Origin of the sequence: Methylobacterium sp. Leaf465 (genome assembly GCF_001424705.1) — a bacterium.
GTDB lineage: Bacteria > Pseudomonadota > Alphaproteobacteria > Rhizobiales > Beijerinckiaceae > Methylobacterium.
Genome location: NZ_LMRA01000034.1, coordinates 169,986 through 281,289 on the forward strand (window position 1 = coordinate 169,986; position 111,304 = coordinate 281,289).

Genomic DNA, 111,304 nt, shown 5'->3' on the forward strand with positions numbered 1-111,304 from the left:
TCGTCTCGCCTGCCGCCTCGTCGCGGGCTCTAGTAGCAACCGGGCCTGCTCTTGGCGATGGCTTTCGGCGCTGCCGTCCGGCCCGGAACGCTAGACCCAGCCCTGCAATTCGCGCCGGACCACGGTCTCGATCACCGTCATGCCGAGGTCGCTGTCGTTCAGGCAGGGGATGTAGGCGAACTGCTCGCCGCCATTGTCCTCGAAGTAGTGCCGGTTCTCGCCGTCGAGCTCCTCCAGGGTCTCGAGGCAGTCGGCGGTGAAGCCGGGCGCCACGATCGCCATGCGCTTGACGCCGCTCTTGGCGAGGGTCTGCACCGTCTCGTCGGTGTAGGGCCGCAGCCATTCCTCGTTGCCGAAGCGCGACTGGAAGGTGGTGCGCATCTTCTCCGTCGAGAATCCCAGCGCCTCGCGGATCAGGCGCCCGGTCTTCACGCACTGGCAATGATAGGGGTCGCCCTTGAGGAGGTAGCTCTTCGGCACCCCGTGGAACGAGGTCAGGATCACCTCGGGCTCGAAGTCGAGCTTGGCCAGGCCCTCGCGGATCGAGGTCGCCATCGCGTCGATGTAGACGGGGTCGTCGTGATAGGGCGGCGAGACGCGCACCGTCGGCTGCCAGCGCATCTGCATCAGGGCCTTGAAGGCCTGGTCGCAGGCCGTGGCCGAGGTCGCGGCGGCGTATTGCGGATAGAGCGGCACCAGGAGGATGCGGTCGCAGCCCTGGTCGAGCAGGGCCTGGATCCGCACGGAGACCTCCGGCTTGCCGTAGCGCATCGCCCAGTCGACCACGACCGAATCCCCCATGGCCGCCTGCAGGCGCTCGGCCTGGCCGCGGGTGATCGTCTTCAGGGGGCCCTCGTCGCGCTCGTTGTTCCACACGCTGGCGTAGTCGCGGCCCTTCGGCCCCGGGCGCTTCGTCAGGATGACGAGGTTGAGGAGCGGCCACCAGATCAGGCGCGGCACCTCGATCACCCGGCGGTCGGAGAGGAATTCCTTGAGGTAGCGGCGCATCGGCCAGTAGCTCGTGCCCTCCGGCGTCCCGAGATTCATCAGGAGGACGCCGACCCGGCCCCAGCGCACCGGCGGATGCTCGGCCGGCAGGGAGGCTTGTCCCGGTGCGGGTCCGGGGGCGGATCCCGGAACCGGTCCGGGAGCGCTTCCGGGTCCGCCCGTCTGGGTCGGGAGCGACAGTCCGTCCTGCGGGAGCGGCGGTGCGACGCGTTCGTTCATCGGGTTTCCGTATCGCCCTGGAGGTGAGCGCTTGAGAGCGGCGGGTTCAGAAAGGTTGTGTCGTTGGGGATATCTATCTAGAGCACGGAGCCTTCCAGCGACCACACGATGGATGAAGGCGCGACATGCCGTCTCCCCGGTACTTCCTCAACCACTTCATGCCCTTCACGGGTTATCCCTATACGGGGGGGCCGACCGCCTGCAATCTCTGCGGCTCCGCGGAGTCCGTGGTGGTGGCCGAGAGCGACCGCCGGCTGAAGACGCTGAAATCCATCGCCTGCCGCCAGTGCGGCCTGATCCGCACCGACCCGATGCCGACGCCGGCCGAGCTCGCGGACTACTACGCCAGCGCCTACCGGGCCGATTATCAGCTCGCCTTCGCGGGCGGCCCGCCGCGGGTCCACCTCAAGCGCTCCGCTCGCGAGGCCGCCTTCCGCGCCGGCCTCCTGGCGCCCAAGCTGAAGCCGGGCGCCCGCGTGCTCGATTTCGGTTCCGGGTCGGGCGAGTTCCTGGCCGAGGCCCGCGCGAAGGGCTGCGAGGCGATCGGCGTCGAGCCGGGGCGGGACTATGCCAACTACGCCCGCGCCCATCACGGCGTCGAGGTGCTGGACGACGCCGACGAGGATGCGCGCTTCCCCGAGGGGTATTTCGACGTCGTCACCACCCGGCACGTGCTGGAACACCTGCGCGACCCCGCCGACGTGATGGAGCGCCTGTCCCGCTGGCTGAAGCCGGACGGCGTGCTCTTCGCCGCCGTGCCCGACATGGCCACCACGGGCAAGCCGGCGCACGAGCGCTTCCACTTCGCCCATGTCCACGGCTTCGTGCGCGAGACCTTCGACCTCACCGCCCGCCGGGCCGGCCTCGTGCCGCATCCGGACTACCCGCGCGAGAACACCGCGGTGGTCTATGCCAAGACCGACGCCCCGCCCGCGGCCCTGGCCAATCCCGGCCTCGCCGAACGCCTGGCCGTGGCGCTGAAGCCGATGCCGCCCGCCGTCTTCCTGGCCTCCGGCGCCTGGCTCTGGCCGATGGTCCGCCGCAACGCCAAGGCGGTGCGCGACACCTTCGTCTCCCGCTGAGGCGGCCGCGCGCGGGTCGCGGCCGTCGTAGCCCCTTCGTGAACGGCGTCCTAGAACGCGGAGTCAGGCGGCGGCATCCGGCCGCCCGCCCGACACCCGAGACGCCGCCGTGACGAACCCCCCCAGGACGCCGCCGAACCGCCGCCAAACCCTCGGCCTCGGGGCCGGTCTCGCCATCGCTCTGGGCTGCCCGGCCGAGGCCGCGCCCGCGGCGACACCCGAACCGACCTTCAGCCTGCTCCTCGTCAACGACCTCTATCAGATGGCCGAGGTCGACGGCCGAGGCGGGTTCGCGCGCCTCGCCGCCATCGTGAAGGCCGAGCGGGCCCGGGGCGTGCCGATGCTCTACGCCCATGCGGGCGACACCCTCTCGCCGTCGCTGCTGTCGGGCTTCGACCGCGGCGCCCACATCGTCGAGCTCCTCAACCGCGCGCCGCCCGACGTGTTCGTGCCCGGCAACCACGAGTTCGATTTCGGCCCGGCGACCTTCGCCGAGCGGATGGGCGAGGCGAGCTTCCCCGTCCTGGCGGCCAACCTGCGCGACGGGGCGGGCCGGCCGCTGGCGGGCGTGCGCGACCGAATGGTGGTCACCCTCGGGGGCATCCGGGTCGGCGTGGTGGGGATCGCGCTGGCGAGCACGCCGGAGAAATCGCAGGCGGGCGACCTGCGCTTCGCCCCCGAGATCGAGACCCTGGCCCGCGAGGTCCAGGCCCTGCGGGAGGCGGGCGTCGACCTCGTGGTGGGCGTCTGCCACACGGCCCGGGCCACCGACGACGCCATCGTGGCCGCCCGCCTCGTCGACATCCTGCTCTCGGGCCACGACCACGACCTCGTGGTTCGCTACGACGGCCAGACCGTGATGGCGGAATCGAGCTTCGACGCCCATTACGTCACCGCCATCGACGTGACCGCGACGGTGACCGGCACCGGGCGGGACCGGCGCGTGGACTGGCGCCCGAGCTTCCGCATCCACGACTCGGCCCAGGTCACCCCCGATCCCGAGACCCTGGCGGAGGTGCAGCGCCTCCAGGGCGCGCTGTCACGGGAACTCGACGTGCCGGTGGGCGTGACCCGCGCCCCCCTCGACAGCCGCATCGCCGCGGTGCGCGTCCGCGAAGCGAGCTTCGGCAGCCTCGTGGCCGATGCCTTGCGGGCGTCCACCGGAGCGCAGGTCGCGATCACGAACGGCGGCGGCATCCGGGGCAACCGGTTCTACCCCGCCGGCGCGACCCTGACCCGCCGGGACATCCTGACGGAGCTGCCCTTCGGCAACACCATCGTGCTGGTGTCGCTGACGGGCGCGCACCTGCGCGCCCTCCTCGAAGGGGCGCTGGCCGATTGGGGCCACCCGGCGGGCCGCTTCCCGCAGGTCTCCGGCCTCGTCGTCACCCTGGATCCCACCGCGCCGGTGGGCAAGCGGATCGTGTCGCTGAGCGCGGCAGGCAGCATCGTCGACCCGGACGCGACCTACACGGTCGCGTCGAACAACTTCCTGTACGACGGCGGCAACGGCTACGGTGACCTCGCCCGGGGCCGGACCCTGATCGGCCGGACCGACGGACAGCTCGTGGCCAATGCCGTGATGGCGTATATCCGCGCCAACGCCCCGCTCCCCGCCCCCGCAGAGGGCCGCATCCTGGTTCGCTGATGTCCGAGACGCCCGTCGCCGACGCCCTCGCCCGCTTCCGAAAGTCGGGCTCGTCCTGGCTCGCGCTGCCGTTCTTCCAGGATGGCGCCGCCGACGCGGTGGCCGCCCGGATCGACGCCCGCATCGCCGCCGGCGCCACCGTGCTGCCGGCGCCCGAGGCCGTCTTCAACGCCCTCGCGCTCACGCCCCTCGACCGCGTGAAGGTCGTCATCCTGGGGCAGGACCCCTATCCCACGCCGGGCGACGCCAACGGCCTCGCCTTCTCGTATGTCGGCCCGCGGCGGCTCCCGGCCTCGCTCAAGGTGATCCTGGCCGAGCTCGCCGAACCGGGCGTCCCGCCGGCCAAGCCCCGGACGGGCGACCTCACCCCCTGGGCCCGGCAGGGCGTGCTCCTCCTCAACGCCGCCCTCACGGTGGAGGCGGGCAAGGCCGGGGCGCACCTGCGCTACGGCTGGTCGGCCCTGACCGACCAGGCGGTCTCGGCGGTCTCGGCCCGCCCGGAGCCGGCGGTGTTCCTGCTCTGGGGCGCCCAGGCCCGCGCCCGCGCCGCCTTGGTGGAGGCCGACCGCCACGGCATCGTCGCATGCGGCCATCCCTCGCCGCTCAACCGCGCGCGGGATTTTCCCGGCTCGCGCCCCTTCGACGCCGCCAATGCCTGGCTGTCGGCCCACGGCGTCGCCCCGATCGACTGGCAGCTCGGCTGAGGGCCGGGGGGGGCGGCCTCAGAGCGGCCCCTGCTTGGCGAATTCCGCGAACACGGCCCGCAGGACCTTCAGCCGGCCCTCGTAGGCTTGCGTCAGGCAGGCGACGTCGGCGCCGCAGGCGCGGCGCTCGGTGAGCCAGGCCTCCTGGTCCTCGCGCAGCTTGGCGTTGCCGCCCATGGGCAGCATCGCCCGCAGGATCTCGAAGCGGGTCGCCATCTCCACGTCGCGGTCGTTGAGGGGCAGGTGGGCGCAGATCGCCTTCTCGTCGGCGGCCTCCGCCTTCTCGCAGGGGAAGCTCGCGGCCTCGGCCGAGCCGGCCGCGAGGACGAGGAGCAGGCCGCCGAAGAGCGGGCGGAGAATCGTCAGCATGGAGCAGGCCTCGTGCGATCGGGATCAGAACGTCAGATGCTGAGCCAGCCCCGCGCCCGCAGCCGCGCCAGGAGCGGCAGCAGCGGCAGGCCGAGGATGGTGGACTGGTCGCCCGCGACCGCCGCGAACAGGTGGATGCCGAGGCCTTCCAGCTGGTAGCCGCCGACGCTGGAGCACACCCGCTCGGGCCCGGCGAGATCGACATAGGCCGCGATCGCCGCGGCATCGAGGGGCCGCATGGTCAGGTGCGCGGTCTCGACGAAGCTCTCGACCACGGCCCCGTCGACGGCCAGGGCCACCGCCGCGTGCAGCGCGTGGGTCCGGCCCGCGAGGGCGCCGATCTGCGCGGCGGCGGCGGCGAGGTCCGCCGGCTTGTGGAACAGGGTGCCGTCGCAGGCCAGGACCTGGTCGGCGCCGACGACCACGCGCCCGGGCCGGCGGGCCGCCACGGCCCCCGCCTTGGCCTCGGCGAGCCGACGGGCCAGGGCTTCGGGCGGCAGACCGGCGCACGCCGCCTCCACCGCGCGCTCGTCGACCCCGGGGCTCTCGGAGTCGACGGCAAGGCCGGCGCTCTCGAGGAGCGCGCGCCGCGTCGCGCTGGTGGAGGCGAGGAGGAGGGGCCGATCCCCGCGCCAGGGCGAGGCGGGCCGCGGGCGGCTTGGGGCGCTCACGAGGCGATGAACTTCAGCCGGTGCTCGCGGTGCAGGTCGAGGATGGCGGCCGCCGTCTCCTCGATCGAGCGCCGGGTCACGTCGATGGTCGGCCAGCGGTGCTTGGCGCAGAGGCGGCGGCAGGCGGCGATCTCGTCCGCCACGGCCCCGCGATCGACGTAGAGGGAGGAATCGTCGGCCTTCAGGCTGAGGAGCCGGTTCTGGCGGATCTGGACGATGCGCTCCGGGCTGGCCAGCAGCCCGACGAGGAGCGGCTTTCGCGCCGTCTCGAGGCTCTCGGGCAGGGGCATGCCCGGCACCAGGGGGAAGTTCGCGGTCTTCAGGCCGCGATTGGCGAGGTAGATCGCCGTCGGGGTCTTCGAGGTGCGGCTGACGCCCACGAGGATCACGTCGGCCTCGTTCACGTCGAGGGGCAGGACGCCGTCGTCGTGGGCCAGGGTGAAGTTCATCGCGTCGATGCGCTTGAAGTACTCGGCGTTGAGCATGTGCTGCGCGCCGGGCCGGGCCGTCGAATCCGCCCCCAGATAGGATTGCAGCAGGGCGTGCACCGGCTGGAGCACCGAGAGGCAGGGCGATCCGGTCTCGCGGCAGGCCGCCTCCAGCCGCTCGGTGAGGTCGTGGCCCACCAGCGTGTAGAGCACGAGCCCCGGCGCGGCCTCGATCTCGGAGATCACCCGTTCGAGTTGCGCGGCGGAGCGCACCAGGGGATAGACGTGCTCGATGGCCGAGACGCCCTCGTACTGGGCGGCGGCCGCGCGGCCCACGTTGATGAGCGTCTCGCCGGTGGAATCCGAGACGAGGTGCAGGTGGAAGTAGCTACGGCTCATCGAAGGGCTGTCTCCTCCGGCCTGAGGTCCAGGATGCATGACGATCACCCGTCATGGTCTTGTCCACCGGGCTCGGTCAGGGGAGTCGATAAGGGTGGATAAGCCGGCTTGCCCGAAGGGTCCAGCGGGCGCCCGGGCCGTCTTGTCGACTCCGGCGTCAACACACCGTCACACCGGCGCGATTCCCAAGCGGTTTTGGGAGAATCCGGGACCGAGGCCCGGTCGGCGACCGCCGGGCAGGGGCAAGGCACTGTGGGCCATCACCTATCCGGGACATTGATCCCAATCCGTTAAAGGCTGATTAACGCCGCGGTCGCGGGGACGCCCTGTGGACGAATTTCCGCTCCCGCCATCCAGCCCTCTAAAAGAAAAAACAGAGTCCTAGAATCTCTCTTTCCTTTTAGAGAGCCGGTGTGGGGATGACGGCCGGAACGCCCCTCCGACACCCGGACGAGCACGAGGTTTCCGGGAGCGAGAGGTTTTCGAGACGCGGCGGTTTCGGGAGGAAGACATCCGACGCTTCGGTGCTACATACCGGCCACAGGGGAATGGGACGTCGGGAGATCGGATGAGCCAGGCAGTTGCAGGGGACCGCACGGGTGGGGGCCGGGCGGTCCTGCGGGTTCTCGCGGGCGAGGCCTTGCCGCGTCCCCCCGCCTGGATGATGCGCCAGGCCGGGCGCTACCTGCCCGAGTACCGGGAGGTCCGGGCAAAGGCCGGGTCCTTCCTCGACCTCTGCTACAATCCCGACTTCGCCACCGAGGTGACGCTGCAGCCGATCCGGCGCTTCGGCTTCGAGGCCTCGATCCTGTTCTCCGATATCCTGGTGATCCCGGACGCGCTCGGCCAGAACGTGCGCTTCGTGGAGGGCGAGGGGCCGCGCCTCGACCCGATGGCGGGCCGGCCGGAATTCGAGCGCCTGCGCGAGGCCGGCGATCCGGCGATCTTCGCCCACCTGGAGCCGGTCTTCGAGACGGTGCGGCGCCTGCGCGCGCAACTGCCCCACGAGACCACGCTGCTCGGCTTCTGCGGCGCGCCCTGGACGGTGGCGAGCTACATGATCGGTGGGCGCGGCACCCCCGACCTCGCCCCCTCCCGGGCGCTGGCCCGGCAGGACACCGCCCTGGTGGAGGCCCTGATCGACCGCCTCGTCACGGTGCAGACCGAATACCTGGTGCGCCAGCTCGAGGCCGGCGCGGATGCGGTGCAGATCTTCGAGTCGCATGCGGGCGCGCTGCCCGACGCGCGGGGTGCCGACGCGGCCGGCAGCGAGGAGTCCGTCAACGAGGTCGCCGAGAGCGCGCTGCCCGAGAGCGCCTCGGCCGGATCCAACGACCGCGACGCCCTGACCCGCTGGTCGCTCCAGCCCATCGCCCGGATGATCGCCGGGGTCCGCGCCCGGGTGCCGGGCGCGAAGATCATCGTGTTCGCCCGCGGCTCCGGCCTCGAGGGTCATGCCCGCGTGGTGCCCGAGACCGCCGCCGACGCGGTCGGCGTCGACTGGTCGGTGGACCTCAAGGCCCTGCGCGCCCGGGTGCCCGCCTCCACGGTGACGCAGGGCAACGTCCATCCCGAGACCCTGATCGAGGGCGGGGCCGCCCTCGACGCGGCGGTGGACGGCGTGCTGGCGGCCACCGAGGGCCTGCCGCACATCTTCAACCTCGGCCACGGCATCACGCCGCAGACGCCGATCGCCCATGTCGAGCGCATGCTCGCCCGGCTGCGGGGCTGAGGCCGACGTGGACGGGCTCTACCTCTGGCTCAAGGCCGGGCACCTCGTCGCGCTCATCTCCTGGATGGCGGCGATGCTCTATCTGCCGCGCCTGTTCGTCTACCACGCCGCCCTGGTGCCTGGGCCGCACGCGGCGGCCCAGTCCGAGACCTTCAAGGTCATGGAGCGGCGTCTCCTGAAGGCGATCATGACCCCGGCCATGATCGCCACCTGGATCTTCGGGCTGATCCTGGCCTGGATGAGCGGCTACTACGCCGCCGGCTGGCTCCAGGCGAAGTTCGTCCTGGTGCTCGCCATGAGCGGCATCCACGGCTGGCTCGCCCGGATGGTGAAGGACTTCGCCGCCGACCGGAACACGCGGGGACACAAGTTCTACCGCGTCCTCAACGAGGTGCCGACGCTCCTCATGATCCTGATCGTGATCCTGGCGGCGGTGAAACCGGCTATCTGGTGAGGGCCTCTGCCCTGTATCCCGGGATCACAGGATGCCGGGATGCGGTGAACCCGGGAGCCGGCGCCGGCCGCGCACGGGCGGCCCGGCGCTCCGGTACGGCCCAAGGCGGGACTGAAAGCGGGACCGATGGCTGAGCACGCGCACGATCCTCACGACCACGCCGATCACGGGCATGCCCGCGCGCCTATCCCCAGCACTGCCCCTGCCGGGCACGGCCATTCCCACGGAGGCGGTCATGCGCATGGCGCTGGCCATTCCCACGGGGGCGGCGGGCATTCCCATGGCGGGCATTCCCACGCGCCGGCCACCTTCGGGCGCGCCTTCGCCATCGGCATCAGCCTGAACATCGCCTTCGTGGTCATCGAGGCGATCTACGGTTTCGCCAGCGAGTCCATGGCCCTGGTGGCCGATGCCGGCCACAACCTGTCGGATGTGCTCGGGCTGCTGGTGGCGTGGATCGCCTCTGTACTGGTGAAGCGCACCCCGACGCCGCGCTTCACCTACGGTCTGCGCGGCTCCTCGATCCTCGCCGCGCTGTTCAATGCGGTGTTCCTGCTCGTTGCCACCGGCGCCATCGCCTGGGAGGCGATCGTGCGTCTGGTCGCCCCCGAGCCGCAGCCGGTGGCGGGGCTGACCGTGATGGTGGTCGCCGGCCTCGGCATCCTCGTCAACGGCGCCACCGCCTGGCTCTTCGCTTCGGGCAAGGGCAGCGACATCAACATCCGCGGCGCCTACCTGCACATGCTGGCCGACGCCGCCGTCTCGGCCGGCGTGGTGGTGACCGGCCTCATCATCGTGCTGACGGGAGCGGCCTGGATGGACCCGCTGGTCAGCCTCGTCATCGCCGGCCTCATCGTCTGGGCGACCTGGGGCCTCCTGCGGGACAGCGTGGTGATGTCGCTCTCGGCGGTGCCCCCCGGCATCGACCCGGCGGCGGTGGGTACCTACCTGCGGGCGCGCGCCGGCGTGGCGGACCTGCACGACCTCCACATCTGGCCGATGAGCACCACCGACATCGCCCTGACGGCGCACCTCGTCATGGCGGAGGGGCATCCGGGCAACGGCTTCCTCATCGCCACGGCCGAAGAGCTGCGGAGCCGCTTCGGCATCGGCCACGCCACCCTGCAGATCGAGGAGGCGGGCGGCCCCGCCTGCGCGCTCGCCGGAGATTGCACCGTATGATCCGTGCCTTCGTCGTCGGACATCCCATCGCGCATTCGCGCTCGCCGCTGATCCACGGACACTGGCTCGCCGAGCACGGCATCGACGGCCGCTACGAGCGCATCGACGTGGCGCCGGAGGCCTTTCCGGCCTTCCTGGCCGGACTGCGCGCGAACGGCTTCGCCGGCGGCAACGTCACCATCCCGCACAAGGAGGCGGCCTTCGGGCTGGTCGAATCCCTGACGCCGCGGGCGGAGAGGATCGGGGCGGTGAACACCCTGTTCTTCGACGGGTCCGAGCGCCTCTGCGGCGACAACACCGACGCCCCCGGCTTCGTCGCCCATCTCGACCAGAGCCTGGGCCTCGGCTGGACCGAGCGCGGCGGCGGCACCGCCCTGGTGCTCGGGGCCGGCGGCGCCGCCCGCGCCATCGTGGTCGGCCTCCTGGAGCGCGGCCTGTCGCGGGTCTGGGTCGCCAACCGGACGCCGGCCCGGGCCGAGGCCCTGGTGGCCCTCGACCCCACCCGGGTCGAGGGCGTCGCCTGGCACGACCTGCCGGACGCCATGGCCCTCACCGGGCTCCTCGTGAACACCACGTCGCTCGGCATGGTCGGCCATCCCCCCCTCGCCCTCGACCTCCTGCCCCTGCCCGAGGACGCGGCGGTGGCCGACATCGTCTACGCGCCCCTGGAGACGCCCCTCCTCGCGGCGGCCCGGGCACGGGGGCTACCCGCCGTCGATGGCCTCGGCATGCTGCTGCACCAGGCGGTGCCGGGCTTCGCCCGTTGGTTCCGCACGACCCCGGGCGTGACGCCGGCCCTGCGCGCCCGGATCGTCGCCGACCTGGCGCCCGCATGAGCCGGCCGGTCATCCTCGGACTCACCGGCTCGATCGGCATGGGCAAGTCGGCCACCGCGGCGATGTTCGCGCGCCACGGCGTGCCGGTCCACGACGCGGATGCGGCGGTGCATGCCCTCTACGGCGCCGGCGGTGCAGCGGCAGCCGCCATCGGCGCGGCCTTCCCCGGAACCCTGGACGCGGACGGCGCCGTCGACCGGGCGCGCCTGCGGGAGGCGGTGATCGGCGCGCCCGAGCGCCTCGCCGCCCTCGAGGCTCTGGTCCATCCCCTGGCCCAGGCCGCGGCCCGGGACTTCCTCGCCCGCCACGCCGAAGCGCCCCTGGTGCTCCTCGACATCCCGCTCCTGTTCGAGACCGGCGGCGAGGCCCGCTGCGACCGGGTCCTGGTGGTCACCGCCCCGCCCGACGTGCAGCGCGCCCGGGTGCTCGCCCGGCCCGGGATGGATGCGGCGACCTTCGAGGCGATCCGCGCCAAGCAGTGGCCCGACGCCGAGAAGCAGGCCCGCGCCGATTTCGTCCTCGATACCAGCCTGGGTTTCGACCACGCCGAGGCCGAGGTGGCGTCGATCATCCGGCAACTGACCGCGGGATCGGTGCCGGCGGCGCCTTGACGCCGGCCCTGGAGGGCGCAAGGTCGGAGCTTGCGGCCCCTGCCTCCGGGACCCTTCGATCAGGACCCTTCGATGCTGCGTGAGATCGTCCTCGACACCGAGACCACCGGCACGGATGCCAAGAACGGCGATCGCCTGATCGAGATCGGCTGCGTCGAATTGATCAACCACGTGCAGACGGGCAAGGTCTTCCACAAACTGGTGAATCCGACCCGGCCGGTTTCCCAGGGCGCCTTCGCGGTGCACGGCATCTCGGACGCCATGCTCGCCGACAAGCCGCTCTTCGCCGACATCGTCGACGAATTCCGCGACTTCTGCGGCGACTCGCCCCTGGTGATCCACAACGCGCCCTTCGACGTCGGCTTCCTCAACATGGAATACGCCCGCCTCGGCGCGGCGGCGCCCCCGCCCATCGACCTCGCCGACGTCGTCGACACCCTGCAGCTCGCCCGCCGCAAGCATACGGGGGCGGCCAACAACCTCGATGCCCTGTGTTCGCGCTACGGCATCGACACCACGCGGCGGACCAAGCACGGCGCGCTCCTCGACGCACAGATCCTGGCGGAGGTCTATGTCGAGCTCCTCGGCGGCAAGCAGACCAGCCTCGGGCTCGCCATGACGGAGGCCGAGGAGGTGGTGATCCTCGGCGATGGCGGCGAGGTCGTCCCGGTGGGGCCGCGCCCGCTGCGCCATCGGCTCAGCGAGGCCGAGCGCACCCGGCACGCGGCCTTCATCGCGACCCTCGGGGGCGGCGGTGCGGTCTGGCGCGATTATCTCGGCGAGCAGGAGACCGCCTGAAGGCCGGTCGAACCGGTCCGGACCGGCGCAGGTTGTTCGTTCCGTCCCGTCGCCGTCACGATGCTGCGACGCACGAGGCTCCTTATTGCATCGCAACAAAAGCCTCCCATATACCATCCCACTGGATGGTAACGGGAAGGTCCGATGCTCGATCTCGAGGATAAGCCCAGGGCGCCGATTCGGGTCGGCGACACCGAGAAGATCACGATCAATCTCGGCTACGTCGATCTCGGCCACATCGATCTCCTCGTGTCCGAGAGCGTCTACGCCAACCGGAGCGACTTCATCCGTACGGCCGTGCGCAACCAGATCGCGCGCCACGGCGACGTGACCCGGCAATCGGTGGCCCGCAAGGGCGTCGAACTCGGCCTGCGCCGCTACGACCGGGCCGAACTCGAGGCCGCGCGCGCCAGCGGCATCCGCCTCGACATCCGCGTCCTCGGGCTCGCCAGCATCGCGCCCGACGTCACCCCGGAACTGGCCCGCGAGGTCATCGCGTCGATCGAGGTCATGGGAAGCCTGCAGGCGACTCCGGCCGTGAAGGCGGCCCTCGCCGACCGTCTCCTCTGACAATCTCCAAAAACCGCGTTCCCGACCTCGCATGGTTCGACCCGTCGTCGAGCCGGAAAGCGAACCCCATGACCGACCCTTCGAACCGGATGCAGGACCGCCTCGCCGACATGATGGAGGCGACGCGCCTCACGGCAGCCGGACGCCTGCAGGACGCGACGGACCTGCTGCAGCGCGGCTTCGCCGGCACGCCCCCCCGTTCCGCGGCCGACCACGGCGCTCCGGCGCCCCAGCCCCACACCATCGATCTCGTGGCCGAGCGCGTCGAGACCGGCCCGGCGGCCAAGCCGGAATCCAAACCCGCGTTCCAGACCGAGTCCCCGTCGGGTTCGGCCGCCGCCGAGGAGGCGCGCCGCGCCGCGATCCTCCCCGAGAAGCTGCGCAAGGTCGTGGAAACGGTGACGCGGGGCATCACCCCGGTGCTCGGGGGACTCGGCAAGGCCGGTCCCGGCGGAGCGACCCCCTCCGGCCTCGTCGGCAATCTCGGCACTCTCGTCTCGGGCCTGGCCGGCGGTCTCGGCCCGTCGGGCTTGAACCAAGCTCGTGCGCCCCTCACCGAGGGCGGCAGCTTCACGGAGCACAGCTTTTCCAACGCGGCCGGGGCACGGGACTACAAGCTGTTCGTTCCCAGCGACGCCCGTGCCGACCTGCCCCTGGTGGTGATGCTGCACGGCTGTACCCAGTCGCCGGACGATTTCGCCGCCGGCACCGGCATGAACGCCCGCGCGGAGGCGGAGGGCTTCCTCGTGGCCTACCCGGCCCAGAGCGGGCGCGCCAACGGCCAGCGCTGCTGGAACTGGTTCCAGCCCGGCGACCAGGGCCGGGATTCCGGCGAGGCGGGGATCATCGCCGGGCTGACCCGCGCGCTCATCGCCGAGCATCGAGTCGATCCGACCCGGGTCTACATCGCCGGCCTGTCGGCGGGCGGTGCGGCGGCGGTGAACATCGCCCGGGCCTATCCCGACCTCTACGCGGCGGTGGGCATCCATTCCGGCCTCGCGGCGGGCTGTGCCCGCGACGTCTCGACCGCGCTCACGGTGATGCGCCTCGGCCCCGTGGCCGCTGCCGACGGCCCGGTGTCCACGGTGCGGGTGCCCACCATCGTGTTCCACGGGGAGAGCGACGGCACCGTGAACCCCCGCAACGGCGAGCAGGCGCTGGCCCAGGCCGGCATCGACGGGCTGACGCCCGAGGCGGCGGAGGCTGTGAGCCCGGGCGGCCTGCCCTACACCCGCACCCGCTACGCCGATGCGGACGGACGGGTCGCGGTGGAGGGCTGGATCGTGCGCGGCCTCGGCCACGCCTGGTCCGGCGGAAGCCCGGCCGGCAGCTACACCGATCCGCGCGGGCCCGACGCGACGCGGGCGATGCTCGATTTCTTCCGGGCCAATCCCCTCGCGGCGGGACGGGCCTGAACGTCCCGTGGTTCAACCCACCGCGACGTTGTCGATGAGGCGCGTGCGACCGAGATAGGCCGCCGCCAGCACCCGGGCTGGCCGCGTGGCGTGCTCCACCGGCGCCAGCGTCTCGGCATCGCGGACCTCGAGATACTGCACGGGCTCGAAGCCCGCCGCCGCCAGCGCGGCCCGGCCTCCCTCGACCAGGGGGCCGGCGCTTCCGCCGGCCGCGAGGCCTGCGGCGATCTCGGACAGGACGGCGTGGAGGCGCGGTGCGCGCACCCGCTCCTCGGGGGCGAGGTAGCGGTTGCGCGACGACAGAGCGAGGCCGTCCGCCTCCCGCAGGGTGGGGACGCCCTGGATCTCCACGGGCAGGTCGAGGTCGCGCACGGCGCGGCGGATCACCAGGAGCTGCTGGTAGTCCTTCTCGCCGAACAGCGCGCAGTCGGGCTGGACCTGGTTGAGCAGCTTGGTCACCACCGTGGCGACGCCCGAGAAGTGACCCGGCCGATAGGCGCCGCACAGGCCCTCGGTGAGGCCGCCCACCTCGATCCGGGTCGAGAAGTGCTCGGGGTACATCCCGGAGACTTCCGGCAGGTAGGCGGCATCGACCCCCGCCTCTGCCAGCAGGGCGAGGTCGGTCTCGGTGTCGCGGGGATAGCGCGAAAAATCCTCGTTCGGGCCGAACTGGGTCGGATTGACGAAGATGCTCGCCACGACGCGCCGACCGAGGCTGCGCGCCCGCGCCATCAGGGCGAGGTGGCCGGCATGGAGCGCGCCCATCGTCGGCACCAGCACCACCCGCTCGTCGGCCCGGCGCCAGGCGGCGACCGCGGCGCGCAGGGGGGCGACGGACGTGAACCGGAGCAGGGAGACGGGATCGGACATCGGCGGCTCGTCCTCGGCAAGGTCTTCGGCAGGGTCTCGCGGACGCGGATCGCATCCCGGCGCGAGACCTAATCGCCCTGCCGCCGGGACGCCAGACGCCTCAGGGACAATAGGGCCGCAGGGGCCGGCCGTAGGGATCGTCGACCCCGAGGGGCGGGGTGAAGCCGTAATAGCTCGGCTTGCCGAGGCCGTAGGCCGAGCCGACATAGCTCGGGTCGCCGGGGGAATCGGTGGGGATGGGTACCCGCCGCGGGATGCAGCCGGCCAGCCGGCGGCGCGGCACCGGTGCGTGGTGAGCCACGCCACCCTCCTCCTCCGCCCGCGGGAAGTAGCGCGGCAGGCCCTCGGGCTCCGCCCCGTAGCCCTCCACCGCGCGCCCGGGGGTCGGGAAGGCGAGGCCGCCGAGATCTGCCGAACCGGCGGGGGCTGCCGTCAATCCGGCCAGGAGCACGAGCCCCGCCCCGCCCCGTCTGATCGCCACACCGCCACGCCGCATCGGGTCCACTCCTCGCGGGACGACCGTGTCAGGCAGGCGTGAACCGAGTGTTAACCATAGGTCGCGGCGATGACCCGGCCGATCGCCGCATGGGCCGCGTCGCGGGCCTCGCTCGTGGTGTCCGACCCCGTGAGGTAGATGGCCGCCACCAGGGGCGCCCGGGCGGGCGGGCGCAGGAGCGCCACCACATTGGCGGTGCCGTAGGCCCCGCTGCCGGTCTTGTCGCCGACGCCCCAATCGGCCGGAAGCCCCGCCCGCAGGCGCTTCGTTCCGGTGCGGGAGGCCGTCATCCAGCCCTCGAGCCGGGCGCGACTGGCCTCCGTCAGCGACGGCCCGAGCAGGATCTTCCCGACGGTCGCTGCCATCGCGGCGGGCCGGGTGGTGTCGCGGGGATCGCCGGGCACGGCCGAGTTCAAGTCGGGTTCGGTCCGGTCGAGGCGGGTCACCGGGTCGCCGAGGCTCCGGCCATAGGCGGTCAGGGCCGCGGGACCGCCGAGGGCGTCGAGCAGGAGGTTGGCGGCGGTGTTGTCGCTCCAGACCAGGGCGGCGGCGCACAGAGCCTCCACGGACATCGCCCCGGCCTCCGGTCCGCCCGCCCTCAGGGCGCGCGTGGTGACGGGGGCGTAGGTGTCGAGGTCGGCCTCTCCGTAGGCGAGGCGCCGGTCGAGCCGTTCGCGCCCCGCCTCGACCCGGGCCAGGATCGCGGCGGCGAGGAGCAGCTTGAAGGTGCTGCAGAGCGGGAAGGCGCCCTCGGCGTCGTGCAGCAGGGCGGGGCCGCCGCTCGTGTCGAGGACCGCGATCCCGGCCCGGCCGCCGAGGTCGCCGGCGATCCGCGCCAACGCCGCACCGGCCTCGGCGAACCGGTCCTGGGGGCCGGGATCGGTCTCGTGGCCCTTGCCCTTGCCCTGGCCCTGGGCCGTGCTCAGCAGGGGCAGGAGGGCCCCCGCCCCGAGGAGGATCCGTCGCGTCAGGCTCATGCGGTTCCGGTCGATGGGTCTCGGATGGGTCTTGGCGAGGTCAGGGCCCGGCCGTCGAGGGGCGCGAGGCGCGAGGGGGCCGCCGTCGGCTGCGCTCCCGCAGCGATCGGCTGGCTCAGGGCCCGGGCGAGGCCGGGCAGGTCGGGGGCTGCGACGGTGCCGGGGCCGTAGAGGTGGGAATCCAGGGTATCGAGGCCTGCGGCGACCTCCGGCCGGGCCCGCCAGGCCCGCGCGAGGTCGGGCTGCTCCGTGAGGACGGGGTGGAGATGCGCGCGGAAGGCCCGCGCGTCCCGGGCCGAGGCGGCGCGGCCGAGCGCCCGGCGCGTCCGCGCGTCGAGGCGCCGGCGTCCCGAACGCCCGCCGCTGCCGAAGCCGAGCAGGGCGAGGCCGAGGCCGAAGGCGCCGAGGGCGGCGGTCGCCACCACGAGGGGGGAGGCCGGCAGGACGGGTTTCGCCTCGTCGTCCCTGTCGGGCAGGCCGCCGCCGATCTGGCGGGCGGGAATCTCGGCCTCGCGCAGGGTGCGCGAGACGGTGTCGAACCACGGGATGACGATCGCGTCGAGGGGGATGATCTCCTCGATCGCGGGGCGCACGTCCCACTGGTAGGTCACCCGCGCCACCGGGCCGGCGGGGGTGATGATCGTCTCGCGGGTCACCGGCCCGGCGAAGGTGAGGATGCCGCGCGTGCGCATCACCGGGCGGGGCGGCAGCCCCTCGGCGACCATGCCCTGGGCCTCCAGGGTGACGATGCGCCGTGTGGTCTCGCCGAGCTTCACCGTCTCGGGGTCGGGGCTCCAGGAATCCGTGATCGTCACGTCCTTGGCCGGGAGCCACCAGGGCTCCTTGGCGTCGGGCCCGCCCACCGGCTTCGTCCAGGTGGCGACGGGCAGGGTCACCGGGGCCGAGGGCACGTCGACGACGACCCGCTTGCCGCCGTCGTTGACGGTGAGGCGATGCAGGAACGGATCGATGGTGAAGTCGCCCGGATGGTGCGGGAAGATCGCCACCACCCGGTCGAAGGCGATGGCCACCTGCCCGTCGGGCAGGCGGGTCTTCGACCAGGCGTCGCGGCCGAGCTGCGTCCAGCTGAAATTGGCCAGCGACGGCTGGATCACCTCCTCCAGCAGGATCGGCTGGCGGTAGACCCCGTGGATGCGCAGCAGCACCATCTCGCGGGAGAACGGATCGGCGTTGCCGTTGCGCTCCGGCGTCACCGTGAGGGTGAGGTCGCCGGGACCGATCTCGGCCCGGGCCGGGAGGGGCGCGAGGAGGAAGGCGGCGAGGCCGGCCGCGAGGACGCCCCGCCGGTTTCGAAACGCGGACCGATCGCTCACCATGGGTTGCTTCCCCCCGGCACCGCTGTGCCGGCCTCGACGCGGGCTGCCTGTTCCGCCTTCAGGCGCAGCTTGAGATAGCGTCCGGGATCGTCCGGCAGGGTCTGCAGCCAGAGGCGGTCGGGTCGGATCTCGTGGGCCTCGAAGCTCTTCGTCACCCGGCGCACCTCCCGCTCGGGGGCGGCCGCGACCATGGCGGAGCCCGCCCCGGTGCGGCCGCGCCCCGCCGCGTCGCTGGCCGAGCCGCGGGCCTCGCCCTTGCCGGAATCCGCCGAGACCTGCTCGGCCTTGCCGCGCCGGGCGACCTTGCTGTTGCCCGGGGTCGAGGAGGAGGTGCCGCCCTCCTTGTTTCCGGCCAGGCCCTCCCCGCTGGAGGTGGCCTGGGTGTCGTCGTTGGGGTCCTGGTTCGCGGTCTTGTTGTAGCGCGCGCCCACCGTGGCGGTGGCGTTGGCCACGCCCCCGCCCTTGCCGGGATCGCCGGCGCCCTCGTCCACGAGGCGGGCGATCAGCGAGCGGTTGGCCTGTGCGTCGGCGTCGCGGGGGTTGTACTGGAGGGCGGCGTCGTAGGCGTCCAGCGCCCCCTGCAGGTCGCCGGATTTCGCGAGCGCGTTGCCGAGGTTGTAGGCGTTGCGCCGGCCGCCGTTGCGGAAAAGGGCGGCGGCTTCCGTGTAGCGCCCGGCCTGGTAGAGGGCCGGGCCGCGCCAGGCCGGGTCGTCGAGCACCCAGGCGGCGGCCCCGGGCAGGCCGGCCCCCAGCAGGGCGCGGCCGAGGCTGGTGCGAGGCTGCGCCGTCGCCGTCAGGGCGAGGATGCCGGCGCCCGCGAGCCCCAGGGCGGCGAGGCGTGCCCAGCGGGTCCAGTCGCGGGGGAGGGCGGGCAGACGGTCGGACAGGACACCGAGGGCCATCAGGCGCTCCTGCGGAACAGGACGAGGGCGGGCAGCAGGGCCAGCAGCACGAGCCAGCGCCCGAGATCGGCGAAGGCCAGGACGGTGTAGCCCCCGGCGGCGAGGTGCTGGGCGGTGCTGGCGCCCACCGCGTCGAGCACCGGGGCGGGGCTGTCGAGGAGGGCGAAGCGGCCCGCCCCCGCGTCGGTCAGGCGCTCGAGGGCGCCGCGGTCGGGCTTGGGCGAGCCCGCCGGCAGGCCGGGCCCGGCCGGCACGAACAGCCCGTGCAGGTGCCAGCCCTTGGCACGGATCGCGGCGGCCTCGCGCAGGGCCGCGTCGCCGATGCCGTCGCCGTCGGTGACGAGGACGACGTCGCCCGCGATCACGCCGGCCTCCGCGAGGGTGCGGCGGGCCAGGGCGAGGCCGCGCTCGGGATGGGTGCCCCGGTCCGGCACGGTGTCGCCGTCCAGGGCGAACAGGGTGGAGGACAGGGCATCCCGGTCGGTGGTGGGCGGGGCGGCGAGATAGGCGTCGCCCGCATAGACCACCACGGCGACGCTGCGGGTGCCGGCGGCCTCGGCCACCGCCTGCGCCACCTGGCGCACGTCCTTGAGGTGGCCGCCCTCCGCGATGGAGCGCGACAGGTCGCATACCACCACGGTCGCGTCGAGGTTGCGGAAGGTGGCGGCGTCCGGGCGCTCCACCGCCGGGCCGGTGAGGGCCAGGGCGACGAGCCCGGCCGCGAGCGCCGCGGCGAGGTTCGCCTGCCGGCGTCCGCCGAGCACCGCCCCGCGCCGGGCGAGCAGCGCCATCAGGCCGGGATCGACGGCCCGGGTCCAATCGCCGAGGGGCGCCGAGCGCCAGGCGGCGCGCAGCGCCAGGGCGGCCACGACGGGAATCGCCACCAGCCACCAGGGCCGCAGGACCGCCAGGGTGTCGAGGAGACTCATGCGATCCGCCGCGACGCGAGGAGGGCGGCCGCCGCCAGGAAGGCGAGGGCGGCGGGCCAGGGCCAGAGGTCCTTGCGCAGGGGCACCGGCGGCGCCTTGGCGCGCCCGCCCTCGATCGCGTCGATGGCGTCCGCCATGGCGATGAGGTCGTCGGTGGTCTTCACGCGGAACATCCGGCCGCCGGTGAGATCCGCGATCTCGCGCAGGGTCTCGGTGTCGACGACGTCCTGCTCGCCGTCGGCGTTGGAGAGGTCGCGGGGGCCCAGCGCGATGGTGTGGACCCGGACGCCGAGCTCCTTGGCGAGGCCGGCCACGTCCCGGGGCGTGGTCTGGCCGGCATTGTTGGCGCCGTCCGTCATCAGGATCACCACCTTGGCGGTGGCCACCGGCGCGCCCTCGGCCTCCGGTCCCGCCGGGGTCAGGCGCTTGAGGGCGAGGCCCAGGCCGTCGCCGATGCCGGTGGAGCGCCCGACGAGGCCGATGGTCGCCTCGTCGAGGGCGCGGGCGACGGTGGCGGTGTCGAAGCTCGGGCTCGCGGCGACGTAGGATTCGTTGGCGAAGATGACGAGACCGATGCGGTCGCCGGCCCGGCGGCGGATGAAGTCGGTGCCGACGCGCTTGACCGCGGCGAGCCGGGTCACGGTCTGCCCGTCCAGGGCGAAGTCGCGCCGCTCCATCGAACCCGAGAGGTCCATCACCAGCATGATCTCGCGGCCCGAGGCCGGCAGGGCGGTGGCCGGCAGGACGAGGCGCGGTCCGGCGAGGGCGACCACCAGGGCCGCCCACAGGGTCCAGACCAGGAGGGTGCGGCCGCGGCCGCGGGCCGCCACGCTGTCGCCCCGGGCGGCCTCGGCCACCAGGGAGGGGGGGACCCGCAGGGCGCCGCTCGCCCCGACCCGCTCGGGCGTCATCAGCCGGGCCGCCAGGAGCGGCAGGGGCAGGAGCAGCAGGGCATAGGGGCTCGCGAGGTCGAAGGCCGAGGCGAGGGCGGTGAGCCAGTGCGGCCAAAACTCCGTCAGCATGGCTCAGGCCCCGATCCGGGCGAAGAGCCGCGCCAGCTCGGCATCCACCGGGCCGGGCTCGGACGCGCCGCGCCGGTAGAGCCCCTCGGCGAAGATCCGGCCCGCGCCGGCGCTGAAGAAGGTCGTGGCGAAGAGCCGGTCGAGGGCGGCGGTCCAGGCGTCGCCCTGCGCGTCGGCCGCGGCGTCGCCCTGGAGGGTGCGGGCGAGGCGGCGCAGGAGCTGCGCCTGCGCCACCCGGCGGCGCTCCGGCGGCAGGGCGTTGGCGGCGGCGAGGTCGGCCAGGGCCGCGCGCCGGACCGAACCGCGCCGGCGCGCCCGCAACAGGCGCAGCAGGCCGAGGACGAGGGCCGCCGTGAAGCCCAGGGCGATGGCGAGCATCACCGCCCCCTGCGCCCCGCCGGTCTCGGCGGGCAGGTGCAGGCCGCGCAGCTGGTCGAGGCCGGGCGGAGCGTCGGGCGTCACCGGGCCCCTCCCTGTCGGCTTGGTACCCGAGAGCTTGGCGCCCTACAGCATCGCATCGAGGCGCTCCATCAGCGGCGCGTAGGCCTCCGGGCCGGCCTCGACGTCGAGGCGCAGGCCCTCGATGCCGCGCTGGGCGTAGGCGACGAGGCGGGCATCGGTGCCCGGGGAGGCCCGGTCGGTCCGGCTCGCCTGCACGGTGCCGCGCCGGCCGTCCGGCGTGGCGAAGGGGTAGAAGCCCGGCGGCCGGGCCCGCTCGAAAGCGTCGCTCACGAGGACGAGGCGGATCGACAGGCGCTCGGCCATGATCGTCAGCAGGGGATCGAAATCCGGGCCCGGCGCGTCGAGGGCGCTGCCGATGACGAGGTGACCGCCCGAGGGCAGCAGGCTCTGGGCCAGGGTCAGGGCCGGCGCGAGGGGCGGATCCGCGGCGGATCCGTCGGCCAGGGCCCGGGCATGGGCCAGCGCCAGGGCGCCGGTGAGGGCGGTCATCGCCCGCTCGCCGCCGGCCGGGCGCACCACCACGGGCTCGCCGGCCCCCGCCGCCACGAGGCCGATGCGGCCGCCGTCGCCGACGATGCGCCAGCCGAGCAGGACCAGGGCCTCGGCCGCCGCCACCGAGCGCAGGGCGCGGCGGGTGCCGAAGAGCATGGAGGGCCGGACGTCGACGAGGAGCACCACGGCACGGTCGCGCTCGTCGTGATGGGTGCGCACGTGCAGGATGCCGGTGCGGGCGGTGGCGTTGCGGTCGATGTGCCGGCGGTCGTCGCCCTCGGACCAGAGGCGCACGTCGTCCGGCTCGGAGCCGCGCCCGCGCCGACGGGTCACGATCCCGCCGGGCAGGCCCGCCAGCGTCCGGGTGGCCGGCCCGGAGCCGCGCCGGGCGAGGTGGCGCAGGCCCATCAGCGCCTCGCCCGAGAGGTGGATGCCCGGCGCCATCAGCGGGTCGGTGGCCGGCAGGGCGGCTGCGGCTTGGGCCGGGCTCGGCACGGTCATGGTCGCGCTCAGAGGGCCCGCACCCGCTGGACGAGGCCGCGGATGATGCCCCGGGCCGTCTGACCCTCGGCGGCGGCGCGCCAGGTCAGGCCGATGCGGTGGGCGAGGGCGTCGGCGGCGAGGTCCGCCACGTCCTCCGGGATGACGTGGTCGCGGCCGTGCAGATAGGCCCGCGCCTTGCCGGCGAGCATCAGCGCCAGGGTGCCGCGCGGGGAGGCCGGGTGCTCGATGGCGGCGCGCAGGTCGGGGGCCGCCGCGTCGGTGCGGGTGCCGGCGACCAGCCGCACGAGGTAGTCCTTGAGGGCCGGGGAGACGTAGACGTTGAGGGCGGCTTCCCGGGCGGCCCGGATCTCCGCCACGGAGAGCCGCACCGGCATCGCCTCGGCGTGGTGGTTCAATTCGCCCTCGACGAGGTCGAGGATGCGGCGCTCGGCGGCCTCGTCCGGCATCTCCACCAGGACGTGGAGGAGGAAGCGGTCGAGCTGCGCCTCGGGCAGCGGGAAGGTGCCCGCGTGCTCGATCGGGTTCTGGGTCGCCACCACCATGAACGGGTCGGGCAGCGCATGGGTGTGGCCCGAGACCGTGATCTGACCCTCGGCCATGGCCTCGAGCAGGGCCGACTGCACCTTCGGCGGCGCGCGGTTCACCTCGTCGACGAGGACGAGGGAGTGGAACAGGGGGCCGGGCAGGAACTCGAAGTCGCCGGCATCCTGGCGCCACACGGTGGTGCCGGTCAGGTCGGCGGGCATCAGGTCGGGGGTGCACTGGATGCGGGCGAAGCTGCCGTCGAGCCCGTCCGACAGGCGCTTGACCGCGCGGGTCTTGGCGAGGCCGGGGGCGCCCTCGATGAGGAGATGGCCGCCGGTGAGGAGGCCGATGAGGAGGCGCTCGACCATCGCGTCGGCGCCGATGAGCCCGTGCAGGAGGCCCTCGCGGAGCGCGAGGATGCGGCCGCGCAGGGCGGCGTCCACGGGCGGAGCGCCGGTCGCCGGCCGTTCGGCGAGGGCCGCGCCGCTCATGCGGAGGGGCTCGCGCCGGCCGGCCGGAGCGCCCGGATCGTCGATGGGGCAAGTCTCTGCAGGGCAAGTCTCTGCAGGGCAAGCCTCTGCAAGGCAGGACTCTGCGGAACAGGACTCTGCGGAGCAGGAACGGTGGGCCGGTCCATGCGCGTCTCCTCGGTGATCTTTTTTGGGTCGGATTCTTGCGCGATCCGCCTCCTTCGGGTGTGCCCGCTGCGCGGGGCGGGCGTCAATCCCGCCCCGGCATCCGCGAGGCCGCAGGGCACGGGCCGGGGCACCCGGTCCGGACACAACTCTGCGGGCGCGGCCTCGTTTTCGCGTGCCGCCTCGTCTTCGACCACGGCCTCGGCGGGAGACGTCGTCCGGTCCGGTTCAGAGCTTCTTCGACATCGGGGCCGCGCCGTGTCCGGCCATGCCCGCGCAGCAGCAGGCGGCCTTCTTGGTCCGGGACGGCTTCATGGCGCCCGCCCGCATGTCCATCTTGCCTTGGCCGCACATCATGCCGGCGCCGCCTCCGCAGCACCCGGCGGCCTGGGCGGGAACGAGGCTGGCCAGGGCGAGGCCGGCGGCCAGGGCGAGGGCGGTCACACACGTGTGCATCGGGAAAATCCTGCTGAGGAGGGCGGATGGGGCGGATCTAGTCGGAAAATCGCCCGCTTCCAGCCGAAGCGACGCTGTCCGCGATTGCGAACCGGCGCCCGGCCCCGTGCGTTCCCCCGGCCCCTGCCGGAGGCGCCGCCCGTGACCACCGATCTCTTCCCCCGCTTCGCCGCCCCTTGGATCGACATCCCGGCCGGCCGCTTCTTCGCCCGCATCGGCGGGCCGGAGGACGGGAGGCCGGTGCTGCTCCTCCACGGCTTCCCGCAGAGCCACGCCTGCTGGCACCGGATCGCGCCGGCCCTCGCCGAGCGCCATCGGGTGATCTGCCTCGACCTCAAGGGCTACGGCTGGTCCGCCGCGCCGGAGGGCGACCCGCGCCACGAGGCCTACGCCAAGCGGACCCTCGCGGCCGAGGTGGTGGCGGTGATGGAATCCCTGGGCCACGTCCACTTCGCCCTGGTCGGTCACGACCGGGGTGCGCGCATCGGCTACCGCCTCGCCCTCGACGAGCCCGGGCGGATCGCCCGGCTGGCCCTCCTCGACATCCTGCCGACCCTGGTCCAGTGGGAGCGGATCGAGGCCAACCCGCGCAAGCCCTCGCACTGGCACTTCCTGGCGGAGGCCGCCCCGGGGCCGGAGCAGGCCATCGGTCGCGACCCGGACGCCTATTTCGAGGGGCTGCTGCGCGACTGGAGCGGGGACAAGTCCCTCAAGGCCTTCGCCCCCGCCGCTCTGCATCTCTACCGGCAGGCCTGGGGCGTGCCCGAGCGCATCCACGCCTTCTGCGAGGATTACCGGGCGGGGGCCACCCGCGACCGGGACGCCGATCTCGCGGACCTCGCCGCCGGGCGTCGGCTGGCCTGCCCGACCCTGATCCTCACCGGCGACAGCTATCTCGACCGTGAGCCCGAGACGCCGCTCGCCGCCTGGCAGCGCACCTTCGCGCCGGGCGCCGTCGCCGCCGAGGTCACGTCCGGCCATTTCCTGGCCGAAGAGAACCCCGCCGCGTCCCTGGCGGCCCTGCAATCCTTTCTGGGGTGAGCGGGCGAGGCGGCCGGCAGAGCGTCAGATCCGCCCGCACCGGAGCTTCACACGTGTGATCCTCGCGCGCGTTCGGACGGTATTTCCGTCGCTGTCGAAGACCGAGGGCAGGGTTTCGAGCATTTGGTTCGCCGCGACGCTCCGGCAGGCCTCAGAGCGAGATGGATAAGGGATCATCGCCCCGGATCGGAAAACTTCGGAATACAACCAGGTTGCCGCAAGACTTCCATCAGTTGCAGAAAAATTCGCATACGTTAATCATTGTTTCAGCGCCGTATCACAGAAACGTGAGCACGACGCCGCGTCCCTGAGAGACCGATCAAGGTCCTGCGCCGGCGCCGGTCGCGGGGGCCTCATGCGCATGTTCAACAACCTCAAGCTTCTGGGAAAGCTCGCCGTCCCGAGCCTGATCCTCATCCTCGTGGCCGTCGGACTGGTGGTCCTGGCGCGGGCCAACCTCGACACCCTCGGGCGGAACACGACCCAGATCGTCGATGTCCGCGCCGCCCGGCTTTCCCTGGCCCAGCAACTGGCCCTGGCCGTGGACGAGGCGGTGATCGCCGAGAAGAACACCATCATCGAGACCGACGCCGCGCTGATGCAGCAGGACTTCGCCCATTACCAGGCGAGCCGGAAAGCCGCCCTCGAGGCCAGCGACCGCCTGCTCGCCCTGGCCGACACGCCGGAGCGCCGCGCCATCCTGCAGGGCGTCCGCGGCGAGCTGGAGGCGTTCTTCGCCACCGCCGACCGCTCCATCGCCCTCGGCCTGCGCAACGAGAACGCGGCGGCCGCCCAGATCTCGAAGCAGGAGGTCCGCCCGGCCCGGCTCACGATCGCCCGGAGCGTGGCGGCCCGCGTCGCCGCGAACCTGCGCGACCTCGAGATCGCCAAGCAGGCGGCGGCCGAAACGGCCGAGAGCGCCACGCGCACCCTCATCGTCACCGCCACCCTGGGCCTCGGCGTCGCGGTCGGCCTGCTCGCGCTGATCACCCTCTACGGCGTCACCCGCCCGCTCGCCGCCATGACGGCGGCGATGGGCCGGCTCGCGGCCGGCGACCTCGCCGTGACGGTCTCGGGCACCGAGCGGCGGGACGAGGTCGGTCTCCTGGCCCGCGCGCTCCAGGTCTTCAAGGACAACGCCCTGGAGGCCCGGCGCCTCGCCGAGGCGCAGGCGGCCGAGGACGCCGCCAAGATGCGCCGGGCCCAGCGTCTCGACGCCCTGACCCAGGCCTTCGAGGGCAACGTCTCGATCCTGACCCAGGGGCTGGCGGGCGCCGCCACCGAGATGGAGGCCACGGCCCAGTCGATGAGCAGCGTCGCCGCCCAGACCAACCAGCAGACCGTGATCGTCGCGGGGGCGGCCGAGGAGACCTCCGCCAACGTCCAGACGGTGGCCGCGGCCAGCGAGGAGATGTCGGCCTCGGTACAGGAGATCGTGAGCCAGGTCAGCCTGTCGGCCCGCATCGCCGACCAGGCGGTGGAGAACGCCCAGCGCACCGACGCCACCGTGCGCCGCCTCGCCGGCACCACCGAGCGCATCGGCGCCTTCGTCGAGGTGATCTCCAGCATCGCCGCGCAGACCAATCTCCTGGCGCTCAACGCCACCATCGAGGCGGCGCGGGCCGGCGAGGCCGGCCGCGGCTTCGCCGTCGTCGCCTCCGAGGTGAAGGAACTGGCCGGGCAGACCGCCAAGGCCACGGGCGAGATCGGCGAGCGCATCACCGAGATCCGCACCGCGACCCAGGAGGCCATCACCGACATCGAGACCATCGGCCGGATCATCGGCGAGATGTCGAGCACCGCCGCCTCGATCGCCGCCGCCATGGAGGAGCAGGGGGCCGCGACCCAGGAGATCACCCGCAACGTGCAGGAGGCGGCGCGCGGCACCGAGGAGGTGACCACCAACATCGCCGGCGTGCGCGACGGCGCCGGCCAGACGGGGGCGGCCGCCTCGCAGGTGCTCAGCGCCGCCCAGGAGCTCGCCCGGCACTCCGAGACTCTGACCCGCGCGGTCGGCGGATTCCTCGCCGACGTGAAGGCGGCCTGAGGGGCCCGCGGGGGCGCGCCCATCTCCAGGCGATCTCCAGGGTTGACGCCCCTGGCGGTTGGCGGGAAGGAGAACGCAACCCTTCAGACGGATGCGCGGCCCCTCCCGGAGGCGGGACGGGGCCGCGGCCGCCGCCCGCACGAGAGCGAACCCGCGCATGACGACCTCCTTCCTGCCGATCGACCGCGCCGTGATCGCCCGCGAGGCGGCCAAGATGCTCCTCGAGATCAAGGCGGTGCACTTCTACCAGGAGACGCCCTTCACCTTCACCTCGGGCTGGGCGAGCCCGGTCTACATCGACTGCCGCAAGATCATCTCGTATCCGCGCCTGCGCTCCACCCTGAACGACTTCGCCGCCGCCACCATCGTGCGCGACATCGGCTACGAGTCGATCACCCACGTGGCCGGCGGCGAGACGGCCGGCATCCCCTTCGCGGCCTGGATCTCCGACCGGCTGATGCTGCCGATGCAGTACGTGCGCAAGAAGCCCAAGGGCTTCGGCCGCAACGCCCAGATCGAGGGCGAGGTGGTGGAGGGCGCCCGGACCCTGCTGGTGGAGGATCTCGCCACCGACGGGCGCAGCAAGGCGCTGTTCTGCAAGGCCCTGCGCGATGCCGGCGCCCAGGTCGACCACTGCTTCGTGATGTTCTTCTACGACATCTTCCCCAACAGCCGCGAACTCATGGCCGACCTCGGCGTCCAGCTGCACTACCTCACCACCTGGTGGGACGTGCTGGCGGTGGCCAAGGAGAGCGGCCACTTCGACCCGAAGATCCTCGCCGAGGTGGAGAGCTTCCTGCACGAGCCCGCCAAGTGGTCGGCGGCGCATGGCGGCATCTCCGACTACCCGCAGGCCTGATCCCGGTCGCGCCGTCATGGTCCCGTCACGGGACCGCGTCAGGGCAGGACGATGATCCCCTTCCTGTCCGGGCCGATGCCCGAAGCCGTCAATTCGGCGATCAGCCTCCTCGTCGCCTTCGGGCTCGGCACCCTGATCGGGGCCGAGCGCCAGTACCGACAGCGCACGGCCGGCCTGCGGACCAACGTCCTGGTGGCGGTGGGGGCGGCCGCCTTCGTCGACCTCGGCATGCGCCTCGAAGGGGCGCCCGGCGGCACCCGCACGGTGGCCTACGTGATCTCGGGCGTCGGCTTCCTCGGCGCCGGCGTGATCATGAAGGAGGGCATGAACGTCCGCGGCCTCAACACCGCCGCGACCCTCTGGTGCTCGGCCGCCGTGGGCGCTTTCGCGGGCGCCGACTTTCCCCTGGAGGCGGCCTTCGTCACCGCCGCGGTGCTCGCCGGCAACACCCTGCTGCGGCCCCTCGTCAACGCCATCAACCGCGCGCCCATCGACGAGAGCCAGACCGAGGCGACCTACGAGGTGCAGGTGACGGTGCAGGCGGACGGCGCCGGCCCGGCCCGCGACCTCCTGGTGGAGCGCCTGGAGGCGGCGCAGTACCCCGTCGGCGGGATCGAGGTGGTGGAGCGGGGCGAGGACACCGTCGAGGTGGTGGCGACCCTGGTGGCGACGGCGGTGGCCGGCGCCGAGCTCGACGCCGTGGTGGCGGGCCTCGCGCGGATGCCCGGGATCGAGCACGCGACCTGGTCGGTGCAGACGGCGGATTGAGGCCCGCGCGGGTGCGCCCGCGCACCTCGGCGCCCGCGGCCCGGATTGCCGGACCGACGCCTTCGTCCAACCTCCCCGGACAGGGGAGGGCGGCGCCGCCCCCGGGCGGCAAGCCCTTCACGAACCCCTTCCGCGAACCAGGGACACGGATCACCATGGCATCCCAGAAGAACGCGCTCATCGTCGGGGCCTCGCGCGGCCTCGGGCTCGGCCTCGTCGAGACCTTCCTCCAACGCGGGTGGCGGGTGACCGCGACGCAGCGCTCGGCCTCCCCGGGCCTCGCCGCGCTGGCCTCCGAGGCCCTCACGGTCGAGACGGCCGACATCGACGACGATCGCGCGGTGTCCACCCTGCACGACCGCCTGGCGGGCCAGAGCTTCGACCTGATCTTCGTGGTGGCGGGCGTGGCGACTCAGGCCCACGAGCCGCTGCACCTGGTGCCACGCGACGTCGCCGCCCAGGTCTACCTGACCAATGCGATCAGCCCGGTGCGTTTCGCCGAGGCCTTCCTTGACCGGCTGGCGCCGAAGGGCCTCGTCGCCTTCATGAGCTCGATCCTCGGCAGCGTCGGCCTCAACGAATCCGGCGGCTGGGAGAACTACCGGGCGAGCAAGGCCGCCCTCAACACCCTGGTGCGCAGCTTCGAGATCCGCCACCGGGAGGCCGGCTTCGGCGTGCTGCTGCTGCATCCGGGCTGGGTCCGCACCGAGATGGGCGGGGCCGATGCCGACATCGACGTCGCCACCAGCGTCACCGGCATGGCCGACGTGATCGCGGCCCGGCTCGGACAGAGCGGTACGGCCTATCTCGACTACACCGGCAAGACTTTGGACTGGTAGGGTCCCCTGGACTGGTCGAGCGGCGAAAGACCCGGGGGCCGGCGGAAAGCCGGCCCTCCGGTCAGGGGCGCCCGATCGGCGGTCGCCCGCGCCGCTCGACCACCACCGGCGGCCGGGTCCGGCGCTCGACGATGACGGTGCGCGGTGCCCGGCTCGGGCTGGCGGCGGTGAAGATGCGCTCCGGCATCCGCTCGGAGATCCGATCGGGCTTGGCCTCGGACCGGACCTTGGCGGCGGCGACCACGTGCTCGCGCACCGCCTCCGGCGGCAGGCCAATGAGGCCGGCGGCGATCTCCACCTGCTGCTCGATGTCGTCGGCGAGGTCCTGGGCCGCGGCGACGGCCTCCGGGATTGTCGGCGGCTCGCGCCGCACGCGGATCGGCGGGAGATCCTGGAAGGACTTCGAGGGCTTCTTCACGGCGCGACTCGCTTGGGGCATCACCGGACCATACGCGCGATCTTAGCGTTTGTGCAGTGCACACATGCGGGGCGAGCCGCGCGTCCGATGCATCGCGGGGGCGTGATGGATTTTCGATCAGCGCCTTCGGCGAGCCGTTGAAGGGATCTACCTGGACGAGAAGCGCCCTGCCGGCCGAATGGGCAGGGCCAAGCGTCGAAATGCCGCGTGCCCTCGGGACACGTCCGGGCTGTTGCGATGCGGTCGGCGAGCGTCGATAGTCGGGGCCATGAGGGTGGGGGCTATGGCGGATTCTCTGTTCGATCTCTCCGACGCGCGTCTCGTTCCGGCCCGGCCCGAGATCGCCGATGTGCGCCTGCGCGGCCATGTGGCGGCCGAACGCTACGTCGTGGGCGAGGCCCGCGCGGTGGTCGTACCCTCGGCCCCCTTGCGCCGGACGCCCCGCTTCGATGCCGGTCTCGAGACCGAGGCGGTGATGGGGGACGCGGTGACCGCCTACGGCGCCGAGGAGGGCTTCGTCTTCGTCCAGTTCGCCCATGACGGCTATGTGGGCTACCTCCCCGAGGCGGCCCTCGGCCCCGCGCAGGCGCCGACGCACCGCATCACCGCCCTGCGCAGCTTCCTCTATCCGGGCCCCGACCTGAAGCAGCCCGCCAGCGGCTGGCTGACCCTGGGCGCCCGCCTCCGACCGACGGAGACCCGGGGCGACTATCTCCGGATCGCGAGTGGCTACGTCTTTGCCGGCCACTGCGCGCGCCTCGACGCCGTCGAACCCGATTACGCCGCCACCGCCGAACGCCTCGTCGGCACGCCCTATCTCTGGGGTGGGCGCACCAGTCTCGGCCTCGACTGCTCGGGCCTCGTCCAGCTCTGCCTCGCGCAGGCCGGGATCCTGGCGCCGCGGGACGCCGACCAGCAGGAGCGCGGGCTCGGCGAGGCCCTGCCCCCGGACTTCGAGGGTCTGCGGCGCGGCGATCTCGTGTTCTGGCGCGGCCATGTCGGGCTGATGCTCGACGCCGCCCGCCTCATCCACGCCAACGGCCACCACATGGCGGTGGCGGTGGAGCCCCTCGCCGAGGCCGTCGCCCGCATCCGGGAGAAGAGCTACGGCCCAGTGACGTCGCTCCGGCGTCTTACGCCTTCAGCCGCATCTTGATCCGGTAGACCAGACCGTCGCGGACGTCGCGGTAGGCGTCGAGGCGCTGCTCGCGGGTGCCGTCCTGGATGTGGGTCGGGTCGGGGGTCGGCCAGTACTCGACCTCGACCGCGTTGGTGCGGGTCAGCTCCAGGGCGGCGTGGTGGGCTTCGGGCGCCAGGGTGACGATGAGGTCGAAGTTCAGGCCCTCCCACTCCTCGAGCTGGGCCAGGGTGCGCGGCTTGTGGCGCGTCGCGTCGATGCCGATCTCGTCGAGGGCCGCCACCATGAACGGGTCGGCGGGCTCGCCGGAGCGGACGCCGGCCGACTGCACGTAGATCGACTTGCCGAAGTAGTGGCGCGCGATGGCCTCCGCCGCGAGCGAGCGCACGGCGTTGAAGTTGCACATGAACAGGGCCGACTGCACGCGCGTCTTCTTCGGGCCGGTCGCGTCCGCCATCCGGTCTTCTTCTCAGCCTCGCGCTTCGAGTGGGGTCGCGGCTCAGGCCTTCCAGTGCAAGGCGAAGACCAGAGTGAAGAGGCGGCGCGCGGTGTCGTGGTCGAGGTCGACCTTGCCCTCGAGGCGCTGGCGCAGCAGGTCGGACGCCTCGTTGTGCAGGCCGCGCCGGCCCATGTCGATCGCCTCGATCTGGGTCGGCGAGGCGGTGCGGATGGCGTTGTAGTAGCTCTCGCAGATCATCTCGTAGTCGCGGATCACCCGGCGGAACGGGGTCAGCGACAGGAGGTGGGTCATCACCGGGTCGCCGTCCGCGCGCTTGATGACGAGGGCGAGCTTGCTTTCCACGAGCCCGAGCGTGAGGGCGTAGGGCCCCTCGCGGCCGGGGACCGTGAAGCTGTTGTCCTCCAGGATGTCGAAGATCGCGATGGCGCGCTCGTGCTCCTGGTCCGGGTTGCCCCGCCCGATCGACTCCTCGTCGAGGGTCACCACCGCGAGGCGATGCGGCGACTTCGCCTCCCCCGCCTTCGCCTCCGCCGCCTTCACGTCCGCCGCCTTGGCGTCCGCCACCTCGGCGTCCCGGGATTTCGCTTCGCTCGAATTGGCCGCGCCGGACATCAGGCCCTCACAGGTTCAGGCGGATCGCCACCGAGCGGGCGTGGCCTTCCAGGCCCTCCGACCGTCCGAGGGCGATGGCCGCGGGGCCCAGCGCCCGGAGGGCCGCCGGGTCGCAGCGCAGGATCGTGGTGCGCTTCATGAAATCGAGCACGCCGAGCCCGGAGGAGAACCGCGCCGAGCGGGCGGTGGGCAGGACGTGGTTGGGGCCGCCGACATAGTCGCCGATGGCCTCCGGCGTGTGCGAGCCGAGGAAGATCGCGCCGGCGTTGCGGACCTTGGCGGCGAGCCCCTCGGCGTCCCGCGTCTCGATCTCCAGGTGCTCGGGGGCGAGGCGATCCACCAGCGGCACCGCCTCGTCGAAGTCCCGCACCACCACGATGGCGCCGTAGTCGCGCCAGCTCGCCCGGGCGATGTCGGCCCGCGGCAGGGTGCCGAGCGCCCGTTCCACCGCCTCGGCCACGTCGCCGGCCAGCGCTTCGGAATCCGTGATCAGGATGGATTGGGCCGCCGTGTCGTGCTCGGCCTGGGCCAGGAGGTCCGCCGCCACCCAGTCGGGATTGGCATGGGCGTCGGCCAGGATCAGCACCTCGGAGGGGCCGGCGATCATGTCGATGCCGACCTGCCCGAACACCCGGCGCTTGGCCGCGGCCACCCAGGCGTTGCCGGGCCCGACGATCTTGGCCACCGGTGCGATCGTCTCGGTGCCGTAGGCCAGCGCCGCCACCGCCTGGGCGCCGCCCACCCGGTAGACCTCGTCGACGCCGGCGAGCTGCGCGGCGGCGAGCACCAGCGGGTTCATCGTGCCTTCCGGCATCGGCACCACCATGACGACGCGCGGCACCCCGGCGACGCGGGCCGGAATGGCGTTCATGAGCACCGAGGAGGGATAGCTCGCGGTGCCGCCGGGTACGTAGAGGCCGACGGATTCCAGCGCCGTCCAGCGCCAGCCGGCGGTGACCCCCAGGCTGTCGGTGGCGCTGTGGTCGGCGGGCACCTGGGCGGCGTGGAACGCCTCGATCCGGGCGGCGGCGAAGCGCAGGGCCTCCAGGGCGTCGGGCGGGCAGGCCGCGACGGCGGCCTCGATCTCGGCCGGGGTGACGCGCAGCGACGCGACGGTGAAATCCTCGCCGAGCCGGTCGAAGCGGCGGGTGTAGTCGACCAGCGCCGCGTCGCCGCCCGCGACCACGCCCGCGATGATGCCGCGCACGGTCTCGTCGACATCCTCGGAGATCTCACGCTTGACGCTGAGCAGGCGCGCGAAGGCTTCGGCGAAGTCTTCGTCGCGGGAATCGAGGCGGACCATCAGGTGTTTCCTTCTCGGGCGTCGCCCGCGATGGCGGCGCGCCCGGCGACCACGGCCTCGTGGTCGGGGCGCCCCTCGACCTCCCAGACCGGGCCGAGATCCTTCAACTGGACCTCGATGCATTCGAGTTCGAGCTGGATCGCCGCGCCGCCGGCGAAGACCAGGGTGGCGATGCCGGACGGCGCCTCGGTCGGCGCGAAGGTGACGGCGAGGAGTTCGAGGGGCGTCTCGGCATCCGCGCCGGGCGTGATGCCGCGCGTGCGCACCTTCAGCACCCGTTCGAAATGGATGCCCGTCAGGCGCCGGCGCGGCGGCGCACCGTCCTCCGCCGACCAGTCGAAGCGGCGCGCCACCAGGACGAACCGATGCTGCGCGCCCAGATAGGCGAGGTCGCTCCCCTTCAGGATCGCGTCCTGCAGGTGGGCGGAGATGACGCCCAGATCTTCGGCGTCGAGGGCGGCGAGCCTGAGAAGCTCCATGATCGGATGTCGCGCTCTTGTCGGCGGGCCGGCCCGGTGCGGGCTCGGCCGTTCGCGGTATGGGAGCCGTAGGTAGCGAGGGGACCCGCCCACGGCAACAGGCGGGGGCGAACTCCGCCATTGTCCCGCTTGCCGGACCTGTTAGGGACGCGTCGCTGCGCCGGCTCCGTGTCGGCACCGGCGAACGGAGTTCGCACCGTGTCTCTTCCCCCTCTCACCGAAGCCGCCGGCTCCCCGGGCCAAGCCGAGTCCCCGGGCCAAGCCGAGTCCCCGGGCCAAGCCGAGACCTCGGCCAGATCCACCGGTCCCGCCCTGGCCGCGCCCGGCGCGGTCGTCGCCATCCCGGTGCGCAACGAGGCCGAGCGCATCGCGGCCTGCCTGCGCGCGATCGACGCCCAGACGGGGATCCCGCCAGGGAGTCTCGGCGTCGTGCTGTTTCTCAACAACTGCACCGACGCCACCGAGGCGATCGTGGCCGATCTCGCGCCGCGGATGTCGGTGCCGGTCCGGGTCACCCACGTCACGTATGCCGGCGCCCATGCGGGCTGGGCCCGGCGCGAGGCGATGAACCGGGCGGCCGACTGGCTCGGCGGGGACGGCATGATCCTCTCGACCGACGCCGACAGCCGGGTTCCGTCGGACTGGGTCGCACGCAACCGGGCCGCCCTCGACCGGGGCGCCGACGCGGTGGCCGGCCGCATCGCGCTCGATTCGGACGAGCGCGCCCTGCTGCCGCCCTCCCTGCACTGGCGCGGCGAGCGGGAGGACCTCTACAGCGATCTCCTCACCGAGGCGGAGGCGCGCATCGACCCCGATCCGCACGATCCCTGGCCCTGCCACCGCACCACCATCGGCGCCACCCTGAGCGTCAGCCTCGCGGCCTACCGGGCGGTGGGGGGCATGCCGGCGATCGCGCTCGGCGAAGACGGCGCGTTCGTGGCGCTGCTGCTCGCGCAGGGGCTGCATGTCCGGCACGACCCGGCCATCCTGGTCACGGTCTCGGGGCGCCTCGTGGGCCGGGCGCCAGGCGGCGTCGCCGACACCATCCGGGCGCGCTGCGAGAAGCCCGACAGCCTGTGCGACGCCCGCCTCGAACCGGTGCCGCGGGCGCTCTTCCGCTACGCCTGGCGGCGGCGCCTGCGCCGCCTGCACGCGGCGGGCCGGCTCGGTACCGAGCGTGGCTGGGCCCGGGCCCTGCGGATCACCGAGGCGGATGCCGTCCGCGTCGCGGCCCATCCCCTGGCGGGCCACGCGGTGGCCGAGGCCGAGCGCGCCAGTCCGCGCCTCGTCCACCGGCCGCTCGGGCCTCGGCAGCTGCCCGGCCAGATCCGGCTGGCCCGGGCGGTGCTCCCGGCGGTGCGCCTGGTCACCCGGTTCCTGGGCTGAGATGCGCCTCCCCGATCGCCGCATGCCCTCAGGGAGCGTTCAGCCCGGGGTCGCTAGATCGAGCGCCACTTCCGAGGGGATGCAGCCATGACACGCAAGGCCATGACGTCAAAGACCATCAGGACCGCGATTCTCGCCCTCGCCACCGCGGCGACGCTCGGCACCGGCCTCGGTGCTTTCGAAGCGCGGGCGCAGTATTACGGCGACGACGATCGTCCCCATCGCTTCGAGCGCCGCTACGACGAGGATCGCTACGAGCGCCGGCGCTACGACGAGGACCGGTACGACCGGCGCCCCCATGGCTACGGCGGCGGATTCGGACGCCTCTGCCTGACCCAGCGTGGCAACTGCATCACCCGCCCACAACCCTACGGCTCGCGCTGCGGCTGCGACATTCCCGGTTTCGGTCGCAAGCACGGCGAGATCGGCGGCTGATCCGACCCACCCGCCGCCCGGAGCGGGCGGCGGGCGGGTCCCGTCAACTGCGGACGCGGGTGATCTCGGCGCCGCAGCGGGCGAGCTTGGCCTCCAGGGCCTCGAAGCCGCGGTCGAGGTGGTAGACCCGGTTGATGCTGGTCTCGCCCTCGGCCGCCAGGCCCGCGATGACGAGGGAGACGGAGGCGCGGAGGTCCGTGGCCATCACGGGCGCGCCCTTCAGGCGCTCGACGCCCTCGACGATGGCGAGGTCGCCCTCGAGCCGGATCCGGGCGCCGAGGCGGGCCAACTCCTGCACATGCATGAAGCGGTTCTCGAAGATCGTCTCGCGAATGTTGGACTGGCCCTTGGCCAGCGTCATCAGCGCCATGAACTGCGCCTGCAGGTCGGTGGGGAAGCCGGGGAACGGGTCGGTGGTGATGTCGACCGCGGCGATGCCCCCACCGTTGCGGCGGATGCGGATGGTATCGGTGCCCGTGGTGATCTCGGCGCCCGTGGTCGCCAGCACGTCGAGGGCCGCGTGCAGCAGGTCGGCGCGGGTGTTCTCCAGGGTCACGTCGCCGCCGGTCATGGCCACCGCCATGGCGTAGGTGCCGGTCTCGATGCGGTCGGGCAGCACGTCGTGGCGGGCGCCATGCAGGCGCGAGACGCCCTCGACGGTGATGCGCGGCGTACCGGCCCCCTCGATGCGGGCGCCCATCTTGGTGAGGCAGGCGGCGAGATCGACGACCTCGGGCTCGCGGGCGGCGTTCTCGATCAGGGTCGAGCCGTTGGCCAGGGCCGCCCCCATCAGCGCCACGTGGGTGCCCCCCACCGTCACCTTGGGGAAGTGGATCTCGCCCCCGCGCAGGCCGTTCTTGGCCTTCGCGACGACGTAGCCGCCATCGACCTCGACGGTGGCGCCAAGGCGCTCCAGCGCCATCAGCAGCAGGTCGACCGGGCGCGTCCCGATGGCGCAGCCGCCGGGCATCGAGACCCGGGCCTCGCCGAAGCGGGCGAGCAGCGGCGCGATCACCCAGAAGCTCGCCCGCATGGTCGAGACCAGCTCGTAGGGCGCCGTGGTGTCGATGACGTTGGAGGCGGTGAGGCGGATGGTCTGGCCGGTCTCGGTGGTCTGGCCCGGGCGCTTGCCCACCACCATGTGGTCGACGCCGTGATTGCCGAGGATGCGCAGCAGCGCGTTGATGTCGGCGAGCCGCGGCACGTTGCCGAGTTCCAGGGTCTCGCCGGTCATCAGGCTGGCGATCATCAGGGGCAGCGCGGCGTTCTTGGCGCCCGAGATCGGGATCACGCCGTGCAGCGGGCGGCCGCCGATGATGTTGATGCGGTCCATCGTCTCTACAACCTTGCCTAAAATCTTGCCCGCCGGGGGCGCAGGCCGCGCCGCGGGCCGGAGAAATCGAACGTGAAACCTGGCGGGACGCGAGCCGCCCCCGTGGAAACAGCACCGTTATAGCCAAGTTTTGTCGAAAAGGAGGTTCAGGGCGCCCGATTAGGCTTCGCCGCCGGATCCGGGTGTTTCGTCGGGTCCGGAGCCGAGCGAACGCCCGCGCACCTGTGCCTTGCGACGGCGCAGGTTGTCGCGCAGGGCAGCCTTCAGGCGCTCGGCCCGCTGCTCGGCGGCGCTCTTGGGCGGCGCCTTGGCGGAGGTTTCGGGAGACCCCTTCCCGTCGGGTCCGGTCTCGTCGTCCGTCATGGCGCGGAAATCGGGTCAGGCTGGGATCGGTTGCGGCGGCGATCCGGTTTCAAGGCTCGCATGGTCCCGGCGCGTTCCATGGTCTCAATCGGGTTCCAGGGTCTTATCGGGTTCGAGATCTTGTCGGGTTCTAAGGTCTCGTCGGATTCATCTGGCGAAGGGTCGGGGCCGGCACGGCCCGCGCGACCCATCGTCGCCACGTCACCGTGTCGGCTTTGCAGGCCCTGGTCGATGGATGCAAAGCAGGAATGCGGATGTCGACTTGAACCAATTCCAAGTTCACCTGTATCGTCGCCATCGCGTCGGGGAAACCCGAACGTCGGGGAAACCCGCGTCAGGACGAGCATCGTCAGCAACTCCTTCACGGAGTCGGCGCCACGCTCGTCAACGAGACCGATTGCATCAAGGGCCCCCCGCACGAGGGTCCGCGTGGAAACGATCCCGCCAGAGGCCGCGATCCCACCGCCGGCCCCTCAGCCCAAGCGTGAAGGACGGATGCCCGTGAACCGCATGCCCGCGACGATCAAGATCAGCGACACCAAGCAGGGAACGGGCCAGGGAGCGGGCTGCGAGGCCAAGTCTGTGGGATCCATCGGTCAGGGCCGGACCGACTACGAGGCGCATTTCCGCACGGCCCTGGATCGCCTGCACGGCGAGCGTCGCTACCGGGTGTTCGCCGATATCGAGCGCATCGCCGGCCGCTTCCCGACCGCGCATTGGCGCAAGCCCGACGGCGGCACCTCCGAGATCACCGTCTGGTGCTCGAACGACTACCTCGGCATGGGCCAGCATCCGGACGTGGTCGGCGCCATGACCCGCACGGCGGCCCGCTGCGGCGTCGGCGCCGGCGGCACCCGCAACATCGCCGGCAACAATTCGCCGCTGGTCGACCTGGAGCGGGAGCTCGCCGACCTGCACGGCAAGGAGGCCGGCCTCGTCTTCACCTCGGGCTACGTCTCGAACCAAGCCGGCATCTCGACGATCGCCAAGCTGATCCCGAACTGCCTGATCCTATCGGACGCCTTCAACCACAACTCGATGATCGAGGGCGTACGCCATTCCGGTTGCGAGAAGCGCGTCTTCCGCCACAACGACCTGGCCCATCTCGAGGAGCTTCTGATCGCGGCGGGCGACCGCCCGAAGCTGATCGCCTTCGAGAGCGTCTATTCCATGGACGGCGACGTCTCCGACATCGGCGCGATCTGCGATCTCGCCGACCGGTACGGCGCCCTGACCTACCTCGACGAGGTCCACGCGGTCGGCCTCTACGGGCCGCGCGGCGGCGGCATCTCCGAGCGCGACGGGGTGATGCACCGGGTCGACGTGATCGAGGGTACACTGGCCAAGGGCTTCGGCTGCGTCGGCGGCTACATCACGGGGTCCGCGGTCCTGTGCGACGCGGTCCGCAGCCACGCCCCGGGCTTCATCTTCACCACCGCCCTGCCGCCGGCCATCGCCGCCGCCGCCATCGCTTCGGTGCGCTACCTCAAGCGCTCGAACGCCGAGCGCGAAGCGCACCAGCGCCAGGCCGCCCGCACCAAGGCCGCCCTGGAGGCCGCCGGCCTGCCGGTGCTGCACACCGACACCCACATCGTGCCCGTGATGGTGGGCGACGCCGAGCTGTGCAAGGCGGCAGCCGACCACCTGCTGGAGCATCACGGCATCTACATCCAGCCGATCAACTACCCCACCGTCCCGCGCGGCACCGAGCGCCTGCGGATCACGCCCTCGCCCTTCCACGACGATGCCCGCATCGCCAAGCTGACGGCCGCGCTCGCCGAGACCTGGGACACCCTCGACCTCCCGCGCGCCGGGACGGTGTTCGTCGAGGCGGCCGAGTAGCCGGCCTCGCCTCAGTTCAGGCGCCAGATCGCGCCGGTGAGCACGGTCGCGAAGCCGACCCAGGCGGCGTAGGGCACCAGCAGCCCCGCCGCCGCCCGGTCGAAGCGCCAGGACAGGCGGATCGTCCAGAGGATCATCACCCACATCGCGGCCGAGACCACCAGGGCCGCCCCGAGGGCGTGCGCGGCGAAGAAGGTCGGGGTCCAGGCGGCGTTGAGGGCGAGCTGCACCGCGAAGGCGACCAGTGCCAGCCGCCACGCCCCCTGGCTCGGACCCGTGCGCGGCTTCACCCCGAGGAGCCGGAAGGCCGAGAGCGCGATCATCCCGTAGAGGATCGTCCAGGCCACCGGGAACGCCCAGTTCGGCGGGTTGAAGGCCGGTTTCGTCAGCCCGGCATACCATCCGTCGATGTTCGGGCCGGTGGCGGACGAGCCGAGCACGGCCGTCAGCACCACCGGCAGGATCGCCGCCGCCAGCCGCCCGGGCAGGGCCAGGGCGGGCGCGGTGGGAATGTGGATCGGCGACGAGGCGGGCGCACGGGACATGACGAACGGGATTCCTTGCCTTGGGCGAGATTTCTCTCACCTTTAGAGGGAGAGGACGCCGCGCCTGCGGGTCCGTGCACCGGTCGGCGCGGGCCGGTCAACAGAACCCTGACGGACGAACACGCCCCATGTCGGAACCGAACGCACCGAAGCCGCCTTCGGATGCTGCGCCCGCGTTCGCGAAGCGCAGTCTCGCCGCCCAGGCCCTGGGCCATGTCGACCCGGTGACGCGGGCCGTGGTGGCACCCCTGCACGTGGCGACCACCTTCCTGCGCGATCCAGACAACGGCTACAGCTCGGGCTTCTCCTACGCGCGCCCCGACAACGCCACCGTGCGGGAGGCGGAGGCCGTGCTGGCGATGCTGGAGGACGCGGCGGCCGGCGCCCTGCTGTTCGGCTCCGGCATGGCGGCGGCCACCGCCGTCTTCACAGCCCTGGAGCCCGGCGACCACGTGGTGGCGCCCCGGGTGATGTACTGGGGCCTGAAGCGCTGGCTCAACGCCGAGATGCCGCGCCGGCGGATCGCGGTCGATTTCGTCGACATGGACGACCTGCCCGCCCTGGAACGGGCGATCCGGCCCGGTACCACGACGCTCGTCTGGATCGAGACCCCCGGCAACCCGCTCTGGACGGTCACCGACATCGCCGAGGCCGCCCGCCTCGCGCACGCGGCGGGCGCCCGTCTCGCCGTCGATTCCACCGCCGCCTCCCCGATCCACACCCGGCCGCTGACGCTCGGCGCCGACATCGTGATGCACTCGGCCACCAAGATCCTGAACGGCCATTCCGACGTGGTGGCGGGGGTGCTCGCCGGGGCCCGGGCGGACGCGTTCTGGGAGCGCCTCGCGGCGATCCGCTCGGGCGGCGGGGCCATCCTCGGCCCGTTCGAGGCCTACCTGCTGATGCGCTCGCTGCGCACCCTTCCGCTGCGGGCGGCGGCGCAGGCCGCCAGCGCGGCCGAACTCGCCCGCCGCCTCCAGGCGCATCCGAACGTCTCGCGCGTCCTCTATCCCGGCCTGCCGGACGATCCCGGCCATGCGGTGGCAGCCCGGCAGATGCAGGGCGGCTTCGGTTTCATGCTGTCGATCCGGGTGCGGGACGGCGAGGCGGCGGCGATTGCCGCGGCGGCGCGGGTTCGGCTGTGGAAGCGGGCGACGTCGCTCGGCGGCGTCGAGAGCCTGATCGAGCACCGGGCCTCGGTGGAGGGGCCGGATTCCCCGTGCCCGCCGGATCTCCTGCGGCTGTCCACGGGGATCGAGGCGGTGGACGACCTGTTCGCCGACCTCGACGCCGCCCTGCGGGATGCGTGAATTTTCGCGTGGTGCGGGGAAGGGGCCTCGCGCGTTGGTGGGCAGGATCATCGCGAGAGACCGCCCGACCATGCCGAAGCCTGCCCTGCTCACCGGAGCCTTCGCGCTCCTCCTCTTCGGCGTGCCCGCCCGTGCCGACAGCGGGCCGCCCGAGCTGAACATCGAGAAGACCTGCCAGTCGGCGGCCTCGGCGAGCGTCAGCGACAATGCCAGCCAGGAAGGTTGCCTGCGCTCCGAGCGTGCCTCGCACGACGAGGTCAAGCGCCGCTGGAACGAGTTCACCCCCGCCGCCAAGCGCCAGTGCGAGAAGCAGTTCGAGGCCGGCGGCTTCCCGTCCTACGTCGAGATGGTGACCTGCCTCGAACTGGCGAGCGGCACCGGCCTGCCGAGGCAGGCCGACGATTCCCGCGCCGGCAAGGGCACCGGCAGCGCCACCAAGGAGCCGAGTCCGGCCCAGCGCACCGACCCGATCAAGGTGCTCGAGAAGCAGTGACGCGGGTCCGGGCCGGACGACTCGCGGGGCGGACGTCGTCCCGGTTCAGCTCGAGGAGGCCGGCACCTCGTCGGCGAGCCAGGTCGGCTCGGCCCGACCACGGCCGGCCTCGGCTGCCCCGCCGCGGCTCTGCGCCAGGGCGGTGAGCTCCGGCGCGCGGGCGGTGTCGTCCACGGTCAGGAACAGGCGCCGGGTCTGCGAGATCCGGCCGAGGCGGGCGCTGCTCGTCAGCACGCTCTGGGCCGGGCTCGACAGCAGGCCGAGCGCCACCGGAGCCATCCAGAGGGCGAGCCAGGGATCGCCGGCGAAGGCGAGGCCGCCCGCCAGCAGGGCGCCCGCCACGAGGGTGTCGACCTGGAGCCGGCAGGCCTCGGCCCACGGTACGCGGCGGTCGTCGCGCACCTGCGCGTCCCAGCGCACGACGCGCCCCACGAAGGTGGTGGCGACGGCGCCCGCCGCGAACAGCGTCATCACCGGCCAGAGCAGGACCCAGATCGCCTGTTCGAGGACGGCGCTCTTCAGGAGCGCGGCGGTGCCGCCGAAGGCCGCGCGGCGTTCGGCCGAAGCCAGCACGTGGCCGAGGCTGAGGAGCTTCGGCACGGCCAGGATCGTGACCACCAGGGCGGCGAGGGCGTGGGCGGCGGCGCCCGTGCCGGTCAGGCCGTAGCCGAGCAGGCCGAGATCGCCGGTCCGTGCCGCCTGGAGCGTGCCGAAGGCGAGGAACAGCACCCAGAGCGGGCAGGCCACGTAGGACAGGATGCCGACGGCGAGGTGCCAGCGGCTGGCGGGGCGCAGGCCCGGCATGGCGGTGACGCGCAGGTGCTGCATGTTGCCCTGGCACCAGCGGCGTTCGCGCCCGAGGAGGTCGACGAGGTTCGTCGGCATCTCCTCCCAGGTGCCGCCCATCTCCGGCAGCAGGCGAACCTCCCAGCCGGCCCGGCGCAGGAGCGCGCCCTCGACGATGTCGTGGCACAGGATCTCGCCGCCCAAGGGGGCCTTGCCGGGCAGCACGGGCAACGCGGCATTGTTGGCGAAGGCCGCGACGCGCACGATGGCGTTGTGGCCCCAATAGCTGCCGTCCGGCCCCTGCCAGGTCTCCAGGCAGCGGATCGCCAGCGGCGCGTAGAGCCGCACGGCGAATTGCTGGATGCGGGCGAACAGGGTGTCGCGCCCGGTGGCGTAGGACACGGTCTGGATCAGCCCGACCCGGGGGTTCTCCTCCATCAGCCGGGCGAGGCGGCGCATGGCGCTGCCGGTCATCAGGCTGTCGGCGTCGAGCACGATCATGAAGTCGTATTCGGGCCCGTAGGTCTTGCAGAACTCCGCGATGTTGCCCGCCTTGCGGCCGGCATTGTCCCGGCGGCGCCGGTAGCGGATGCGCGGCAGGCCGGGGCCGTGCTGGCGGGTCCAGGCCTCGATCCGCGCGAATTCATGCTCCTCGATCGCCGCGATGGCCCCGTCCCGCGTGTCGGAGAGAACGAAGATGTCGATGTCGCCGCCGTCGCCCCCGGCCCGCTGCAGCGAGCGGGCCATGACGCGCAGCGCCGCGAACACCGCCACGGCGTCCTCCGCGTGGATCGCCACCACGGCCGCCGTCCGGCTCAGGCCCGAGGCCTCCGCCGGCACGGTGAGGGAGCGTCGCTCCAGGGCGGATTTCGCCCGGTCGCCGAAAGCCGTGGCGACGAGGCCGTAGACGTATTGCCAGGCTACGAAGGCCTGCCAGGTCATCACGAGGGCGAACAGCCCGAGCACCGCCCCGCCGAGGAGGCCGGACGGCGTTCCATAGGCGCCGAGCGCCAGGGCGGCGACGAGAGCGCCCAGGGCGAGGGGCGGGAGAGCCAGCAGCAGCCGGCGGGCCAGGACCGCGGCGGAGAAGGAACCGCGCGCCTCGGGTGAGAATTCCAGCGGACCCGGGATTTCAGCCGCCGGGGCGTCGTGCGACAACCTGTGGGACATGGGGCGCGGGAAACTCGAAGGAGGGGACACCGTGATCCCTCGACCGGGCGGGCCGGCGAAAGGGAACAGATGCGCGATGGCGAGGGTCTCGAGGGACGCGGACAGACCGAGTCCTTCTCGCGGCGGCAGACCCTTCGGACCACGCTCAGCGTGGCCGTCGGGATGGTCCTGCCTACCGCACACGATCTGAATGCGGGCCGAACGCGCGCGGCGGCTCCCGATCCCCTATCATTCGAGGTCGTGAAGGCGAAGGCGCGGGCGCTCGCGGCGCACCCCTACCAGGCCCAGCCGGACGATCTGCCGCCGCCGCTCGCCGGCCTGTCCTACGACGGCTACCGCGCCATCACCTTCCGGCCGGAGGCGAGCCTGCCGCTGGGCCGCCGCTTCTCGGCCCAGCTGTTCCATCGGGGCTTCCTGCAGCGCAAGCGCGTCGCCCTGTACCGGCAGCCGCGCAACGGTCCGGCCCAGCAGATCCCCTACGCCCCCGACCTGTTCGACCTCGGACCGGACCTGAAGGGGCAGAGCTTTCCCTCCGACCTCGGCTTTGCGGGCTTCCGGCTGCATCATGCCTTCCAGGTCGACCGGCCGGCGGACCAGGAGGAATTCCTCGTCTTCCTCGGCGCCTCCTACTTCCGGCTGCGCGGGTTCGGCCAGGAATACGGGCTCTCGGCCCGCGGCGCCGCCCTGCGCACCGGGGGACCGGGCGCGGAGGAATTCCCGGACTTCACCGCCTTCTGGATCTGCGAGCCGGAGCCCGATGCCCGCACCATCGAGATCTGGGCCCTGCTCGATTCCCCGAGCCTCGCCGGGGCCTACCGCTTCCGCGTGGCGCCGGGCGACCCCTCGGTGATGCATGTCGAGGCGTCCCTGTATCCCCGCACCGCCCTGGAGCATCTCGGGCTCGCCCCCCTCACCAGCATGTTCCTGCACGGGGCGAACGGGCCCGGCGCGCGGAGCGCCGCGCCCTTCGACGACTTCCGTCCGCAGGTGCATGATTCCGACGGGCTGGCGGTGGTGACCCGGGGCGAACGGCTGTGGCGGCCCCTGGTCAACGGCCGGGCGCAGCCGCAGATCTCGGCCTTCGGCGTCGACCCGCTGGAGGGCTTCGGCCTGCTCCAGCGCGCCCGCGACTTTCCCGCCTATCTCGACGTGCAGGCCCGGCACGAGGCGCGGCCCGGGCTCTGGATCACGCCGGAAGCGGGGTTCGGGGCCGGCGCGGTCCGGCTCTTCGAGATCCCGTCGCGCGAGGAGTACATGGACAACATCGTGGCGGCCTTCGTGCCCGGCGCGCCCCTGCCGGCCGGGACCGAGCGAGCCGTGTCCTACACCCTCACGACGGTCGGGGCGGAGCCGGCGACGGTCGTGCCCGGTACCCTCGGTCGGGTCGTCTCCACACGGGTGGGTTCGGCCGAGCGCCTGCGCCCGACTACGCCGCCGAGCCCGGATCGTCGCCTCTACGTCATCGATTTCGCGGGGCCGGGCCTGCCGGCCGACCGCGGGGCGGACCTGGCCGCCGACGCGTCCGCCAGCGCCGGCACGATGGTCGACCCGGTGGTGGAGTTCGTGCCCCAGACCGGCGGCTGGCGGCTCTACGTCGAGTGGCGGCCGCCGACGCCGCTGCCGGCGGGCGACGTGATCCTGCGCGCCCGCCTCGTCCGGGACGGCCGGGCCGTGACGGAGACCTGGGACGCGGTCGCCTGACGATCCGCCCATACGATCTGGCCATGCCGGCGGTGGGTTTGACCTCCCGCCGGCCGGCCCTGTAGACACCCGGCCCCACCCGGAGACGCCTCATGGCCGCCATCAACACGAGTCTCGCCGCCGAACTCGGCGTCGCGGAATGGCAGGTGAAGGCCGCGGTCGACCTGCTCGACGGCGGTGCGACGGTGCCGTTCATCGCGCGCTACCGCAAGGAGGTCACCGGCACTCTCGACGACGCGCAGCTGCGCACCCTGGAGGAGCGCCTCGCCTACCTGCGCGATCTGGAGGCCCGCCGGGCGGCGGTGCTGGAGGCGATCGAGGCCCAGGGCAAGCTCGAGGCCGGGCTGAAGGCGCGGATCCTCGCGGCCGACACCAAGGCCCGGCTGGAGGACCTCTACCTGCCCTTCAAGCTGAAGCGGCGGACGAAGGCGCAGATCGCCCGCGAAGCCGGGCTCGCCCCCCTCGCCGAGGCTCTGCTGGCCCGGCCCGACCAGTCTCCCGAGGCGGCTGCCCGGGCCTACGTGGACGCGGGCAAGGGCGTCGCCGACGTCGAGGCCGCCCTGGAGGGTGCGCGCGCCATCCTGATCGAGCGCTTCGGCGAGGACCCGGAGCTGGTCGGTTCGCTCCGCGAGACCGGCTGGCAGCGCGGCCGGATGGTCGCCACGGTGAAGCCCGGCAAGGCGGCGTCCGGCGAGAAGTTCTCGGATTACTTCGACTTCTCGGAAGCCCTCGCGAAGCTGCCCTCGCACCGCATCCTCGCCCTGTTCCGCGGCGAGAAGGAAGAGGTGCTCGACCTCGCCATCGCCGACGCGGTGGGCGAGGAGCCTGCCAAGGGCCAGCCCGGTTCGCAGGAACTGCGCATCGCCAAGACCTTCGGCATCCGCGACCAGGGCCGACCCGGCGACGCCTTCCTGATGGAGACGGTGCGGCGGACCTGGCGCACCCGCCTGAAGCCCGCCACGGACACGGACCTGCGCGCCCGGCTCTGGGCCGTGGCGGAGGCCGGCGCGGTCACGGTCTTCGCCGGCAACCTGCGCGACCTCCTGCTCGCGGCCCCGGCCGGGGCGCGCCCGACCCTCGGGCTCGACCCGGGCTTCCGCACCGGCGTGAAGGTCGCGGTGGTCGACGCCACCGGCAAGGTGGTGGCCACCGACACGATCTACCCGCACGAGCCGCGCCGCGACTGGAACGGCGCCCTGATCGCTCTCGCCAAGCTCTGCCGGACGCACAAGGTGGAGCTCGTCGCCATCGGCAACGGGACCGCCTCGCGGGAGACCGACAAGCTCGCCGCCGAACTCATCGCCAAGCAGCCCGAGCTGAAACTGACCAAGGTGATGGTCTCGGAGGCCGGCGCCTCGGTCTACTCGGCCTCGGCCTATGCCAGCGCGGAGCTGCCCGAGCTCGACGTCTCGATCCGCGGCGCGGTCTCCATCGCCCGGCGCCTGCAGGACCCCCTGGCCGAGCTCGTCAAGATCGAACCGAAGGCGATCGGCGTCGGCCAGTACCAGCACGATCTGGCCGAGGGGAAGCTGGCGCGCTCCCTCGACGCGGTGGTGGAGGATTGCGTGAACGGCGTCGGGGTCGACGTGAACACCGCCTCGGCGCCGCTGCTGGCCCGGGTCTCGGGCCTCACCGCGCGGGTGGCCTCCAACATCATCGGCCACCGGGACGCCCACGGCCCGTTCCGCAGCCGCGCCGGCCTGAAGAAGGTGGCGGGGCTCGGGCCCAAGGCCTACGAACTCGCCGCCGGCTTCCTGCGCATCCGCGGTGGGACCGATCCCCTCGACGCTTCGGGCGTGCACCCGGAGGCCTACCCGGTGGTGCGCCGGATCCTTACCGCCACTGGCCAGCCGATCCAGGCGTTGATCGGCAACACCGGCGCCCTGCGCAGCCTGGACCCGAAGGTCTTCACCGACGCGACCTTCGGCCTGCCCACCGTCACCGACATCCTGTCGGAACTGGAGAAGCCGGGTCGCGACCCGCGCCCGGCCTTCCGGACCGCGACCTTCCAGGAGGGGGTCGAGAAGATCGCCGACCTGAAGCCGGGCATGCGCCTGGAGGGTGTCGTCACCAACGTGGCGGCCTTCGGCGCCTTCGTGGATGTCGGGGTTCACCAGGACGGCCTGGTGCATATCTCGATGCTGGCCGACCGGTTCGTGAAGGACCCCCGCGAGGTGGTGAAGCCCGGCGACGTCGTGCAGGTCCGGGTGGTCGAGGTCGATCCCAACCGCAAGCGCATCGCCCTCACGATGCGCTCGGACGAGGCCGGCGCGCCGCGTCCCGCCGCCCGCCGCGAGGCGCCGCCCGCTCCGGCTCCGGCCGCGAGACCGGCACTGCGGGCCAATCCGGCGCCGGCGCCCGAGGCCGGCGGCGCCCTGGCCGAGGCTCTGCGGCGCGCGGCCCTCGCCAAGGGAATGCCGAAGCGCTGAGCGCCCCGTCCTCGCCCGGCGGGTGCCGATGGCGCGCCGCCGGGGACGGGCTCACGGGGACACGTTCAGTGGAAGAACGGCAGCGCGTGCGGCGCGTAGAGGCCGAAGCCCAGCAGGGCCAGGCCGGCGACGCCCAGGAGCCCGCCGCCGACCACCAGGGCGAAGATGCCGGTGATGACCTCCGCCGAGGCGAGCACGATGCCGATCTGGAAGGCGGCCGAGGCGATCTCGTAATGGTGGTAGCGGTGCAGGGCGAGGTCGCGCACCTCCTGCGAGTGCCGCGCCTTCTCGGCCAGTTCCTTGCGCCCCTCGCCGGTGGCGGGCTCGCTGTCCCAGCGGGCCATGGTCTTGGCCCACTCGGCGCGCTTGGCCTTCACGGCCTCGGCATTCGCCACCTCCGGCGGCAGCAGCGCCAGGGTCTCGTCGGCGGTCTTGAGGACCGTGCCCCGGATGGTGCGGGCCTGGAAGTAGGCCCACTGGTTGGAGGCCTCGACATTGGCCCCGAGGGCGTCGGTCTGCGCGCCCTTGGCCAGGGTCTCGGCCAGCGCCAGGAACAGCGCCAGCACCGAGATCAGCAGCGCGACGCGCTTGTTCGAACCGCTGCCCGCCCCGTGACCACCCGACATGCTGCCTCCTCCTGATTTGGACGGCGGCAGTCACACCCGATCGCGTCGGCGAGCGCAAGACGCTTTCCCGTCAGTCCGGAAAACCCACGCTAGTTCGGAAACACGTGGCCGCCGATGATCCGCAGGCCCACGGGGCTCCCGGCGGCGAAGCGGTTGGTGTCGGCGGCCTCCACCACCACGGTCTTGCCCTCGGGCCGGTCGACCTCGATGCGCTGACGCCCCTGCGTCCGGTAGGACGAGCGCACGACGCCCTGGAGATGGGCCTGATCGCCCTCGGCGAACTGGAGCTGCCAGGGGCGGGCATAGAGCTTGACCGGACCGACGAGGCCCTCGGGGGCCCGCACCGGCGTCAGGCGGCCGTCGACGCGGACCTCGCCGCCCTGCGCGATCGCCTCGACCTCGATGGTGTCGCCGAGGAACTTCAGCACGGTGGCGGAGACCGGCGCCTCCTGGACCTCGTCCGGAGTGCCGACCTGCTCCAGACGGCCCTTGTCGAGCACCGCGACACGGTCGGAGAGCTCCAGAGCCTCGTCCTGGTCGTGGGTCACGAAGATCGTGGTCTGGCCGGTGCGGTCGTGGATCTCGCGCAGCCAGCGGCGCAGGTCCTTGCGCACCTGGGCGTCGAGGGCGCCGAACGGCTCGTCGAGCAGGAGGACGCGCGGCTCCACCGCGAGCGCCCGGGCCAGCGCGATGCGCTGCCGCTGTCCGCCGGAGAGCTGGCTCGGATAGCGGTCGGCGAAGCCGGAGAGCTTGATGAGGTCGAGGAGGTCGCCGACCCGGCGCTTGATCTCGGCCTTGGCCGGGCGCTCGGACCGCTTCCGGGCGTTGAGTCCGTAGGCGATGTTCTCGGCGACACTCATGTGTTTGAAGAGGGCGTAGTGCTGGAACACGAAGCCCACCGCGCGCTGCTGCACGGGGAGCCGGGTCGCGTCCTCGGCCCCGAACACGATGCGGCCCGCATCGGGGAAATCGAGGCCGGCGATGATGCGCAGCAGCGTGGTCTTGCCCGAGCCCGAGGGGCCGAGCAGCGCCAGCAACTCGCCCGCCCGCACGTCGAGAGAGAAGTCGTGCAGGACCGCGGCCGTGTCGAACGTCTTCGACAGCGCCTCGACCCGGATGGCGGTGGAGCCGCCCACCCGCTCAGTGGCCCCGGGCGCCCGCGGCGATCTCGTCGGCGTAGCGCCATTCGAGGAGGGATTTGACGCAGAGGGTGACGAGGGCGAGGCCGGCCAGGAGGGAGGCGACGGCGAAAGCGGCAACGAAGTTGTACTCATTGTAGAGAATCTCCACGTGGAGCGGCAGCGTGTTGGTGAGGCCCCGGATGTGGCCGGAGACCACCGAGACCGCGCCGAACTCGCCCATCGCGCGGGCATTGCAGAGGAGCACGCTGTAGAGGAGGCCCCAGCGGATGTTGGGCAGCGTCACCGTCCGGAAGGCGTGCCAGCCGGACGCCCCGAGGGTCAGCGCCGCCTCCTCCTCCGCCGTGCCCTGCTCCTGCATCAGCGGGATGAGCTGGCGGGCGACGAACGGGAAGGTGACGAAGATGGTCGCCAGCACGATGCCCGGTACGGCGAAGATGACCTGGACGTCGTGATCGAGCAGCCACGGGCCGAGGATGCCCTGCGCCCCGAAGACCAGCACGTAGATCAGGCCCGAGACTACCGGCGAGACCGAGAACGGCAGGTCGATCAGGGTGACGAGCAGGTTCTTGCCCCAGAACTCGAACTTGGCGACGGCCCAGGAGGCCATGATCCCGAAGACGAGGTTGAACGGCACCGCGATGGCGGCGGTCAGCAGCGTCAGCCGGATCGCCGCGTGGGCGTCGGCCTCGGTGAAGGCGGCGAGGTAGGCGGCAAAGCCCTTGGCGAAGGCCTGCGCGAACACGGTGAGGAGCGGCAGCACCAGGAACAGCGCCAGGAACAGGATCGCGACGGCGATCAGCAGCCAGCGGATCCAGCGCCCCTCGGTGACGACGCTGGCCGGACGCGCCTCGGCGAGGGCGACGGGGGCGAAGGTCTCAGACATAGCCGAATCTCCGCCGGCTCCAGGCCTGGATCAGGTTGATGGCGAGGAGGGTGAGGAACGAGATGCCCAGCATGATCGTGGCGATGGCGCAGGCGCCGCCGTAATCGTACTCGGACAGCTTGATGACGATGAGGAGCGGCGCGATCTCGGAGACGTAGGGCAGGTTGCCGGCGATGAAGATGATCGAGCCGTACTCGCCGACCCCGCGGGCGAAGGCGAGGGCGAAGCCCGTGAGCACCGCCGGGATCAGCGGCGGCAGCACCACCCGCACCAGGGTGTGGACGCGCCCCGCCCCGAGGGTGGCGGAGGCCTCCTCGATCTCCTTGTCGATCTCGGCGATCAGCGGCTGCACCGTGCGCACTGCGAAGGGCAGGCCGATGAACACCATGGCGATGTAGATGCCCACGGGCGTGTAGGCCGCCTCGATGCCGATCCGCGCCAACTGCGCGCCGACGAGGCCGTTGGGGGCGTAGAGGGCGGCCAGGGCGATGCCGGCCACGGCGGTGGGGAGCGCGAAGGGCAGGTCCACCACCGCGTCGACGATCTTGCGGCCGGGAAACCGGTAGCGCGTCAGCACCCAGGCGATAAGGAAGCCGAACACCGAGGCCGTCAGCGCCGCCAGGAGGGAGACGCCGAAGCTGACGCGCAGGGCGCTGGCCACGCGTGGATCGGTGGCGACCTCCCAGATGCCCGCGAAGCCGAGGCCGGAGGCGCGCGTCACCAGAGCGGCCAGCGGCAGCAGCACGATCAGGCCGAGGCAGGTCAGGGTGTAGCCGAAGGCGAGCCCGAAACCGGGGATCACGCTCGGACGGAGGAAGCGGCGCTTCGCACGGGTCGGCGGGTTGGCGCGCGGGGGCGGGGCCATGGTGGTGTCCTGCTCAGGTCTCGGGCCCCGCCCGGGTAAGCGCGGGGATCGGGGAGCGCCGGGTCAGCGCCCCGCCTTGCTCAGCTGGTCGAACAGGCCCCCGTTGTCGAAATTCTTCTTCTGGATCTCGTCCCAGTCGCCCTGCAGATCCTCGATCTTGAACAGCTTCAGCTCGGGCAACTGCGCCAGGTCCTCGGGCTTGGCCGCCGCGCGGTTGAGCGGGCGGTAATGGTGCTTGGCGAAGATGGCCTGCGCCCGGTCGGAATAGAGGAACTGAAGATAAGCCTCGGCCTGTTTGCGGGTTCCCTTCTTGTCGACGTTGACGTCGACCAGGGCGACCGGGGGCTCGGCGTAGATGGAGGTCGGCGGCACCACCACATCGAACTTGTCACGGCCGAACTCCTCGAAGACGAGGTAGGCCTCGTTCTCCCAGGTGGGCAGCACGTCGCCAAGGCCGCGCTGCGCGAAGGTCACGGTGGAGCCGCGGGCGCCGGTGTCGAGGACCGGGACGTTCCTGTAGACCGCCCCCACGAAGGCGTTGGCCTTGTCGGCGTCCTTACCCTCCTTCTCGTAGGCGTAGCCCCAGGCTGCGAGGAAGTTCCAGCGACCGCCGGCGGAGGTCTTCGGGTTCGGGGTGATGACCTTGATGTCGGGTTTCACGAGGTCGCCCCAGTCCGTCACGCCCTTCGGGTTGCCCTTGCGCACGAGGAACACCACGGTCGAGGTGTAGGGCAGGCCCTGGTTCGGCAGCTTCGTCCGCCAATCGGGGACGATCTTCTTCGAGATCCGGCTGATCGCGTCGATGTCGGACGGGATGCCGAGGGTCACCACATCGGCCGGAATGCCGTCGATCACCGTGCGGGCCTGCGAGCCCGAACCGCCATGTGCGGCGCGCACGGTCAGGGTCTCGCCGGTCTTGGCCTTCCACTCCACGGAGAAGGCCGCGTTGATCTCCCGATAGAGCTCGCGAGTCGGATCGTAGGAGACGTTGAGGAGCTCGGTCTGGGCGCAGGCCAGGGTCGGCGCGAGCAGGGCCGCGGCGAGGCCGGCGCCGAGCAGGACTGCATGGCGGCGGGTGCGGCCGGTGGTCCGGGAAGAAGTCTCGCTCACGGGGGTCTCCGAATCTGGCTCGCGCAGCCGGAGCGGAGGCATCCGCATCGCGACCCCGGCGGTGCTGGTTTCGTTCGTTTTAACGAACGTTGTCAAGCGTCGGGCCTGGGTCAGATAAGCCGGTATGGGTCCCTTCGTTCCCCGGAGACCCCCCGATCGAAAGCAAGGTTACCTCGAAGAAGAAGAGGATGCTCCCTGGGTTCTCGACGGAAGAAGAAACTGCTGGTCACGCCGGGTTCTATAGAAAGGACATTTCCATCATTTTTCGAAGCTGGTCGGGTGTCCTGCGCCGGGCGGAGGCGATCGCCGCGATCGGTTGGCTTCACCGCGGAAGAAGGGTGCCCGGTGCCCGCCCCCTCGAGGATGAGGTCGGGGGCGCGGGCCCACCCGGCCAAGGCCACGCCGAACACCCCGCAGGCGGGAGCCTCGGGGCATCGGGGACCGCCTCAGGGCAGGATCCCGGCTACCGCTGGCGGCAGGCGGGAATGTGAGGGTGGCTGAGGAATGGGGCGCGCCGGCCTCAGGCTACGGCGCGGAACGCTCAGTCCGCCGCGACGGCGATGAGCGAGAACAGGGACGCCAGCAGGATGTTGCCGACGACGACGAGGGCGAGCGTGATCATGGAACTGCTTCGTGTGAGAGCGCGGCGGAGTGCGCGTGCTCATCGGATCAACGCACCACTAGCGATCCCGGCGTGAACCGTCCGTGAATTCACGCACAGGCGAGGGCAAGATTCGGAAACGCGGTAAACGGGCCACACCCGGGGCTCAGCGCTTACCCTTGCCGAGCCGGGCGAGCAGCGCCTCGAGCCGTGCGCTCGGCGGATCGGCCACGATCTCGGCGTAGAAGGAGCGAAGGGTGTGCCCGAGATGGCGGCGGACGCTGGGGCCAAGCGTCGGCGTGGCGGGCCGCACCCCATCGGCTCCGGACGAATATTCGCTTCGGGTCTTGGGCATGACTCGGACCCCGGCCTCCGCATCCCGCGCTGCGCACGAGGCAGGGCGGTCGAAGCGTGACAGTGGCACCGATCGGTTAAGGATACGCTGACGCCGCGATGGGTCCGGCGCGCCGGCGCTGCAAGCGCCGCAAGACTTATCAAAGGTTGTCAAGCGCATAGGATAAAATCGCAGGGCTAAAAAAAACCTCTGCCGGCGCCCTTCGGCGGAAATGGCGACCGGCCAAAGACTTGGCCGTTCAAAGGCGGTTCGGGTCGATGGTGAAACGGCTAACGGAGGGTTTCCGGTGATGGACGAATCCGTCCGGATTCGCTTACAACATCCAAGCTCACGGCGCCGCAGAGTGGTTGTTTCTCGAACTCCCGCAACCAATAACGGGAATTATAACCGGCATGCAGAATATTACCATTACTGATCGAGAACGTGATGCTGTATTAGCCGCGCTTCGCTATTATCAATTCTATCGTTTGCAGGGGCATCCCTTCAGCCCGCATCAGGATCACTTGATTGATGCTATTGCGAGCGATTCCGGGGAAGCTCTTGATCTGGCAGAGATCGATGATCTCTGCGCCGGCCTGAACGGAAACGACCACGCTCTCGCGGCCGTCACCAACGCCTGAAATCCGTAGGCAGGTGGGGCGGATGCCGTCGCCGCCCCCGATGCACCCCAACCCGTAAGACCCGCGCCGGCCCCTGATGACGGGGCCAGCGCTCCCCCGGGCCCCATGGCCGGGGCCCGCGCCTCAGGGCGCGCCGTCCACCTGCTTCTGCGCCCGATCGACCGCTTCGCCGCAGGCCTTGGCATCGCCCTTCTTGTCGGCCGTGCGCGCCTCGTCGAGGGCCACCTTCGCCTGCATCGCCTTGTCGCCGCCCTCTCCGGCCTCCGCCGACTTCTCGGGGGCCGCGGCCTCGGCCGAGGCGCTGCCGCCGCTTCCCGTGATGCCCTGACCGCTGCGCGCGCTGGCCGTGGCCTTGCCGCTGGTGTTGGCGGAGATCGCCTCCTTGGCCAGATCCTTCACTGGTCCCTCGAGCTTGGCGATGCGATCGCCGCAGGGCGAGGCGAGGGCGGGCGCCGCACCCGCTGCGAGGAAACCGGCGGCGAGACACCCGGCAACGGGCCACAGGAAACGGGTCATCGATTGCTGTCCTTGATTCGGAAGGTGGGGTCGGCTCGACCGAGGCCGCCTCCGTCGGAGGGTCAACCCCCGGGAGCGAGGCCGGGCTCCCTTGGCGGGGCGGGAAAACCGCCGGCGGGAACACGGTTCGCCGACCCGAGGCCGAATCGGCACGAGCGTGCGTGGGCGTCCGGACGCCTTCGCCTCCGCCAGGGTGCGGTCGGATCCAATGGGGCCGGATATGAGACGGGGCGCAGGACGGCACGAATCCGCCCTGCGCCCCGAACCCTCCCGGAACCCGGGAGGGCGATGCCCGATCAGGCGCTCAGCTGGTCGCGAATCGGCAGCTGCCGGATGCGCCGGCCGGTGGCGGCGAAGATCGCGTTGGCGATCGCCGGAGCCACGGGCGGAACGCCGGGCTCGCCGACCCCGCCGAGGGGACGGCTGTAGTCCGGGTTCGGTAGCAGGTGGACATGGATCTCCTTCGGCGCCGCATCGATGCGGGTGATCTCGTAGCCGTCGAAGTTGTTCTGCTGCGCGCGTCCGTCCTTGAAGGTGATCTCGGCCGTGAGCGCCAGGCCCATGCCCATGACGACCGCGCCCTCCATCTGCGAACGGATCCGCTCCGGATTGACCTGCGGTCCGCAATCGATGGCGATGTCGACGCGCTTGACCTGCACCTCGCCCTTGGGGCCGACCGCCACCTCCGCCGCCACCGCCGTGTGGGTGACGAAGCTGTAGTGGCCAGCGATCCCAAGGCCGGTGCCCTTCTCCATCTTGCGACCCCAGCCGATGCCCTTGGCTGCCGCCTCGATCACGCGGCGCAGGCGCCCCGTATCGATCGGGTAGCGGGCGGGATCCTCGCCGTAGTTCCAGACGTCGCTGATGCTGGTCGGGTCGATGAGCCGGTCAGGACCGATCAACGCGAGCAGGTACTCCTTCGGGTCACGTCCCGCCGCGTGGGCGAGTTCGGACACGAAGGACTGGATCGCGAAGGCGTGCGGGATGTTGGAGACCGAGCGGAACCAGCCGATGCGCACGTGGGCATCCGCCGCCGGGTTCTCGAGACGGATGTTGGGCACGGCGAACGGCGTGTTGGTCAGGCCCATGCCGAGCTCGAACGGCAGCTCGTGCTTCGGGTCGGGGGCGAAGATCGATCCGATGGTGGGCGCCGCCGAGCGGTGCAGCCAGGCGACCGGCATGCCCTTGTCGTCGAGCCCGGCCTCCAGGCGCTCCACCGAGATGGTGTGGTAGTAACCGTGGTGGAGGTCGTCCTCGCGGGTCCAGATCAGCTTGACCGGCGCCCCGTCCACGGCCTGGCTGCACAGGGCCGCTTCCAGCACGTAGTCGGGCTTCGACTTGCGGCCGAAGCCGCCGCCGAGCAGCGTCACGTTCACCTTCACCTTGTCGGCAGGCAGGTTCAGCTTCTTGGCGAGGCGATCATGCGTCGCCTGGGGCGCCTGGGTATTGGCCCAGGCCTCGCAGAACCCGTCCTTGATCCGCACGGTGGCCGCCGGCGGCTCCATCGGGGCCTGGACGAGGTGGGGCACGAAGTACTCCGCCTCGAGCTTCGTCTTGGCCTTGGCCATGGCTCCGGCGACGTCGCCCTGGTCGCGCACGACCTTACCGGGCGCGCGCGCCGCCTTCTCCAGCTCGCCCCGGAAGGCGACGGAATCGTAGGTGGCGTTCGGGCCGTCGTCCCAGGTGATCTTGAGGGCCTCGCGGGCCTTCATCGCCGCCCAGGTGTTCTTGGCCACCACGGCGACGCCGCCGACGGGCTGGAACTCGGACGGAATCTCGGGCGCGTCGATGGTGAAGATCTTGACCACGCCCGCGACCTTCATGGCCTCGGAATCGTCGACGCTCTTGACCTTGCCGCCGTAGACGGGCGGGCGGGCGATGAGGGCGTAGAGCATCCCGTCGAGGCGGGTGTCGATGCCGTACATCGCCTTGCCGACGGTGAAGTCGTGGTTGTCGATGAGACCGATCTTGCCCTTGCCGATGTAGCGGAAGGCGTCCTGCTTCTTCAGCACGACGCTCTCGCGGGCCGGCACCGGCAATTCGGCGGCTGCGGCCGCGACCTCGCCGTAACCGAGGCTGCGCTTCGACTTGGCGTGGGTGACGATCGAGTTCTCAGTCTTCACCTCGCTCGCCGGCACGCCCCACTGCTTGGCGGCGGCCTGGACCAGCATGGCGCGGGCCGCGGCACCGGCATGGCGCAGGTGCGGGAAGAAGTGGCGGAGCGAGCGCGAGCCGTCGGTGTCCTGGTTGCCAAAGCGGGCCTCGTCACCCCAGGCCTGGGCGACCTTCACCTTGGACCAGTCGGCCTCGAGCTCGTCGGCCACCACCAGGGCGATCGAGGTGCGCACGCCCTGGCCCATCTCGGAGCGATGGCAGGTCACCGTCACGGTGCCGTCGGACGCGATGGCGACGAAGACCTTCGGGTCGTCCTGCCAGCCATGCGGCATGGCATCGGCGCCGTATTTCTTGGGCTCGTCCTTCTTGTCCTCGGCCTGGGCCGGGTCACGCCAGGACAGGGCGAGCACCAGGGCGCCCATGCCGCCGAGCATCGCGCGGCGGCTGACATTGGCGAGGGCGCTCGGACCGGGGCCGGTCTCCACGGGTGCAGCGTCGGCCGGCGCGGTGGCGCGGGCCGCCATGGTTTGAGCTTCGTGGATCACAGGCGCTCTCCCTTGTTCACGGCGGGCTTCTGGCCAGCGGCCTGGTGGATCGCGGCGCGGATGCGGGGGTAGGTGCCGCAACGGCACAGGTTCCCGCTCATGGCCTCGTCGATCTGCGCGTCGGTGGGCTTCGGGGTCTCGGTGAGGAGGGAGGCGGCCTGCATCATCTGCCCGCACTGGCAGTAGCCGCACTGCGCCACGTTGAGGTCGCGCCAGGCGACCTGAACCGGATGGTTGCCGTCGGGGGACAGGCCCTCGATGGTGACGACGGCCTGCCCCTCGGCAGCCGAGACGGGGGTGACGCAGCCGCGCACGGCCGTTCCGCCCACATGGATGGTGCAGGCGCCGCAGAGGGCCTGCCCACAGCCGAACTTGGTTCCGGTGAGCCCGACCTCGTCGCGCAGGTACCACAGCAGCGGCATGTCGGGATCGCCGTCGAAGCTGCGTTCAGCTCCGTTCACGGTCAGTTTGATCATCGGTGTATCCTGTCATGGATCAGGCCACGGGCCGGTCGGGATCGGCGTCACGCCAATCCATCAACCGGCGGGAAGCCGTCGGGGTCACATGTCGGGCGTTGGCACGGTCGACGTGGCGTCGCCGTCCGCATCGAAAGGTCCTGAGATGCGGCGGCGGATCCGGCCTCTCCGATCGGGAGAGCCGTCGCAGCGCACGAAGCCCCCACGCCCCGCACCTCGGAATGAATCCAATTAAACGTCCGGGCTGTTGCGGCGCAACCGGAGGCTGGCCCCGTCATCCGTCCCCGGACGGGCGATGCGGCCTCCATGTGCCGTTGCGCACGGGGCGAAGCCGGACGGGTGGTCCGGATCGCCGGGTCGCACGTTGCTTTTGCCGGCTTCCACGCAAATCCCAACCGGTGACGGTCGGCCCTCCCGGCTCTCGCGTCTCGCGGTTCAGGTCTCGACCAGGCCGGCGCTCGACCCGCTCGCGCCGGAATCGCCGGCCCCGTGCGGCAGGGCGAGGTATTCCGAGGAGCGCATCTCGATCAGGCGGGAGACCGTGCGGTCGAATTCGAAGGCCTCGCGCCCCTCGGTGGCGGTGTAGAGGGCCTGGGGCTCGGCCGCGGCCGAGGCGACGAGCTTCACGTGAGCGTCGTAGAGGGTGTCCACCAGGGTGATGAAGCGCTTGGCCTCGTTGCGGTTGTCCGGCCCCATCACGGGGATGTCCGAGACGATCACCGTGTGGAAGGCGCGGGCCACCGCCATGTAGTCGGAGGCGCCGAGCGGCTGGGCGCAGAGGTCGGCGAAGCCGAAGCGGGCAACGCCGCCGGTCTCCTCGGGTACCGGCACATCGTGCCCCTTCACCCGCAGGGTCGCGGGCCGGCCCTTGGCCTTGCCGGTGAGGCCCTTGAACGCTGCCGCCAGGGCTGCCGCCGCCGTGCCGTCCGCGGGCACGTGATAGACCGAGGCGCCCCCGAGCTTCTCCAGCCGGAAATCGGTGCGGGAATCGAGGCGCAGCACCTCCACCCGATCCTGCAGTTCGGCGACGAAGGGCAGGAACAGGGCGCGGTTCAGGCCGCCCTCGTAGAGCCGGTCGGGCTCGACGTTGGAGGTCGCCACCACCGTGACGCCGCGCTTGAACAGGGCGCCGAACAGGCGGCCGAGGATCATCGCGTCGGCGATGTCGGTGACGGTGAACTCGTCGAAGCAGAGCAGCGTCGCCTCGTCGGCCAGGGCGTCGGCCACCACCGGGATCGGGTCGTCGCCCTTGGCGGTGCCAGCCTTCAGGGCCTGGCGATGGGCGTGGATGCGCTCGTGCGCGTCGGCGAGGAAGCCGTGGAAGTGCACCCGGCGCTTCGGTTCGGGGGCGGCCTCGTGGAAGAGGTCCATCAGCATGGTCTTGCCCCGTCCCACCGAGCCCCAGATGTAGAGCCCCTTGGGCGTCGTCGCGGCATCGTCCCGGCGGCCGAACAGCCAGCCGAGCGCGCTGCCCTTGCGGGCGCGCTTGCGGCGGCCGAGCTCCAGCACCAGGCGGTCGAGGGCGCGCACCAAGTGGATCTGCGCCGGGTCGCGCTCGATGGCCGCGGTGCGGACCAGGGCCTCGTAGCGGTCGGAGACCGGACCGGGGGACACGGCGCCGGCCTTGGCCTGGCTCGACGGCGCGAGGCCCGAGGAGGAGGGGGCGTTCACGGTGTGGGCGACCTGTTCGCGGAGGAAGGGGATCGGGCGGCCGGCGGATCTGCCGGTCTGACGCGGCCACCCCGCGGGATCAAGCCCCGGATCCGGTTCCGGCGCCGGACGCGCGGCAGCCGGTCGCTTTGCTGCATTGCACAAATGTGGCAGCGATGCCAGATCTGATCCGCCTTGAGGGAGGCTACGCCCGGAACCGGCACGTCCTGCGCGCCCCGAAACCGGAGACCGGCACCCGATGCCCGATACGCATCCGACCCTTCAACCGATCCTCCGCCGCCTGTGGCCCAACGATGGCCCGGCGGTGGAATCCTACTTCCTGCGGCTCGACCCGGAGACCCGGGCCAACCGCTTCATGGGCTCGCTGAGCGACGCGGCCGCGCTCACCTATGCGCGCAACGCCCTGAGCGCCGAGGGCCTGATGTTCGGCAGCTTCGTCGACGGCACCCTGCGGGGGCTCGGCGAGTTGCGTCCCACCTCCGCGCCGCCGCCCGGTTTCGTCCTCGGGACCGAGGCGGAGGCCGCCTTCGCGGTGGAGAAGGCTTATCGCCGCCATGGCCTCGGCCAAGCCCTGTTCCGGCGGATCGCCGCCGCGGCCCGCAACCGCGGCGTGCGCGACCTGCACGTGCGCTGCCTTGCCTGGAACCGGCCCATGCGGGGCCTCGCCGCCAAGGTCGGCGCGGACCTGCGCATCACCGGCGGCGAGGCGGACGGCGCCCTGCATCTCGCCCGTCCGACCCCCGTCTCCCTGTGGCAGGAGGGCGTCACCGAGGCGGTGGATTTCACCCTCGCCCTCACGGCGGCGTGAGTCCGGCTTTGCCGCACGGGGTCCGGGAGGTATCGTGGCCGGTATGACGCCGCCCGGACGAGTTCCCCCCGCCCGGGTTCGGCCAGGGGGCACCATGATGGATCTTTCGCGGCGGAGCCTGTCCGTCCTCCTCGCCTGCACGGCTCTCCTGCCGGGCGCGGCCCTGGCCCAGACCGATGCCCAGGCCCGTCCCGACACCCGCGCGATGACCTGCGCCGAAGCCGCGGCCCTGGTGGCCCGGGCCGGCGCCGTCGTGATGAGTACGGGGCCGGCGACCTACGCGCGCTTCGTGCGCGACGGCGGGTTCTGCCCGCTGCCGGAAACCACCCAGCCGTCCTGGGAGACAACCCGGGACGATCCCAAGTGCTTCGTCGGCTATACCTGTCGCGACAAGTTCAACGAGGGCCAGGGCCGGGACTGAGGTCCGGGGGCATTCCGTCGCCTGACGCCGACCTGCGCCCGCGCTTACGGCCACGCTGCCTTGTTGCCGCCCCGCCCTCTGCCGATGGTCGCCGCCGGGACCCGCCCCGGGAGAGGACGGGCTCGCCGACGAGGGGCCCAGCATGGACCGGACCGAGACCACCCGCCCGCTGAGCCGGCCGGCCGAAGCGCGCCTCGAGCGTTCCGTGGCCGATGCCCTGCGCATCATCAGGGCCGCCTGCGCCGAGCGGAACGAAGCCCCCGTCAAGGCTGCCCGGCGCCAGCTCGCCGCGATCTACGGCGCGACCCGCCTCAGCCGGCAGCGCGAGCGCCGGAGTGCCTCGGCCTGAGCTCCCGTCACCGGGCCGGTCGCTCGGCGAGCCAGATGGTGTGGCGCGCCCCGCGCGAGCGCCCGGCCCGCACGCCGACCGCCTCCACCCGGAAGCCGCCCCGCGCCAGTCGCTGGGTGAAGGCTGGATCGGGATGGGCCGACCACACGGCCAGAACCCCGCCGGGGCGCAGGGCGGCCCGTGCGGCGGCGAGGCCCGCGGCGTCGTAGAGCTGGTCGTTGGCGCGGCGCGTCAGCCCGTCCGGGCCGTTGTCGACATCGAGGAGGATCGCGTCGTAGGCCCCGCGCCCTGCGCGGATCACCGCGGCGACGTCCGCCACCCGCGCCTCGGCGCGCGGGTCCGACAGCGCCTCGGACGAGAGGCCCGCCAGGGGGCCGCGGCCCCAGTCCAGAACTGCCGGCACGAGCTCGGCCAGCACGATCCGGGCCTCCGCGGGCAGGGCGTCGAGGGCGGCCCGGAGGGTGAAGCCCATGCCGTAGCCGCCGATCAGCCAGCAGGCATTCGTCCGGAGCCCGAGCCGCGCGGCGGTCAGGGTCGCCAGCGCCTCCTCGGAGCCGCTGAGCCGGCTGTTCATCAGCTCGTTGTGGCCGAGCTGGATCGAGAATTCGGTGCCCCGCTGCAGCAGGCGCAGGGAGTCCGACCCGCCCGGCACGGGCGCCGTGCCGAGGACGACCCAGGGGATCACGAGGGGGACTGGCGGGTAGGGCGGATCATGCGACCCTGGCTAGCACGGGTCGCCGACCGGATCACGTGGCACCGCGGCGCCGACCCGCCCCCCGCCCGACGCGGGTTCGTGCGGGCTAGAACAGCCCCTCGATCTGCCCGTTGGCGTCGAGGTGGATGCCCTCCGAGGCCGGGATCTTGGGCAGGCCCGGCATGGTCATGATCTCACCGCAGATCACCACGACGAAGCCCGCGCCCGCCGAGAGGCGCACGTCGCGCACCGCGATGAGGTGGCCCGAGGGCGCGCCCATCAGGCTCGGGTCGGTGGAGAACGAGTACTGCGTCTTGGCCATGCAGACAGGCAGGTGGCCGTAGCCGTCCTTTTCGAACTGGGCGAGCTTGGTGGCGGCCTTCGACTCCACCTGGATGTCGCCGGCGCCGTAGAGCTTGGTGGCGATGGCGAGGATCTTGTCGGTGAGCTTGGTCTCGGTCTCGTAGACGTAGCTCAGGGGCTTCTGCTCGCCGTTGGCGAGCTTGACCACGGCGTGGGCGAGCTCCTCGGCGCCGGCACCGCCCTCCGCCCAGTGCTTGCAGGTGATGGCCTCGACCTGGAGCTGGTCCCGGCACAGCGTCTTCAGCTTGGCGTGCTCCGCATCGGTGTCGGCGTAGAAGTGGTTGACGCCCACGACGACGGGCAGACCGAAGCTGCGCACGTTGGCGACGTGGCGCGCCAGGTTGGCGAAGCCCTTCTCCAAGGCCTCGAGGTTCTCGGAGCCGAGCTCCTTCTTGGAGACGCCGCCATGCATCTTGAGAGCGCGCACGGTGGCGACGATGACCACTGCGGAGGGCTTCAGGCCGGCCTGGCGACACTTGATGTCGATGAACTTCTCCGCACCGAGATCGGCGCCGAAGCCGGCCTCCGTGACCACGTAGTCGCCGAGCTTGAGGCCCGCGCGGGTGGCGATCACCGAGTTGCAGCCATGGGCGATGTTGGCGAAGGGGCCGCCGTGGATCAGGGCCGGGTTGCCCTCCAGGGTCTGCACGAGGTTGGGCTGCAGGGCGTCCTTCAGGAGCACCGTCATGGCGCCCGTGGCCTTGACGTCCTTGAGCGTCACCGGCTTGCGGTCGCGGGTCTCGGCAATGACGATGCGGCCGAGGCGCGCCTCAAGGTCGTCCAGGTCCTTGGCGAGGCAGAACACCGCCATCACCTCGGAGGCCACGGTGATGTCGAAGCCGTCCTCGCGGGGGAAGCCGTTGGCGACGCCGCCGAGGGACTGGGTGATGGCGCGCAGGGCCCGGTCGTTCATGTCGACCACGCGGCGCCAGTGGATGCGGCGCACGTCGATGTTGAGCTCGTTGGCCCAGTAGACGTGATTGTCGATGAGGGCGGCCGCCAAGCTGTGGGCTGAGGTGATGGCGTGGAAGTCGCCGGTGAAGTGCAGGTTGATCTGCTCCATCGGCACGACCTGGGCCTTGCCGCCGCCGGCCGCGCCGCCCTTCATGCCGAAGCAGGGCCCCAGCGAGGGCTCGCGCAGGCACATCACGGTCTTCTGGCCGATGCGGTTGAGCGCATCGCCGAGGCCGACCGTGGTGGTGGTCTTGCCCTCGCCGGCCGGCGTCGGGCTGATCGCCGTCACGAGGACGAGCTTACCCTCGGACTTGGTCTCGAGCGACTTGATGAAGGCGTGGTCGATCTTGGCGATATGCTTGCCGTAGTGATGCAGCGCGTCGTCCGGGATGCCGATCTTGGCGGCGACCTCGGTGATCGGTTGAAGCGTGGCCGCGCGCGCGATCTCGATATCTGAGGGCATTGGTGCGTTTCTCCCGGATTGTTCTTGCGCGATCGGGTCCGGCAAGGCCGCATTCCGTCCGCTGGCGTTCGTCGTTCGCCGCCAGGACCGGATCCGCCGACGTTGGGCCGTGCGGATCGGCCAAGCGGCCACGCATCATCGATCGCATCAGTTTGCGTGAAGGGACAAGCAAAAGCGCGTCGGAAATTTTGAATTTGCAGGCAAAAATTTGTTTGGGATCAGACCTGTGTCAGCCCGTCATGGCACTCGCTGTGTATCCGGCCTCGTTCAGCGCCTCCGCGATGCTCAGGGCCTGAGCGGTGGTCGTCACCGCGACGCGTCCGTGATCGAGGTCGACCGCGACCTTGGCCTCGGGGTCGAGGCGCTGGATGGCCCGGCACACCGCCGCGGCGCAGCCGTCGCAGGTCATGCCCTCCACCTGCATCAGGAGGTCCGATGGCGTCGCGTCCATGAGGTTCGCTCCGGGCTTCTCGTTCCGCGGGGCGCATTGTGGCGCCTCGCGACGCCGATGCAAGCGGTCCGGCGCGCGCCGCGTGGGACGTCCCGGAAGCACAGGACACAGTTCGGGAAAATCCGTTTGCGGGGCCGTCCGGTGGCTTGTGGGCCGGGAGCGTCTCGGCAACAAAAGAACGCCGGACCGGCCGAGGTCGGACCGGCACCCGTATTTCCCTGTCGTATCGAGGATCGAAGACTCCGATGGCCCGGATCATCGGCCGGCGTACGAGCCTGTGGGCCCTCGGTCTGCTCGGGCTCTGCCTTCTCGGGCCGCTCGCGGTCTTCTCCCCGCTCGGGGCGAGCCTCGGGCTCGCGGGCCTCGGGCTCGTGGCGGCCCTCGTCGCCCATCGCCGCGCGGGCACGCTGACCGCCCGGTGCGAGAAGCTGTCGGGCGAGGTGGACGTGCTGTCGCAGCGGCTGGTCCGGCTGGAGACGGTGACCCGCGCCCTGGCCGAGCAGCAGGTCCGGGCCGTCGATGCGGGGCTTCCCGCGAGCGCCCCCGGCCCGGATCCCCGCGACCTCAGCGCCGGCATCGAGGAGGTCACGGCCGAGATCGGTCTCCTCAGCGGCATCGTGCGGGAACTCGCGGCCGTGGTGGCGGCGCAGGACGGCGAGATCGCCGGCCTCAAGGCCGTGCCCGCCCCCGTCGTTCCGCCCGTCGCTCCTCCGCTCCGCCCCGTGCCGCGGGTCATCGCTCCGGAGCCTGAAATTCGCCCCGAGCCGCGCTTCGACGCGCCGCCTCTCCGGCGCACCGATCCGCCGCTGGTCGCGCCCTGGACGCCGCGGGCCCTCGGCCGGGCCGAGGCCCCGGTGCGCGACCCCGCGCGCGACGCGGCCCTGATCGCCGCCTTCGACGCCGCCGGCCTGGAGGTCCACCTCCAGCCCATCGTGTCCCTGCCCCAGCGCAAGGTGGTGTCCTACGAGGCGATGGCACGCCTGCGCCTAGCCGGCGAGACCCTGATGCCGGAGGCGTTCGTGCCGGTGCTGGAGCGCCACGGGCGCACCACCGACCTCGACCGCCGCATGCTCCAGCGGGTCGCCACCATCGCCCAGCACCTCGCCGGGCGGGGCAGCCAGGCGGCGGTGGCCTACGGCCTGTCGCCGCGCTCCCTGTTCGAGCCGGGCTTCCTGCGCTCGCTCGGGCGCCTCGTCGAAGGAGCGCCGGACCTGTCGGGACGGGTCATGCTGGCCCTGCCGCAGGCAAGCTGGCGCAACCTTGACGCGGAGCAGGCCGGCGCCCTGGCCGACCTGCGCGGACGCATCGGCTTCATCCTGGACCGGCCCCTCGACCTGCGCCTCGATCCCCTGGCCCTCGCGGATCGCGGGGTCGCACAGGTGAAGGTCCCGGCCGACCTGCTGCTGCGCCCGGATTCGCGCCAGGCCATGCCCGACATCGCCCTCGAGGACCTCGTGGCTTCCCTGGCGCGGGCCGGCATCCGCCTCGTCGCCGAGGGCGTGGAGCGCGAGACCGATGTGCCCGACCTCATCGAGCTCGACGTGCCCCTGGCGCAGGGCAGCGTGTTCGCGCCGGCCCGGGTGGTGCGCGCCGAGGTGCTCCAGGCGGCCCCGGCCTCGTCCGAGCCGACTCCGCCGAGCGAGGATCCGGAGCCGCCGCCCCAGCGCCGCCCGTTCCGCGACTTCCTGCGCCGGGCCGGCTGAGACCCGCGCGGCGTTGCTTTTCCCGGAGGTCCCGCCTAACCGGGCGGCGCTCCCCGAAACGCCCGCCCGTCAGCTCGAGGCCCGCCGCATGCCCGATACGCCCGCCCGTCCCGGCCCGTCCCGGCCCGTTCCGACCCTGGACGGCTTCGCGACGATCGCTGCGGGCTACGATCTCATCCTGTGCGACGTCTGGGGCGTGCTGCACGACGGCACCAACGCGCATCCGGGAGCCGGCGACGCCCTGACGCGATTTCGCGCCCTTCCGGAGAGCGGGCGGCCCCGCCGGGTGATCCTGGTCTCGAACGCGCCGCGTCCCTGGGCCGGGGTACAGGCGATCCTCGACAGATTCGGCGTGCCCCGGGGCGCCTACGACGCGATCCTGACCTCGGGCGACCTGACGCGCAGCCTGGTCGCCGCCCACCCGGGCGAGCGCCTGTATCATCTCGGACCGGAGCGCGATGCCACGATCTTCGACGGCCTCGACGTGACCCTGGTCGACGTGGCGCAGGCCGAGCGCGTCATCTGCACCGGCCTGTTCGACGATACCTGCGAGACCGCCGAGGATTACCGCGGGACGCTGGAGGCGATGCGGGCCCGGGACGTGCCGATGATCTGCGCCAATCCCGACCTCGTGGTCGAGCGCCGGGGCGAGCTCATTCCCTGCGCGGGGCTGATCGCGGAGGCCTACGCGGCCCTCGGCGGCGCGGTGACCTATGCCGGCAAGCCCCATCGCCCCGTCTACGAGGCGGCGCTCGCGCTCGCAGGCAGCCTCGACGACCGGGCGCCGCCGGAGCCCCCCCGGGTGCTCGCCATCGGGGATGCGCTGCGCACCGACATCGCCGGGGCGACGGCCTTCGGAATCCCCAGCCTGCTGGTGGCGCGCGGCATCCACGCCGAGGAGCTCGGCGTCTCGGCGGCGCATGCGACGCTCGGGGACATTGCGGACTGGCTCGACCGTCAGGCGGTCCGGCCCGACGCGGTGATCGAGCGCCTGGTCTGGTGATCAGGCGAAGAGGGCGTCGATCTCGTCCTGGGCGACGGCCGGGCCGTGGAGCTGCGGACCGTTGAGGATGAGGAGTTCCTTGCGGACCCGGCGCTCCACCTCCTCCGGGTCGATGCCGCCCTCGTCCTTGGCCTTGACGGCGCTGGCGAAGCGCGAGAGCCGGCTCTCGAGCTGGCGCAGGGCCTCCACGACCTTGGCGATGCGCTGCCCGGTGATGTCCTGGAAGGTGCAGGCCTCGAAGATGTCGTTCATGCGCGCCTCGACGGTGGCGCGGTAGTTCTTGTCGTCCGGCAGGCCGAGGATCTCCTCGGCCGTGTTCATGATGGAATTCGTGGCGCCCGCGGTGGCGGCCACCACGCTGCCGAGCTCCTCGTGCGCCATCGGTAGGCGATCCCGGGTGAGCTCGTTGGCCCGCAGCGCAGCGATCTCGTTGCGCAGATGGGCGATGTAGTCCGCGATCTCGACCAACTCACGGATCAAGGACGGCTTATCCGACGCGGGATTCACGTTCCGCGCCTGCTTGGCGAGTGCCATGGGCTCCCGGCTCCTCGATTCGGTGTTCCTGGGCTACGTCTCGAATCGATCAGGCGCCGCAGACGGCTTCGATCTTGCTCTTCAGGGTGGCGGCGTTGAACGGCTTGACGATGTAGTTGTTCACGCCGGCCTTCTTGGCGGCGATCACGTTCTCGGTCTTCGACTCGGCGGTGACCATGATGAACGGGGTGGTGCGCAGGGCCTCGTCGGCCCGGACGTGGCGCAGCAGCTCGTAGCCCGTCATGGGCTCCATGTTCCAGTCGGAGATGACGAGGCCGTACTTGCGGTTCTTGAGGCGAGCCAGGGCGGCGGTTCCGTCGGAGGCGTCGTCGACCTCTTCGAAGCCCAGCTGCTTGAGGAGGTTGCGGATGATACGGACCATCGTCTGATAATCGTCGACGACGAGGATCGGCATGCCGAGATCGAGGGCCATGGGTCGGTGTGCTCCGTCAGGGGAGGGCCCGTGCCTGGGCACGACCCTCCGGGAATGGGCCGGAACGCCAAGGTTTGGGCGCCCCTTGGCGATGAAACTACGCAGCTTCGCATTGCGAAGCGGTTAACTGCCCACGCGGCCCATCTTATCTTGACTTCAGGAATGTCCGGGCGTGGCGGGGATGGACTCCGTTCGCCTTGACAAGGCCGCCCCGCTCGCCCCCATGCGGGGGGCATGTCCCTCGCGCCGCCCCCGCCCGACACCGCCGACCCCGCACCGTCCAGCCTCGACGCTTTCGCCCGGCAGGCCCTGGACGACCTCGATGCGCGCGCCCTGCGCCGCCGCCTCATCGACACCGCGCGCGGACCCGGTCCGATCGCGCACCGGGACGGCCGGACGCTGATCTCGTTCTCGTGCAACGACTATCTCGGGCTCTCCGACGATCCCCGCGTGATCGCCGCCGGACAGGAGGCGCTGGCGCGCTACGGCGCCGGCGCCGGCGCCTCCCGCCTCGTCACCGGCAATCATCCCGTCCTCGCCGCCCTGGAGGCGCGGCTGGCCGCCCACAAGGGCAAGGACGCGGCCCTGGTCTTCGGCAGCGGGTACATGGCCAATCTCGGCATCGTGCCGGCCCTGGCCGGCGCCCGGGACCTCGTCCTCGTGGACGCCCTCGGTCATTCCTGCCTGTTCGCGGGGGCGCAAGTCTCGGGCGCGACGATGCTGCGCTTCCGCCACAACGACGTCGGCCACCTGCGGGACATCCTGGCGGCGCGCCGCGGCCGGCACGGACGCGCGCTGATCCTCACCGAGCGGATCTTCAGCATGGATGGGGACCGCGCGCCTCTCGACGCCATCCTGGAGGTTGCCGCCGCCCACGATGCCTGGACGCTGGTGGACGATGCGCACGGTCTCGGCGTGGTGGAGGCGGGGGCCCGCGCGCCCCTGGAGATGGGCACGCTGTCGAAGGCGCTGGGCTCGTATGGCGGCTATCTCTGCGCGTCGCGCGACGTCGTCGACCTCATGACCAGCCGGGCCCGCAGCTTCGTCTACACCACCGGCCTGCCGCCCGCCTCGGCCGCGACCGCTCTGCGCGCGCTGGAGATCATCGAGGCGGAGCCCGAGCGGGCTGCCCGCCCCCTGGCCCTGGCCCGCCGCTTCACGGCGCGCCTCGGACTGCCCGAGGCGACGAGCCCGATCGTGCCCGTCCACGTCGGGACGGCGGAGGCGGCGCTCGCGCTCTCGGCCGCCCTGGAGACGCGCGGCTTCCTCGTCGTCGCGATCCGGCCACCCACGGTGCCGGCCGGCACCGCCCGCCTGCGCGTGGCCTTCTCGGCCGCACACGACCCGGCGCAGGTCGACGGCCTGGCCGACGCGCTGCGGGCGCTCGGCATCGGCCCACGGGTTTCCCCGGAGACCTGACCCGGACGGATCAGGAGTTGGAGCGTGCGCCGCCGGACTCGTGATGCCGGTCCTGGAGCCGGTTCGATCGCTCCCGCGCCCGCCGGCGCTGGGCCGAGAAGCCGATCCAGCGCGTGACCAGGGGGCCGCGACGGCGAACGATCGGTGCCGCGTCCCCGGTCTCGCCCGTCAGGACGGTCACATCGGTATCCGCTGTCCCATCCGCGAGGTGGCTCTCTTCGGCGGGTGGGGCGTGACCGAAGGCTTCGGGATGGGTCTTTTCCGTCACGACGATGAGTCTCCTCCGGGAATCCTGGGTGTTGCCGTAGGTGGGGAGGGCCGCGCGTGCGACGGCGCCGATCCCTGCCGTCGCGTTCGTCGGGCCGGGCCCGTCGCCGAGAGGTCGGAGCTTGCGAATGTCAGCGGTCATCACGCCTGTTGCCATCTGCGCGGGACCCAGCGCGGCGCGCCGTGCGCGCCCGTGATCCCGTCCCCCTGCACGGCCCGCTCGTCGGGTCCTGCAGCGTCTGCAACAGCATAAGCAATCCCGCCGCCGGGTTGAGTCGGTTGCTTGGTCTGTGAGTCCATATCTGTTGTCTCGGCGTCCCAAACAGACGTCCAACCGGCCGTTTGCCGGGCTATGGGGACGCTGCCCGGCCCACGGGACCGCGCGGTCCGCGTGGAATCCGGGCCGGCGACCCTGCGCTCAGACCCGTCGTGTGCGGGCCGATACGGCGTCGTTTCGGGGCGCCGCGGGGCTTTCGGCCGGCGCGGATCCGTCAGGCGGCGGCGGGCGCTTGGCCGGCCGCGCGCTCGTGGGCGAGCTTGACCACGCTGACCTGATCGACTTTGCCGGTCCCGAGCATGGGCACCCGCTCCACCACCACCACCTCCGCGGGAATCGCGATCTCCGGCACGCCCTTGCCCTTGGCGAAGCTCTGGTAGGCGGCGCGGGTCGCGTCCTTGCGTTCGGTGAACAGCACCAGCCGCTCGCCCTTGCGGGCATCCGGCACGGCGGCGACGGCGCTCGGGGTATCGGGCCACAGCTCGGCCGCGAGGGCCTCGACGCTGGCCAGCGACACCATCTCGCCGGCGATCTTGGCGAAGCGTTTGGCCCGGCCCTTGATGGTGACGAAGCCCTGGGCGTCGATGGCGACGATGTCGCCGGTGTCGTACCAGCCCTCGGGGGGCGCCTCGATGCTGCCGGGGCGCTCGGGCCGCAGGTAGCCCAGCATGATGTTGGGACCGCGCAGGACGAGACGTCCACCCTCCGCGATGCCGGGCACCGGCTCCAGCCGCCAATCCTGGCCGGGCAGGAGGCGGCCCACGGTGCCGAAGCGGTTGAACATCGGGGTGTTGAGCGCGACCACCGGGCCGCATTCGGTGACGCCGTAACCTTCCAGGATGCGCAGGCCGAACTTCTCGCCCCAGGTCTTGCGGGTGGATTCCTTCACCGCCTCGGCCCCGGCCACGACGTAGCGCAGCGAGCGCAGGTCGTAGGAATGGGCGGTCTTGGCATAGCCCGCCAGGAAGGTGTCGGTGCCGAACAGGACGGTGGCGTTGGAGCCGTAGATCAGCTCGGGCACGATCCGGTAGTGCAGAGGCGAGGGATAGAGGTAGACCGGGACGCCCGAGACCAGGGGCAGCACCAGGCCGGCCGTCAGCCCGAAGGCGTGGAACACCGGCAGCACGTTGAACACCTTGTCGCTCGGCCCAAAATCGATCCGGGCGGCGACCTGCGCGGTGTTGGCGAGCATGTTGCGGTTGGCGAGCACCACGCCCTTGGGTGCGCCTTCCGAGCCTGAGGTGAACAGGATCGCGGCCGGGTCGTCGCCCCGCCGGGGCACCAGGGGCGCCCGCTTGGAGAGGAAGCCACGCAGCTTGTCGCCCGTCGTGATGCCGGCGCGGATGTCCTCGAGGTAGACGAGGGTGACGGCCCCCCGGATCGCCTCCACGAGGGCGCCGAGGCGGCCCTTCTCGATGAAGGCGCGGGAGGTCAGGATGGTGTCGACTTCGGCCGTTTTGCAGGCCGACAGGACGTTGGCGGCGCCCGCCGAGAAGTTGATCATGGCCGGAACCCGCCCGGCGGAGGCCAGGGCGAACAGGGTCACGGCCGCACCGTTGGCGTTCGGCAACATCACGCCCAGGGGCTTGCCGGAGGTGCCGAGCCCCTGCAGCTTCCGCCCGAGGATGTTGGCGCCCATCACCAGCCGGGAGAAGCTCAAGGATCCGGTCGGATCCTCGACGGCCGTGCGGCGCCAGCCGTGGCGGTCGCCCGCCTCCACGAGGGCCTGCATCAGGCCGCGGTCGATCTCGGTGGTGCGGAAGACGAGGTCGGACATGATTCCGTAGAGTGCGGCGCCCGCCGCCTGCCGGCGAGCCTTGCCCTTGAGGGCCGGGTCCACGCTAAGGGCGACCGGCGAAAGGATCGTGACGGTGACCTTCGGCCACCAGCGCCGCTTCACCTGGTTCTGCGACAGGCGCGAGAAGACCGTCTTTTCCAGGCCGTCGATCTTCACCGGCACCACCATGGCCCCGGACTTGTCGGCGATGAGCCCGGCCCCGTCATAGACCTTCATCAGGCTGCCGGTGACCGTGAGGCGCCCCTCGGGGAAGATGATCAGCGTCTCGCCGCTCTTGACCGCATTGATCAGGGTGCGGGTGGCCAGCGGCCGTGTCGGGTCCAGGGGCATCGCCTTCGTCATCGCCAGGAACGGCTTCACCCACCAGCGCTGCGCGATGCCGTGGTCCACGGCGAAGACCGGTTCCTGGTCCAAGAGGGAGAGCGCGAGGGGCGCGTCGAGGAACGAGACGTGGTTGAGGGCGATGATGGCGTTCGGGCCGGCCTTCTCGACGTTCTCCAGGCCGCGCACCTCCAGGCGGTAGAAGGCCCGGAACAGGATCGAGAGGAAGTCGCGGAACGGGCTCGTCGGCAGGACGGCCAGGATGACCACGCCCGCCACGAGGTTGAGCACGCCGAGCAGGGTCAGGAGCGCAGCCATCGACCAGCCGGCGCCCTGGAGGGCGGCGAGGCCCAGCGCCCCCGTCACCATGAAGGCGGCCGTGAGTACGTTGACGGCGCCGATGACGCGGGCCCGCTTGTCCTTGTCGGTCCAGGCCTGCACGGCGGCGAAGGAGGGCACGATGTAGAGGCCGCCGGCGACGGCGAGGCCGAACAGGTCGAGGGTGACGCGCAGGCCCGTCCCCGTGGTGAGGAAGTCCCAGGCGTCCGAGGGATCGCCGGAGACGGGCCCGAGATGCGCCACCGTCCAGGCGAGATCGAGCCCGAAGGCGCCCATCAGCAGGGCGCCGACGGGGGTGGGGAGCAGCACGATGCGACCGCTGGCGAGCCAGGAGGCCAGCCCCGAGCCCACCGCGATGCCGATGGAGAATACGGCGAGCAGGGTCGTCACCACGGTCTCGGAGCCGTTGAGGCTCTGGCGCACCAGGACGGGGAGCAGCGACAGCACCACGGCACCCACGAGCCAGAACCAGCTCACGATCAGCGAGCCGCGCCACAGCCGGGTGTCGCTCCAGAGATCGCGCAGGAGGGCACCGGTGGAGCGGGCGACGTTGGGGTCGACCCGCAGGGTCGGCGCGCCCTCGCCGGTGGACGGGATCGCCCGGGCCGAGAGCCAGCACAGGACGGCGAACACCATGATCATCGTGCTGAAGGCCAGCGCGCCGCCGCCCATGGCGGTGGCGAGGCCGGCCACGATGGTGCCGAGCAGGATGGCGAGGAAGGTCGCCGCTTCGACCAGGGCGTTGCCGGCGGTCAGTTCGTCCCGGCGCAGGTGGTCGGGCAGGATGCCGTACTTGATCGGCCCGAACAGGGCCGCGATCGTCCCGAACAGGCCGAGCGCCACGAACAGCACCGGCACGGAGTGCAGCCAGAACCCCAGGGCCGCCGCCGCCGCACCGAAGATCTCGGCGAATTTCAACCGCTTGGCGATGAGCGCCTTGTCGTAGCGGTCCGCCATCTGTCCGCCGAGGCCCGACAGGATGAAGAAGGGGCCGATGAAGACCGCGCCCGCCAGGGTGACCAGCATCGGCGAGCTGCCACCGCCCGCACCGCCCACCTTGAACAGGATCAGGAATACGAGCGCGTTCTTGAGGAAGTTGTCGTTGAACGCCGAGAAGAACTGGCACCAGAACAAGGGTGCGAAGCGGCGCGTCGTCATCAAGGTACGAAACATGGAAGTCTCCTCGGACGACGCATGACTGCCCGCACGCGGCGATAGCGTCAAATGGTGAACCACGCGTCATTTGAACAACGTTCAAAACATATCGCCGCCGCAGATGGGGTTCAATGGCGCGATTGCACGGTGTGCAATCTGAGCGGTCGGCCGGTGCAGTGCCGCACGGGGACGATGACCCGACCTCGGAATCCACGGAGCGGGAAACAGGATGGCACGGGTGGAGAAACGGGGCACGGGCCCGCGCGGCGAGCACAACCGCGACGAGTTCCTCGCGCTGGTGACGAAGGCCGCCGAGAACCTCGTCCGGCGGGAGGGCCTGCGCGGCCTCGGGATGCGGCGGCTGGCCAGCACCATCGGGTATGCGCCGAACTCGATCTACAATGCCGTCGGCGACCTCGATGCGGTGATGATGCGGGTCAATGCCCGCACCCTCGCCCGCCTGCACGCGGCCCTGGAATCCGCGGTGACGCCGGACGCCGCACCGCGCGACAAGGCCCTGGCCCTCGCCGATGCCTATCTCGGCTTCGTCGCCGCGGATCCCCAGGTCTGGAGCCTCGTCTTCGAGCACCAGATCGCGCCCGACAGCCCCTTCCCGGACTGGTACGCCGAAGCCCTGGGCCAGACGACCGACCTCGTCGCCCGCGTGCTGGCCCCCATTATCCCCGACCCGGACGAGCGCCGGCAGGCGGTGGCGGCCCTCTGGGCTGCCCTGCACGGCCTCGCTTCGCTCTCGACTTCGCGCAAGCTCGCGGTGCTGACACCGGAATCGCCCCGGGACCTCGCGCGTCTGCTTGTCCGACGCTTCCTCGACGGGCCGGACCGGGGAAGGCCCGAGACCGCGGGCGCCTGAGCACCCTCGGGCCGGTGGATCCTATAGGACGCTGCTGCGGCGCGTCCGCATCCCCTTGAAGAGGGCGGGATGGGGATCGGTGAGACCGCGCGATGCCGGCGGCTCCGGCGCCTTGTACGCTGGCTCCGCTCGGGCCGGGACCTCGCGCGCGTCGTCCGTCCTCGGCCGGCCGCCGCGGCGCTTGGCGGTCGAAGACCCCGAGTCGTGTAACTCGGACCGCGGCGCAGGCAGGAGCGACAGGCCGCCGAACGCGAGGAGGCAGGCGAGGCCGATGCCGGCGGAATGCCAGCTCGGCTCCGGCGCGATCATCATCGTCACGAGACCCCCGAAGGCGATGGCCGAGGCGAGATTGCGCGGTGTGAAGGGATCGATGGCCATGACACCATCATCCGCTGCGTCGCTCGCGACTTCGTGAAACGCATGATTCAATTTGTAGGGATTATATCGCCGTTGGGCCGGAGCCCTCCGATCGTATTCGGCCCCATGCCGACGGCGCAAAATCCGTGACGCCAGTCGGGGTTTCGCCCTGCGACAGGATTGAGATTTCGATCGGCGCAAGGTCCGAGACCTCGGACTGATATCGGTGCTGCAACAAATCGCGAGATTTCCAGAAGCTCTGATGGGTTCTCGCTGGTGCAACCAGGGGTTCAGAACAATTCATTCGTGAACGCAAGATTTTAAGCATCCGCGATGCGTTGTGGCTGCTCGCCGCGCGTGTTGATTTGCTCCAGGCGGCACCCGATGAAGTTCGTCGTGTCCGTCCAAAATCTCTTCATCCGCCGTCGTCTGATCGCGGCCTTCTCGCTCCTGACCGTCTTCGTGGTCGGCCTGGGCCTCCTGGCACTCTTCAGCACTCAGCGCATGCGCGCGCAGAGCCTGGAGGTCGAGACGAACTGGCTTCCGAGCATCTGCGCCCTGGGCGAGATCGATACGGTCACGGCCCGCATCAGCGCGGTCGTGCTTACGCATATCAGGCCACCGACCCGAAGCTGACGGCCTCGATCGAGGCGGACCTCGTGCGTTTCGACCAGAAGCTGGCCGATCGCCGGGCGATCTACGAGCCGATGATCGCCTCGCCGGAGGAGTGTGCTCTCTACGACAGCTACCGGCGCGATGCGGCCGCCTTCCTGCCGATCCGCCAAGCCATCCTGGATCTCTCGCGCGGCGGACAGAAAGCCCAAGCCTTCGAGCTCTACGAGAGCAAGGGCCTGTCGGTTCGCCGTGCCGCGTCGAACACCCTGGAGAAGCTCGCGGCCCTCAACAATGACGGCGCCGCGCAGGCGCAGGCCCGCAGCATGGCCATCTTCGAGCAGACCCAGACCCTGGGTCTCACCGCTATGTTGGTGGCTCTCGTAATGTCGGCGCTGTCCGCCTTCCTGATCATCCGCGGCGTCACGCACGGCATTCGCTCCGTGGTCCGGCCCATGCAGGCGCTGGCGGGCGGCGACCTCTCCGTGACCATCCCGCACCAGGGCGCCCGGACCGAGATCGGCACCATCGCGGACGCCGTCCAGGTGTTCAAGGACGGTCTGATCAGAATGCGGGCCCTGGAGGAGGACACGGTCCAGGCGCGGGCGGGGGCGGAGGCGCAGCGCCAGGCNGGCACCATCGCGGACGCCGTCCAGGTGTTCAAGGACGGTCTGATCAGAATGCGGGCCCTGGAGGAGGACACGGTCCAGGCGCGGGCGGGGGCGGAGGCGCAGCGCCAGGCTGCGATGCGGGCGATGGCCGACAGCTTCGAAGGGGCGGTGGGCGGCATCCTCGGCATGGTGACGAGTTCGGCCACCGAGCTGCAGGCCACCGCCCAGAGCATGGCCGGCACCGCCACCAAGACCGCCAACCAGACGACCAGTGTCGCTGCCGCGGCGGAAGAAGCCGCTTCCAACGTCAACACCGTGGCGGCCGCGGCCGAGGAGCTCGGAGCCTCGGTGCAGGAGATCGGCCGCCAGGTCAGCACGTCCGCCACGATGGCGCAGAGCGCGGTTCGAGAGGCCGCCGAGACGGCTGAGCTGGTCCAGCAGCTTAACACAGCCGTGGCGCGCATCGGCGACGTGGTGACGATGATCACCTCGATCGCCGGCCAGACCAACCTGCTGGCGCTCAACGCCACCATCGAGGCGGCGCGGGCCGGCGAGGCGGGCCGGGGCTTCGCGGTGGTGGCCGCCGAGGTCAAGGAGCTGGCCAACCAGACGGCGCGGGCCACGCAGGAGATCGGCGGGCATATCGCCCAGATCCAGGGCTCGACGGCGCGCGCCGTCTCGGCAATCGGCAGCATCACCGCACGTATTCAGGACATCAGCGGGGTTGCAACGACGATCGCGGCGGCGGTGGAGGAGCAGGGGGCGGCCACCCAGGAAATCGTGNATCGGCAGCATCACCGCACGTATTCAGGACATCAGCGGGGTTGCAACGACGATCGCGGCGGCGGTGGAGGAGCAGGGGGCGGCCACCCAGGAAATCGTGCGCAACGTCGCGCAGGCTGCGATGGGGACGAGCGAAGTCACGAGTAACATTTCGCGGGTAGCCGGCGCCGAAGAAACCGGCGCGGCCGCCGCCCAGGTGCTGGGCGCCGCCTCCGAGCACTCGCGCCAGTCCGAGCACCTCAGCGCCGAGGTCCAGCGCTTCCTGGCCACCGTGCACGCCGCCTGAGCGGTGCCCACGATCGCCAGGACACGAGAAGGGGCGCGTTCCGGGCCCTTCCCGATTTCAGAGTCAGCGGCTGCCGGCGCCGGACTTCGTGCCGGTGCTGTCCGACGCGGTGCCGGCCCCGGTTTCATGGGACCCCATGCTCGAGTGGCCGGTCGAGCCCGTGGTCCCGCCCTTCTCCTGGCCGGGCGCGTAACCCGAGGCACCGGGGGAGCCGTACTGAGACCCGTTCTGCTGCATCTCCTGTCCCGGTGCGTTGTTCGCGGATCCCGGACCACTGCCGGCGGCGAAAGCGATCGTGGTCAGGGCGAACGTGCTGGCGAGGGCGAGCGTGACGGCTTTCATGAAGAACTCCTTGCACCACTGCAACTGGGGCCGAACAACGTCGGCTCGGTGCAAGGCGTTCCCAAAAACTTCGATGCGTCCCTGTACCCATTTTTCATGTGATGCAGGGATGAGACCGGTCGCCGATCTTGTCGCGGCGGCCTGAGCAGCGCGGCAATACCTGCCACCGTGCCGATCTTCTGGGCCAGGAGGGGCTATGGCAGCGCCGCTTCCGCCTGCCGATAGGCCACGCCGTGGGCGACATAGCCCTCGACCACCCGGGCCATCATGGCGCGCTTCTCGGCATCGAGGGGCCCGAGGATGCGGGCCGGGCGCCCGCCCCAGAGATGGCCGCTCTCCAGGAGCTGGCCCGGGTCGGTGGTGGCGCCGGCGGCCAGCAGCACGTCGTCGGCGATCACGGTGCCGGGGGCGACGACGCAGCCGATGCCGATGAGGCCGCGCGCGCCGATGCGGCAGTCGGACAGGCGGACATTGTGCCCGACCGTGGTGTCGCGTCCCAGGACGACGCCCTCGCCCCGGGTCCGGATGACCGTGTTGTCCTGGATGTTGGTGTTGGCTCCGACCACGATGGGACCGACCTCGGCGTGGAGGTCGCAGGAGAACAGCACCGTGGAGCCGCCCCCGAGGGCGATCCGGCCGCGCAGACGCGCGGTGCGGGCGACGTAGACGCTGGAATCGTGTTCCGGCTCATCGGCGACCGGCGGGGCCGGCAGGTCGCCAGAGGCCTCGCGCAGGCGCTCCGCCTGCTCGGCGATCTCCGGCAGGCTGATCGCCCGCACCGGCTTGGCGGGGCTGCCCGCATAGGCGAAGCCGGCGGCGAGGTGCGCCCGCGGGAAGACGGTGGCCCCCGCCTCGATCAGCACGCCACTCTCCACGCTCGCCCCGTCGAGCACGATGGCGTCGTCCTCGATCACCACGTCCGAGCCGACGGTGCAGGCATGCACCACGGCATTGCGGCCCACCGTCACCCGGTCGCCGATCAGGGTCGGATAGGTGTTGGTGGCGATGTGGACGGTGGAGCGGTGGCCGAGCCAGAAGCGCTCGCCGATGACGATCCGGTCGCCGTCGGCGCGGATCACGCTGTGGTCGCCGAGCCAGGCCTGGGAGCCGAGGGTGGCGTCGCCGATCACCGTGCTCGCGCGGCCGCACCAGACCGGACGGGCCGAGAACACCGGCAGGACGCCGTCATGGGGCAGGATCAGCTCTGGAGTCACGGCGAAAATGTCCTTCGCATCCCGGTGGTGTCGCCGGGCGTTCGGGGGCATAGAGCGCCCGTGCCCGTGAGGGCAGGTTCGCCGGGCCTCGTCAAGGGTGTACCGCCCGAACGCGGTCCGCCCAAGCCCCGGTTCCCGACCCCTGGTTTCGACCGCCTGTTTCCACCTCCCTTCTTCACTCTCCTTGTACCCACCCGCTCTGTTCCCACCCGCCGTTCCGAGACCAGCCCGGGGAAGCCCATGTCCGATGTCAGCATCCAGAGCGCACCCTTCGACGCGAGCGCCGAGATCGCCCGGCTCACCCGCGATCTCGGCGGCAGCGCCGGAGCCATCGTCACCTTCACGGGCCTGTGCCGCGACGAGGGCGGTCGCCTCACGGGACTCGAGCTCGAGCACTATCCCGGGATGGCCGAGGCGGAGATCGGCCGGGTGGTCGAGACCGCCCGCGCGCGCTGGCCGCTCCAGGGCGTGTGCGTGATCCACCGCCACGGCCTCGTCGCCCCGGGGGAGGGCATCGTCCTCGTGGTCACCGCGTCCAGCCACCGGATCGCCGCCTTCGAGGCCGCGAGCTTCCTGATGGATTACCTCAAGACGCGGGCCCCGTTCTGGAAGCGCGAGCACCTCGCCGACGGCACCACGGGCGGCTGGGTCGAGGCGACGGAGGCCGACGACCACGCCGCCGCGCGCTGGGATCAGGAAGCCGGCGCCCCGCGCTAGCGGTGCGCGGATGCCGGCCGGTCACGGCACTAAGCGGCGGAACCCAAGCTGAGCTGGCGACATCCTCCCGCAGGATGGGCCGGGCGCAGCGCGGCCGGGCCTGCCCGGAGACCCGTCCGACATCCGCGTGCCAGACCCGGCATGCCAGGAGCTCACACCGTTCATGGCCATTCCCTTCCTCAGCGAGGAGCCCGCCGGCCCGCGCCCGCGCCGCTGGTCCCTCGCCGTCTCCGGCATCGCCGTCGTGGCCTTCATCGCCGTCCTGGCGCTCGCCTGGATGGCGGCCTCGACGCTGCTCCTCGTCTTCGCCGGCATCCTGCTCGGCGTCTTCCTCGACGGCCTGACGCGGCTTCTCGGCAAGGTCCTGCCGGGAAGCCGGGGCCTGCGCCTCAGCCTCGTCAGCCTCGTGCTCGCCGGCCTGACCCTCGCCCTCATCGCCTTCGGGGGCGCCACGATCGTGCAGCAGGGGCGGGACCTCGGCCAGACCGTGGCGTCCCAGGCCGGCACCGTGCGCGACCGGCTGAAGGATTACGGCATCGACGTGCCCAAGATCGCCCCGGACAAGGGCGGCGAAAACAAGGGCGGCGAAAACAAGAGCGGTGAAAACAAGGGCGGCGACAGCAAGGACAGCGAGAGCAAGGCCGTCGCCCCCGGCGGCGGTGATGCGAAATCCGGCGGCGGAGGGGATTCGGGCCCTCAGCGCAACGACGATTCCGTGGCCTCCGGCCAGAAGTCGGGCGGCCTCGCGGGCCTCGCCTCGGGGGCGATGAAGAGCCCCGGCTCGCTGCTGTCGGATGCCGGCAGCGTGCTCGGGCCGGCGGCCACCGTGGTGATCGGCCTGTTCAGCGCGCTGGGCAACGCCCTCGTCATCATCTTCCTCGGCCTCTCGGTGGCGGCGGATCCGGGCGCCTACCGGGACGGACTCGTGCGCTTCGTGCCGCCGGCGCACCGGGACCGCGCCACCGCCCTCCTCGACGGCATGGGCGAGACCTTGCGCCACTGGCTGTTCGGCCAGCTCATCACCATGGCGGTGATCTTCGTCTGTACCTGGGCGGGCCTCGCCTTCCTGGGCATCGGCGGCGCCCTCATCCTCGGCCTCCAGGCCGGGCTGCTCGCCTTCATCCCGACCATCGGACCGCTCATCGCCGGCGTCGTGATCCTGCTGGCCTCCCTGGCCTCGGGAACCACCGCGCTCCTCGGGGCCCTCGGCGTCTACCTGGCGGTGCAGACCCTGGAGAGCTACGGGCTGACGCCCTTCATCCAGAAGCAGGCCCTCGACATCCCCCCGGCCACGATCTTCGCCGGGCAGCTCGTGCTCGGCGTGATCTTCGGCCTCTGGGGCATCGCCCTGGCTCTGCCGCTGATGGCGGTGGCCAAGGTGCTGCTGGCGCAGCTTTATATCGAGGACACCCTGCATGAGGAGGCGGAGGGCTGAGGCGCCCTTCCGGGTCGTCAGCCAGGCCTGGGGGGATGTCCGGCGACGGCCCCGTGCCGCCGCCGGGTCTCACGCGTCCATCAGCGGATGCAGGTCGCGGACCATGCTCTTCAGGCGCTCGTCGAGGACGTGGGTGTAGATCTGCGTCGTCGAGATGTCGGCGTGGCCGAGAAGCTCCTGGACGATGCGCAGGTCCGCACCGTTCTGCAGGAGGTGGCTCGCGAAGGCGTGGCGCAGCACGTGCGGGCTGACCCGGTCCGCCCGGAGGCCGGCCGCCGCCGCCACCGTCTTCAGATCACGGGCGAACGACTGCCGGGTCAGGTGCCCGCTCTCGCTGTCGGCGGGGAACAGCCAGGGGCCGTCGGCGCGCAGGTGGGCGAGGTGGTCGCGCATGGCGCTCCGGGCGATCTCCGTGAGGGGCACCAGCCGCTCGCGTCCGCCCTTGCCCTTGACCACCAGGTAGCGCTCCTTCGTGGAGGCCGCCGCCCGGGGCAGGGCGACGAGTTCCGAGACGCGCAGGCCCGTCGCGTAGAGGAGCTCGATCAGGCAGAGCAGGCGCGTGCCCCGCGCACGCGCCGCCGCCCCATCACCGGCCGCGCCATCTTCTGTCGTCCCTTGGCCGGTCGCCCCTTGGCGCGCCACCGCCAGCAGCCGGTCGACCTCCGCCACCGAGAGCACCTTGGGCAGGGCCCGGACCCGGCGCGGGCCGCCGATCGGGGCGCTGGGATCGTCCTCGGCCAGGCCCTCGGCGTAGAGGAAGCGGTGGAAGCCCCGGATGCAGGACAGGCGTCGGGCCGCCGAGGCGGCCGAGAGGCCGCGCGTCTCGAGGTCGGCGAGGTAGGCCCGCACGGGAGCCGCCTCCATCGCGACGGGGTCGTGCCCGCCCCGCGCCAGGGCGGAGAGGTAGTCGGCGAGGTCGCGCCGGTAGGCCGCGAGGGTGTTGGCGGCCGCGCCCCGCTCGGCGGCGAGCATATCGAGGTAGTCGCGGATCAGGACGTCGCCCGCGGACATTTCGCCCGCGGGGATCTCGACCGCAGGCATCTCGGCCGCAGGAATCTTGGCGGCCCGGTTCGGAGGAGGGGTCGGTGCCCGCGTCACCGGTTCGGCGGCTGGAGCTTCGAGGCGGGGATGGTTACGCTCATCTCGCGCGGCGTCGGCACCACGAAGGTCGCCAGCGCGAACATCCCCGCGAAGGCGAGCCCGGCCAGGATGGCGAGGGTGGCGAGGAAACGGAACAGGGTCGGCACTCGGACGAACCTCGATCGTGCGGCGCTGGGAACGTGAGCGCGCCTCGGGGGCCAGACGGCTTCAGGAGCCGGATGTGGCTGACGACAAGCTTGGGGTTGCATCACGGGCCGACGCCGAAGGCAATGACTTCGCGGCCACAGGCGGCGCGGCATTCCGGTGCGCGCGCCGTCCCGGGTGCTTCGCCCCCACCGGAAAACGCGCTAAGACCCGCCCAACGATGTGTAGATGTCCCTGATGACCGAAGTCCCTCCTCAGGGCGGCGTCCCGCCCCCGGGTGAACCGCCGGCCGCCGCCGCCGGCGGCGAGCCGATCGAACTGCGCCTGCGCCGGGCCCTCGGTCACCGGTCGATCGTGCTCGTCGGCCTCATGGGCGCCGGCAAGAGCACCGTCGGCCGGCGCCTGGCCACGCGCCTCGGCCTGATGTTCAAGGACGCCGACAACGAGATCGAGACGGCGGCCAAACTGACGATCCCGGACATCTTCGCGATCTACGGCGAGCCGAGCTTTCGCGATGGCGAGGAGCGGGTCATCGCCCGCCTGATGCGCGAGGGGCCCCTGGTGCTCGCCACCGGCGGCGGCGCCTTCATGCGCGAAACCACCCGCGCCCGCATCGCCGAGGGCGGCGTCTCGATCTGGCTCAAGGCCGAGCTCGACGTGCTGATGCGCCGGGTGCGCAAGCGCGGCGGGCGCCCGCTGCTCCAGACCGAGGACCCGGAGGAGACCCTGCGCCAGCTCATGGCCCAGCGCCATCCGGTCTACGCCACGGCCGACGTGGAGGTGATCTCCCGCGACGTCGCCCACGACCGGGTCGTGCAGGACGTCATGGAAGCACTCGACGCCTACCTGAACCGCCCCTCGCAGACCGGGATCGCAGCCCAGTGACCGACCGCCTCACCGTGGCCGTTCCCCTCGACCAGGGGCGCGCCTACGACATCCTGATCGGACGCGGCCTCCTCGACGAGGCCGGCCGGCACGTGGCCGCCCTCGGGGCGAAGGCGGCGGTGATCGTCTCCGACACCAACGTGGCCGCCCTCTACGGCGCGCGCCTGCAGGACGGCCTCGCGGCGGCGGGCCTGCGCTCGGGCCTCGTGACCGTCGCCCCGGGCGAGGCCTCGAAATCCTACGCCACCTACGCGGCGGTCTGCGACGGGCTCCTCGCCCACAAGGTCGAGCGCAACGACCTCGTGGTGGCCCTCGGCGGCGGCGTCGTCGGCGACCTTGCGGGCTTCGCGGCCGCCACCCTGCGCCGCGGCGTGCGCTTCGTGCAGGCGCCCACGAGCCTCCTTGCCCAGGTCGATTCCTCGGTCGGTGGCAAGACCGGGATCAACTCGCCCCACGGCAAGAACCTCATCGGCGCCTTCCACCAGCCCCGCCTGGTGCTCGCCGACACCGCCACCCTCGACACCCTGTCGGAGCGGGAGATGCGGGCGGGCTACGCCGAGGTGGCCAAGTACGGCCTCATCAACGACGCCGCCTTCTTCGACTGGTGCGAGGCGCACTGGGCCGGCATCTTCGCGGGCGGGCCGGAGCGCGACGAGGCGGTGGCGATCTGCTGCCGCTCCAAGGCCGGCGTGGTGGTGCGCGACGAGCGCGAGGACGGCGAGCGGGCCCTGCTCAACCTCGGCCACACCTTTGCGCACGCCCTGGAGCGCCTGACCGGCTACGAGTCCGCCCGCCTCGTCCACGGCGAGGCGGTGGCGATCGGGCTGGCGCTGGCCTTCCGCTTCTCCGCCCGCCTCGGCCTGTGCCCGGGCCAGGACGCGGGCCGCGTCGCCAACCACCTCGCGCTCGCCGGCCTGCCGACCCGGCTCCAGGCGGTGCCCGGCGGCTGCGGCGACGCCGACGCCCTCGTGGCGGCGATGGCGCAGGACAAGAAGGTCCGCGACGGCGCGCTGACCTTCATCCTGGCGCGCGGCATCGGCCAGAGCTTCATTGCGCCCGGCATCGACGGCGCCGAGGTCCGCGCCTTCCTGGATGCCGAACTGAGCGCCGCCTGAGCGATCCCGGGACCGAAGACCTGCATCGCCGCATCGCCGCGCTGGAGGCCGAGCTCGCCCGCCTGCGCGGCGCGCCGGCGGCACAGCGCGAGGCGGAGCTGCGCCTCATCACCGACGCGCTGCCGGTGCTCGTGGCCTATCTCGACCGCGACTAAACCCACCGGTTCAACAACCGCGCCTACAAGACCTGGTTCGGGCGCGGCGTCGACACCCTGGTCGGTCGCCCCGCCCGCGAGGTGCTCGGCCCCGAGATCTTCGCGCAGCACCGCTCCGACATGGACCGGGCGCTGGCCGGCGAGACCATCGCCCGCGACGGCGTCCTGCCGGACGGCCACGGTCGCCTCCGAGCCTGCGCCATCCAGTACATCCCGCGCCGGACCGAGGCCGGCGCGGTGGAGGGCTTCTTCGTCCTCGCCATCGACGTCGAGGAGCGCCGCGCCGCCGAGGCCCGGCGGATCGCGGTGGCCGAGTTCGGAGACCGCCTGCGCGACCTCGACGACACCGCCGCCATCGCGTACATGGCCGCGGAAATCCTCGGAACCACCCTCGGCGTCAGCCGGGCCGGCTACGGCACCATCGACGCCGTGGCGGAGACCATCCTGATCGAGCGCGACTGGAACGCCCCCGGTATCCGGAGCCTCGCCGGGACCCTGCACTTTCGCGATTACGGCTCCTACATCGAGGATCTGGAGCGCGGCGAGACCGTGATCTGCAGCGATGCCGACGCCGACTCGCGCACCGCCTCCGGCGCCGAGGCCTTGAAGGCGATCAGCGTGCACTCTTTCGTCAACATGCCGCTGACCGAGCACGGCGGCTTCGTCGCGCTTCTCTATCTGAACCATGCCACCGCCCGGTCCTGGTCGCCCGAAGAGCTCGCCTTCATGCGCAACGTCGCCGAGCGCGTGCGGGCGGCCACCGAGCGCAGCCGCGCGACCTCCGCGCGACGGGCGAGCGACGCGCAGTTCCACGCCTTCGCACAGGCGGTCCCGATCCACGTCTGGGCGGTCTCCGCCACCGGTGCCCTTGATTGGTTCAACGCCGCCTGCGCCGCCTATTGCGGCCCCGCCCTCGACGGGGTCCGCGGCGCGGCCTGGGCCGCCCTCGTCCACCCCGCGGACCGCGCGGCGGTGGAGGCCTGGGAGGCCTGCCTCGAAGACGGCCGGCCCTACGCCGACGAGTTCCGCATCCGCCGCGACGACGACGCCTATCGCTGGTTCCTGGTGCGGGCCGAGCCGATCCGGGCGGCCGACGGCACCATCCTGCGCTGGGTCGGCACCAGCACCGACATCGACGACCAGAAGGTCACGAGCGCCGAACTGGCGCGCCTGAACAGCAGCCTGGAGCGCCAGGTCGAGAGCCGCACCCGCGAGCGCGACCGCATCTGGGAGACCACCACCGACCTGATGGGGACCGCCGGGCTCGACGGCTACCTGAAGACCATCAACCCGGCCTGGGGCCGCACCCTCGGCTGGGACGAGGACGCCCTGCTCGGCCGGCCCTTCGCGGCGTTGATCGATCCGGCTGACCATGCCGAGACGGCCGAGGTTGTCCGCCGTCTCGCGCGGGGCGAGACCGTGACCGGCTTCGTCGACCGCGTCTTCACGAAGGCGGGTGACCGGCGCACGGTGATGTGGACGGCGGCTCCCGACGGAGAGACCTTCACCGTCATCGGACGGGACATCACCGACCAGCGCCGGACCGAGGAGGCCCTGCGCCAGGCGCAGAAGATGGAGGCGGTGGGCCAGCTCACCGGCGGACTGGCCTACGACTTCAACAACCTGCTCACGGGGATCTCCGGCAGCCTCGAACTGCTTCAGGTCCACATGGCGCAGGGACGGATCACACAGACCTCGATCGCTACATCAACGCGGCGCAGGGCGCGGCCAAGCGTGCCGCCGCCCTGACGCACCGCCTCCACGCCTTCTCGCGCCGGCAGACCCTCGACCCCAGGCCCACCAGCGTGAACGGCCTCATCGCCGGCATGGAGGAGCTGGTGCGCCGCACGGTCGGGCCGGCGGTGACCATCGAGGTGGTCGGCGCAGCCGGTCTCTGGACCGCCCTGGTCGATTCGAACCAGCTCGAGAACGCCCTCCTCAACCTCTGCATCAACGCCCGCGATGCCATGCCGGAGGGCGGCCGCATCACCATCGAGACGGCCAACAAGTGGCTTGATCTCCGCGCGGCCCGCGAGCGGGACCTGGAGCCGGGGCAATTCCTCTCCCTGTGCGTCACCGATACCGGCACCGGCATGACGCCGGAGGTGATCGCCCGCGCCTTCGATCCGTTCTTCACGACGAAGCCCCTGGGCGAGGGGACCGGCCTCGGCCTGTCGATGATCTACGGCTTCGCCCGTCAGTCGGGCGGCCAGGTGCGGATCTATTCGGAGGTCGGCCAGGGCACGACGGTATGCCTCTACCTGCCCCGCCACTACGGGGAGGCCGACCTCGGCAACGCACCCCGGGCCGAGCAGGGCCAGACCGTTCTCATCGTCGACGACGAGCCCACCGTGCGGATGCTCGCGACCGAGGTGCTGGAGGATCTCGGCTACACCGCCATCGAGGCGGCGGACGGGGCGGCGGGCCTCAAGGTGCTCGAATCGGACGTGCGGCTCGACCTCCTGGTGACGGATGTCGGCCTGCCCGGCGGCATGAACGGCCGCCAGATGGCCGATGCAGGCCGGGTCGTACGCCCTGGCCTGAAGGTGCTGTTCATCACCGGCTACGCCGAGAACGCCGTGCTGGGCAACGGATACCTCGCGCCCGGCATGCAGGTGCTGACCAAGCCCTTCGTGATGGAGTCGCTCGCCGGACGCATCAAGGAACTCATCGCCGGGACCGACGGGGCGTGAACGGCCCGGCCCGCGCCGTGGTAAGCACCGGCTCGACCTGACGACATCCTCCGGCATCGCACGCATGGAACCCCATACCGATCTCTGGCTGGCCGCGAGCATCGTGGTCATCTCGCTCCTGCTCTCGGCCTTCTTCGCCGGCGCCGAGACCGCCTTCACGGCGGCGTCCCGGGCCCGCATGCTGGCCCTGGAGAATGCCGGCGACGCGCGCGCGCGCCTCGTCAACGCCATCATGGCGAGCCGCGAGCGCTTCATCGGCGCCATGCTCATCGGCTACAACATCGTGGCGATCGGCGCCTCGGCCTTCACCACCGGCGTGCTCACCACCCTCTTCGGCAAGAGCGGCATCCTCTACGCCACCGGGGTGATGTCGGTCCTGGTCATCATCTTCGCCGAGGTGCTGCCCAAGACCCTCGCGATCAACAAGCCGGACAGCGCCGCCCTGGTCATGGCCCGGCCGGTGGCCTTCGCGGTGGCCCTGCTCGGGCCGGCGGCGCTCGCCATCGAGGCCCTGGTGCGCGGCATGCTCCGTCCCTTCGGCGTCCGGATCGGCGAGCGCCAGACCATCCTGTCGGCCACCGACGAGATCCGCGGCCAGGTCGCCCTGCTCCATCGCGAGGGTGGCGTGGCCAAGGCCGAGCGCGACATGCTCGGCGGTCTCCTCGACCTGTCGGACCTCACCGTCTCGGAGGTGATGGTCCACCGCACCAAGATGCGCACCATCGATGTCGACCTGCCCTCGGAGGAGATCGTGCGCGCAGTGCTGGCCTCGCCCTACACGCGCATGCCCCTCTGGCGCGGCACGACGGAGAACATCGTGGGCGTGCTGCACGCCAAGGATCTCCTCCGGGCGCTGGACGCCGCTGGCGGCGACGCCGCCGGTCTCAAGGTCGAGGCCCTGGCGTTGGAGACCTGGTTCGTGCCGGACACCACCTCCCTGCGCAACCAGCTCAAGGCCTTCCTCGCCAAGAAGACCCACTTCGCCCTGGTGGTCGACGAGTACGGCGAGGTGATGGGCCTCGTGACCCTGGAAGATATCCTCGAAGAGATCGTGGGCGACATCGCCGACGAGCACGACGTCACCGTCTCCGGGGTGCGGGCCCAGGGCGACGGCTCGGTGCATGCCGACGGCAGCGTGCCGATCCGCGACCTCAACCGGGCCATGGACTGGGACCTGCCCGACGACGAGGCCACCACCATCGCGGGGCTCGTCATTCACGAGGCCCGGGCGATTCCCGACACCGGGACAGCTTTCAACTTCCACGGCTTCCGCTTCCAGGTCCTGCGCAAGGCCCGCAACCGGATCACCGCCCTCCGGATCACGCCGCTCGGTCCCGGTCTGCGCAAGGTGGAGCCGTGACGACCCGCCATCCGCGGAGGTCGTCGACGGGCCTCGGACGTCCAGATCTGGGTAACCATGATCGTATAGAATAGCTTCGGACGCTGGTCCGCCGTCCCGAAGGGGCGAGCGGCTTCTGGATCATCGAACGAGCGAGGGGGCGGAACCGATTGATGCTGCTCGATGCCTCGACCCTTCTGCTCGTGACCGTGATCCTGACCTTCATGGTCGGCAGCCTGTTTCTGCTGTCCTGGAGCCAGGCCCGCCACGTCCACGCCCTGGCGATCTGGGGCATCGCCCACATCACCGGCGCGATGGCCTCGGCCTTGCTGTCCCTGCGCGGGATGATTCCGGACTGGGTCTCGATCGGGGTCGCCAACGGCGTGATGATCGGGGCCTACGGCCTGATCTGGACCGGGACCCGCGCGTTCGAGGGACGGCGCGCCCGCTTCGCACCGATCGCAGTGGCGATCGCGCTCTGGGGGACGAGTTGCCTGGTCCCGGCGTTCTTCGCCTCGGTTCCCGCCCGGGTGATGCTGGCCTCGAGCCTCGCGGGAGGTTTCTGCCTGCTGGCCGCTCGCGAGATCTGGCGGGCCCGGGCCGAACCTCTGGTGTCGCGCTATCCCGGCGTTGCCCTGCTGCTGATCTACACCTTCGCCTACTGGATCCGCGTGCCCCTTGCACTCGTCGCGCCGCCGCAGACCAAACCGAATCCGCTGCAGACGCCCTGGCTGACCATCCTGTGCCTCGCCGGCATGCTCTTCACCCTGGCGATCGCCTTCGTGTTCATGTCGCTGACGAAGGAGCGCGCGGAGCGCCTGCAGCGCCTCGCTGCCGACACCGACGCGCTCACCGGCATCCTCAGCCGGCGCGCCTTCGTGGCCCGGGCCGAGGCTGCGCTGGGGGAGGGCGGTACCATCACCCTGCTCCTGTTCGACCTCGACCACTTCAAGCGCATCAACGACCGGCACGGCCACGCGGTGGGCGATGGCGTCCTCGTCGGATTTTGCCACGCCGTGTCGGCGCTGCTGCCGGGCTCCGCGATCTTCGGTCGGATGGGCGGCGAGGAATTCGCCTGCCTCCTGCGCGGACTCACCCCGGAGGAGGCCTTGACCAAGGCCGAGTTCCTGCGTCGCGCCGTGGCCCGGATCGCCGTGCCGGAATTGCCGCACCTTGCGATCGGCGTCAGCATCGGTCTGGCGGTGCCGGAGGAGGGCTCCGCCGCCGTGGAGTCGGGACGCCGGCTCGATGCCCTACTCAGCCGGGCGGATGCAGCGCTCTACCAAGCCAAGCACAACGGGCGCGGGCGGACCGAGCCCGCACCGCACCCGCTGCTCCGAGTCGTTTGAGGCAGGGCAAGTCGCCTGAGGCAGGGCAAGTCGCCTGAGGCAGGGCAAGTCGCCTGAGGCAGGGCAAGTCGCCTGAGGCAGGGCAAGTCGCCTGAGGCAGGGCGAGTCGCCTGAGGCAGGGCGAGTCGCCTGAGGCAGGGCGAGTCGCCTGAGGCGGGTTACGGCGCCTTCTGAGCCGGGGCGGGCGCCACGGCCGGAGCGGCCGCCGTGCGCTCGATCTTGGCCCCCTCGCGCAGTTTCAGGATCAGGTCCTGCTGCGCCTTGCGGGTCAGGTACTGGTCCACCTGCTCCTTCATCTCATCGAAGGTCGGGACCGGCTTGGTGCGCTTCTCCTCGAGCTTGATCACGTGCCAGCCGAACTGGGTCTTGACCGGATCGGACACCTGCCCCGGGCTCATCTTGAAGGCGGCCTCGGCGAAGGGAGCGACCATGCGCTCCTTGGTGAACCAGCCGAGGTCGCCGCCCTCGGTCTTCGAACCGGGATCCTTCGACACCTCGGCCGCGACCCGGGCGAAGTCCTCGCCGCCCTTGATCCGCGCCGCGATCTTCTTGGCCTCGTCCTCGCTCTCCACGAGGATGTGGCGGGCGTGGGCCTCCTCCTCGGGCTTCATCGCCTTGACGGTCTGGTCGTAGAGGGCCTTGGCCGCCTCCGGCGTCGCCGCCTTCTTGGCCTCGCGCTCCAGGTACTCGTCGAGGAGGAGCTTGTCCTTGAAGTAGGCGAGCTTGCGCTGGAAATCCGGCGAATCACCGATCTTGGCGGCTTCGGCCGCCTGGGCCCCGACCTTGAGGTCGATCATGTAGTCGACGAGGAGAGCTTTCTTCTGGGCGTCGTCGACGCCGGGCAGAGAGAGGGCGGGATCTTCGGCCGCGATGGCGAGGTCTCCCGCGGTGATCGGCGCCCCGTTCACCTTCGCCACCACGGTCTCGGGAGCGACGGGTGCTGCGGCCGGTGCCGGGGCGGCCGGCGCCTGTGCCCGGGCCGAGGCCAGCGGCAGGCCGAGCGCCAAGGCGACAGCGCCCGTGCGCAGGAGGCCCGTGCGCAGGAGTCCGGAGCGCGAAAGAGACTTGATCATCGTCATGGAGGCGTCCTTGGGAGCGCCGCCCACGTCCCGGCACGGGGCCGGTCGGAGGTCGTCGCAGGGGGCGGTCGAGCGAGGTGCGGCCGGGGGCCGCGGATTGGCCGCGTCATCAGGTGGCGCGTGCACCCCCCGATGGCAAGCACGGCCGCAGCGTCGAGCGGCCGAATCCAGGCGCCCGTTCGCCGCGCACGCGACGCACCCTCACGCCGTTCCCTCTCCCGTCGCTGCGACCGGTGCGTCGGGCGATCACGATGCGGGGAGATCCCGCGAGCGGCCCGGACACGCGCGCCCGCATCCTTCGTATGAGGACTGAGACCATGAGAACCGGGGCCACGGCACCCCGGCGCCGACTCCGGCCCACGGGGTTTGCGCGGGCGAATCACGCCCCGGATCGAAACGCGGCGCGTCCGCGTTGGCCGGGTCAAAGCCGGCTCAGCGCCCCTCCGGGCGTGCGGCTGCTCGACGTCCTCCGCTTGCCCCGCGCTGACCCGGCCCCACCCGATACCCCGGTGTGGACGCGGGCCGGCTCTTTCGGATGCGCCGGCCCGTGTTTACCTCTATAAGCCCGGCCAACATTCGCCTTCAGACTTTTCGATCGACCGTAGGTTCACGATGCTCGGTGCCCTCGCCAAGAAGATTTTCGGCTCGTCCAACGACCGGCGCGTGAAGGGCTATCGTCCCCGTGTGGCCGAGATCAACGCCCTGGAGCCGCAGGTCGCCGCGCTCTCGGACGACCAGCTCCGCGCCCGCACCGACATGCTGAAGGCCGAGCTCGCCGCCGGCAAGACGCTCGATGACATCCTCGTGCCCGCCTTCGCCACCGTGCGCGAGGCGGCCAAGCGCGTGCTCGGCCAGCGCCACTTCGACGTGCAGCTTATCGGCGGCATGGTGCTCCACGAGAGCGGAATCGCCGAGATGCGCACCGGCGAGGGCAAGACCCTGGTGGCGACCCTGCCGGTCTACCTCAATGCCCTCTCGGGGCTGGGCGTCCACGTGGTCACGGTGAACGACTACCTGGCCGCCCGCGACGCGGAGTGGATGGGCCGGGTCTACCGCTTCCTCGGCCTCACCGTCGGCACCATCGTGCACGGGCTCGACGACGGCCAGCGGAAGGAGGCCTACGCCGCCGACATCACCTACGGCACGAACAACGAGTTCGGGTTCGACTACCTGCGCGACAACATGAAGTACGAGCTCAGCCAGCTGTCCCAGCGCGGGCACAACTTCGCGATCGTCGACGAGGTCGATTCGATCCTGATCGACGAGGCCCGAACCCCGCTGATCATCTCCGGCCCGGTCGACGACCGCTCTGAGCTCTACGTCTCGGTCGACGCGCTGATGCCGCATCTCGAGCGGGAGCATTACGATCTTGACGAGAAGCAGCGCACGGTCTCGCTGACCGAGAGCGGCAACGAGTTCGTCGAGGACCTCCTGCGCGGGGCTGATCTCCTCAAGGAGGGCGACCTCTACGACGCGCACAACGTCAGCCTCGTCCACCACGTGAACCTGGCCCTGCGCGCCCACACCCTGTTCACCCTGGACAAGGACTACATCGTCAAGAACGACGAGGTGGTGATCATCGACGAGTTCACCGGCCGCATGATGCAGGGCCGACGCTACTCGGAAGGCCTGCACCAGGCGCTCGAGGCCAAGGAGCGGGTGACGATCCAGCCCGAGAACCAGACGCTGGCCTCGATCACCTTCCAGAACTACTTCCGCCTCTATTCCAAGCTCGCCGGCATGACCGGTACGGCCTCCACCGAGGCCGACGAGTTCGCCGAGATCTACAAGCTTGAGGTCGTCGACATCCCGACCAACAAAGAGGTCGAGCGCGTCGACGAGGACGACGAGGTCTACCGGACGGTGGCCGAGAAGTACGACGGCATCATCGCCGAGATCGAGAAGGCGCATGCGCGCCACCAGCCGATCCTGGTCGGCACCGGCTCGATCGAGAAGTCGCAGCACCTGGCCGAGATGCTGGTCAAGGCAGGCTTCCGCCAGCTCGACTACTCGGACCCCAACGCCCTCACGGACGTCTACGCCGCTGCCCGCGAAGGCCGGGTGACGAAGCGCTTCGCCGTGCTCAACGCCCGCTTCCACGAGCAGGAAGCCTACATCGTCGCCGAGGCCGGCGTGCCCGGCGCCATCACCATCGCTACCAACATGGCCGGGCGCGGCACCGACATCAAGCTCGGCGGCAACGTCGAGATGCGCGTGGAGAAGGAGCTTGCCAGCGTGCCCGAGGGGCCGGAGCGCAACGCGAAGATCGAGGCGATCAAGGCCGAGATCGCTGAGAACCGCGACAAGGTGCTGGCCTCGGGCGAGGCGGCCGACCCGGCTGCGGGCCGCAAGGTCGCCCTGCCGGGCGGCCTCTACATCATCGGCACCGAGCGCCACGAATCCCGCCGAATCGACAACCAGCTGCGTGGCCGCTCCGGTCGCCAGGGCGATCCCGGCCGCTCGAAGTTCTACCTGTCGCTCCAGGACGACCTGATGCGGATCTTCGGGTCCGACCGCATGGACGGCATGCTGACCCGCCTCGGCCTGGAGCAGGGCGAGGCGATCATCCATCCCTGGATCAACAAGGCCATCGAGAAGGCGCAGCAGAAGGTCGAGGCGCGCAACTTCGACATGCGCAAGAACGTGCTCAAGTACGACAACGTCATGAACGACCAGCGCAAGGTCGTGTTCGAGCAGCGCCGCGACTTCATGGGCCAGGACAGCGTGCGCGAGACCGTGGACGAGATGCGCCACGGCGTCGTCGACGACCTCGTGGCGGTGCACGTGCCCGAGAACGCCTACGCCGAGCAGTGGGACATCGAGGGCCTGCGCGAGCGGGTCCAGACGGTGCTCAACCTCGACGTTGCGGTGGAGGACTGGGCCAAGGAGGAGGGCATCGCCGACGAGGAGATGCGCGACCGCCTGCGCCAGGCCGCTGACGAGGCCTATGCCGGGCGCACCGAGAAGAATACGCCCGAGGTGATGACCTATGTCGAGAAGCAGGTGCTCCTGCAGACTCTCGACCACCTCTGGCGCGAGCACCTCGTCACCCTCGACCACCTGCGCCAGGTGGTGGGCTGGCGCGGCGTCGCCCAGCGCGATCCCCTCAACGAGTACAAGTCCGAGGCGTTCGAGCTGTTCAACAGCCTGGTCGCCGCCCTGCGCGAGCAGGTGACGCAGCAGCTCTCGCGCATCGAGATCATGTACGAGGAGCCGCCCGTGGAGGGCGCCGACAACCCCTTCGCCCCACCCGGCCTGCCCCCGATGTTCGCCCAGCACCTCGATCCCGTCACCGGTGAGAACGAGATGGCGGGCACCGGTACGGGTAGCGACGGCGGCGCGGGTCCCGCCTACGGCTACGCCGCACGCGAGATGGCCACGGACACCGCCGTTCTCGAGCGCAACCCGGACGATTCCTCCACCTGGGGCCGCGTCGGGCGCAACGAACCTTGTCCCTGCGGCTCGGGCAAGAAGTACAAGCACTGCCACGGGACGCTGACGGCCTGAGCGTACCGGCGGTCGCCTACGGCATCGAGCCGGACCTCGACGCGGCGGAGTTCCGCCGCGTCCTGATCGAGTCCGGACTCGCCGTGCGCCGCCCGACCGACGACCTGCCGCGCCTGGCCCGGATGCTGGCGCAGGCCGATCTCGTCGTCACCGCCCGGCGGGACGACGACCTCGTCGGCGTCGCGCGCACGCTCACGGTTTTCGTGTTCTGCGCCTATCTCTCGGACCTCGCGGTGAGCCGCTCCGCGCAGGGGCTCGGGATCGGCCGCGGCCTCCTCGCCGCCACCCGAGCGGCAGTCGGGCCGCAGGCCTCGCTCCTGCTGACGGCCGCCCCCGGGGCCGTCAGCTTCTACGATCGGATCGGGATGCCGCGGGTGGCGGATGCCTTCCGCTACGACCGCGAGGCCTGACCCGCCGCCTCGAAATCGCCGCCCCTGCCCAGAAACGAACCCATTTGGTGGTCAAGCCATATGGATACGCTTGAGGGAGTGGAGCGAGACGGCATGCAGGAAACCCGATCGGCGACGACGCTGCCACTACTTGGTCTCCTCCTGGCCGTTCCTGGTCTCGGTGGTTGCAATACCTATGCGGGTGCACCCACGGTGACGGGTTCGACGCTCGCAGCCAAGCCGGTGTCCGTCACCGATGAAGAGCGCGACTGTCTCGGTCGGGCGATGTACTTCGAGTCGAATCGCAGCGACGCCGAAGGCCTGCTCGCCGTCGGCACGGTGGTCATGAACCGGCTCGAGGCCGCCGCCTTTCCGAATGGCGGGATCTGCTCGGTGGTCGGCCAGCCCCGGCAATTCGCCCCCGGTGTCCTGACGAAGAAGATGGACGACAAGAGCCTGCAGAAGGTCGCCGAGGTGACCGATGCCGTCCTCGATGGCCAGCGCCACCCGAAGGTCGGGCGAGCGATGTACTTCCACACGGCCGGCCTGCGCTTCCCCTACAACAACATGCACTACGTGGCGGTGGCCGGCGGCAACGCCTTCTACGAGAAGCGCAAGCCCGGCGCCGTGGAGCAGGCCACGCCGCCCGCGCCCGCCACCGCGCTCGCCTTCGCCTCGGCCGAGGCCCCCGCGGCGCCGACGATGCCCGTGGTCGCGGCCTCGGTTTCCCCCGCGGCCGCCCCCATCCCCGCCCCGGTCGAGACCGCGGCTGCCCGCGCGACCCTGACCGCCTCGGTGCCGGACCATCGTGCGGCCCCGATCCGTACGGTGCGGGCCACCGTCGACGAGAAGCCCGCACCCGCGGCCAGGGCACCGAAGGCCGCCCACAGCCGCGTCGCCCTGACGCCGGCCGCCCTGGCTCCTGAGCCGCTGATCCCTCCGCCCGTCCTCAACCTGCCAAGGCCGTGAGCCGGCCCCCGGGGAACCGCCGCGAGCCGCGGGCCGATTCCCGACGGGCCTCGGTTCCGGCGCTCTGCGTGCCGCTTTCGGTCGCGGAGACTAACGGGGCCGCCACCCTACCTGAAATCGCACCTTTTCCTTACCGCAGGTCGCGAAGAACATGGTTCGGCCGATCGCCCATCTCACAAAGGCGTGCACGCGTGCGATCGTCCGTGCACTCACTGGGGGCTTCGATGCGCTGACGGGTCCGATCGGACGCCTGAACGATCGCGTCGAAGCGCACCTGCGCGATCGGACACCGCTGCTCAGGGCCTATTATGCGCGTCCCGCGCCTCGGCTGGCTGCGCCGTTGCCCGTTCTCGACGGGCCCATCGATCTGGCGCTTCGTGGTGGAATCCGCGAGACCGCGCCGGGCCGACCGGCGGAGACGACGGCGCCGCAGCCATCCGCCGTTGCATGAGCCAGGTGCCGCCCTCCGAAGCCACCTGATCCGCTCACTGCGGTGGCGCTTCGCCCGAATGTCGGAAAACCCGCCCGTCGCGGCCCTTCGGACCGGGAGGCCGCCTTCGGCACGGTCCCTACACGGTCACCTGGGTCCCAACCTCGACCACGCGGCCGGTGGGGATCTGGAAGAAGTCCGTGGCGTCGTTGGCGTTCTTGGCCAGGGTGATGAAGATTCGGTCCTGCCACAGGGGCATGCCCGAATGGGCGGCCGGGCGGATCGAGCGGCGGGACAGGAAGAACGACGTCGCCATGATGTCGAACTTGAAGCCCTGCTTGCGCAGCAGCGTCAGGGTCCGGGGGATGTTCGGCGTCTCCATGTAGCCGAACTTCATCACCACCTTGTGGAAGTGCGGGCCGATCGGCTCGATGTGGATACGGTCGACCTCGGCGGCGCGGGGCGTGTCCACGGTCTCCACGGTGAGCACCACGTTCTTCTCGTGTAGCACCTTGTTGTGCTTCAGGTTGTGCAGCAGGGCTGCCGGGGCGATGTAGGGGTCGCTGGTCAGGAACACCGCGGTGCCGCGGACGTGATGCGGCGGGCTCTTCTCCAGCATGCTGACGAGCTCGGTGAGCGGTACGTCAGTCTTGCGCGTCTTGTTGATCAGGATCCCGACGCCGCGCACCCAGGTCCACATCATGACGATCAGGGCACCGGCGAACAGCAGGGGTACGTAGCCGCCCTCGAACACCTTCAGCATGTTCGACAGGAGGAACAGGAACTCCACCGCCGCGAAGGGCAGGATTGCGAGGCCGGCGGCCCAGGGCGACCATTTCCAGGTCTTCCACAGCACCAGGAAGGCGAGGCTGGCGGTGATCAGCATCGTGCCCGTCACGGCGATGCCGTAGGCCGAGGCCAGGGCCGCCGAGGAGCGGAACAGAACCGCCAGGATCACCACGCCGACCATCAGCAGCGCGTTGATCTGCGGCAGGTAGATCTGGCCCGAATGCGATTCGGAGGTGTGGCGGATCTCCAGGCGCGGCAGCAGGCCGAGCTGGATCGCCTGGCGCGACAGCGAGAAGGCGCCGGTGATGACGGCCTGGCTCGCCGTGACGGTGGCGGCGGTGGCGAGCAGCACCATCGGCAGCAGGCCCCATTCGGGCACGAGCTGGAAGAACGGATCGGTGGTGTCGGGCTTCGACAGCACCAGGGCCGCCTGGCCGAAATAGTTCAGGACGAGGCAGGGGCCGACGAGGCCGAGCCAGGCGATCTGGATCGGCCGGCGCCCGAAATGGCCGAGATCGGCGAACAGGGCCTCGGCCCCCGTCACCGCCAGGAACACCGCGCCGAGCGCCACCAGGGCGCCGGTGCCGTGCCCGAGGAGGTAATGCACCGCGTAGTACGGGTTGAGGGCCCAGAACACGTCGGTGTTGGCAGCGATGTGGGGCAGGGCGGCGAGCGCCATCGCGGCGAACCACACCACCATCACGGGGCCGAAGAAGGAGGCCACCTTGCTGGTGCCGCGCACCTGGATGAGGAACAGCGGCACGATGATCGCGATGGTGATCGGCAGCACGTACGAATCGAAGGCCGGGGTGACGAGCTTCAGGCCCTCCACCGCCGAGAGCACCGAGATCGCCGGCGTGATGATGGCGTCGCCGTAGAACAGCGAGGCGCCGAGCAGACCGAACATGAACACCACGCGGGAGCCGCCGAGCGCCGTGCGGGCCAGTGCCATCAGCGAGAGGATGCCGCCCTCGCCGTTGTTGTCCATCCGCAGCAGGATAACGACGTACTTGATGGTGACGATGAGGACGAGGGCCCACAGGATCAGCGAGGCGACGCCCAGCACCTCCTCGCGCAGCAGGATGCCGTCGGCCCGCGCCGAGACCAGGGCCTCGCGGAAGGCGTAGAGCGGGCTCGTCCCGATGTCGCCGTAGACAACCCCGACGGAACCGAGGACCAGCGTCCACAGGCCCGCCGGGCCGTGGGCCCGGGCGGTCTCGGGCGAGGCCTCGGCGGCCGGAGGTGCACCGGCGCCGTCGGGTTTGGCGGCGGGCGCGCTCGAAGGGGCGGTTTGCGTCATTCGGCTCGATCGAGGCTCGTGGCGAGCCCAACGTCTCGCGGCGCGAGTTTGCTCGCGCGCGAGAACGCCGGGGCCGTCCCGACGGGGTCGGGCGGCGGGGGACGGTCGCGTTCACGCTATCATGCGGCGCAGGACGCGAGAACGGCAACCTGGTCGCGGTTGCCGCTCATCGGGGTTCGAGTCCGGATCGCGTCCGGCAGCTGCGCGTCAGGAGGCTACTCGGCGGCGGTGCGGGTACCCGTGCCGAAGCGCCGCTCGATGTAGTCGGTCACCACGGTCTCGAAATCCTTGGCGAGGGTCGGTCCGCGCAGGGTCATGGCCTTCTTGCCGTCGATGAAGACCGGCGCCGTGGGGGTTTCGCCGGTGCCCGGCAGGGAGATGCCGATGTCGGCGTGCTTCGATTCGCCGGGGCCGTTCACGATGCAGCCCATCACCGCGACGTTGAGCCCCTCGACGCCCGGATAGGCCTTCTTCCATTCCGGCATCGAGTTGACGATCCAGCTCTGGATGTCGCGGGCGAGTTCCTGGAACGTGGTCGAGGTCGTGCGGCCGCAGCCCGGGCAGGCGGCGACGAGGGGTACGAAGGTGCGGAAGCCCATGGTCTGCAGGAGTTCCTGCGCGGCCTTCACCTCCACGGTGCGGTCGCCGCCCGGCTCGGGAGTCAGCGAGTAGCGGATGGTGTCGCCGATGCCTTCCTGCAGCAGCACGCCGATGGCGGCGGAGGCGGCCACCAGGCCCTTCGAGCCCATGCCGGCCTCGGTGAGACCCAGATGGATGGCGAAGTCGGAGCGACGCGCCACCTCGCGATAGACCGCGATGAGATCCTGCACCGCCGAGACCTTGGCCGACAGGATGATCTTGTCCTGGGACAGGCCGAGTTCCACCGCGCGCTCGGCCGAGCTGAGGGCCGATTGCACCATGGCCTCGCGCATCACCGCGCGGGCGTCGATCGGCCGGGCCGAGCGGGCGTTCTCGTCCATCAGGTGCGTGAGCAGCGCCTCGTCGAGGGAGCCCCAGTTCGCGCCGATGCGGACGGTCTTATCGTAGCGGATCGCCTGCTCGATGATGGTCGAGAACTGCGTGTCCTTCTTCTCCTTGAAGCCGACATTGCCCGGGTTGATCCGGTACTTGGCCAGCGCCTCGGCGCAGGCCGGATGGTCGGACAGGAGCTTGTGGCCGATGTAGTGGAAGTCGCCCACCAGCGGCACGTGCACGCCGATGCGGTCCAGACGCTCGCGGATCTTCGGCACGGCGGCAGCCGCCTCGTCCCGGTCGACGGTGATGCGCACGAGCTCCGAGCCGGCCCGGGCGAGCTGGGCCACCTGGGCCACGGTGCCGTCGATGTCGGCGGTGTCGGTGTTGGTCATCGACTGGACGACGATCGGTGCACCGCCGCCCACCGTGACCGCGCCCTCACCGGATCCGATGGTGACGCCGACCGTGCGGTGGCGTGGGCTCGGGCCTGCGATCTCGGGGCCGGTGCCGCTGATCGGGTTGACGGGGGTCGCGTCCATGATGTCCATCGTTGACTGTGCGCTCCGAGGAACGTCCGCCGCCGACCGGGAGCCTCCGATCGGGCCGATCCGGACCGGGGGCGGCGTTCCGATGCCGCAAACTCTACGCCCTCGATCGTTTAGCTGAGATGACGGCGGGCGGGCGTCAAGTCCGCTGCGTCACCGGGCATTCCGGATGGCACAGCGAACACGCTGATCGTATTCGGCTTCTCCCATGTCCCATCCGGGCGGCGATGTCGAGTTTCCGGACCGGTCCGGGTGGCAGGGCTGCGTCGCGGACAGGGAACCGCTGCATCTTCCCGCCTGTTTGTGGCCTTGCGGCATCATATATTGCGCTGCAGCATAAACGTTGGGAGATCCGCATGCTTGATCCGCATCAGCAGCCGACGGTCGATTCGCTCATCGACGTCCCGGTCGAACGGGACCTGCGGATGCAGCCCGCCGCGAAGACCCGTGTGATGGCGGGTCCGCACGCGGAGAAGACCGTCGCCCTCGCCCTTCAGGGCGGCGGCGCGCACGGCGCCTTCACCTGGGGCGTGCTCGATGCGCTGATCGAGGACGGGCGCCTCGGTTTCGAGGCGATCACCGGGGCGAGCGCCGGGGCGATGAATGCCGTCGTGATGGTCGATGGCTGGCTCGAGGACGGGCCCGGGGGCGCTCGCCGGGCCCTGGAGCGGTTCTGGCGCGAGGTCAGCCTCGATGGCGACTTCTGGCCGGCTCAGCGCCGCGCCTTCAGCGGTCTGTTCGAGTTCTGGTCGAACAATCCGATCGCGGAGTTCTGGAGCCGGGCCCTGAAGACCAGCCCCTACACCTCGAACCCGCTGAACTACAATCCGCTCCGCAAGGTGCTCGCCGCCCAGGTGGATTTCGAGCGCCTGCGCGCCGCTGAGACCGCTGCGGTGTTCGTCTCCGCCACCAATGTCTGGACGGGCAAGCTCGCGGTGTTCGAGCGCGAGGCGCTGAACGTCGATCACCTTATGGCCTCCGCCTGCCTGCCGACCGTGTTCCAGGCGGTGGAGATCGACGGCGTGCCCTACTGGGATGGCGGCTATCTCGGCAACCCGCCGCTCTATCCCCTCTATCGCGGGGCCGAGACCCGCGACATCGTCCTGGTGCAGATCAACCCGGTGGAGCGCCGCGAGACCCCGCGCACGCCGCAGGAGATCCAGGACCGGCTCAACGAGATCACCTTCAACGCCAACCTCATGCGCGAACTGCGCGCGATCGACTTCGTCGACCACCTCATCGCCGAGGGCGTGCTCGGCCGGGGCGAGTACCAGTCGCAGTACGTCCACCGCATCGACGGCACGGGCGCCCTCGACGAGTACCAGGCCTCCTCGCGCCTCGATGCCCGCTGGCGAGTGTTCGAGCGCCTGCGAGACAAGGGCCGCGGTGCGGCTCAGGCCTGGATCGCCGAGAATTACGAGCAGATCGGCCGAACCTGCACCCTCGATCTCGAGGCGACCTACCGTTGATGCGCGTCCACACGCCGCGGCTGGATTAAGAGCAGCGGTTCGTGCGTTGATACTCTTATGACGACCGAACCGAACCGGCCCGGCCCCGCTGCCATCGTCGACCTTCTCGTGCCGCTCCGGCGCTACGCGCGGGCCCTGACGCGCGACACGCTGCGGGCCGATGACCTCGTGCACGATGCGCTGGTGCGGGCCCTGGAATCGGGCCAGGCGGCGCGGCCGAACACCAACCTGCGCACCTGGATGATGACGGTGCTGCACAACGTCTTCATCGACGAGCAGCGCCGGAAGCGGGTCGAGGCCCGCCACGCCGATACCCTCGTGCAGATGAGCGAGGAGATGGCGCCCCCGGCCCAGGAGGCGCAGGTCCGCCTCGCGCAGATCCGGCGCGCCTTCCTCACGCTGCCGGAAGAGCAGCGCGCCGCCCTTCACCTCGTTACCCTGGAAGGTATGGCCTATGCCGATGCGGCGGCCGTCCTCGGCATCCCCATCGGCACGCTGATGTCGCGCCTCGGCCGGGGCCGCGCCGCCCTGCGGGCCTTCGAGGAAGGTGAGCGCCAGGGGAGCGGTGTCGCCGAGCGGCGCCAGCGCCTCGCGGCCGAGCGGCCGCGCCTGCGCCTCGTCGCCCAGGACGAGGACGACGCATCGCACCGAACGGGCCGCGCCGTCGGCGACACCTGAGACGTTTTCGAAGACCGGGACGGAGCGCCATAGGCAGGCCGATCCGTTCTTAGCGCGGCCGGGACTCCTCGTCCGGGGACGCGCCCCCTGTATCCGACCGGAGCCGACGCCATGGACCAGACCGCGATGATCGATCCGATCACCGAGAATGACCTCACCGCCTTCGTGGATGGGCAGCTCGATGGCCTGCGCCGCCTCGACGTGGAGGCACACTTGGCGCGCAATCCCGAGACCGCCGCGCAGATCATGGCCGAGCTACACGACCGGGACGCGCTCCGGCAGGCCTTCGCCATTCTTCCCGGCCCCGGACCGGAGCGCAACCGGGCCGCCGCACGGCGCCTCGACCGGACCCTGGCCTGGCGCCGGTTCGGTGACCGCCTGCGTCGCGCCGCGGTGATCGCGCTCCTCGTTGGCACCGGCTGGCTGGCCCATTCCGACGGGCCTTTCCTCGGCGTGCCGGACACGTTCGCCTCCCCCGTCGATCCGGCCCTGGTCGCCGATGCCCGCCACGCCCGCGAGGCGGCGCAGGTCCGCGCCCGCATCGCCGCGCAGCGGGGCGATCAGGCCCAGGCTTATGATCGCGCCGGCATTGCCGCAGCTACCGGCATCGCGTTGCCCGACCTGCCGGCGGACTGGACGGTGCGCGATGTGCAGATCGTGCCGGCCCGCAACGGCACCGGCATCGAGGTGGTGATTGACGCCGGCAAGCTCGGCGAAGTCTCCCTGTTTGCCACCCGCAGCCTCGACGGCCACGTCGCTCCGAGCGAGGTCACGAGCCCCGGCGACGGCGAGACCGCCTACTGGACCGCCGGTCACTCGGCCTACGCCCTCAGCGGAGGTCACGACCACGTCGGTCTCGAATCCGCAGCGCGCAACCTCGCCGGCCGGACTGCGACGAAGCTCTGATCGGTCGTCGCGTCGGTCCGGCGCCTGCATTGCCCGGTTTCCGCGACGCGGCGCTCTCCCGGCGCGTCGATCGCCTGTGTCGATGCAGGACGACCAAGTCGGGTCATTCGCCTCTTCCGACGTTTTCCGGGAGCCCGAAAGAAACATCGAAAGCGATTTCGTCAGCGTTCAGACGAGCCGTGCCATAGGCCTGTTGTATAGAAGCCCTATACTCCGATTGCACTCGCTCTGTGCCGACCTCTGACGCCGAGACGCCGATGGCCCGCCTGCTCCCGACCCTGATGTTTCTGGCCGCCCTGCCGGTGGGGATTGCCCCTACGGCGGTTCGGGCGGAGGAGAATGCGCCGAAACCGGTCTCGGCCCCCGCCGTCGGTGTCACGCCCCTGACACCCGGCAAGGCAGCCCGGGCACCCTACCTCTCCGAGGCACAGGCGCCCGACACCGTCGCGATCCTCGGAGCCCCGCCGCGGGGCCAGTCGGCGGCCGAGTCGGCGGACAAAGCCGCGTTCGTCGCAACTCGGGCCCTCAAGGGAACGCCGCGCTGGACCCTGGCCACCACCGATGTGGCCGATGGCGCCTCGGCGATCCTTGACGACTTTGCCTGCGTCATCGGCCAGCGTATCGAGCAGTCCCGGGCGCCTGCCCTGATGACCCTTCTGGAACGCGCGCGCCTCGACATCGCCCAGGCCACTCGTGGTCCGAAGCTGCATTACCGCCGCCTGCGCCCCTTCGTCGGCAACGACGCGGAGATCTGCGTGATGCGGACCTCCGACCTCGGCAATGCCTTCAGCTTCCCGTCGAGCCATGCGACCCAGGCCTGGACCTACGCGGCGATCATGGCGGCCCTGATGCCCGAGAAGGCGACCCAGTTCTTCGTCCGTGCCCGCTCCTACGGCGAGAGCCGTGTCGTCTGCGGTCTGCACTGGGCGAGCGATATCGAGGCCGGGCGCACGGCTGCCAGCGCCGTCTTCGCCGCCCTTCAGGGCGACGCCGGCTTTCGGGCCGATCTGGAGAAGGCTCGCGTCGAACTCGGCAAGCTCAGGGCCGCCGGCGGTCCGGCTCCCGACCAAGCCGTCTGTGCCCGCGAGGAGGCCGCCGCCCGTGAGCCGATCCTGTAGTGTTTGACCGGCGACCCAGCGTTCCCGAACTTCATCACTGAGCAGTACCGGATCGGTTATGCCTTCGAGCATCGCTTCGGCCCCGACCCGATCTTCCGGCAGAACTTCCGCAACCAGCAGATCGACGCTGACCTAAGCTAGACCCAGATCGACGCCCTGAGCGACGATCTCACCCGGGCCCTGCGCTCCACGGGCCGGATCACCAACGTGCTCGGCGCGTTCGCGGTCGACAACCAGATCGAGGCGCACGTTGCCACCGGTCCCGTGCAGCGCACCCTGCTCACCGACGAACTCATGCCCTCTGTGAGCTTCGCGCCCTCCTTCGCCTCACACTTGGGCTCGATCGCGACGGCACACCGTTCCAGTCGACGGAAGTCCAGCAGATGGCGGCATCAAGTTCAACGTGCCGGGCACCAACGTCGTCCTGAACACCGCCATCTTCGACATCACCCAGACCAACGTGCTGTGGCCCGACCCCGTCAATCCGTTGGTCGTCCAGGCCGCCGTCGGAGAGGCGCAGGCGCGCGGCGCGGAACCGGAGGCCGTCGCTAATCTCGGACCCGGCTTCAACATCCTGGCTGCCTAGAGCCACGTGGACATCCGAACGACCCGGAGCCCGGGCAGCCCGGAGACGGTCGGGCTCGCCTTTTCGGGCATTCCCGGCAACCCCTTCAAGATGCGCGCGACCTCCGTGCTAACCCCCGGGTCTCGACCTCTACGGTCTCGGGGTCGGCGGCGGCGTGCGCGACGCTGGCAGCAGCCCGGCCAACGACGTACCAAGCAGCTTCCGCAACGCCACCGTGACTCTGTTCGATGCCGTACTCGGCTACGAGTTCGCACGGATCGATCCGAAGCTGCAGGGCATGAAGCTGCAGGCCAACGTCTACAACCTGTTCGACCGCAGCTACCAGACCTGCTGCCAGGCGGGCTTCTGCTATCGCAGTCAGCCGCGCCGGTTCATCGCGAGCCTGATCGATCTCTGGGAACGCGCCGCCCAACGGAAGGAGGCCCGGCCGATCACCCCGGCCGAGCCTCCTGAAGGGTTTTCCCGTGAAACGTTAACGACGTTTCTTCAGGGTTTGGTGATCGTTCCGGTCTGGGCACGCCTGCGGCGTCGGGCCAGCATGTTCAGCCCCTCCACGCCCGCCGAGAAAGCCATGGCAGTGTAGATGTACCCCTTCGACACGTGAGCACCGAAGCCTTCGGCGATCAGCGTCATGCCAATCATGATCAGGAAGCCCAGCGCCAACATCACCACCGTCGGGTTGGCGGCGATGAAGCGCGACAACGGGTCGGCAGCCAGCAGCATCACGGTCACGGCGGTGACGACGGCGATCACCATGATGGGCACGTGCTCCGTCATGCCCACCGCCGTGATGATGCTGTCGATGGAAAACACGAGATCGAGGACGAGGATCTGGCCGATGGCCGCGGTGAAGCCGAGCCGCACAGCGCTGCTCCCGAGCGTCTCCGGCTCCGGATCGACGGTGTGATGGATCTCCTTCGTGGCCTTCCACAGCAGGAACAGGCCGCCGGCGATGAGGATCAGATCGCGCCAGGAAAAGCCCTTGCCGAACACCTCGAAGACGGGCTGCGTCAGGGCGACGATGTACGCGATGGTGGCGAGGAGGCCGAGGCGCAGGATCAGCGCCAGGCCGATACCGATGCGCCGTGCCTTCTGCTGGTGGTCGGGCGGAAGCTTGTTGGTCAGGATCGAGATGAAGATGAGGTTGTCGATGCCGAGCACGACCTCCATCACCACCAGGGTGGCGAGGGCCGCCCAGGCGGTGGGGTCGCTGGCGAGTTGAAGCAGGCTGTCCACGGTGGCCTCGTCGAGTCAGTCAGGGTCGCTCCCCCGGACGGCGTCGGGCCGGGAGCGGGGATGGAGAGGGGCGGGGCCGGTCCCGGCCCCGTTCGGCTCGGTCAGGCCGTCGGGCCGGGGCTGCTCGCGGCCACGCCCGGCCGTTCGGCCGGTGCCGGGCTGAAGATCCGCACCGCCTTCGGCACCACCTTGAAATGGGCGGGGGTGTAGGTCGACAATTCGCCATCGGTGTTCACGGGGCGCGGCTTCTTGGTCTTCACCACGATCTCAGTGGTGCTGAAGGCCCGCACGTCGGCCGCCTTGCCCTGGGTGCCCTTGCGCAGAGCCGGCAGGAGCATCAGCAGCCGCCACCAATGGGCGACCTCCAGGCTATAGAAGTCGAGCTTGCCGTCGTCGACGGTGGCCGTCTCCTCGACGGTCATGCCGCCGCCGTAGTGACGTCCGTTGCCCACCGAGACCTGGATGGTGCGCACCGTCTCGGTCTGACCGTCATGCTCGATGTAGACGGTGAAGGGCCGCATCCGCCGAAGCACGCGGACCGCCGCGATGCCGTAGCCGAGGGTGCCCCAGGTCTTCTTCGATTCCGCCGTGAGGTCGCCCGCGAGGTCCGCCGAGAAGCCGATGCTGGCGACGTTGAAGTAGTAGTGCCCGTTGACGCAGCCGAGATCGGCCGGGCGTGCCTCCGCGCTGGTGATGAGGCGAGCGGCCTCCACCGGGTCGACGGGCAGGCCGAGGGAGCGGGCGAGATCGTTGGCCGTGCCGAGGGGCAGGATGCCCAGGGGCAATCCCGTCTCGACCAGAGCGGGCGCGGCCGCGTTGAGGGTGCCGTCACCGCCACCGAGGATGACGAGATCGCAACCCTGCGCGTGACGCTTGATGACCGCAGTGCAGTCGGCGTCACCCGGCGGCTCGAAGGGTTCGATCCCTCCGGCGCGGAGGACGTCGCGGACCTCGTCGAGGGAAAAGCTGCCGTTGCGGGCCTTCGGATTGACGAGGAGAAGCGCCTTGCGGGAGGGCGCGCTCATCGGGGGGCTCCGGTCTGGCACGGATCAGGCTGACGATGTGGGAACGGGAAACAACGAGGGACCATGAGGCTCGACACCCTCCGGTGCGTTCGCGCCGCGTCAGCGCAAAAGCATGGAAGGGTCCGACATCACGGTCAACGCCTCGACCGCCAGAGGGGCCCGGACCCGATCCACAAGGTGGGTTCAGGCTTGGCAATGACAAGAGCCCCCCGGCACAAGAGTCGGTGCCACGGCGCCTGGGTCCGTGCGCGACGCATCCCCGCAATCCTCGCACCCGTCCACACTTCCGAACCTGGGCCGAACCGTTGCGTGCGCATTCAGGGAAACTTAGCGGCCGCACCCGACGTTTCATTCCGGTCGATCGGTCCCGCACGCGCTTTTCCGAAACCCCGGCCGCGACCCCGGTGATGATGCCATGCGCCACGGTCCAAGCTCCAACGGAACCGGTCTCGTCCGACTTGGCTTCGCCTCGTCCGTCGCGCTGATGAGCGCGGCTCTGTCCGTAGGAACGGCGCAGGCCCAGACGCGCCCGGGTTGGGTCGACCCGCCGGCTCGACAGGCGGTGCAACCCGGCGCGGACAAGGCCGTCGGTGAGAAGCTGTCGCTCGAGAAATCCGCCTCCGAGAAGCCCGTGACCGAGAAGCCCGTGGCTGAGACGCCTGCGACGGCCAAGGCGCAGGCGGATGGCCCGTCGGCCCAGGACGCGGCGAGCGCCGAGCGGACGCCGATGGCCGCGCACCGGCGGCGCGTGGCAGGATCCGCCGACGGCCGCCGTGCGGCGACCCGCGAGGGACGCGCCGCGCCGGAGCGCCTGCATATCCGCCCGCGCCTGGCCGACACGCCCACCCCGATGGCATCACCGGCGGCGGCCTCGGACGCACGCTTCCCCGAATGGGCCGCCGCCGCGACGCGCCTGACCGACCGGTACCTGGACAACGTCTCGGCCTCCGGGGACGCGATGGTGGTGAACGCGCCGCGATTCTACGCCGAGCGGGTCCGTTTCCACGGCCGCACCCTGTCACTGGCGGCCCTCATCGCCGAGAAGCGCCGCTTCGTCCGGCGCTGGCCCGAGCGTCACTACGAGGCACAGGGCGGAGCGACCCGAACGGCCTGCAACGCGGCGAGCGCGACCTGCATCGTCCACACCACCTTCAATTTCCGCGCCGACAACCCGGGGCGCGGCGTGCGTTCGCAGGGCGTATCCGAACTCACACTGACCATCAGCTTCGCCGGGGAGCGCCCGCTGATCATCGCCGAGTCGAGCCGCGTGCTGCGCCGCTATGGTGCGGGGCCGCAGAGCGCTATAGCGAATGCGCAGCGCGGTGCCTGAGGCCGGCCCGTCGCGATCGGTGCGTCATACCCGGAGTTCTGCGCATCTTGGATGATCGAAATCCACCCTCGCCGGGACTGGGTGAGGCGCGACGGGACGGGGCGGCCTCGGAGCGTGAGGCCTTGCGCCTGCGTATCGCCCGAGCCGTCACGCAGGCAGGCGCCTATCCGGTGGCAGAGCGCACGCTCGCGCTCCTGGCGGAAGCGGCCCTCGCGCCCAGCCCGGAGCCGCCCGGCTACCGCGTGATCGATCGGACGGGCGCACCGCGTCACGTCACCGAGGCGGACGGGGCCCTGGTTCCGATGGATTTGCCGGCCCTCCTCGCGGAACTCCGAGACCGGCACCCCGCCCTGTTCCGGCCGATTCCCGCGCCGGAACCCGAGTCCGCGCCGGAGCCCGTTCCGACGGAGGATTTCCGAATGGCGACGGCGCGGTTCGTCGAGGCGCAGTCGGTTCTCGCACGGTCTCTGGTCACGCGCTCGGCCACCCGAAGCCGTGCCCTCGCCACCTCCCTGTCCAGTCGCTTCGCGACGCTCCGGCGCAGCCGGGTCGCGTCTTCGCCGGCTGAGGCGGTCGCGCCGGGACCCGCGGCCGACCCCGCGGAACCGAGCCGGGCCGGCCTCGTCGCCGGCCGCGTCCGAGAGGGGGCGCAGCGCGTCGGCGGCTATGCCCGCGGTCGCCTCGCCGACAGCGCCTCGCGTCTCGGCGAAGTCGCCCGCGACCGCAACGTGATGCGCGATGCCCTATCCCGGCGCGCCCTCCCGATCGGACTCGGCGCCGCTGCGCTCGTGGCCCTCCTCGCCGTCTTCGGAGGGCGGACGCCGCAGGAGACCGCTTCGCCCGATACGGGGGGACCGGCTCAATCCCCGCCGCAGGCCTCGTCCACAGCGGCGCCGCCGAGCGCGCCCGACATGAGTCCCGCTCTGCCGGAGGAAACGCCTCCGAAACCGGCCTCGGCCAACGAGATCCGTGGTCCGGTGGAGGTCATCGATACCGCGACCCTGCGGGTCGGCGGCAAGCTCGTGCGCCTCTTCGGGGTGGAGTGGGTGCGCGGCGGACAGGCTGACGAACTCACCCGCTACCTGGCCGGCCGTACCGTGACCTGCCAGCCGGTGGCCGGCAGCGAGGCCCGCCTGTGCGCGGTGGACGGGCGCGACCTCTCCGAGGTGGTGCTGTTCAACGGCGGCGGCCGCGCCTCACCCGAGGCGACGCCTGACCTCGTGGCCGCCGAAGACCATGCCCGTGCCGAGCGCCTTGGAGTTTGGGGACGCTGACACCCTGACCTTGGTCGCCTCCGCGCCCAGGACGCACCCGACACCCTTGCGTCGCACGATCCGGCCGGTCTCAATGCCGGCGGGATCGTCGGGGGAACGGGGCATGGATTTCTCTGTGGGCGTGAGCGTCGCGGCGGTGGTGCTCGTGGCGCTCGTCGTCGTGACCCTCGGGATCGGCATCAACATCGTCCCGCAGGGGCACGTCTACACCGTGGAGCGGTTCGGCAAGTACCACCGCAGCCTGGAATCCGGCCTCGGCCTCATCGCCCCCTACGTCGAGCGAATCGGCCGGCGGGTGAACGTGATGGAGCAGGTCATCGACGTGCCGAGCCAAGAGGCCTTCACCCGCGACAATGCCGGGGTGCGGATCGATGCCGTGGTGTTCTACCAGGTGCTCGATGCAGCCCGAGCCTCCTACGAGGTCTCCAACCTCGAGGTCGCGATGATGACTCTGACGATGACCAACATCCGCACGGTGGTCGGCTCCATGGATCTCGACCAACTCCTGTCCCACCGCGACGAAATCAACGAGCGCCTGCTGCGGGTGATGGATGTCGCCGCCTCACCCTGGGGCGTGAAGATGACCCGCATCGAGATCAAGGACATCGTGCCGCCCGCCGACCTCGCCGGCGCGATGGCGCGGCAGATGAAGGCCGAGCGCGAGAAGCGCGCCTCTGTGCTGGAGGCGGAGGGGCACCGGCAAGCCGAGATCCTGCGTGCGGAGGGGCGCAAGCAATCGGCGATCCTGGAGGCGGAAGGGCGCAAGGAGGCGGCCTTTCGCGATGCGGAGGCGCGGGAGCGCGGAGCGGAGGCCGAGGCGCGGGCGACCCAGCTCGTCAGCGAGGCCATCGCCAAGGGCGACCTCGCGGCAGCGAATTTCCTCGTGGCCGAGAAGTATGTCGAGGCGGTCAAGGCCATCGCCACCGCGCCGAACCAGCGCGTGGTGGTGGTACCGATCGAGGCGGCGGCCCTCGCGGGCACCCTGGGCGGCATCGCCGAGATCACCCGCAGCGTCTTTGGCGAGGGGGCTCCTGCCCGGAAGAGCGCGGGCCTGCCTCCGAATGTCGGCGGTTCGGCGCGATGATCGCGTCGTTCGTCGACGCGATCGGCCCGGCCTGGACCTGGATCCTGGTCGGCCTCGTGCTGATGGGAACCGAACTCGTTGCCTCGGGAGTGTTCCTGCTCTGGCTCGGTCTCGCAGCCGTGGTCACGGGGCTGCAAAGTCTCCTCGTGCCGATGCCCTGGCAGGGACAGCTGCTGCTGTTCGCCGTCCTGTCGGTGGCCTTCGCGGTGGTCGCGAGCCGCCGGACCAAGAACGGTCCGAGCGCCCTGAACCAGGGCGCCCAGGGCCTCGTCGGGCGGGACTATTCCCTCGTGGCACCGATCGTCGCCGGCGAGGGTCGGATTCGCGTCAACGACACCCTCTGGCGCGTCACCGGCCCGGATGCGCCGATGGGCGCCCGGGTGCGGGTGACGGGGGTGGAAGGCACGCTGCTCACGGTCGTGCCGGTTTAGGCACCGGCACCCCCTCGGGGATCGCGCCCCTGGCCTCCACGAATCGGCACGCGATTGAGACGGGGAACCACTTCTCCTAGAAGCAGCGCTGTCGTCTTGCCGGCGCCGCGTCGCGCCCCTGTGATGGGAGTTCTCATGAGCAGCTTGAAGTTCGGGACGAGCGGTCTGCGTGGGCTGGTCACCGACCTGGTGGGCTGGCCGAGCTACGCCTATGCGAGGGCCTTCTTCCACTCCGTCGCCGAGACGACCGGCACCGGTCGCACCGTCGTGATCGGGCGAGACCTGCGCGACAGCAGCCCCGGCATCGCCGCCACGGTGGCGGCCGCCGCCACGGGCGCCGGCTTCACGGCCATCGATTGCGGCGCGCTGCCGACGCCGGCCCTGGCTCTGGAAGCGCTTCGGCGCGGCGTCTGTGCCGTGATGGTCACCGGCAGCCACATTCCGGAGGACCGGAACGGTCTGAAATTCTACCGGCCCGACGGTGAGATCACCAAGACCGATGAGGCTGCGATCCTGGCGGCCCTCGGCGACGTCTCCACGGAGGGCGCCATGGCGGCGGCCGATTCCGCTGCGCCGGAGCCCGGCGCGACGGACCGTTACCGTCAGCGCTATTGCGGATCGTTCCCGTCCGACATCTTGGCCGGCCTCAGGATCGCGGTCTACCAGCAGAGTTCCGTGGCGCGCGACCTGCTCGTGGAACTGCTGACGGCGTTGGGCGCGGACGTGACCTCGATCGGGCGCGCGGACCGCTTCGTTCCCATCGACACGGAGGCCCATCGCCCTGAGGACATCGCCTTCATCCGCGATGCCACGGCGTCGGGCGATTTCGACGCCCTGGTGACGACGGATGGCGACGCGGACCGGCCACTGGTTGCGGATGCTGCCGGACGAATCCTGCGGGGGGATGTTCTCGGGCTGATCACGGCGCGGTATCTCGGCGTCGATACCGTCGTCGTGCCGGTCACGGCGGGCTCGGCCATCGAGCATGCGGGCGGGTTCCGGCAGGTGCTGCGCACCAGGGTCGGCTCGCCCTACGTCATCGCCGGCATGGCCCAGGCGGAGACGGAGGGCGCCGACGCCGTTGTCGGCTTTGAGGCGAATGGTGGCTTCCTGCTCGGTTCGGACGTGACCCTCGATGGCCGAACCCTGCCCGCGCTGCCGACCCGCGATGCGATGCTGCCGATTCTGGCGACCCTGGCCGCGGCGCGCAAAGCCGGACTGTCGCTCGCGGACCTCGTCGCATCCCTCTCCGTGGGCGAGACCGCCAGCGACCGCCTGCCCAATACGCCGGCCGAGAAGAGCGGCGCCTTCCTGCGGCAACTCGGCGAGGAGACGTATCGGCGGGATTTCGTTCGGCCGATCGGTGAGCCGCGCGCCATCGACGAGCAGGATGGCGTGAGGATGGAGC

Annotated in this window: 106 protein-coding genes and 4 pseudogenes (2 of these 110 only partly in view); 57 read left to right on the forward strand and 53 right to left on the reverse strand. The window is 71.3% G+C overall.

Translation table 11 applies throughout. The features are described 5' to 3' along the window. Position 1: a 1-nt sliver of an ATP phosphoribosyltransferase regulatory subunit gene (locus tag ASG51_RS15905; RefSeq protein ID WP_056381821.1), read on the reverse strand. It extends 1,190 nt beyond the left edge of the window; just 1 of its 1,191 coding nucleotides falls inside the window; the start codon is cut by the window's left edge — 1 of its three bases falls inside, at position 1; its stop codon lies off the left edge, out of view. Between the two features lie 89 nt (positions 2–90). Continuing rightward, complete coding sequence (gene hemH, locus ASG51_RS15910; protein WP_244472679.1) at positions 91–1,227, reverse strand: ferrochelatase; 1,137 nt, start codon at positions 1,225–1,227, stop codon at positions 91–93. Between the two features lie 125 nt (positions 1,228–1,352). On the opposite strand from hemH, the gene ASG51_RS15915 reads away from it, so the two are divergent. The 3 genes from ASG51_RS15915 to ASG51_RS15925 all read left to right on the forward strand — a co-directional run bounded on the left by ASG51_RS15915 (position 1,353) and on the right by ASG51_RS15925 (position 4,661). Continuing rightward, complete coding sequence (locus tag ASG51_RS15915) at positions 1,353–2,309, forward strand: class I SAM-dependent methyltransferase (RefSeq protein ID WP_056276354.1); 957 nt, start codon at positions 1,353–1,355, stop codon at positions 2,307–2,309. Positions 2,310–2,418: 109 nt separating this feature from the next. After that, positions 2,419–3,957, forward strand: coding sequence for a bifunctional UDP-sugar hydrolase/5'-nucleotidase (locus ASG51_RS15920; RefSeq protein ID WP_056381824.1), 1,539 nt, complete (start codon positions 2,419–2,421; stop codon positions 3,955–3,957). Continuing rightward, positions 3,957–4,661, forward strand: coding sequence for a uracil-DNA glycosylase (locus tag ASG51_RS15925; RefSeq protein ID WP_056381826.1), 705 nt, complete (start codon positions 3,957–3,959; stop codon positions 4,659–4,661). The genes ASG51_RS15920 and ASG51_RS15925 overlap by 1 nt, the downstream gene beginning before the upstream one ends. Before the next feature lie 18 nt (positions 4,662–4,679). Here the strand turns inward: ASG51_RS15925 and ASG51_RS15930 are convergent, their stop codons facing one another. The 3 genes from ASG51_RS15930 to ASG51_RS15940 are packed head-to-tail and all read right to left on the reverse strand — an operon-like array spanning position 4,680 to position 6,528. Continuing rightward, a complete protein-coding gene (locus ASG51_RS15930; protein ID WP_056381828.1) occupies positions 4,680–5,030 on the reverse strand; it encodes a lysozyme inhibitor LprI family protein in 351 nt (116 codons plus the stop codon). Between the two features lie 32 nt (positions 5,031–5,062). Further along, positions 5,063–5,701, reverse strand: a complete 639-nt coding sequence (locus tag ASG51_RS15935; RefSeq protein ID WP_056381829.1) for a Maf family protein — start codon at positions 5,699–5,701, stop codon at positions 5,063–5,065. Then, positions 5,698–6,528: a pyruvate, water dikinase regulatory protein gene (locus tag ASG51_RS15940; RefSeq protein WP_056218528.1), complete on the reverse strand. Its 831-nt coding sequence runs from the start codon at positions 6,526–6,528 to the stop codon at positions 5,698–5,700. Before ASG51_RS15940 ends, ASG51_RS15935 begins: the two co-directional genes overlap by 4 nt. A gap of 568 nt (positions 6,529–7,096) precedes the next feature. On the opposite strand from ASG51_RS15940, the gene ASG51_RS15945 reads away from it, so the two are divergent. The 8 genes from ASG51_RS15945 (at position 7,097) to ASG51_RS15980 (ending at position 14,126) form a co-directional block, all read left to right on the forward strand. Next, positions 7,097–8,260: a uroporphyrinogen decarboxylase gene (locus tag ASG51_RS15945; RefSeq protein WP_056381831.1), complete on the forward strand. Its 1,164-nt coding sequence runs from the start codon at positions 7,097–7,099 to the stop codon at positions 8,258–8,260. Continuing rightward, positions 8,226–8,714 (forward strand): protoporphyrinogen oxidase HemJ, encoded by a 489-nt coding sequence (gene hemJ, locus ASG51_RS15950; protein WP_056381833.1) that lies wholly within the window; start codon positions 8,226–8,228, stop codon positions 8,712–8,714. The genes ASG51_RS15945 and hemJ overlap by 35 nt, the downstream gene beginning before the upstream one ends. Before the next feature lie 126 nt (positions 8,715–8,840). Further along, positions 8,841–9,896, forward strand: coding sequence for a cation diffusion facilitator family transporter (locus ASG51_RS15955; protein ID WP_082514040.1), 1,056 nt, complete (start codon positions 8,841–8,843; stop codon positions 9,894–9,896). Continuing rightward, positions 9,893–10,732, forward strand: a complete 840-nt coding sequence (locus ASG51_RS15960; RefSeq protein ID WP_056351868.1) for a shikimate dehydrogenase — start codon at positions 9,893–9,895, stop codon at positions 10,730–10,732. Before ASG51_RS15955 ends, ASG51_RS15960 begins: the two co-directional genes overlap by 4 nt. Further along, positions 10,729–11,343 carry a dephospho-CoA kinase gene (coaE, locus tag ASG51_RS15965; protein WP_056381835.1) on the forward strand — a complete coding sequence of 205 codons (615 nt, stop codon included), beginning with the start codon at positions 10,729–10,731 and terminating at the stop codon, positions 11,341–11,343. The genes ASG51_RS15960 and coaE overlap by 4 nt, the downstream gene beginning before the upstream one ends. A gap of 72 nt (positions 11,344–11,415) precedes the next feature. Continuing rightward, a complete protein-coding gene (gene dnaQ / locus ASG51_RS15970; protein WP_056381836.1) occupies positions 11,416–12,141 on the forward strand; it encodes a DNA polymerase III subunit epsilon in 726 nt (241 codons plus the stop codon). A gap of 144 nt (positions 12,142–12,285) precedes the next feature. Then, positions 12,286–12,711, forward strand: coding sequence for a hypothetical protein (locus tag ASG51_RS15975; protein WP_056218545.1), 426 nt, complete (start codon positions 12,286–12,288; stop codon positions 12,709–12,711). Positions 12,712–12,779: 68 nt separating this feature from the next. After that, the gene (locus ASG51_RS15980; protein WP_056381838.1) at positions 12,780–14,126 is read left to right on the forward strand and encodes a PHB depolymerase family esterase; all 1,347 of its coding nucleotides are present in this window, start codon (positions 12,780–12,782) and stop codon (positions 14,124–14,126) included. Between the two features lie 12 nt (positions 14,127–14,138). Here ASG51_RS15980 and panC read toward each other — a convergent pair whose 3' ends face one another. The 11 genes from panC to ASG51_RS25165 form a co-directional block, all read right to left on the reverse strand. Further along, on the reverse strand, positions 14,139–14,996 hold the full coding sequence (gene panC / locus ASG51_RS15985; RefSeq protein WP_056381840.1) for a pantoate--beta-alanine ligase: 858 nt from the start codon (positions 14,994–14,996) through the stop codon (positions 14,139–14,141). 100 nt (positions 14,997–15,096) lie between these two features. Further along, a complete protein-coding gene (locus ASG51_RS15990) occupies positions 15,097–15,492 on the reverse strand; it encodes a hypothetical protein (protein ID WP_056381842.1) in 396 nt (131 codons plus the stop codon). A gap of 50 nt (positions 15,493–15,542) precedes the next feature. Beyond that, entirely contained in the window at positions 15,543–16,469 is a 927-nt protein-coding gene (gene bla, locus ASG51_RS15995) for a class A beta-lactamase (protein WP_056381843.1), read from the reverse strand. After that, positions 16,466–17,806, reverse strand: a complete 1,341-nt coding sequence (locus ASG51_RS16000) for a BatD family protein (protein ID WP_056381844.1) — start codon at positions 17,804–17,806, stop codon at positions 16,466–16,468. The genes bla and ASG51_RS16000 overlap by 4 nt, the downstream gene beginning before the upstream one ends. Then, entirely contained in the window at positions 17,800–18,708 is a 909-nt protein-coding gene (locus tag ASG51_RS16005) for a tetratricopeptide repeat protein (RefSeq protein ID WP_056381847.1), read from the reverse strand. Before ASG51_RS16005 ends, ASG51_RS16000 begins: the two co-directional genes overlap by 7 nt. Then, on the reverse strand, positions 18,708–19,637 hold the full coding sequence (locus tag ASG51_RS16010) for a VWA domain-containing protein (RefSeq protein ID WP_056276308.1): 930 nt from the start codon (positions 19,635–19,637) through the stop codon (positions 18,708–18,710). The genes ASG51_RS16005 and ASG51_RS16010 overlap by 1 nt, the downstream gene beginning before the upstream one ends. Then, positions 19,634–20,659 carry a VWA domain-containing protein gene (locus ASG51_RS16015; RefSeq protein WP_056381848.1) on the reverse strand — a complete coding sequence of 342 codons (1,026 nt, stop codon included), beginning with the start codon at positions 20,657–20,659 and terminating at the stop codon, positions 19,634–19,636. Before ASG51_RS16015 ends, ASG51_RS16010 begins: the two co-directional genes overlap by 4 nt. A 3-nt stretch (positions 20,660–20,662) precedes the next feature. Then, positions 20,663–21,121 (reverse strand): DUF4381 family protein, encoded by a 459-nt coding sequence (locus ASG51_RS16020; RefSeq protein ID WP_056381850.1) that lies wholly within the window; start codon positions 21,119–21,121, stop codon positions 20,663–20,665. A 42-nt stretch (positions 21,122–21,163) separates the two neighbouring features. Continuing rightward, positions 21,164–22,057, reverse strand: coding sequence for a DUF58 domain-containing protein (locus ASG51_RS16025; protein ID WP_244472719.1), 894 nt, complete (start codon positions 22,055–22,057; stop codon positions 21,164–21,166). 65 nt (positions 22,058–22,122) lie between these two features. Continuing rightward, on the reverse strand, positions 22,123–23,133 hold the full coding sequence (locus tag ASG51_RS16030) for an AAA family ATPase (protein WP_056218574.1): 1,011 nt from the start codon (positions 23,131–23,133) through the stop codon (positions 22,123–22,125). Between the two features lie 372 nt (positions 23,134–23,505). After that, entirely contained in the window at positions 23,506–23,733 is a 228-nt protein-coding gene (locus ASG51_RS25165; RefSeq protein WP_200917621.1) for a hypothetical protein, read from the reverse strand. Positions 23,734–23,874: 141 nt separating this feature from the next. Between ASG51_RS25165 and ASG51_RS25170 the strand changes: the two genes are divergently transcribed. The 5 genes from ASG51_RS25170 to ASG51_RS16060 all read left to right on the forward strand — a co-directional run bounded on the left by ASG51_RS25170 (position 23,875) and on the right by ASG51_RS16060 (position 29,287). Then, positions 23,875–24,774 carry an alpha/beta hydrolase gene (locus ASG51_RS25170; protein ID WP_056381853.1) on the forward strand — a complete coding sequence of 300 codons (900 nt, stop codon included), beginning with the start codon at positions 23,875–23,877 and terminating at the stop codon, positions 24,772–24,774. Between the two features lie 355 nt (positions 24,775–25,129). Next, positions 25,130–26,821: a methyl-accepting chemotaxis protein gene (locus tag ASG51_RS16045; RefSeq protein WP_056381855.1), complete on the forward strand. Its 1,692-nt coding sequence runs from the start codon at positions 25,130–25,132 to the stop codon at positions 26,819–26,821. 157 nt (positions 26,822–26,978) lie between these two features. After that, positions 26,979–27,680: an orotate phosphoribosyltransferase gene (locus ASG51_RS16050; protein WP_056218588.1), complete on the forward strand. Its 702-nt coding sequence runs from the start codon at positions 26,979–26,981 to the stop codon at positions 27,678–27,680. 51 nt (positions 27,681–27,731) lie between these two features. Further along, complete coding sequence (locus tag ASG51_RS16055) at positions 27,732–28,448, forward strand: MgtC/SapB family protein (protein WP_056218592.1); 717 nt, start codon at positions 27,732–27,734, stop codon at positions 28,446–28,448. 155 nt (positions 28,449–28,603) lie between these two features. After that, a complete protein-coding gene (locus ASG51_RS16060; RefSeq protein WP_056218598.1) occupies positions 28,604–29,287 on the forward strand; it encodes an SDR family oxidoreductase in 684 nt (227 codons plus the stop codon). A 61-nt stretch (positions 29,288–29,348) separates the two neighbouring features. Here the strand turns inward: ASG51_RS16060 and ASG51_RS16065 are convergent, their stop codons facing one another. After that, a complete protein-coding gene (locus ASG51_RS16065) occupies positions 29,349–29,705 on the reverse strand; it encodes a hypothetical protein (RefSeq protein ID WP_244472681.1) in 357 nt (118 codons plus the stop codon). 283 nt (positions 29,706–29,988) lie between these two features. Between ASG51_RS16065 and ASG51_RS16070 the strand changes: the two genes are divergently transcribed. Continuing rightward, a complete protein-coding gene (locus ASG51_RS16070) occupies positions 29,989–30,861 on the forward strand; it encodes a C40 family peptidase (protein WP_200941353.1) in 873 nt (290 codons plus the stop codon). Here the strand turns inward: ASG51_RS16070 and ASG51_RS16075 are convergent. The 4 genes from ASG51_RS16075 to ASG51_RS16090 are packed head-to-tail and all read right to left on the reverse strand — an operon-like array spanning position 30,839 to position 33,697. After that, positions 30,839–31,300 (reverse strand): low molecular weight phosphatase family protein, encoded by a 462-nt coding sequence (locus tag ASG51_RS16075; protein WP_056218603.1) that lies wholly within the window; start codon positions 31,298–31,300, stop codon positions 30,839–30,841. The genes ASG51_RS16070 and ASG51_RS16075 overlap by 23 nt on opposite strands. Positions 31,301–31,342: 42 nt before the next feature. Continuing rightward, entirely contained in the window at positions 31,343–31,915 is a 573-nt protein-coding gene (locus tag ASG51_RS16080; RefSeq protein WP_082514042.1) for a UPF0262 family protein, read from the reverse strand. A gap of 7 nt (positions 31,916–31,922) precedes the next feature. After that, positions 31,923–33,218 (reverse strand): histidinol dehydrogenase, encoded by a 1,296-nt coding sequence (hisD, locus tag ASG51_RS16085; protein WP_056218606.1) that lies wholly within the window; start codon positions 33,216–33,218, stop codon positions 31,923–31,925. Further along, positions 33,218–33,697 carry a DUF2948 family protein gene (locus tag ASG51_RS16090; protein ID WP_056218609.1) on the reverse strand — a complete coding sequence of 160 codons (480 nt, stop codon included), beginning with the start codon at positions 33,695–33,697 and terminating at the stop codon, positions 33,218–33,220. The genes hisD and ASG51_RS16090 overlap by 1 nt, the downstream gene beginning before the upstream one ends. A gap of 312 nt (positions 33,698–34,009) precedes the next feature. Here ASG51_RS16090 and ASG51_RS16095 point away from each other — a divergent pair, with 312 nt between their 5' ends. Then, the gene (locus tag ASG51_RS16095) at positions 34,010–35,083 is read left to right on the forward strand and encodes a glycosyltransferase family A protein (protein WP_056219462.1); all 1,074 of its coding nucleotides are present in this window, start codon (positions 34,010–34,012) and stop codon (positions 35,081–35,083) included. Positions 35,084–35,170: 87 nt separating this feature from the next. Continuing rightward, complete coding sequence (locus ASG51_RS16100) at positions 35,171–35,518, forward strand: hypothetical protein (protein WP_244472682.1); 348 nt, start codon at positions 35,171–35,173, stop codon at positions 35,516–35,518. 43 nt (positions 35,519–35,561) lie between these two features. Here ASG51_RS16100 and murA read toward each other — a convergent pair whose 3' ends face one another. From murA to ASG51_RS24285, 3 genes are all read right to left on the reverse strand, one after another. Beyond that, positions 35,562–36,851 (reverse strand): UDP-N-acetylglucosamine 1-carboxyvinyltransferase, encoded by a 1,290-nt coding sequence (gene murA / locus ASG51_RS16105; RefSeq protein WP_056218613.1) that lies wholly within the window; start codon positions 36,849–36,851, stop codon positions 35,562–35,564. A gap of 159 nt (positions 36,852–37,010) precedes the next feature. Further along, positions 37,011–37,214, reverse strand: coding sequence for a hypothetical protein (locus tag ASG51_RS16110; protein WP_056351916.1), 204 nt, complete (start codon positions 37,212–37,214; stop codon positions 37,011–37,013). Further along, positions 37,211–37,561, reverse strand: coding sequence for a hypothetical protein (locus tag ASG51_RS24285; RefSeq protein WP_156389747.1), 351 nt, complete (start codon positions 37,559–37,561; stop codon positions 37,211–37,213). Before ASG51_RS24285 ends, ASG51_RS16110 begins: the two co-directional genes overlap by 4 nt. A 148-nt stretch (positions 37,562–37,709) precedes the next feature. Between ASG51_RS24285 and hemA the strand changes: the two genes are divergently transcribed. Beyond that, positions 37,710–39,056 (forward strand): 5-aminolevulinate synthase, encoded by a 1,347-nt coding sequence (gene hemA / locus ASG51_RS16115; protein ID WP_056276278.1) that lies wholly within the window; start codon positions 37,710–37,712, stop codon positions 39,054–39,056. Positions 39,057–39,067: 11 nt separating this feature from the next. On the opposite strand, the gene ASG51_RS16120 is transcribed toward hemA, so the two are convergent. Beyond that, on the reverse strand, positions 39,068–39,601 hold the full coding sequence (locus ASG51_RS16120; RefSeq protein ID WP_056218624.1) for a TspO/MBR family protein: 534 nt from the start codon (positions 39,599–39,601) through the stop codon (positions 39,068–39,070). Between the two features lie 128 nt (positions 39,602–39,729). On the opposite strand from ASG51_RS16120, the gene ASG51_RS16125 reads away from it, so the two are divergent. Together ASG51_RS16125 and ASG51_RS16130 are read left to right on the forward strand one after the other, a co-directional pair. Next, complete coding sequence (locus tag ASG51_RS16125) at positions 39,730–40,911, forward strand: aminotransferase class V-fold PLP-dependent enzyme (RefSeq protein ID WP_056381856.1); 1,182 nt, start codon at positions 39,730–39,732, stop codon at positions 40,909–40,911. A 70-nt stretch (positions 40,912–40,981) separates the two neighbouring features. Continuing rightward, on the forward strand, positions 40,982–41,404 hold the full coding sequence (locus ASG51_RS16130) for a hypothetical protein (RefSeq protein WP_056276272.1): 423 nt from the start codon (positions 40,982–40,984) through the stop codon (positions 41,402–41,404). A gap of 45 nt (positions 41,405–41,449) precedes the next feature. On the opposite strand, the gene mdoH is transcribed toward ASG51_RS16130, so the two are convergent. Beyond that, complete coding sequence (mdoH, locus tag ASG51_RS16135; protein WP_082514043.1) at positions 41,450–43,360, reverse strand: glucans biosynthesis glucosyltransferase MdoH; 1,911 nt, start codon at positions 43,358–43,360, stop codon at positions 41,450–41,452. Positions 43,361–43,522: 162 nt separating this feature from the next. Between mdoH and ASG51_RS16140 the strand changes: the two genes are divergently transcribed. Together ASG51_RS16140 and ASG51_RS16145 are read left to right on the forward strand one after the other, a co-directional pair. Beyond that, a complete protein-coding gene (locus ASG51_RS16140) occupies positions 43,523–45,061 on the forward strand; it encodes a glucan biosynthesis protein (RefSeq protein WP_082514072.1) in 1,539 nt (512 codons plus the stop codon). A gap of 92 nt (positions 45,062–45,153) precedes the next feature. Continuing rightward, on the forward strand, positions 45,154–47,490 hold the full coding sequence (locus ASG51_RS16145) for a Tex family protein (RefSeq protein ID WP_056381858.1): 2,337 nt from the start codon (positions 45,154–45,156) through the stop codon (positions 47,488–47,490). 65 nt (positions 47,491–47,555) lie between these two features. Here ASG51_RS16145 and ASG51_RS16150 read toward each other — a convergent pair whose 3' ends face one another. The 6 genes from ASG51_RS16150 to ASG51_RS16175 form a co-directional block, all read right to left on the reverse strand. Continuing rightward, the gene (locus ASG51_RS16150; protein ID WP_056218638.1) at positions 47,556–48,116 is read right to left on the reverse strand and encodes a DUF4337 domain-containing protein; all 561 of its coding nucleotides are present in this window, start codon (positions 48,114–48,116) and stop codon (positions 47,556–47,558) included. An 89-nt stretch (positions 48,117–48,205) separates the two neighbouring features. Further along, the gene (locus tag ASG51_RS16155; protein WP_056276262.1) at positions 48,206–49,252 is read right to left on the reverse strand and encodes a sulfate/molybdate ABC transporter ATP-binding protein; all 1,047 of its coding nucleotides are present in this window, start codon (positions 49,250–49,252) and stop codon (positions 48,206–48,208) included. A 4-nt stretch (positions 49,253–49,256) separates the two neighbouring features. Then, entirely contained in the window at positions 49,257–50,141 is an 885-nt protein-coding gene (cysW, locus tag ASG51_RS16160; RefSeq protein ID WP_056276260.1) for a sulfate ABC transporter permease subunit CysW, read from the reverse strand. Further along, positions 50,134–51,006 (reverse strand): sulfate ABC transporter permease subunit CysT, encoded by an 873-nt coding sequence (cysT, locus tag ASG51_RS16165; protein ID WP_056218645.1) that lies wholly within the window; start codon positions 51,004–51,006, stop codon positions 50,134–50,136. The genes cysW and cysT overlap by 8 nt, the downstream gene beginning before the upstream one ends. 63 nt (positions 51,007–51,069) lie before the next feature. Then, a complete protein-coding gene (locus tag ASG51_RS16170) occupies positions 51,070–52,065 on the reverse strand; it encodes a sulfate ABC transporter substrate-binding protein (RefSeq protein WP_244480177.1) in 996 nt (331 codons plus the stop codon). An 818-nt stretch (positions 52,066–52,883) separates the two neighbouring features. Continuing rightward, positions 52,884–53,072: a hypothetical protein gene (locus tag ASG51_RS16175; RefSeq protein ID WP_056218648.1), complete on the reverse strand. Its 189-nt coding sequence runs from the start codon at positions 53,070–53,072 to the stop codon at positions 52,884–52,886. A 392-nt stretch (positions 53,073–53,464) separates the two neighbouring features. Between ASG51_RS16175 and ASG51_RS23545 the strand changes: the two genes are divergently transcribed. Further along, complete coding sequence (locus ASG51_RS23545; RefSeq protein ID WP_082514044.1) at positions 53,465–53,692, forward strand: hypothetical protein; 228 nt, start codon at positions 53,465–53,467, stop codon at positions 53,690–53,692. A gap of 123 nt (positions 53,693–53,815) precedes the next feature. Here the strand turns inward: ASG51_RS23545 and ASG51_RS16180 are convergent, their stop codons facing one another. The 4 genes from ASG51_RS16180 to zapE all read right to left on the reverse strand — a co-directional run bounded on the left by ASG51_RS16180 (position 53,816) and on the right by zapE (position 58,958). After that, the gene (locus tag ASG51_RS16180) at positions 53,816–54,208 is read right to left on the reverse strand and encodes a hypothetical protein (protein WP_056276255.1); all 393 of its coding nucleotides are present in this window, start codon (positions 54,206–54,208) and stop codon (positions 53,816–53,818) included. Between the two features lie 296 nt (positions 54,209–54,504). Continuing rightward, the gene (locus ASG51_RS16185) at positions 54,505–56,847 is read right to left on the reverse strand and encodes a xanthine dehydrogenase family protein molybdopterin-binding subunit (protein WP_156389763.1); all 2,343 of its coding nucleotides are present in this window, start codon (positions 56,845–56,847) and stop codon (positions 54,505–54,507) included. 17 nt (positions 56,848–56,864) lie between these two features. Continuing rightward, positions 56,865–57,344, reverse strand: coding sequence for a (2Fe-2S)-binding protein (locus ASG51_RS16190; protein ID WP_056218655.1), 480 nt, complete (start codon positions 57,342–57,344; stop codon positions 56,865–56,867). Between the two features lie 435 nt (positions 57,345–57,779). Further along, on the reverse strand, positions 57,780–58,958 hold the full coding sequence (gene zapE / locus ASG51_RS16195) for a cell division protein ZapE (RefSeq protein WP_056219477.1): 1,179 nt from the start codon (positions 58,956–58,958) through the stop codon (positions 57,780–57,782). A 295-nt stretch (positions 58,959–59,253) separates the two neighbouring features. On the opposite strand from zapE, the gene ASG51_RS16200 reads away from it, so the two are divergent. The 3 genes from ASG51_RS16200 (at position 59,254) to ASG51_RS16210 (ending at position 60,593) form a co-directional block, all read left to right on the forward strand. Further along, positions 59,254–59,823, forward strand: a complete 570-nt coding sequence (locus ASG51_RS16200) for a GNAT family N-acetyltransferase (protein WP_056381861.1) — start codon at positions 59,254–59,256, stop codon at positions 59,821–59,823. A gap of 94 nt (positions 59,824–59,917) precedes the next feature. Continuing rightward, a complete protein-coding gene (locus ASG51_RS16205; protein ID WP_244480168.1) occupies positions 59,918–60,244 on the forward strand; it encodes a hypothetical protein in 327 nt (108 codons plus the stop codon). A gap of 142 nt (positions 60,245–60,386) precedes the next feature. Next, positions 60,387–60,593, forward strand: coding sequence for a hypothetical protein (locus ASG51_RS16210; protein ID WP_056218660.1), 207 nt, complete (start codon positions 60,387–60,389; stop codon positions 60,591–60,593). Positions 60,594–60,600: 7 nt separating this feature from the next. Here ASG51_RS16210 and ASG51_RS16215 read toward each other — a convergent pair whose 3' ends face one another. The 3 genes from ASG51_RS16215 to ASG51_RS16225 all read right to left on the reverse strand — a co-directional run bounded on the left by ASG51_RS16215 (position 60,601) and on the right by ASG51_RS16225 (position 63,518). Further along, positions 60,601–61,278: a spermidine synthase gene (locus tag ASG51_RS16215; protein WP_056218664.1), complete on the reverse strand. Its 678-nt coding sequence runs from the start codon at positions 61,276–61,278 to the stop codon at positions 60,601–60,603. A gap of 115 nt (positions 61,279–61,393) precedes the next feature. Further along, a complete protein-coding gene (locus tag ASG51_RS16220; protein WP_056218667.1) occupies positions 61,394–63,067 on the reverse strand; it encodes a formate--tetrahydrofolate ligase in 1,674 nt (557 codons plus the stop codon). 229 nt (positions 63,068–63,296) lie between these two features. Continuing rightward, positions 63,297–63,518: a heavy-metal-associated domain-containing protein gene (locus ASG51_RS16225; RefSeq protein WP_056218669.1), complete on the reverse strand. Its 222-nt coding sequence runs from the start codon at positions 63,516–63,518 to the stop codon at positions 63,297–63,299. Positions 63,519–63,763: 245 nt separating this feature from the next. On the opposite strand from ASG51_RS16225, the gene ASG51_RS16230 reads away from it, so the two are divergent. Beyond that, entirely contained in the window at positions 63,764–65,221 is a 1,458-nt protein-coding gene (locus ASG51_RS16230) for an EAL domain-containing protein (RefSeq protein WP_056351944.1), read from the forward strand. Between the two features lie 88 nt (positions 65,222–65,309). Further along, positions 65,310–66,224, forward strand: a complete 915-nt coding sequence (locus ASG51_RS16235) for a TIGR01459 family HAD-type hydrolase (RefSeq protein ID WP_056381863.1) — start codon at positions 65,310–65,312, stop codon at positions 66,222–66,224. On the opposite strand, the gene ASG51_RS16240 is transcribed toward ASG51_RS16235, so the two are convergent. Together ASG51_RS16240 and ASG51_RS16245 are read right to left on the reverse strand one after the other, a co-directional pair. Next, positions 66,225–66,758, reverse strand: coding sequence for a protein phosphatase CheZ (locus ASG51_RS16240; RefSeq protein ID WP_056218680.1), 534 nt, complete (start codon positions 66,756–66,758; stop codon positions 66,225–66,227). A 49-nt stretch (positions 66,759–66,807) separates the two neighbouring features. Further along, positions 66,808–67,191, reverse strand: a complete 384-nt coding sequence (locus tag ASG51_RS16245; RefSeq protein ID WP_018046001.1) for a response regulator — start codon at positions 67,189–67,191, stop codon at positions 66,808–66,810. A 234-nt stretch (positions 67,192–67,425) separates the two neighbouring features. Between ASG51_RS16245 and ASG51_RS16250 the strand changes: the two genes are divergently transcribed. Next, on the forward strand, positions 67,426–68,610 hold the full coding sequence (locus ASG51_RS16250) for an 8-amino-7-oxononanoate synthase (protein WP_056276233.1): 1,185 nt from the start codon (positions 67,426–67,428) through the stop codon (positions 68,608–68,610). A 10-nt stretch (positions 68,611–68,620) separates the two neighbouring features. Here ASG51_RS16250 and ASG51_RS16255 read toward each other — a convergent pair whose 3' ends face one another. Both ASG51_RS16255 and ASG51_RS16260 read right to left on the reverse strand, forming a co-directional pair. Continuing rightward, the gene (locus tag ASG51_RS16255; protein WP_056381865.1) at positions 68,621–69,019 is read right to left on the reverse strand and encodes a hypothetical protein; all 399 of its coding nucleotides are present in this window, start codon (positions 69,017–69,019) and stop codon (positions 68,621–68,623) included. A 349-nt stretch (positions 69,020–69,368) separates the two neighbouring features. Beyond that, the gene (locus ASG51_RS16260) at positions 69,369–72,785 is read right to left on the reverse strand and encodes an acyl-[ACP]--phospholipid O-acyltransferase (protein ID WP_056381867.1); all 3,417 of its coding nucleotides are present in this window, start codon (positions 72,783–72,785) and stop codon (positions 69,369–69,371) included. Positions 72,786–72,996: 211 nt separating this feature from the next. On the opposite strand from ASG51_RS16260, the gene ASG51_RS16265 reads away from it, so the two are divergent. After that, positions 72,997–73,638: a TetR-like C-terminal domain-containing protein gene (locus ASG51_RS16265; RefSeq protein ID WP_056381870.1), complete on the forward strand. Its 642-nt coding sequence runs from the start codon at positions 72,997–72,999 to the stop codon at positions 73,636–73,638. Between the two features lie 21 nt (positions 73,639–73,659). On the opposite strand, the gene ASG51_RS16270 is transcribed toward ASG51_RS16265, so the two are convergent. Then, the gene (locus ASG51_RS16270; protein ID WP_056218697.1) at positions 73,660–74,016 is read right to left on the reverse strand and encodes a hypothetical protein; all 357 of its coding nucleotides are present in this window, start codon (positions 74,014–74,016) and stop codon (positions 73,660–73,662) included. 375 nt (positions 74,017–74,391) lie between these two features. Here ASG51_RS16270 and ASG51_RS24785 point away from each other — a divergent pair. The 3 pseudogenes from ASG51_RS24785 to ASG51_RS25175 form a co-directional block, all read left to right on the forward strand. Beyond that, positions 74,392–75,238: pseudogene (locus ASG51_RS24785) on the forward strand (MCP four helix bundle domain-containing protein); the annotation flags it as partial. Between the two features lies 1 nt (position 75,239). After that, a pseudogene (locus ASG51_RS24790) lies at positions 75,240–76,001 on the forward strand (methyl-accepting chemotaxis protein); the annotation flags it as partial. A gap of 1 nt (position 76,002) precedes the next feature. Beyond that, a pseudogene (locus tag ASG51_RS25175) lies at positions 76,003–76,287 on the forward strand (methyl-accepting chemotaxis protein); the annotation flags it as partial. A 63-nt stretch (positions 76,288–76,350) separates the two neighbouring features. On the opposite strand, the gene ASG51_RS16280 reads toward ASG51_RS25175, so the two are convergent. Next, on the reverse strand, positions 76,351–76,629 hold the full coding sequence (locus ASG51_RS16280) for a hypothetical protein (protein ID WP_056381871.1): 279 nt from the start codon (positions 76,627–76,629) through the stop codon (positions 76,351–76,353). A gap of 194 nt (positions 76,630–76,823) precedes the next feature. After that, complete coding sequence (locus ASG51_RS16285) at positions 76,824–77,843, reverse strand: gamma carbonic anhydrase family protein (RefSeq protein ID WP_056382087.1); 1,020 nt, start codon at positions 77,841–77,843, stop codon at positions 76,824–76,826. 240 nt (positions 77,844–78,083) lie between these two features. Here ASG51_RS16285 and ASG51_RS16290 point away from each other — a divergent pair, with 240 nt between their 5' ends. Next, entirely contained in the window at positions 78,084–78,560 is a 477-nt protein-coding gene (locus ASG51_RS16290; RefSeq protein WP_056211581.1) for a molybdenum cofactor biosynthesis protein MoaE, read from the forward strand. A 163-nt stretch (positions 78,561–78,723) separates the two neighbouring features. After that, positions 78,724–79,995, forward strand: coding sequence for an AI-2E family transporter (locus ASG51_RS16295; RefSeq protein WP_056381873.1), 1,272 nt, complete (start codon positions 78,724–78,726; stop codon positions 79,993–79,995). 69 nt (positions 79,996–80,064) lie between these two features. On the opposite strand, the gene ASG51_RS16300 is transcribed toward ASG51_RS16295, so the two are convergent. Beyond that, positions 80,065–81,036 (reverse strand): site-specific tyrosine recombinase XerD, encoded by a 972-nt coding sequence (locus ASG51_RS16300; protein WP_244480169.1) that lies wholly within the window; start codon positions 81,034–81,036, stop codon positions 80,065–80,067. A 53-nt stretch (positions 81,037–81,089) separates the two neighbouring features. Beyond that, entirely contained in the window at positions 81,090–81,242 is a 153-nt protein-coding gene (locus ASG51_RS16305) for a hypothetical protein (RefSeq protein WP_055946764.1), read from the reverse strand. Positions 81,243–81,468: 226 nt separating this feature from the next. Here ASG51_RS16305 and ASG51_RS16310 point away from each other — a divergent pair, with 226 nt between their 5' ends. The 5 genes and pseudogenes from ASG51_RS16310 to ASG51_RS16330 all read left to right on the forward strand — a co-directional run bounded on the left by ASG51_RS16310 (position 81,469) and on the right by ASG51_RS16330 (position 88,776). Continuing rightward, on the forward strand, positions 81,469–82,125 hold the full coding sequence (locus tag ASG51_RS16310; RefSeq protein WP_244480170.1) for a shikimate kinase: 657 nt from the start codon (positions 81,469–81,471) through the stop codon (positions 82,123–82,125). After that, positions 82,122–83,240 (forward strand): 3-dehydroquinate synthase, encoded by a 1,119-nt coding sequence (gene aroB / locus ASG51_RS16315; RefSeq protein ID WP_056381875.1) that lies wholly within the window; start codon positions 82,122–82,124, stop codon positions 83,238–83,240. Before ASG51_RS16310 ends, aroB begins: the two co-directional genes overlap by 4 nt. Before the next feature lie 212 nt (positions 83,241–83,452). Continuing rightward, a pseudogene (locus ASG51_RS24680) lies at positions 83,453–86,088 on the forward strand (PAS domain S-box protein). A gap of 64 nt (positions 86,089–86,152) precedes the next feature. Further along, positions 86,153–87,448, forward strand: a complete 1,296-nt coding sequence (locus ASG51_RS16325; protein WP_056276201.1) for an HlyC/CorC family transporter — start codon at positions 86,153–86,155, stop codon at positions 87,446–87,448. Between the two features lie 152 nt (positions 87,449–87,600). After that, on the forward strand, positions 87,601–88,776 hold the full coding sequence (locus ASG51_RS16330) for a GGDEF domain-containing protein (protein ID WP_056381877.1): 1,176 nt from the start codon (positions 87,601–87,603) through the stop codon (positions 88,774–88,776). 158 nt (positions 88,777–88,934) lie between these two features. Here ASG51_RS16330 and ASG51_RS16335 read toward each other — a convergent pair whose 3' ends face one another. Next, a complete protein-coding gene (locus ASG51_RS16335) occupies positions 88,935–89,849 on the reverse strand; it encodes a peptidylprolyl isomerase (protein ID WP_156389766.1) in 915 nt (304 codons plus the stop codon). Positions 89,850–90,467: 618 nt separating this feature from the next. On the opposite strand from ASG51_RS16335, the gene secA reads away from it, so the two are divergent. The 3 genes from secA to ASG51_RS16350 all read left to right on the forward strand — a co-directional run bounded on the left by secA (position 90,468) and on the right by ASG51_RS16350 (position 94,720). Then, the gene (gene secA / locus ASG51_RS16340) at positions 90,468–93,362 is read left to right on the forward strand and encodes a preprotein translocase subunit SecA (RefSeq protein ID WP_056381879.1); all 2,895 of its coding nucleotides are present in this window, start codon (positions 90,468–90,470) and stop codon (positions 93,360–93,362) included. Beyond that, positions 93,359–93,772 (forward strand): GNAT family N-acetyltransferase, encoded by a 414-nt coding sequence (locus tag ASG51_RS16345; RefSeq protein WP_056382092.1) that lies wholly within the window; start codon positions 93,359–93,361, stop codon positions 93,770–93,772. Before secA ends, ASG51_RS16345 begins: the two co-directional genes overlap by 4 nt. Before the next feature lie 93 nt (positions 93,773–93,865). Continuing rightward, entirely contained in the window at positions 93,866–94,720 is an 855-nt protein-coding gene (locus ASG51_RS16350) for a cell wall hydrolase (RefSeq protein WP_056381881.1), read from the forward strand. Between the two features lie 569 nt (positions 94,721–95,289). Here ASG51_RS16350 and ASG51_RS16355 read toward each other — a convergent pair. Both ASG51_RS16355 and ispG read right to left on the reverse strand, forming a co-directional pair. Then, complete coding sequence (locus tag ASG51_RS16355) at positions 95,290–97,239, reverse strand: potassium transporter Kup (RefSeq protein ID WP_056211597.1); 1,950 nt, start codon at positions 97,237–97,239, stop codon at positions 95,290–95,292. 215 nt (positions 97,240–97,454) lie between these two features. Then, the gene (ispG, locus tag ASG51_RS16360; protein WP_056351993.1) at positions 97,455–98,762 is read right to left on the reverse strand and encodes a flavodoxin-dependent (E)-4-hydroxy-3-methylbut-2-enyl-diphosphate synthase; all 1,308 of its coding nucleotides are present in this window, start codon (positions 98,760–98,762) and stop codon (positions 97,455–97,457) included. A gap of 353 nt (positions 98,763–99,115) precedes the next feature. On the opposite strand from ispG, the gene ASG51_RS16365 reads away from it, so the two are divergent. From ASG51_RS16365 to ASG51_RS16390, 7 genes are all read left to right on the forward strand, one after another. Then, a complete protein-coding gene (locus tag ASG51_RS16365) occupies positions 99,116–100,228 on the forward strand; it encodes a patatin-like phospholipase family protein (RefSeq protein WP_056351996.1) in 1,113 nt (370 codons plus the stop codon). 57 nt (positions 100,229–100,285) lie between these two features. After that, positions 100,286–100,906 carry a sigma-70 family RNA polymerase sigma factor gene (locus ASG51_RS16370; protein WP_056276178.1) on the forward strand — a complete coding sequence of 207 codons (621 nt, stop codon included), beginning with the start codon at positions 100,286–100,288 and terminating at the stop codon, positions 100,904–100,906. A gap of 111 nt (positions 100,907–101,017) precedes the next feature. Beyond that, the gene (locus ASG51_RS16375) at positions 101,018–101,812 is read left to right on the forward strand and encodes an anti-sigma factor (protein ID WP_244472684.1); all 795 of its coding nucleotides are present in this window, start codon (positions 101,018–101,020) and stop codon (positions 101,810–101,812) included. A gap of 257 nt (positions 101,813–102,069) precedes the next feature. Next, positions 102,070–102,930: a phosphatase PAP2 family protein gene (locus ASG51_RS16380; RefSeq protein WP_056381883.1), complete on the forward strand. Its 861-nt coding sequence runs from the start codon at positions 102,070–102,072 to the stop codon at positions 102,928–102,930. A 3-nt stretch (positions 102,931–102,933) separates the two neighbouring features. Beyond that, entirely contained in the window at positions 102,934–103,071 is a 138-nt protein-coding gene (locus ASG51_RS24305; RefSeq protein WP_156389749.1) for a hypothetical protein, read from the forward strand. A gap of 262 nt (positions 103,072–103,333) precedes the next feature. After that, entirely contained in the window at positions 103,334–103,516 is a 183-nt protein-coding gene (locus ASG51_RS16385; protein ID WP_056381886.1) for a hypothetical protein, read from the forward strand. A 154-nt stretch (positions 103,517–103,670) separates the two neighbouring features. Continuing rightward, positions 103,671–104,099, forward strand: coding sequence for a TonB-dependent receptor (locus tag ASG51_RS16390; protein WP_056381888.1), 429 nt, complete (start codon positions 103,671–103,673; stop codon positions 104,097–104,099). Here the strand turns inward: ASG51_RS16390 and ASG51_RS16395 are convergent. Together ASG51_RS16395 and ASG51_RS16400 are read right to left on the reverse strand one after the other, a co-directional pair. Then, positions 104,003–104,752, reverse strand: a complete 750-nt coding sequence (locus ASG51_RS16395; RefSeq protein ID WP_056381890.1) for a TerC family protein — start codon at positions 104,750–104,752, stop codon at positions 104,003–104,005. The genes ASG51_RS16390 and ASG51_RS16395 overlap by 97 nt on opposite strands. 101 nt (positions 104,753–104,853) lie before the next feature. Beyond that, complete coding sequence (locus tag ASG51_RS16400; protein ID WP_056352011.1) at positions 104,854–105,777, reverse strand: lipid kinase; 924 nt, start codon at positions 105,775–105,777, stop codon at positions 104,854–104,856. A 415-nt stretch (positions 105,778–106,192) separates the two neighbouring features. On the opposite strand from ASG51_RS16400, the gene ASG51_RS16405 reads away from it, so the two are divergent. From ASG51_RS16405 to ASG51_RS16425, 5 genes are all read left to right on the forward strand, one after another. Continuing rightward, positions 106,193–107,107, forward strand: a complete 915-nt coding sequence (locus tag ASG51_RS16405; protein WP_056381892.1) for a hypothetical protein — start codon at positions 106,193–106,195, stop codon at positions 107,105–107,107. A gap of 122 nt (positions 107,108–107,229) precedes the next feature. Beyond that, entirely contained in the window at positions 107,230–108,381 is a 1,152-nt protein-coding gene (locus ASG51_RS16410) for a hypothetical protein (protein WP_056381894.1), read from the forward strand. A gap of 103 nt (positions 108,382–108,484) precedes the next feature. After that, positions 108,485–109,465 (forward strand): SPFH domain-containing protein, encoded by a 981-nt coding sequence (locus ASG51_RS16415; protein ID WP_056381897.1) that lies wholly within the window; start codon positions 108,485–108,487, stop codon positions 109,463–109,465. Continuing rightward, positions 109,462–109,896, forward strand: coding sequence for an NfeD family protein (locus tag ASG51_RS16420; RefSeq protein ID WP_056381899.1), 435 nt, complete (start codon positions 109,462–109,464; stop codon positions 109,894–109,896). Before ASG51_RS16415 ends, ASG51_RS16420 begins: the two co-directional genes overlap by 4 nt. 135 nt (positions 109,897–110,031) lie before the next feature. Then, on the forward strand, positions 110,032–111,304 hold the 5' portion of the coding sequence (locus tag ASG51_RS16425) for a phosphomannomutase (protein ID WP_082514046.1). It continues 197 nt past the right edge of the window; 1,273 of the gene's 1,470 nt are visible here — the first part of the coding sequence; the start codon lies at positions 110,032–110,034; its stop codon lies off the right edge, out of view.

Excerpts from the sequence above, each read along its gene's own strand:
- ASG51_RS15930 (WP_056381828.1), bottom strand. The coding sequence starts at position 5,030 with ATGCTGACGATTCTCCGCCCGCTCTTCGGCGGCCTGCTCCTCGTCCTC.
- ASG51_RS16025 (WP_244472719.1), bottom strand. The coding sequence starts at position 22,057 with ATGGCGCCGGGCATCCACCTCTCGGGCGAGGCGCTGATGGGCCTGCGC.
- bla (WP_056381843.1), bottom strand. The coding sequence starts at position 16,469 with ATGAGCCTGACGCGACGGATCCTCCTCGGGGCGGGGGCCCTCCTGCCC.
- ASG51_RS16060 (WP_056218598.1), top strand. The coding sequence starts at position 28,604 with ATGGCATCCCAGAAGAACGCGCTCATCGTCGGGGCCTCGCGCGGCCTC.
- ASG51_RS16045 (WP_056381855.1), top strand. The coding sequence starts at position 25,130 with ATGCGCATGTTCAACAACCTCAAGCTTCTGGGAAAGCTCGCCGTCCCG.
- secA (WP_056381879.1), top strand. The coding sequence starts at position 90,468 with ATGCTCGGTGCCCTCGCCAAGAAGATTTTCGGCTCGTCCAACGACCGG.
- ASG51_RS16180 (WP_056276255.1), bottom strand. The coding sequence starts at position 54,208 with ATGACCCGTTTCCTGTGGCCCGTTGCCGGGTGTCTCGCCGCCGGTTTC.
- ASG51_RS16335 (WP_156389766.1), bottom strand. The coding sequence starts at position 89,849 with ATGATCAAGTCTCTTTCGCGCTCCGGACTCCTGCGCACGGGCCTCCTG.
- mdoH (WP_082514043.1), bottom strand. The coding sequence starts at position 43,360 with ATGTCCCACAGGTTGTCGCACGACGCCCCGGCGGCTGAAATCCCGGGT.
- ASG51_RS16185 (WP_156389763.1), bottom strand. The coding sequence starts at position 56,847 with ATGGCGGCCCGCGCCACCGCGCCGGCCGACGCTGCACCCGTGGAGACC.
- ASG51_RS16420 (WP_056381899.1), top strand. The coding sequence starts at position 109,462 with ATGATCGCGTCGTTCGTCGACGCGATCGGCCCGGCCTGGACCTGGATC.
- ASG51_RS16355 (WP_056211597.1), bottom strand. The coding sequence starts at position 97,239 with ATGACGCAAACCGCCCCTTCGAGCGCGCCCGCCGCCAAACCCGACGGC.
- ASG51_RS16415 (WP_056381897.1), top strand. The coding sequence starts at position 108,485 with ATGGATTTCTCTGTGGGCGTGAGCGTCGCGGCGGTGGTGCTCGTGGCG.
- ASG51_RS15960 (WP_056351868.1), top strand. The coding sequence starts at position 9,893 with ATGATCCGTGCCTTCGTCGTCGGACATCCCATCGCGCATTCGCGCTCG.
- ASG51_RS15915 (WP_056276354.1), top strand. The coding sequence starts at position 1,353 with ATGCCGTCTCCCCGGTACTTCCTCAACCACTTCATGCCCTTCACGGGT.
- murA (WP_056218613.1), bottom strand. The coding sequence starts at position 36,851 with ATGGACCGCATCAACATCATCGGCGGCCGCCCGCTGCACGGCGTGATC.
- ASG51_RS15990 (WP_056381842.1), bottom strand. The coding sequence starts at position 15,492 with ATGCGGCGTGGCGGTGTGGCGATCAGACGGGGCGGGGCGGGGCTCGTG.
- ASG51_RS16005 (WP_056381847.1), bottom strand. The coding sequence starts at position 18,708 with ATGGCCCTCGGTGTCCTGTCCGACCGTCTGCCCGCCCTCCCCCGCGAC.
- ASG51_RS16030 (WP_056218574.1), bottom strand. The coding sequence starts at position 23,133 with ATGAGCGGCGCGGCCCTCGCCGAACGGCCGGCGACCGGCGCTCCGCCC.
- ASG51_RS16145 (WP_056381858.1), top strand. The coding sequence starts at position 45,154 with ATGGCCGCCATCAACACGAGTCTCGCCGCCGAACTCGGCGTCGCGGAA.
- cysW (WP_056276260.1), bottom strand. The coding sequence starts at position 50,141 with ATGTCTGAGACCTTCGCCCCCGTCGCCCTCGCCGAGGCGCGTCCGGCC.
- ASG51_RS16055 (WP_056218592.1), top strand. The coding sequence starts at position 27,732 with ATGATCCCCTTCCTGTCCGGGCCGATGCCCGAAGCCGTCAATTCGGCG.
- hemH (WP_244472679.1), bottom strand. The coding sequence starts at position 1,227 with ATGAACGAACGCGTCGCACCGCCGCTCCCGCAGGACGGACTGTCGCTC.
- ASG51_RS16175 (WP_056218648.1), bottom strand. The coding sequence starts at position 53,072 with ATGCCCAAGACCCGAAGCGAATATTCGTCCGGAGCCGATGGGGTGCGG.
- ASG51_RS16310 (WP_244480170.1), top strand. The coding sequence starts at position 81,469 with ATGTCCCTGATGACCGAAGTCCCTCCTCAGGGCGGCGTCCCGCCCCCG.
- ASG51_RS16230 (WP_056351944.1), top strand. The coding sequence starts at position 63,764 with ATGGCCCGGATCATCGGCCGGCGTACGAGCCTGTGGGCCCTCGGTCTG.
- ASG51_RS16365 (WP_056351996.1), top strand. The coding sequence starts at position 99,116 with ATGCTTGATCCGCATCAGCAGCCGACGGTCGATTCGCTCATCGACGTC.
- ASG51_RS16240 (WP_056218680.1), bottom strand. The coding sequence starts at position 66,758 with ATGGCACTCGCCAAGCAGGCGCGGAACGTGAATCCCGCGTCGGATAAG.
- ASG51_RS16255 (WP_056381865.1), bottom strand. The coding sequence starts at position 69,019 with ATGACCGCTGACATTCGCAAGCTCCGACCTCTCGGCGACGGGCCCGGC.
- ASG51_RS16110 (WP_056351916.1), bottom strand. The coding sequence starts at position 37,214 with ATGACGGACGACGAGACCGGACCCGACGGGAAGGGGTCTCCCGAAACC.
- ASG51_RS16120 (WP_056218624.1), bottom strand. The coding sequence starts at position 39,601 with ATGTCCCGTGCGCCCGCCTCGTCGCCGATCCACATTCCCACCGCGCCC.
- cysT (WP_056218645.1), bottom strand. The coding sequence starts at position 51,006 with ATGGCCCCGCCCCCGCGCGCCAACCCGCCGACCCGTGCGAAGCGCCGC.
- ASG51_RS16210 (WP_056218660.1), top strand. The coding sequence starts at position 60,387 with ATGGACCGGACCGAGACCACCCGCCCGCTGAGCCGGCCGGCCGAAGCG.
- ASG51_RS15925 (WP_056381826.1), top strand. The coding sequence starts at position 3,957 with ATGTCCGAGACGCCCGTCGCCGACGCCCTCGCCCGCTTCCGAAAGTCG.
- ASG51_RS16125 (WP_056381856.1), top strand. The coding sequence starts at position 39,730 with ATGTCGGAACCGAACGCACCGAAGCCGCCTTCGGATGCTGCGCCCGCG.
- dnaQ (WP_056381836.1), top strand. The coding sequence starts at position 11,416 with ATGCTGCGTGAGATCGTCCTCGACACCGAGACCACCGGCACGGATGCC.
- ASG51_RS15955 (WP_082514040.1), top strand. The coding sequence starts at position 8,841 with ATGGCTGAGCACGCGCACGATCCTCACGACCACGCCGATCACGGGCAT.
- hemJ (WP_056381833.1), top strand. The coding sequence starts at position 8,226 with ATGTCGAGCGCATGCTCGCCCGGCTGCGGGGCTGAGGCCGACGTGGAC.
- ASG51_RS16000 (WP_056381844.1), bottom strand. The coding sequence starts at position 17,806 with ATGGTGAGCGATCGGTCCGCGTTTCGAAACCGGCGGGGCGTCCTCGCG.
- ASG51_RS16295 (WP_056381873.1), top strand. The coding sequence starts at position 78,724 with ATGGCCATTCCCTTCCTCAGCGAGGAGCCCGCCGGCCCGCGCCCGCGC.
- ASG51_RS16130 (WP_056276272.1), top strand. The coding sequence starts at position 40,982 with ATGCCGAAGCCTGCCCTGCTCACCGGAGCCTTCGCGCTCCTCCTCTTC.
- hisD (WP_056218606.1), bottom strand. The coding sequence starts at position 33,218 with ATGGTCCGCCTCGATTCCCGCGACGAAGACTTCGCCGAAGCCTTCGCG.
- ASG51_RS16015 (WP_056381848.1), bottom strand. The coding sequence starts at position 20,659 with ATGCTGACGGAGTTTTGGCCGCACTGGCTCACCGCCCTCGCCTCGGCC.
- ASG51_RS16225 (WP_056218669.1), bottom strand. The coding sequence starts at position 63,518 with ATGGACGCGACGCCATCGGACCTCCTGATGCAGGTGGAGGGCATGACC.
- ASG51_RS16375 (WP_244472684.1), top strand. The coding sequence starts at position 101,018 with ATGGACCAGACCGCGATGATCGATCCGATCACCGAGAATGACCTCACC.
- ASG51_RS16070 (WP_200941353.1), top strand. The coding sequence starts at position 29,989 with ATGGCGGATTCTCTGTTCGATCTCTCCGACGCGCGTCTCGTTCCGGCC.
- ASG51_RS16280 (WP_056381871.1), bottom strand. The coding sequence starts at position 76,629 with ATGAAAGCCGTCACGCTCGCCCTCGCCAGCACGTTCGCCCTGACCACG.
- hemA (WP_056276278.1), top strand. The coding sequence starts at position 37,710 with ATGCCCGTGAACCGCATGCCCGCGACGATCAAGATCAGCGACACCAAG.
- ASG51_RS23545 (WP_082514044.1), top strand. The coding sequence starts at position 53,465 with ATGCAGAATATTACCATTACTGATCGAGAACGTGATGCTGTATTAGCC.
- ASG51_RS16290 (WP_056211581.1), top strand. The coding sequence starts at position 78,084 with ATGTCCGATGTCAGCATCCAGAGCGCACCCTTCGACGCGAGCGCCGAG.
- ASG51_RS16300 (WP_244480169.1), bottom strand. The coding sequence starts at position 81,036 with ATGCCTGCGGTCGAGATCCCCGCGGGCGAAATGTCCGCGGGCGACGTC.
- ASG51_RS16075 (WP_056218603.1), bottom strand. The coding sequence starts at position 31,300 with ATGGCGGACGCGACCGGCCCGAAGAAGACGCGCGTGCAGTCGGCCCTG.
- ASG51_RS15980 (WP_056381838.1), top strand. The coding sequence starts at position 12,780 with ATGACCGACCCTTCGAACCGGATGCAGGACCGCCTCGCCGACATGATG.
- ASG51_RS16100 (WP_244472682.1), top strand. The coding sequence starts at position 35,171 with ATGACACGCAAGGCCATGACGTCAAAGACCATCAGGACCGCGATTCTC.
- ASG51_RS16235 (WP_056381863.1), top strand. The coding sequence starts at position 65,310 with ATGCCCGATACGCCCGCCCGTCCCGGCCCGTCCCGGCCCGTTCCGACC.
- ASG51_RS16205 (WP_244480168.1), top strand. The coding sequence starts at position 59,918 with ATGATGGATCTTTCGCGGCGGAGCCTGTCCGTCCTCCTCGCCTGCACG.
- ASG51_RS16350 (WP_056381881.1), top strand. The coding sequence starts at position 93,866 with ATGCAGGAAACCCGATCGGCGACGACGCTGCCACTACTTGGTCTCCTC.
- ASG51_RS16245 (WP_018046001.1), bottom strand. The coding sequence starts at position 67,191 with ATGGCCCTCGATCTCGGCATGCCGATCCTCGTCGTCGACGATTATCAG.
- ASG51_RS16400 (WP_056352011.1), bottom strand. The coding sequence starts at position 105,777 with ATGAGCGCGCCCTCCCGCAAGGCGCTTCTCCTCGTCAATCCGAAGGCC.
- ASG51_RS16325 (WP_056276201.1), top strand. The coding sequence starts at position 86,153 with ATGGAACCCCATACCGATCTCTGGCTGGCCGCGAGCATCGTGGTCATC.
- ASG51_RS16220 (WP_056218667.1), bottom strand. The coding sequence starts at position 63,067 with ATGCCCTCAGATATCGAGATCGCGCGCGCGGCCACGCTTCAACCGATC.
- ASG51_RS16250 (WP_056276233.1), top strand. The coding sequence starts at position 67,426 with ATGTCCCTCGCGCCGCCCCCGCCCGACACCGCCGACCCCGCACCGTCC.
- ASG51_RS25165 (WP_200917621.1), bottom strand. The coding sequence starts at position 23,733 with ATGCACACGTGTGTGACCGCCCTCGCCCTGGCCGCCGGCCTCGCCCTG.
- ASG51_RS16270 (WP_056218697.1), bottom strand. The coding sequence starts at position 74,016 with ATGGCCATCGATCCCTTCACACCGCGCAATCTCGCCTCGGCCATCGCC.
- ASG51_RS16370 (WP_056276178.1), top strand. The coding sequence starts at position 100,286 with ATGACGACCGAACCGAACCGGCCCGGCCCCGCTGCCATCGTCGACCTT.
- ASG51_RS16260 (WP_056381867.1), bottom strand. The coding sequence starts at position 72,785 with ATGTTTCGTACCTTGATGACGACGCGCCGCTTCGCACCCTTGTTCTGG.
- ASG51_RS16265 (WP_056381870.1), top strand. The coding sequence starts at position 72,997 with ATGGCACGGGTGGAGAAACGGGGCACGGGCCCGCGCGGCGAGCACAAC.
- ASG51_RS16150 (WP_056218638.1), bottom strand. The coding sequence starts at position 48,116 with ATGTCGGGTGGTCACGGGGCGGGCAGCGGTTCGAACAAGCGCGTCGCG.
- ASG51_RS16010 (WP_056276308.1), bottom strand. The coding sequence starts at position 19,637 with ATGAGTCTCCTCGACACCCTGGCGGTCCTGCGGCCCTGGTGGCTGGTG.
- ASG51_RS16200 (WP_056381861.1), top strand. The coding sequence starts at position 59,254 with ATGCCCGATACGCATCCGACCCTTCAACCGATCCTCCGCCGCCTGTGG.
- panC (WP_056381840.1), bottom strand. The coding sequence starts at position 14,996 with ATGTCCGATCCCGTCTCCCTGCTCCGGTTCACGTCCGTCGCCCCCCTG.
- ASG51_RS16090 (WP_056218609.1), bottom strand. The coding sequence starts at position 33,697 with ATGGAGCTTCTCAGGCTCGCCGCCCTCGACGCCGAAGATCTGGGCGTC.
- ASG51_RS16050 (WP_056218588.1), top strand. The coding sequence starts at position 26,979 with ATGACGACCTCCTTCCTGCCGATCGACCGCGCCGTGATCGCCCGCGAG.
- ASG51_RS24285 (WP_156389747.1), bottom strand. The coding sequence starts at position 37,561 with ATGCTCGTCCTGACGCGGGTTTCCCCGACGTTCGGGTTTCCCCGACGC.
- ispG (WP_056351993.1), bottom strand. The coding sequence starts at position 98,762 with ATGGACATCATGGACGCGACCCCCGTCAACCCGATCAGCGGCACCGGC.
- ASG51_RS16140 (WP_082514072.1), top strand. The coding sequence starts at position 43,523 with ATGGTCCTGCCTACCGCACACGATCTGAATGCGGGCCGAACGCGCGCG.
- ASG51_RS15975 (WP_056218545.1), top strand. The coding sequence starts at position 12,286 with ATGCTCGATCTCGAGGATAAGCCCAGGGCGCCGATTCGGGTCGGCGAC.
- ASG51_RS16080 (WP_082514042.1), bottom strand. The coding sequence starts at position 31,915 with ATGTCCGGCGCGGCCAATTCGAGCGAAGCGAAATCCCGGGACGCCGAG.
- ASG51_RS16380 (WP_056381883.1), top strand. The coding sequence starts at position 102,070 with ATGGCCCGCCTGCTCCCGACCCTGATGTTTCTGGCCGCCCTGCCGGTG.
- ASG51_RS16405 (WP_056381892.1), top strand. The coding sequence starts at position 106,193 with ATGCGCCACGGTCCAAGCTCCAACGGAACCGGTCTCGTCCGACTTGGC.
- ASG51_RS16190 (WP_056218655.1), bottom strand. The coding sequence starts at position 57,344 with ATGATCAAACTGACCGTGAACGGAGCTGAACGCAGCTTCGACGGCGAT.
- ASG51_RS15945 (WP_056381831.1), top strand. The coding sequence starts at position 7,097 with ATGAGCCAGGCAGTTGCAGGGGACCGCACGGGTGGGGGCCGGGCGGTC.
- ASG51_RS15940 (WP_056218528.1), bottom strand. The coding sequence starts at position 6,528 with ATGAGCCGTAGCTACTTCCACCTGCACCTCGTCTCGGATTCCACCGGC.
- coaE (WP_056381835.1), top strand. The coding sequence starts at position 10,729 with ATGAGCCGGCCGGTCATCCTCGGACTCACCGGCTCGATCGGCATGGGC.
- ASG51_RS16330 (WP_056381877.1), top strand. The coding sequence starts at position 87,601 with ATGCTGCTCGATGCCTCGACCCTTCTGCTCGTGACCGTGATCCTGACC.